We start from the raw sequence: 115343 nt of genomic DNA, 5'->3' as shown, positions 1-115343 counted from the left end.
AGTAGGCGTCGATGGTGCCGACGTCGCGCCAGTAGGCGGGCGCGCCGGGCTCGCTCTTGACGCAGCTCTCGGTGAAGCGGTGGGCGTAGATCGCGGCGTGCTTGTCGACCAGGTGGGGGATGAGGTCCTTGCCGAAGTCGTGCGAGCTCTGGGCGTCGTCGGCGTCGCGGCGCAGCTGGTCGAACAGGAAGTTGCCGTTGAAGATGTAGACGCCCATCGACGCGAGGCTGATGTCGGGGCGGCCGGGCATGGCCGGCGGGTCCTTGGGCTTCTCGACGAACTTGAGGATGCGGTCGTGCTCGTCGATGTGCATGACGCCGAAGCCGGTGGCCTCCTTGCGCGGGACCTCGATGCAGGCGACGGTGGCCTCGGCGCCGCGCAGCACGTGCGACCACAGCATCTTGCCGTAGTCCATCTTGTAGATGTGATCGCCGGCGAGGATGATGACGTGGGAGGGGCGCAGGCTGTGGAAGATGTCGAGGTTCTGGTAGACGGCGTCGGCGGTGCCGCGGTACCAGTTCTCCTCGTTGATGCGCTGCTGGGCGGGCAGCAGGTCGACGAACTCACCCATCTCGCCGCGCAGGAAGCTCCAGCCGCGCTGCAGGTGGCGCAGCAGGCTGTGCGACTTGTACTGGGTGAGCACGGCGACCTGGCGGAAGCCGGAGTTGATGGTGTTCGACAGGGCGAAGTCGATGATGCGCAGCTTGCCGCCGAAGTGGACGGCGGGCTTGGCCCGGCGGTCGGTGAGGGCGCCGAGCCGGCTGCCGCGGCCGCCTGCCAGCACCAGGGTCAACGCGGAACGACTCAGCTCGCGCAGGCTCGGTTCAAAGGCCATGAGATTCCCTCACAGCTTGCTTATCACCGGCGCGGGCGGCGGATCAACGTTACGGCGCGCGGGGCTGGTCGGTGGGGGCGGCATGCCGCGTGGGTGGGGTCAAGAAATCGGCGTCGGCGGACGCCGGGATCGGGGCGGCGCGGGCACTTGCGGTTTGCCGGACGTCACTCGCAAGGGTGCGAGGAGGTCGGTGGACGTTCAGTCCTCACGCTGGAATGGCACTTCGTGCCACTCCAGCGTTGCGGATTCACGTCCACCGACCTCCTCGCACCCTTGCACGCCACGGCCGTGAACGGCCCTGGCGGCGGTCCAGTCCCGGTGTGAGCGCTGGGGTTTGAAGGGAAGCACGAGTCGGGCAGCTTGCGGCCCGATGGGCCGCAAGATGCCCGACACCCTGGACCGGGTTTCCGCCGCAGATCCGATGGCGGGTGTTCGGGCGTCCGCGATCGTGAGTGCTGGTCTGGGCGCTGTCCAGACCGGGCACGAACTTATACACTGGGCACCGATGAAGCCGTGTCGTTGCTGCTGCGCCCGTCTGGGTATGGCCATCCTGGTCGCCTGCGGCCCCGCGAAGCCGCAGACCACCGACGGCAGTGAGGCTAGCAGCAGCATGGGCAGCCCCACTGGCGAGAGCGTGAGCGGCACCAGCGGTGGCTCGACCGGCGCGCCCACGAGTACCGACACCACGAGTACCGACACCACGAGCCCCTGCGACACAGCGTGCGGATCGAGCGATGCGGGCGGGGGCCTTGATCTGCACAGCAGCGGCGGGATCGAATGTGACATCTTCGCACAGGACTGCGCTCCCGGCGAGAAATGCGCGGCGTGGGCCGACGAAGGTGTCGCCTGGAACGCCACCAGGTGCATCCCTGTCACCGGCGACAAGGTCCCCGGTGACGTGTGCATGACCGAGGGCGGCCTCAGCGGCATCGATAACTGTGAAGCCGGCGCGATGTGCTGGGACGTCGACGCCAAGAATATGGGCACCTGCTTCGCCCTGTGCAAAGGCACCTCAATGGCCCCGACCTGCGACGAGGGCTTCTCGTGCTCCTACGCGAGCGAGAGCGTGCTCAACCTCTGCCTCCCTGAATGCGATCCGCTGGTTCAGGACTGCGCGGGCGACAAGCTGTGCGTCCCGAACCACGTCACCTTCGTCTGCGTGCCCGACGCCTCGGGGGACATGGGCAAGACCAACGACCCCTGCGAATTCGTCGACGCCTGCGACAAGGGCCTCGTCTGCCTCAATATTTCCGCCGGCTCGAGCGCGTGCATGAAAGACGCCGTGGGCTGCTGCCAGCCCGTCTGCGACTTCACGGCAATGGAGACCTGCCCGAACTTTGACCAAGAGTGCGTGCAATGGTTCGACCCGATGATGCCGATCCCGCCCGGCCTCGAGGACGTGGGGGTCTGCGCAATTCCTATCTGAATCGAGTCGCCGCGTGGGCCCACGCGGCGGACAGCGTCGCTACAACCACCGCCTGCGGCGGAACCACACCAGCAGCGCCACCGCCGTCACGAACATCAGGCTGACGGCGAAGGGGTAGCCGAGGACCCAGTGGAGCTCGGGCATGTGGTCGAAGTTCATGCCGTAGATGCCGGCGATGAAGGTGAGTGGGAGCATGATCGTGGAGATCTGGGTGAGCACCTTCATGATGTCGTTGGTCTTGTTGGCCGACATCGACAGGTAGGCTTCGACGGCCGACTGGGCGCCCTCGCGGTAGGCCTCGGCGAGGTCGGCGACGCGGACGAAGTGATCATAGATGTCGCGGAAGAAGGCCAGGCTCTCGCGCGGGATGAGCTCCAGGTGGCCGCGGGCGAGGGACTCGAGGATGAGCCGCTGGTGGGCGGTCATGCGGCGGATCCGCTGGATCGACTTCTTGGCCTCGAGCACCTGCTCCAGCAGGTCGGGGGCGGGGTTGTGGATGATGTTGTCCTCGAGGGCCTCGAGCTTGCAGCCGATCTGGTCCATCACCGGGAGGAAGTTGTCGACCAGGCGGTCGAGCATTCGGTGGAGGATGCGGACCGCGGTCCACGGGCGGTGGCCGGCCTCGCACACGTCCTTGTGCAGGTCCTGGATCGATCTCAGGGCCGGGTCGCCGTGGTGGGTGACGACGTAGCGGGGGCCGATGAAGAGGTCGAGCTCGAGGGTGTGGACGTCGAGGGTCTTGTCGAGGTTGAGGCGGGAGAAGTCGATGCCGTGGACGATGATGAAGACGTGGTCCTCGAAGGTGTCGATCTTCGGGTGCCCATAATCTTGGAGGGTGTCCTCGATGGCCAGCGGGTGGAAGTGGAAGGCGTCGCTGAGCACCCGCGCCTCGGCCTCGCTCGGCCCGTCGAGGTCGAGCCAGATCGTGATCTCCGGGTCTTCGCGCAGGGCCGCGATGCGGCTGAGGTCTTTCTCGAGCGAGTGGCCGTGCTGCGCGTGGAAGACATGGAGCGTGAACACGGCCGCGAGCGTATCACGCGGAGATCAGGGCAGGTGGAGGCTGAGCGGGCCGAGGTAGTCGCGCTTGCCGAGCGGGACGCCGCGGTGGCGCAGGAGCGCGTAGCTGTGGGTGAGGTGGAAGTAGAAGTTGGGCAGGGCGTGCTCGCGGAAGTAGTCGGCGCCGCTCATGACCTTGCCCTCCCAGCGCGGCTGGCTGATGACGCGGTGGGCGGCGTCGGCGAAGTCGTGCGGGGTGAACTGATCGAGGTAGGCGAGGACCGTGCGGACGCGGGCGTGGAGCTCGTCGAGGGAGGTTTCGGTGTCGGGGTGGCTGGGCGCCTCTTTGCCGGCGAGGCGGGAGGCGGCCAGCTTGAGGGTGTCGCAGCTGATCTGGACCTGGCGGACGAAGGGGAACTGGTCGGGGGCGAGGCGCAGCTGCAGGAGCTCGGCCGGGTCGATGTCGTTGGCCCTGGCGTGGGCGGCCGCGGCGTCGAGCCAGGTGCCGAGTTGAGCGAGCTGCTTGCGCATCTGGGCGAAGAATTCGTGGTACATGCGCGCGAGGGTACACCCGGTCGCGCGGGGGCTGACGGGGCCCTGCGCGATTACGCGGGGACGCGGCCCAGGACCAGCTGCACTGGCAGGCCGCCGTTGTGCAGGGTGCGGGCGATCTGCAGCGGCAGGCCGCAGTGGCGCCATAGATCGTCGCCGCACAGCAGGGCGACGCGGGCGCCCGGGAACCTGTCCCGGAGGACATGTCCGAGCTGGGCGTAGAGGTCGCGCAGGGGGCCGCGCTTGCCGACGCGGACGCCGTAGGGCGGGTTGCAGATCACCAGGCCGGGGCTGGGCCCGCGGAGGGGTTCGCAGGCGGACAGCGGGCGCACGGCGAGGGTGACCAGCGCGGCGACGCCGGCACGGGCCGCGTTGGCGCGGGCGGCCTCGATCGCGCCGGGGTCGCGGTCGGAGCCGACGATGATCGGGGGTGTCCATTGGGACAGGTCGGATGTCCCGGGGGACAGGTTGATCTGGGGTGTCCCTGGGGACATGTCGGGTGTCCCTGGGGACAGGTCGAGTGGAGATGTCCCTGGGGACATGTCGGGTGTCTCGGGGGACAGGTTTGAATTGGGGCCAGGTGCTGCGGCGCGGGCCTGGGCGAGGGCGGCGGGGCCGGCGAAGCCGGGCCAGGTGAGGAAGGCGAAGCTGCGGTCGCTGCCGGGGGCGCGGCCGCAGGCGCGGCGGGCGGCCTCGATCACGATCGTGCCGCTGCCGCACATCGGGTCGAGGAGGGGCTCGCCGGGGTGCCAGCCGGCGGCGCGCAGCATGGCGGCGGCGAGGGTCGGGCGCAGCGGGGCGCGGGCGAGGGCGAGGCGGTAGCCGCGGCGGTGGAGGGGTTCGCCGGAGCTGTCGACGCTGACGGTGCAGCGGTCGCGCTCGAGGCGGACGTGGACGCGGAGGGCGGCGACGGTGGTCTCGGCGTCGGCGTCGTCGTCGCTCGCGGGGACCAGCTCGGCGGCGACGCCGAGGCGCTCGCCGAGGCCGCGGACGACGCGCTCGGCGATGCCGACGGTGTGGTAGAGGCGGGACTTGCGGGCGCTGACGAGGCAGCAGACGCGCGGCGTGGCGGTGGGGGAGAGGAAGCGCTCCCACGGCAGGCGGGCGGCGTGGGCGTGCAGCTCGGGGAAGCCGGGGGCCCGGAACTCGCCGACGCGGACGAGCACGCGGGTGGCGACGCCCAGGCGCAGGTTGGCGGCGGCGAGGTCGGCGAGCTCGCCGGCGAAGCTTACGCCGCCGGGGACGATCTGCCCGACGAGGCCGAGCTCGGCGAGCTCGGCGGCGCAGATGTCCTCGAGGCCAGGTTGTGTGACGGCGAAGAGGTCGAGGGGCACCGCCGCGGAGGATACCCGGGGCGGGCCGCCGCGGGGCGGCGGGTCACTTGAAGTTCTGGACCGCCCACACGCCGTTCATGCCGTCGGCGAAGCCGCAGGCGACCTGTGTGTATTGGGTGCTGCTCATGTTGATGTAGTGGCCGTGGAGGTTGAAGTCCTCGCCGGGGCCCTCGGCCCACATGAGCTCGAGGCAGCCGGTGATCATGGACTCGGGCGGACCGGGCCAGCCGGGGCACTCGTTCTGGGCGGACTCGCCGCACATGCCGAAGGCGCCGTGCGGGTTGCCGGAGGCGCCGTCCATCGCGGCCTCGCCGTCGGAGCAGACCTCGGCGTCGGTCCAGCGGGCGTAGGGCGGGAGGCCGAGGGTGGCGCGGTACATGTTGATGGTGTCGACGCACAGCTGCGTGGCGGCCTCGTCGGGGTCGCCAGTCGGGTCGCCGGTCGGGTTTCCAGTGGGGTCGCCAGTCGGGTTGCCAGTCGGGTCGCCAGTCGGGTCGCCGGTCGTGGTGCCGGTCGGGTCGCCGGTCGGGTTGCCGGTCGGGTCGCCGGTCGGGTTGCCGGAGGTCGCATCGCCGGTCGCGTCGCTGGTCGTGGGGCTGGTGTCCGGGCCGGCGGTGGTCGGGACGTCGCCGGTTGTGGCACTGGCTGCGGTGGCCGCGGTGGCGCCGCTGCTGCTGCCCTCGCCGCTGCCGGTGCTGTCGCCCTTGTCGCAGGCGAGGGTGAGCGTGGCGAGGGTGAGGAGTGCGGAGAGCGTGCGCATGGTCGGACGATAACAGAGGGGCGCTGGCGCTGGCGTGTGAGCGATGGTGGGGTGCCGGAGCGGCGGAGGGAGCGAGGACGCCACTTGGGCGGCGCGTCAGTGCCCCGACGTGGCTTTGAGGCCGGCGAGGCCGGCGATCGCCATCGAGGCGAACAGCACGCGGGCCCAGCCGAAGGGCTCGTCGAACCAGATCATGCCGACGACGATCGTGCCGAGCGCGCCGATGCCGGTCCAGGTCGCGTAGGCGGTGCCGAGCGGCAGGGTGCGCAGGGCGAGGGCGAGGAAGTAGAAGCTGAGGATCATGCCGACGACGGTCGGCGCGGCGATGGCGGGCTTTTTAAAACCGTCGCTGAGCTTCATGCCGACGGCCCAGCCGACCTCGAGCAGACCGGCGATGCAGAGATAGATCCAGGGCATGCTGCTCCGGGGTGATCAGGCGAAGCCGCGGACGGCGTGCGGTTGGTAGGGGGATTCGAGGGTGGCGAGCTCGTCGGCGTGAAGCCGGAGATCGACGGCGCGCAGGGCCGCGTCGAGGTGGTGGAGTTTGGTGGCGCCGACGATCGGCGCGCTGACGCCGGGCTGGTGGAGCAGCCAGGCGAGGGCCGTCTCGGCCGGGGTGACGCCGCGGGTCTGCGCGAGCGCGAGGTTGGCGGCGATCACGGCGGCGTCGCCGGGGTGGTCGTAGAGCTGCGGGGTGAGCTGGTCGCTGGCGCTGCGGGCCGTGGCGGTGGCGCCGGCGAGGCGGCCGCGGGCCAGCGGCGACCACGGGACGACGCCGAGGCCCTCGTCGCGGCACAGCGGGAGCATGTCGCGCTCCTCTTCGCGGTAGAGCAGGTTGTAGTGGTTCTGGATGCTGACGAAGCGGTGCAGGCCGCGGGCGTCGGCGCGGGCGAGGGCCTGCATGAGGCGCCAGGCGGCGCAGGAGCCGGCGCCGAGGTAGCGGACCTTGCCCTGCTGGACGAGCTGGTCGAGGGCGCCGAGGGTCTCGTCGATCGGGACGCGCGGGTCGAGGCGGTGGACCTGGTAGAGGTCGATCGCGTCGACGCCGAGGCGGCGCAGGCTGGCCTCGCAGGCCTGCACGATGTGCTTGCGCGAGAGGCCGGCCATGTTGGGGCCGTCGCCCATCGGGTAGTGCACCTTGGTGGCGATGACGAGCTCGTCGCGGCGGCCGTAGGTCGCGAGGGCGCGGCCGGCGATCTCCTCGCTGACGCCCTGCGAGTACATGTCGGCGGTGTCGAAGAAGTTGATGCCGGCCTCGATCGCATGGCGAAAGAAGGGCTGCGCTGCGGCCTCGTCGAGCACCCATGGCCGCCACGCGGGACTGCCGTAACTCATGCAGCCGAGGCCGATGCGGGAGACGACGAGACCGCTGCGGCCGAGCTGGGTGTACTGCATGCGGGGAGGGACCTTAACATGAAGTGGCGCGCGAACGGCGGTCGCCCGGGGGTGTGGGGCTTGTGGCATCATGCGCGCCATGCCTCAGAACCAGCAGCGCCGGGCGAAGATCGTGTGCACCCTTGGACCGGCGAGCAGCGACCCGGAGGTGATCAGCGCGCTGATCGGTGCCGGGATGAACGTGGCGCGGCTCAACATGTCGCACGGGTCGCAGGAGGATCACACCAAGGTGTTCGAGGCGATCCGTCAGGGGGCGGCGGCGCAGGGGGTGGCGGTGGCGGTGCTGGCGGACCTGCAGGGGCCGAAGATCCGGGTCGGCAAGATCCCGGCGCCGGGCTTTGATCTGCGGGCTGGGGAGCGCTTCGTGCTGAGCGTCGACGTGAACGCGGTGGTCGAGCCGGGGCGGGTGACGGTCGACTATTCGGAGCTGGCGCGGGAGTGCAAGCCGAACGACCGCATCCTCATGGACGACGGCAACTTCGAGCTGCGGGTGATCAACGTCGAGGGGCCCGAGGTGATCACCGAGGTGATCACGGGCGGGCGCCTGACCTCGCGCAAGGGGGTCAACCTGCCGGGGGTGGAGCTGAGCCTGCCGTCCATGACGGACAAGGACAGGGCCGACCTGGCCTTCGCGCTCGAGCTCGGGGTCGACACGGTGGCGCTGTCGTTCGTGCGCCGGGCCAGCGACGTGGCGGAGGTGCGGGCGCTGATGGAGGCGCAGGGGCGGGTGGTGCCGATCATCGCCAAGATTGAGAAGCCGGAGGGCGTGGCCAACCTCAAGGAGATCCTCGCGGCGGCCAACGGGATCATGGTGGCGCGCGGCGACCTCGGGGTGGAGATGGGGCCCGAGGAGGTGCCGATCATCCAGAAGCACGCGATCGAGCTGGCGAACCGGGCGGGCAAGCTGGTGATCACGGCGACGCAGATGCTCGACTCGATGATCCGCAACCCGCGGCCGACCCGGGCCGAGGCCTCGGACGTGGCCAACGCGGTGCTCGACGGCAGCGACGCGGTGATGCTGTCGGGCGAGACGGCGTCGGGGCTGTACCCGCTCGAGGCGGTGCGGACGATGGACAAGATCATCCGCACGACGGAGCGTGAGGATCGCTACTGGCGCGAGCACTCGGACCTCGACCTCGGGAGCACGACCAACGCGATCGCCCGGGCGGCGGTGCTGTGCAGCAAGAGCATGCCGGACACCAAGGCCATCGTGACGTACACGATCTCCGGGGGCATCGCCCGGCTGGTCAGCGACTACCGGCCGCGGGTGCCGATCATCGCGTTGACGCCGAACCCGGGGACCTACCAGGCCCTGGCGATGTACTGGGGCGTGACGCCGGTGCAGTTCACGCTGTCGAGCGCGGAGGGTCGCAGCATCTTCCAGGATGTCGACCGACTGCTGCTTTCGACGGGGCTGCTGGCGCGGGGCGACCGCTTCGTGCTCACGCTCGGCTACCCGCTCAAGGATCACAAGTCCGTGAACTTGCTCAAGATCCACTCGGTCGGAGAGAGCTTGCCTCTGCCCCCGAACTCGTGATACCCACTCCATCCCTTCGCGGTCTTCCGCGGCGGGGAAGCCAAGAGCCTCTGCGAGGATGGCGGAATTGGTAGACGCACTAGACTAAGGATCTAGCGGGGCGACCTGTGGGGGTTCGAGTCCCCCTCCTCGCACAAGCCTTCGGGCAGACCAGACGCCGGCGCCACGCCGGCGTCTTTTTTTTTGCGTCACGAGTATGCTCGCGGCCGCATGACGACCTCGACCCTGAGCACAGTCGCGGTGATCGGCGCCGGCACGATGGGCCACGGCATCGCCCACGTGTGCGCCGTCGCCGGCCTCACGACCCGCCTCTACGACGTCCGCCGCGAGCTGGTCGACGCCGGTCTGGCCAAGATCGCCGCCAACCTCGACGTCGGGGTGCAGCGCGGCAAGCTGACGCCGGAGCAGCGCAGCGCGGCGCTGGAGCACCTGCGCGGCGAGTCGGAGCTGGCGGCGGCGGTGGCCGGGGCGGACCTGGTGATCGAGGCGGTGCCGGAGAAGCTCGAGCTCAAGCGCTCGCTGTTCCAGGACGTGGCGGACATCGCCGGGCCGGCGGCGATCCTGGCCAGCAACACCAGCTCGCTGTCGCTGTCGGTGCTCGCGGCCACGCTGCCGCACCCGGAGCGGGTGATCGGGACGCACTTCTTTAATCCGGTGCACGTGATGCGGCTGCTCGAGATCGTGGTGACGCCGTCGACCTCGGCGGAGACGCTGGCGGCGGTGCAGCGCTTCGGCGCGCTGGTCGGGAAGGACTGCATCGTCGTCAAGGACTCGCCGGGCTTCGCGACCTCGCGGCTCGGGCTGGTGATCGGGCTCGAGGCGATCCGCATGCTCGAGGAGGGGGTCGCGTCGGCGGAGGACATCGACAAGGCGATGTGCCTCGGCTACGGCTTCCCGATGGGGCCGCTGCGCCTGACCGACCTGGTCGGGCTCGACGTGCGGCTCAGCATCGCCGAGTACCTGTGCGAGCACCTGCGCGAGGGGGCCCATTTCCGGCCGCCGGAGCTGCTGCGCCGCATGGTCGCGGAGGGCAAGCTGGGCAAGAAGTCGGGCCAGGGCTTTTATACGTGGTGAGGGGCTGAACGAGTAGCTAGGGCTCGAGGCGGGCGCGCAGCTCTGCTTTGAGGAGCTTGCCCATGGCGTTGCGCGGGAGCTCGGCGACGAAGTGGACGGCGCGCGGGCGCTTGTGCGGGGCGAGAGCGGCGGCCACCAAGTCGCACAGGGCCGCGGCGCTGGGCGGGGCCGCGGGGTCGCGGGCGACGACGAAGGCGACGATGCGCTCGCCGAGGTCGGGGTCGGGGGCGCCGACGACGGCGACCTCGCAGACCTCGGGGTGCTCGGCGAGGCAGGCCTCGATCTCGCCGGCGCCGATCTTGAAGCCGCCGCTCTTGATCAGGTCGGTCGCGCGGCGGCCGACGATGCGCAGCGAGCCGGCGGCGTCGCGGGTGGCGAGGTCGCCGGTGTAGAACCAGCCGTCGGCGTCGCGCACGGCGGCGGTGGCGGTGGGGTTGTTGAGGTAGTTCGAGAAGAGGTTGGGGCCGCGGACGGCGATCTCGCCGATGGTCTGATCGTCGCCGGTGGCGAGGGGGCGGTGGTCGTCGTCGCAAAGGTTTAATTCGACGCCGGGGAGTGGGGGCCCGACGCGGCCCGGCTGCGGCGGGCCGGTGACGGGGACGGCGCAGTTGATCAGGGTCTCGGTGAGGCCGTAGCGCTCGTACACGCCGCGGCCGGCGAGGGCCGAGATCCGTTGGTGCTCGCGCAGGGGGAGGGCGGCGGAGCCGGAGATCAGGAGCCGCGCGAGGCGGAGCGCGGAGGCGATGGTGGGGTCGTGCTCGGCGGCGTCGGCGAGGCGATGGAACATGGTCGGGACGGCGAAGAGGATGGCGCCGGGGAGGGCTGCGGCGAGGGCTGCGGGGTCGAAGCGCGGCTGCCAGTGCAGGCGGCCGCCGACCCGCAGGCTGCCGAACCAGCCGAGCACGAGGCCGTGGACGTGGAACAGCGGCAGCGCGTGCAGGACGGTGTCGCCGGGGCGCCAGTCCCAGGCGTGGGCGAGGGCGTCGAGGTTGCTGGTGATCGCGGCGGCGGACAGGACGGCGCCCTTGGGGGCGCCGGTGGTGCCGGAGGTATAGAGGATCAGCAGCGGGCCGGGGCTGGTCCCGGGGACAGGTGCGATCGGACAGGTGCGATCGGACAGGTGAGCGAGGGCGGCGGCGCGACCGAGCGGACCGACGGGGAGCTCGTCGGGGGCGGCCGCGAGGCACAGGCGTGGGGCGGCGTCCGCGGCGACATGGGCCGCCTCGCGGGCGCCGAGCTTGGGGTTCAGCGGGACGCTGACGACGCCACAGAGGGCGTTGGCGGCGAGGGCGACGGGGGTGTGCAGGTGGGGCTGCGTCCACACGCCGATGTGATCGCCGGGATGGATGTCGGCGGCGGCGAGGAAGGCGGCGTGACGGGCAGCGGCAGCGAGGAGGTCGCGGGCCGTGAGGGTGGTGGCGTCGACGGTGAGCAGCGGGCGATCGTCGGGCGCGGCGAGGCAGGGGAACAGCGACACGCGGCCTGCTTAGCCGAGCGGGTGGGCGGGGAACAAGGAGGAGCACCCGCTGCCGAAGTGAGCGCGGCTGCCTTCAGGCGGTGGCGCGCTGGGGGCGGCGCCAGCCGTGTTGCTGCTGGGCGTAGGGCCACCAGGTGATGCCGTGTTTGGCGATGAGTCGACGCAGGGCGTGGCGGTTGGTGCCGAGCAGCTCGGCGGCCTCGACGAGCGAACCGGTGCGCGTGAGGGCCTCGAGGCAGAGGCGGCGCTCGGCTTCCGAGAGGTTCAGGTCGGGGAGGGTGATCGCCATCGACTTCTTGGCGGGCATGCGGGCACCGTATAGCTCGCCTGCGCCGGTGATGGCGCGCTTTCGAGCGCGGGTTTTCGCACGCACTGGATGCGGGTCCTGGCCTGTGCGGGGCGTCGGGGCTGGCGTACGTCGGGGCCGCATGCCGGACTTCTCGCGGCTCGAGCTTGATGAGGCGGATCTGCGGGCGCTGGTCGCCGCGGCGCTGGACCGGATATGCGGCGAGCTGCGCGGGCTGCCGGGGCGGGCCGCGTGTGTCACCGAGGGTGGGGCGGCGCTGGCTCGCAGCCTGCGCGAGCCGCTGCCGCGCAGCGGTGCGCCCTTGCCGGAACTGCTGGCGACGATCTTCGAGCGGGCGCTGCCGGTCAGCTACACGACGACGGGGCCGGGCTATCTCGCTTACATCCCCGGCGGCGGGCTGCTGCACGCGGCGGTGGCCGATCTGATCGCCGATGCGATCAATCGTTATGTCGGGCTGTGGCGGGCGGCGCCGGGGCTGGTCCAGCTCGAGAGCAACGTGATCACGTGGCTGTGTGAGATCGTCGGGCTGCCGGCGGGCAGCGGCGGCGTGCTGACCAGCGGCGGATCTCTGGCCAACTTCAGCGCCACCGTGGCGGCGCGGCACCGGCTCGGTGAGCGCTTCGTGGATGGCACGATCTACACCTCGACGCAGGCGCATCATTCGGTGCTGCGGGCGGCGATCCTGGCGGGATTTCCGGCGGCCCAGGTGCGGGCGGTCGAGGTCGACGCGCAGCAGCGGATCTGCCTCGAGCGACTGGCGGAGGCGATCGCGGGCGACCGCGCGGCGGGGCTGCGCCCGTGCATGCTCGTCGCCAGCGCGGGCACCACCAACACCGGGGCGGTCGACGACCTCGAGGGCATGGCCGGGCTGGCGGAGCGCGAGGGGTTGTGGCTGCACGTCGACGCGGCGTACGGCGGCTGCTTCGCGCTGACGGAGCGCGGGCGGGCGACGCTGCGCGGGCTCGGGCGCGCCGACTCGATCACGCTCGACCCGCACAAGGGCCTGTTCTTGCCGTACGGCACGGGGGCGCTGCTGGTCCGCGATCCAGCGGCGCTGCGGCGGGCCCACAGCGTGCACGCGGAGTACCTGCCGCCGATGCAGGAGGACCCGGACTTCGTCGACTTCTGCGAGCTCTCGCCGGAGCTGTCCCGCGACTTCCGCGGGCTGCGGCTGTGGTTGCCGCTCAAGCTGGTCGGGGCGGACGGCTTCGCGGCGGCGTTGGACGAGAAGCTGGACCTGGCTGCGTACGCCGCGGGGGTGCTGCGGGGGATGCCGGAGGTCTTGTTGGTGGCGCCGCCGCAGCTGTCGCTGCTGGTGTTTCGTCACGTGCCGGCGCGGCTGGGCGGCGACCCGGCGGCGCAGGACGATCACAACGAGCGGCTGCTGGCGGCGATCAACCGGCGTGGGCGGGTCTTCCTGACGTCGACGCGGCTGGCCGGGCGCTTCGTGCTGCGGATCTGCGTGCTGTCGTTTCGCACCCACCGCGACCGCGTTGACGAGGGGCTCGTGGACATTAGCGAGGCGATCGCGGAGCTCGGCTGATCCTGCGATCGCGTTCGGGCTGATACGGCGATCGCTGGCTCCGCTGATCGCCGCTTGCATCGCGCGTTTCGTCGGCTAGACCGGCGCGCGGCGATGCCGAAGCTGTCCCACGAGGCGCTGGTTCACCTGGTCCGTTCGGCGCCGGAGCTCGTGCCGGAGCTGCTGCGCGACGCGGCCGGGCTCGGTTTGCCGCTGCCGACGCCGTCGCGGGTGACGGCGGCGGAGTTCGTCGACCTCAACTTCGCCGAGCACCGCGCCGACGCGGTGCTGCTGCTCGGCGAGCCGGAGCGCCCGAGCTGCTGCCTGGTGGTCGAGGTCCAGAGCGAGGTCGACCTGCGCAAGCGCTGGACCTGGCCGATCTACGTGGCGGGTTCGCGGGCCCGCCATCGCTGTCCGGCGCTGCTCGTGGTCATCGCGCCGGCGGCCGCGGTGGCCCGCTGGTGCGGCGAGGCGATCGACCTCGGCCACCGCCGCTGCGAGCTCCGTCCGATCGTCCTCGGCCCCGACCAGATCCCCGTCGTCACCGACTTCGCGGCGGCGAGTCGGGCCCCCGAGCTCGCGGTGCTCTCGGTCGCCGCGCACGGGCACGATCCGGGCGCCGAGCACATCGCCCTGGCCGCCCTGGCCGCCGCCCGCGACCTCGACAGCGACCGCGATATTCTCTATCCTGACTTTGTCTTCGCACTCCTCGGCGAGGTCGCCCGCGCGGCGCTGGAGCACCTGATGCGCATTCCGAACTACGAATTCCAGAGTGACTTCGCACGTGGCTTCTACGCCAGGGGCAAGGCGGAGGGCAAGGCGGAGGGCAAGGCGGAGGGCGAGGCGGAGCTCTTGCTCAAGCTGCTGCGGCTGCGTGGCTTCGTGGTCCCCGAGGCGATCGAGCAGCGCATCGCGGTGTGTCAGGACACCGCTCGCCTCGAGCGCTGGGCCGGGCGCCTGCTGACGGCGGGGAGCCTCGCCGAGGTCCTCGGCGACGAGCTGTCCTGAGGGTCAGGTGCCGGTGAAGTGCGGGGCGCGGCGCTCGAGCATCGCGCGCACGGCCTCGGCGTGGTCGGCGGTGTTCTGGGCCACGCCCTGGTAGGTCGCGGCCAGCTCGAGCGCTTGCTCGAGGCCGAGGTCGTGGCTGCGGTAGGCGGCGCGCTTGGTCAGGCGCAGGGCCAGGGGTGGCAGGGCGGCGAGCTGCTCGGCGAGGAGCTGGGCGGCGGGCAGGAGCTCGGCGGCATCGACGACGCGGTGGACCAGGCCGATGCGTTCGGCCTCGTCGGTGTCGACGAGGCGGGCGCTGAGCATCAGCTCGAGGGCGCGGGGGAAGCCGATGGTGCGGGCGAGCAGGTAGGCTCCGCCGTCGCCGGGGACCAGGCCGACCTTGACGAAGGTCGAGCCGAGCTGGGCGCCGCGGGCGGCGATCCGCAGGTCGCACATGCACGCGAGGTCGAGGCCGGCGCCGATCGCCGCGCCGTTGATCGCGGCGATCACCGGCTTGTCGGTCAGCGCCAGGCGCCGGGGGATGCGCTGGATGCCGTCGATGTAGCGGCGGCGCAGCTCGGCCGGGGCGCCGGCGAACATGCCGTCGTGTTGCAGCATGCGCTTGAGGTCGCCGCCGGCGGAGAAGGCAGGACCTGCGCCCGTGACGATCAGGCAGCGGACCTGGTCGTCGCGCTCGGCCTCGTCGAGCGCGCGCACCAGGCTCTCGACCATCGCCTCGCTGTAGGCGTTGCGGGCGTCGGGGCGGTCGAGGGTGAGGGTGAGGACGGCGCCCGCCTGGGCGCGCCGGAGGTCCGGGAGGTCGCGGTCGGTCATGCGCGGGCGAGGCTAGCAGCCCGTGGTGAAAGTCGGCGCGACGCGGCGGGCGACTTGGGATCCATGGCCTCACTCGCGGGCCAGGGGGGCCAGGGCGGCCCAGTCATCGTCGGTGAACAGGGCGCGCAGGTCGTCGCGGTTGTGCAGGCGCTCGAGCAGGACCGCGGGCGCCTGGGCGTCGTGGAACATGGCGGTCGCGTGGGTGAGGGCCTCGCCGCGGTCGCCGAGGCCCGCGGCGACGGCGAGCTGGTACTGGCGCAGGTCGTGGAGCAGGCGCGGCTCGACGCTGACGCCCGGGCGCTCGGCGATCGCGGCGGCGGCGGCGAGGTCGCGACGGGCGAGGTCGAGGCGGCCGAAGCGGTGCCACGCCTCACCGCGGACGATGAGCGCGAGCACGTGGTCGGCGAGCTGCACCGGGGTCGCGGCGGGGTCGGGCTCGTGGGCCCAGCCGGCGAGCTCGCTGAGGGCCGTGGCGACGGCGCCGGGCCGCCACGGGTGTGAGAGCAGGCCGATGGGGTAGTGGTAGCGGACGCTCTGCGGGCCGAGGGCGCGGCGGACGGCGCTGTTCCACAGGGGGTCGCCGGCCTGCAGCAGGGCGGTGAGGTTGGTGTAGATCGAGCTGTCCTCGGGGACAGCCAGGCCGCGGCGCAGGGCGGCGGCGGCGGCGTCGGGGTCGTCGAGGCGGGCGAGCAGGGAGCCGCGCCAGAGCAGGCGGAGGTCGCCGGGCGGGAGCAGGTCGGTGGCGGGGAGGGCGGCGAGGGCGGTCGCCAGCTCGCCCTCGACGATCGTCCGCGCGAGCGGCTGGTCCGGGTCCGGCGCGAGGTTGTCGTCGATCTCGAGGCCCTCGAGCTCGATCGATCGGATGAAGGCGCGGGCGAAGAAGAATGGGAGCTGGCTGGTGGCGTGCAGGCGCAGCACGGGTCGCCTGGGCAGGCGCTTGTCGAAGGCCCGGGTCTGGCGGATCGGTGCCTCGCCGGCGATCTGGTACTCGACGGTCTCGAGGCCGAGCTCGGGGTAGATCTCGTGGCGCACGCGGATCGGGCCGGGTGGCGGGCGCGGCCACCTCATCTGGATGTTCGCGCTGATGTCGAAGGCGAAGTCCGGGGCGTCGGTGCTGCCCATGCCGCCGGCGGTGCTGCCGGCCAGGACCGCGTCGCCGTCGACCAGGCGCAGGCCGATCTGCGTGCCCCACTCGGCGAGCTCGGCCTCGAGGTCGTAGGCGACGACGATCGTGCCGCCGGCGTGGCGCAGGGGCAGGCTGGCGACCGTCGGCTCGCGCGCGCTCTGCAGGCGGAGGGCGTCGCGCGTGGGGTCGCGGGTCAGGCGGAGCGGATCGTGCACGCGCCAGCGCGGGTCGAGCGGGCGATCGAAGCGGAGGGCGAGGCGGTGGCGCGGGGCGGTGGCGCGGCGCAGGCCGGCGAGCTCGGCCTCCGCGGCGGCGCGGGTCTGCGGGTCCAGGTCCGGGAGGACGGCGCGGCGCTCGGCGAGGGCGGTCTCGGCGGCGATCTCCCCGAGCGCGCGGCGGCTGCGGATCGCCCCGGCGAGGGCCTCGGCGGCCAGCGCGGGCCGCTCGGCGGCGGCGACGAAGTGCTCCGCGGCGGCCGCGTGGTCACCGGCGCGGGCGTAGAGCTCACCTGCCCGAAGGAGCAGGTCCTCACGGACATGTCCCGAAGGACCGGCGAGCGCGGACAGCTCGGCGGCGCTGCGCAGCGGCAGGCCGATCGCCACCATCTCCTCGGTGCGGCGCCAGGCGGCGGCGAGGGCGGGGTCGTCGAGGCCGGCGGGGAGCGGGCGCTCGGCGTCGCGGGGGGTGGCGAGGGGGGGCAGCGGGTCGCCGCCTTGGCCAAGCGCGAAGAACTCGCGCGGGCGGTCATGGGCGTCGCCGACGAGCAGCTCGGAGCCCGGGTCGTCGTCGAGCTCGAGCGCCGCCAGGGGAACGAGGCCGTGGATCACCAGCGGTGGGAGCAGCTCGCCGGCGTGTTGGCGGTACACCACGAGGTTGGAGGCGCCGTGGCTGCTCTGCTTGCCGCGGAGCACGAGGTCGTCGTGACCATCGCCGTCGAGGTCGGCGACGAACAGCGGGTAATCGAGCTCGCCGACGCCGGGCACGGCGGTGGTCGGGTGGAAGCCGACCTCGACGAGCGCGTCGCCTCGCAGCGCGAACAGGTAGAGGCCGGCGGGCGGGCCGAACGGTGCCTGCGGCGAGAAGCGGGCGGCGCTGGGATAGGCGTCTTGCTTGACCGCGGCGATCCACAGCTCGTCGCCGACGCGCACGAGGCCGATGGTGTTGACCATGCCGGTGCTGCGGCGGGCGACCTGCGTGAGCGCGCCGTCCGGGCCGCGGCGCAGGACCCGGAGATCGAAGGCCCGCCACGGGCCAACAGCGACGACCAGCTCCTCGCGGCCGTCGCCGTCGAGGTCGCCCGCGGCGAGGCCGTTGATGTCGGAGCCGAGGCGGTCGATCGCCGGCAGCGGCGAGCGCAGCTGCCAGCGACCGTCGGCGTCGCGCTCGGGCTGGACGATGCGGCGAGTGTACGCGCCGGCGCCGATGTAGAGCTCGCGGCGGCCGTCGTGGTCGAGGTCGCTGGCGACAGCGACCAGGCGCGGCGAGTCCTCCCAGACGAGGTGCTCGCGCAGGCTGCCGTCGGTCAGCGGCTCGGCGAGGGCGAAGCGCAGGTTGTGGCCGCGGTCCGGCAGGCGGGAGGCGCTGAGGAGCAGCGGTCCCTCGCCGAAGTCCGGGAGCAGCTGGATGTAAAAGAGCTCGGGTTGACCGGCGTGCAGGGTGCCGAGGTCGGGGAGCTGGCTGGTCCCGCGCACGATGGTGAAGCTGTCGCGGCCGAGATCGGGGGTGGCGACGGCGAGGTCCGGGCGGGCGTCGCCGTCGAGGTCGCGGCTGCTGAAGGCGTGGTTCTCGTCGTCGCGGTGGCCGAAGCGGGCCGGGTCCAGAGCTGTCGCATGGGACATGTTCTCGAGGACCTGTCCGTAAGTACGCATGGGGTCGTCGGCGGGCAGGTCATTGAGGGCGGCGCGGGCGGCCGGGAGGTCGCGGCAGCGGAGCGCGGCGGTGCGGCGGGCGAGCGCGAGCTCGGGGTCGCGGGCGAGCTCGGGGGCGCGGCGGTCGAGGGTAGCGAGGGCCTCGCCGGCCTCGAGGTGGCGCCCGGCGGCGACGAGGCGGGGGATGAGGCCGCGGAGGGCGGCGATCTCGTCGGCCTGGGTGGTGGCGGTGAGGAAGGCGGAGCTGTAGGCGTCGATGGCGGCGGCTGGGTCCGCGAGCTCGGCGGCGTGGTCGCGGTGAGCGCGGGAGACGGCCGTGGTGCCGCGGTTGTCGGGGTAGGCGGCGAAGGCGACGAGCAGGCGCTCGGCCTCGCCGGGGCTGTTCTTCACGCGGGGGTCGGCGAGCTGCTCGTGCAGCTCGGCGAGCCGCTCGTCGGCGCGGCGCTCGGCGTTGTGGCGGGCGATCGCGCCGTAGAGGCGGACGCCGCCGACGATCGTCAGCAGCGTGAAGATGGCGGTGGCGACCAGCTGCAGGCTCAGGCGGCGTCGGCGGGCGCGCTCGGCCTCGGGGTCGCGGGCCAGCTCGCGCAGCAGATCGGCGAGCGACGGGTAGCGCTGCGCGGGGTCCTTGGCGAGCCCGCGGCGGACGACCGGGAGCAGCCAGGCGGGCGTGTTGCTGGTGGCGGGCGGCTGCGGGGGGTCCTCGTGCTGGATCGCCGAGGCGAGGGCCGCGAAGTCGTCGCCGCGGAACGGGCGGACGCCGTAGAGCGCCTCGTAGAGGGCGACGCAGAAGGCGAACTGATCGCTGTGGGCGGTCGCCTCGCCGCGGCGGACCTGCTCGGGGGCCATGTAGGCCGGGGTTCCGACCAGCGCGCCGTCGCCGGCGATCGTGCTGGTCAGGAGGCTCGGGAGGGCGTTCTGGAGGTCGCCGACGGGGATCTCTCCGCGGCGGGCGGCGAGGCCGAAGTCGGCGACGCGGGCGCGGCCGTCGTCGCCGACCAGCACGTTGCTGGGCTTGAAGTCGCGGTGGACCAGGCCGCTGCGGTGCGCGGCGAGCAGGCCCTCGCCGGCCTGGCACAGCACGGTCAGGGTCTCGCGCCAGGGTCGGCGCTCGGCGGCCAGCCAGGCCTGGAGGTCGACGCCCTGGACGTACTCCATCGCCACGTAGACGCTGCGCTGCCAGACGCCGGCCTCGTAGACGCCGACGACGTTCGGGTGGGTGAGGCGGGCGAGCGCCTGGGCCTCGCGCAGCAGCTGCGAGCGGCCGCTCGAGGCGTCGACGCCGGGGCCGAAGTGCAGCAGCTTGATGGCGACGCGGCGGGCGAGCTCCTCGTCGTAGGCGGCGTAGACGACGCCCATGGCGCCGCGGCCGAGCTCGCGGAGGATGATGAAGCGGCCGACGCGTTCGCCCTCCTCGGGGAGGCGGAGCTCGTGGTGGGCGCCGGCCGGTGGGGCGCGGCCGAGGGTGCGGAAGGCCAGGCTGGCGGCGGTGGTGAGGTCGGTGCGCAGCGAGGCGTGGTCGCTGGCGCGGGTGGCGAGGGGGTCGGGCGCGGCGGGACGGAAGCTGACATCGCTGGACGCACGGGTGGCGTCGAGGGCGATGGCGGGGCGCGGGGGCGCGGCGAGGGTGGCCTCGTCTTGCGCCGGGTCTCTCGCGGGGCCCGGGGAGGGCCGTGCAGGCGGCCCGCTGTGCTCTTCGCTCACCACCCGTCCTGCGGCGACGAGGCTATCACGAGGGGCGTGGGCGCGTGCGCGGGCGAGTGCGCGCTCGCGGCCGCCGCGAGCTATCTTCGCGGCCCGGGGACCCACGCATGCCATCATCACGCCGCCACATCGAACGCCACAGCACGGACCGCATCGGCTGGTTGCGGGCCGCGGTCCTGGGTGCCAACGATGGCATCGTCTCGACCGCCAGCCTCCTGGTCGGGGTGGCCGTCGCCGGCTCCGGCAACGTCGTCATGATCGGTGTCGCAGGTCTGGTCGCGGGGGCGATGTCCATGGCCGCCGGCGAATACGTGTCAGTGCATTCGCAGGCCGACGCCGAGAAGGCGGACCTCGCACGCGAGCGCAAGGAGCTCGCGGCCGACCCGAGCGGAGAGCTGGCCGAATTGACGGCCCTGTATGTCGCTCGCGGGCTCGACCCCGAGCTGGCCCAGCAAGTGGCCCGGCAGTTGACGACCCACGACGCCCTCGCCGCGCACGGGCGCGAGGAGCTCGGCATCTCCCAGGCGTACAGCGCGAGGCCGGTGCAGGCGGCGCTGGCCTCGGCCGCCAGCTTCGCGGTCGGTGCCGCCGTGCCGCTCGCGGTCTCGGCGCTGCTGCCGGGGAGCTATCTGGTCTACTGGGTCGTGGGGATATCGCTCGCGTCGCTGGTCGCGCTGGGTTCGCTCGCCGCGTGGGCCGGCGGCGCGGGCGTGTGGTTGGGCGCGTTGCGGGTCGGGTTCTGGGGTGCGCTCGCCATCGCGACCACGGCCGGCGTCGGGGCGCTGGTGGGCTGAGTCAGCGGGCGGTAGTGTGTCGCGGATGCCGGCGTCCTGGCGGGCCCTCCCGGAGATCGACGGCGCGTGCGTGATCCGCATCGACGAGGCCCTCGAGTGCGCGCGCCTGCTGGTCGAGGGTTATCTGCTAATCGTCCCGCTGCGACCCGACGCCCGCGGCCGCTATCGCGTGCACGGCAACGAGGTCGCGGCCGCGGCCGGCCGCACCCAGCTGCGTGAACCCGGCGACGTGCAGCGCACGCTCGACCGTCGCAGCACCAGCGTGCGCGTGCTGTGGCTGCCGGTCGCATACGTCGAGGCCGTGGCGCGCGCGCTCGGCTGGCCCGCGGCGCCGCACTGGCGCGGGCTCGCGGTCGACGACCCCACGCTGTTCGCCGCCCAGCACCAGCTCCACGCCGGCCTCGAGGGTGGAGGTAGCGAGGACCTCGCGGTGGCGCTGCGCCAGCTCGTGAGCCTCGCGCTCGAGCGCCACGGCGATCGCCGGCCGCACGCGGGGCGGGGGGTGCTGCGCGAGCTGGCGGCCGTGCGCGAGCACCTGCGGCTGCACCTCGCGGAGCGCGTGACGCTGGCCGAGCTGGCCGCGATCGACGGCATCAACGCCCAGCACCTCGCGCACATGTTCACCGCCGCCTTCGGGGTCGCGCCGGACGACTACCAGATCTTGCTGCGGGTGAACGCCGCGCGGGCGCTGCTCACCGCGGGGGCGTCGATCGCCGGGGCCGCCGCGCAGGTCGGCTTCACCGACGCGGCCCAGTTGACTCGCCACTTTCGCCGGGCCTTCGCGGTGACGCCCGCGGCGTACCTCCGCGACCTTGCGGTGGGCTGCTAGCTTTCTCAATCATCGATCGGGCGCTCGCTCGTGTGCTGACATTCGCGGCGCAGGGGGCGTCAGCTCGTGGACTCCGCTCGGAGCCCGGCGGCGAGTAGCAGCGCGGCGAGCTCGGGCCCGTCGCTCCGCTCGCGGGCGGCGAGCAGCAGGTCGCGGAGGCGGCGGCCGCGGGGGTTCACGGCGGTGGTCGGGGGCCCGAACAGGGCGTCCAGGCTGGCTTGCAGCAGCGCGGTCTCGTGTTCGCGGACGACCTCCGGGGCGCGTGACCACATCGCGCGCGCTGTCTCGTTGCGGGCGATGAGCTGGGCGTAGAGGGCGGTCAGCCCGGCGGGCGCGGGCCGCTCGGGATAGGGCTCATATTGGGTGCCGCCCATCAGCAACATCGGCAGGGCCATGTTGCGCGCATCGACCGCGATGAACTCGCGGCATTGCTGGTCGGGATCGTGGGCGATGTCGCCGCGCTCGCGCGGGAGCAGGCGCAGGCGCGGCGGGAGCACGAGCAGCTGCGCCACGCGAGCCTCGGGGAGCCAGGGGTGGCGGAGCGCGACGACCAGCGCGACGTGGCCGAAGCGTTCGCCACGGACGCTGGCAGGGGCGACGAGGACACCACACTTCTCGCAGCGGTGGCCCAGGTGCTCGTGGCCGCGGTACTTGGTGCACAGGCACGAGTGGTCGACGACGGCGCCGAAGATGCGCTGGCACAGCGGACCGCCGCGCTCGGCCCGGCCGGTGCGGGTGTTGAGGCCGGCGTGGGTCGTCAGCGGCCCATGAGAGGTTGCGAGGACGGTGGCGTCGCCCAGTGCGGTGAAGCCGGTCGCGCCGCACGCGTCGGCGAGGGCGGCGAGCAGGCTGCTGCGATCATCGGTGGCGCCGAGCATGGTGATTCACGGATGTCGTCGCCGACGTCGGGCGAGCGGCGCGGCGCAGGCGAGGAGGAGCAGCAGGCGCGCAGATCCGCCTGGGCCGGCCGCGCACTGACAGCCGACCTCGATGTCCTGCCCGGGCGGCTCGGGGCCGGTCGACGAACCGGCGGCGCCGCCCCCGGTGCTGAGGGCATCGGTGGTCGGCAACTCGCCGTCGCCGCCGCTGCTCGTGGTGGAGGGGGTGGGGCCCGTCGTGCCGACCTCACAATCGTCGCTGCCGAAGCCGTCGCAATCGGTGTCAATACAATCCGCAAGCTCGGGGGCGCCGGGATAGCGGGCGGCGTTGGCGTCGTCGCAATCGTTGGCGCAGAGGCGGGCACCGTCGAGGTCGGCGTCCTGCTCCCCGGGCGGCGTGAGAAGGTCACAATCGTTGTCGGCGCCGTCGCACAGCTCCGGTGCGCCGGGATAGACGGTGGCGTCGGAATCGTCGCAGTCATCGCCGCCGCAGCGGGCGGCGAAATGGCCGTCCTTGTCAGCGTCGACGCAGGTGCAATAGAGACCGGCCGCGGCCGGGCCGTCGATCATGCCCCAGCCGTGGTCGCTCTCGGGCGGCCCGTCCGCGACGGCGGTGTCGCGCAGGAGGGCGAGCATCTCGGCCGGCCCGAGCTGCGGGTAGGCCTGCTTGAGCAGCGCGCCGACGCCAGCGGCGAGCGGGGTGGCCAGACTGGTGCCATTCTGCGCGGCGTATTGATCGAGGGTGTCCGGCGCGACGCCCCACACACCCTCGCCCGGGGCGAGCAAGTCGGGCTTGATCCGCCCGTCGGCGGTCGGACCGCGCGAGGAGAAGCCGGCGAGCACGCCGTCGACGTTGGTGGCGCCGATGGCGATGATCCCGTCGACGTCGGACGGGGAGATCAGGGTCATGGCATTGGGCCCGTTGTTGCCGGTGGGCGCGAACATGATGAGCCCGTTGGCGATCGCGATCGCGGCGGCCTGGGCCACGACGGTGGTCTTGCCGTCGAGCTGCTCGGGCTTGTACCAGTCGATGTAGCCGAGCGAGGCGGTGAAGATGTCGGCGCCCATCCCCTCGATCCACTCGAGGCCCTCGACGTAATAATCCTCCTCGACCGGGGTCTCGGAGCTCACGTCCTCGGTCTTCGCCAGCAGCAGCGAGACGCCGGGCGCGACGCCCGAGAAGTTGTCGCCGTCGCGGCCGACGACCAGCGAGAGCACGGCCGTGCCGTGGTGGTCCTGCTTCTCGGCGTCGCCGTCCTCGTCGGCGACGATGTCGTCGTCGTGGACGAAGTCGCGGGCGGCGAGCACGGTGGCGCCGGCGAAGGCCTGATGCGTGAGGGCGAAGCCGGTGTCCTGGACACCGACGACCACGCCGGCGCCGGTCAGGCCACACTCGTGCAAGGTCGGCACGCCGAGGCGATCGAGCTGGGCCTGGCCGACCAGGTAAACCCCGTCGATCGGCGCCGGCGCGGGCGCCAGCGGCAGATCGCCCGCGCTCCGCTGCCCGCGTGCGACGCGGCGCAGGCGCTGGACCTGGGGGAGCCGGGCGATCGCCGCCCGCTGCGTCGCGCTCGCGTCGACGCTGATGGCGTTGAGCCAGCGCGAGCTGGCGCGCAGTCGGGCCCCGGTGGCGAGCACCGCGGCGACGTACGCGGGCGCGGGCGGGAGGTCGCGCAGGTCGACGCCGGCGTCGCCGCGGGTCCGCACGCGCCGCGCGAGGGCACGCGCGGCGAGGCCCCGACGGCGCTCGGCGAGCGCGGGGCCGGGGTCGGCGACGGCCTTGTCGGCGAAGAACACCCAGACCGGGCCGTCCGCGGGGATGACCGTGGGAGAGCCGGAGAGCAGGGCGAGCAGGAGGGCGGGGAGCGAGACCATGGCGAGGGTCCTTATGGCAATTGCTGGGCGGCGAAGGTCTCGCTGAAGGCGAGGCGATTGGCGGCGGTCTCGTGCATGAGGTTCCAGCTCCACGCATAGCTGATGAAGCCCGCGAAGCCGACGGAATGTGCGGCCTGGGAGCGGGCCTTGATCGCGTTGTGCCAGCCGGCGACCGAGACGCCGGCGCGACCCCAGGCCTTGTCCGGCGTGGTCTGGCCGAAGTGTTCGACCAGGAACAGGCGGTCCTTGGGCACGCCGAGCGCGGCGTAGGCGGCGACGGCGGCCTTGTATTGCGCGGTGCACCACGCCACCGAGTTGCCGCTGGCGTTGACCTCCTTGCCCGACAGGTAGACCTCGGCGGCCACATAGGCGTGATCGGCCAGCGTGGCCCAGTCGGCGGCGTGGTTGCCCGGCTTGTCGAAGGGCGCGGCGATCACCACGGTCTTTTGATAGCTGTTCTTCATGGTCGCCGCGAACTCGATCACGAATTGGCGATAGGCGGGATTGTTCGGCCACTGGCTCGCGGAGATCTCGTTGACGATGAACCACTCCGGCGCGCCGCAATCGAAGTTGCTCGCCGCGGAGGCGATCAAGGCGTCCGCCCGCGCCGCGCCGCCGGCCATCCAGTCGGTGTTGAGGTCGTCGACGTACATCGCCTGGAAGTTGCCGGCGGCCCACACCAGCTGCTTGTTGTTATCGGTGCCCGTGGCCATGAAGTGCGCCGGAGCCACGTCGAGCGCCGCGAAGTCGACCGGACACAGGCACTGGTCCTGGTCCGCGGGGCAGCTGTCGCCGGGACAGTTGAGCGTGGCGACGTCAAATCGGTGCAGCGCGGGGCCCGGGGGCGGGCCGTTTTGTGGGCAGGCCGGGGCGCCAGTGCTCGATTCGCCGCCGCTGTCCGTGCCGCTGTCCGTGCCGGTGGTGCCGGTGGTGCTGCCGGCATCGCCGGTGGTGCTGGTGCCCGCGGGCTCGCCGGTGTCGACGAGACCGGTGCTGCCCGGGTCGTCGCCGGTGGCTGCCACGGCGGTGGTCGAGGCGGAGCTGCTCGCGGCGGCCGTGCCGCTGCCTGTGGCTCCGCCGGTCGTGCCCGCGTGGCCGGTGGTCGGGGTGGGGGTCGTCGCGTCGCCGCTGCTCGTACCACCGGACGTTGCCACTGTGGTCGTCCCTGCCGTGGAGGCCGCGTCGCCACAGCCGGCGAGCATCAGCCAGAGGATTATCGTGCGTCCGTGCATGCCCGGCAGGCTAGGCCATGCGCGCCCGCGCGCGCAAGCGGCCGCGGGCCCCCAGGATCCGTACACATCACGGACCTCGCGTTCGCTCGCGACTGTCCCAATGGCTTCCGCGCCCATGCGGCTCAATGATGCGTCGAGTACCTCATGATCAACGGCCCGTTCCGGCCTTCAACCAGAACAACGGCGCCAGCACCCCGACCCCCAGCGCGACCACGTGGGCCAGCGCCACGGCCAACCGACCAGGTCGCAGCAGCAGCAGCATGATCGTCGACACCGCCGAATACACCACCGCCACGGGGACCCAGACGAAGGCCATCACCAGCGCGACGCCGGTCCGATCGCTGCCATTCGTCAGGGTCAGCGCGGTCAATAGCCCACCCAGCACCAGCACCAAAACGATCGCGTGAATTCCCCAGGCCCGGCGCATGAGCGAGACTATCACCTCTTGGCCTCGCCGGGCCTCGAATTGCGTGAACTCATCCTCGTCTGCATGCGGAGGAGCTGCAGAGGCCGGCCGGTCCGAAGAGCATCACGGATTGGGCTTGTGCGCCACCGTGAGTCCAGCGAAGATCAGGCCATGAAGCTCGATATTCGATGGATGGGAATGGCGACCGTACTCGCGACCATGTTCGCAGGTTGCGGCGATGACACCACTGGCACCGAGACCGCGACAACTGGCACGAGCACGAGCTCCGCCACGGGCGGGGAGACGACGACGGCCGCGCCGACGACGGACACGCCCACGACCGACGTGCCGACCACCGCCGCAACCGAGGGCACGGGCACCAGCGCCACCACCGACGCGACGACCTCCGGGCCGACGACCGACACGACGACCGACACGACGACCGACGTCACCACCGCCAGCACTGGCACGCCCGGCGTCTGTGGCGACGGCGTGATGGACGACGGCGAGGAGTGCGACGACGGCAACCAGGACGACACCGACACCTGCACGGCCCTGTGCAAGACCGCCATCTGCGGCGACAGCCTCGTCATCCTCGGCGTCGAGGAGTGCGACGACGGCAACCAGGACGACACCGACGCCTGCACCAACGCCTGCAAGAACGCCATCTGCGGCGATGCCATCGTCGGCCCCGGCGAGATGTGCGACGACGGCAACATGGTCGACACCGACGACTGCACCAACATGTGCGCCCCCGCTTCCTGCGGCGACAGCTTGGTCCAGGAGGGCGTCGAGGAGTGCGACGACGGGAACGCCGACGACACCGACGCCTGCCTCGCCACCTGCCTCAACGCCAAGTGCGGCGATATGGCCATCCAGGCCGGCGTCGAGGAATGCGACGACGGCAACATGGTCAACGACGACGCCTGCACCAACACGTGCAAAGCCCCCAAGTGCGGCGACATGATCAAGCAGATGGGCGAGGAGTGCGACGACGGCAACATGGCTGACACCGACGCCTGCCTCAACAGCTGCAAGAACGCGAAGTGCGGCGATACGATCGTCCAGATGGGCGTCGAGGAGTGCGACGACGGCAACATGGTCGAGACCGACATGTGCATCAACACCTGCAAGACCGCCAAGTGCGGCGACGGCAAGGTCTTGATGGGCGCCGAGGAGTGCGACGACGGCAACATGGTCGACAACGACGCCTGCACCAACATGTGCAAGAGCGGCATCAAGCGGGTGTTCGTGACCAGCACCCTGCACACCGGCAACCTCGGCGGGCTCGCCGGCGCCGACGCGATCTGCCAGGCCCGCGCGACCGCGGCCATGTTGCCCGGCACCTACAAGGCGTGGCTGTCCACCTCCGAGGTCAACGGCACGCCCGCGACGCGCTTCACCCAGTCCGCCGTGCCCTACGCCCGGGTCGACGGGGTCATCATCGCCAACAACTGGGCCGACCTGATCGACGGCACCCTGGCGAATCCGATCAACAAGACCGAGACCAACGGCGCCCCACCGGTCGGCACGGCGACCTGTGTTGCCAGTGTTTCGGTGTGGACCAACACCCTGCAAAACGGCACGATCTTCAACGCCAACAACTCGTGCACCAACTGGACCTCGACCAACGGCGGGTCGCACTGGGGCTACAACAACGCGACGAACGTCAACTGGAGCAGCGCGTGCCAGGGCGGCTCCTGCGCGTGGCAGGAGCCGATTTACTGCTTTCAGCAGTAAAAATGAGATCCGGTCGACCGCACCCACGTCGGCGCTTCGTTCTCCGGCAGCCCCGGAGAGCACGGGGCGTTGACCAGGGGATTGGCCCCGACGATGGCGGTGGACCCATGGGTTGGAAACGGACCTGCGAGCGCGGTCCAAGCGACATGTCCCGCCCCCAGCTCTTGCGACGGTCCGTCCTCTGCCTCCTCGTCGCCCTCGTCGGCCCGTCCGCGCCCGGCTGCAACGGCGGCGGCCCGAAGGGCGCGGTCGACGACGAGGCCTCGGCGCGCCTGGCCTACCTCGGCCTCGACCGCGCGATCGACCGTGCGATCGACCTCGGCTTCGCCGGCTTCAACGCCGCCAGCAGCGCCAACATCCCCGAGCAATCGGGCCCCGGCGATCTCTCGGGCCTGATGGTCATCGGCGGCAAGGTCGACCAGGGCAATTCGAAGAACAAGGGCATGCGCCTCGAGATGACCCTCGCGGAGGACTACGCCGACGTCGTCCTCGAGGGCGACGTCGAGGTGATCTACAACGGCGGGCCAGCCGCGCTCGATATGAGCTTCAAGGGCCTGCCGGACGCGGACTTCAGCGGCACGCTCCGCGGCACCTTCGTCATGGACCACGACCTGGTCGGCGACGTCGCCCTCGACCTCAGCATGAGCGGCCAGACCAAGGACGCCGGTGACGGCACGATCGTCCGCGTGCCGGGCTCGATCCACGTCACCGGCAGCGCCAGCTCCGACTACGGCGTCTACGTGGTCGACGTCTCGCTGTAAAAGGCGAGTCCGCCTTGGAATGGCCGCGCCGGCCCCTGTCTCACCCGTTACCGCGCGGTCTCGCCACGTCGCGCGGCCCTCCGCGTATGCATCGCCTCACGATCGTCCCCAGCCTCGCCCTCGCCCTCCTCACATTCGCGTGCAAGAGCCCGGACAACGGGGACAGCGCAGAGTCCAGCTCCACGGCTTCGAGCTCGAGCGGCAACGGCCCGACCACCGTCACGCCGAGCACTGGCAGCGAGCCCACGACCAGCGGCGCGACCGAGGCGCTCTCGACCGGCGTGCCCGAGACCACCGGCACCGCCAGCGCGGGGCAGACCACCGGCACCAGCGCGACCACCGGCGACGCGACCACCGGCGGCGGCGTCTGCGTGCCCTTGCAGTGCGACGGGGCGACCTACGCCTGCGGCGACTGCATCGATAACGACAATGATGGCAAGATCGACACCGCCGACCCCGAGTGCATCTCGCCCTGCGACGACCGCGAGGACACCTTCGCCACCGGCCTCCCGGGCGACAACATGGACCCGTGCAAGCAGGACTGCTTCTTCGACGGCAACTCCGGCGGCGGCAAGGGCGACTGCGCGTGGGACCTCAAGTGCGACCCCAAGGGCCCGGGCGGCGACAAATGTCCATATGACCCGAAGGCCATGTGCCCCGCGGAGCAGACCCAGGAGTGCGTGGATACCTGCCAGGTGCCCAACGGCTGCGACTGCTTCGGCTGCTGCACGGTCAGCGTCGACGGCATGGTGTACGACATCTTCCTCGGCGACCAGAACTGCTCGCTCGACGCGATCGACACCTGCCTGCAGTGCAGCAAGAACGACGACTGCGACGACGCGTGTCAGCCCGAGAACTGCGAGGTCTGCTTCGGCGAGACCGAGCCGCCGCCCGGCTGCGACATGCCCAGCTGCGACAACACCGACCCGTGCAAGGTCGACAACATGGGCAACTCCGACTGCCCCGAGGGCACCTTCTGCTCGACCGGCTGCTGCGTGCCGATCGTCCCGGGCTGACGCCGAATGGAGGAGGTCAGCGGCGGTGCGCGGCGAGCCACGCGGTGAGCTCCGCGCGGGCCTTGTCGTCGTCCGAATCGACGGACTCGGCGGCGGCGGTCCTCGGCGAGCGTGAGGGCCCGCGGGCGGTCGCTGCGGGCGTCCCACAGGGCGCGCGCGAGCAGGAAGCGCAGGTGGTTGGTGGCGCTGCGGTAGTCCTTGCGGGGCTCGGTGAGGGCGAGGGCCCGCGTGAGCGGGGCGATCGCGTCGGCGGGTCGCTGCGCGGCCAGGTGGGTCTCGCCCTGGCCCGTGAGCATCTCGGCGAGCTGGACGTTGTCCTTGCCGAGCTTCGTCTCGTAGATAGCGAGGGCCCGGGTGTCGAGGCGGAGCGCGGCGTCGAGGTGGTCGCGGGCTCGTTCGATCCGCGCCAGCGCGGCGAGGTTTGTCGCCACGTCCGGGTGCTCCGGGCCGAGCGCCTTCTCGCGGATCGCCAGGGCCCGCTCGACGAGGCGTGCGGCGCCGTCGTGATCGTTGGCCCGGGAGCGGAGCTCGCCGAGGGCGATGAGCGGGTAGCTGACCTTGAGGTGGTCCTTGCCGAGCGCCGCCTCGAAGATGGCGACGGCCTGCTCCAGGCGGGCGGCGGCCTCGATCGCGCGCCCCTCGGAGGCCTGGAGGCGCCCGCTGTTGAACAGCAGCGTCGCTCGCAGGGTCGGGTTGCTGTCCGGGGCGCGGGCGAGGATCGCCAGGGCTCGCTCGTACATGCGGAGGGCCTCGTCGTTGTGGTGGAGGCTCTTGTGGACGACCGCCAGGTTGTTGAGGCTCTCGATGAGGTCCGGGTTGTCCTCGTCGAGGACGCGCTCGCGGATCGCCAGGGCCCGCTCGTGCACGCGGAGGGCGTCGTCGACGCGGGCCATCCGGTTGTAGGTGAGGCCGAGGTTGCTGAGGCTGCCGGCGACGAGGGGGTGGTCCGTCCCGAGCGTCTGCTCGCGGATCGCCAGGGCCCGCTCGTGGTGTCCGATCGCCTCGGCGAGCGCGCCCTTGCCGGAGCACGCGTTGCCGAGGTTGTTGAGGGCGAGGGCGACCAGCGGGTGGCCCTCGCCGTACACCTCGGTCCACAGCTCGAGCGCACGCTCCTGCAGGGGGATGGCCTCCGCGTAGGTGCCCTGGGCCTGCAGCACCTGCCCGAGGTTGTTGGCCAGGGCGGCCTCGGCGGGGCGGGTGTCGCCGGGGATGTGGGAGATCTCGAGGCGGGCGGCCTCGGCCCACACCTTGGCCTCGGCGAAGCGGGTCAGGCGATCGCCGACGACCCAGATCAGCTGCAGGACGCTGGTCAGGGCGTGGCGCTGGTCGTGGGCGTCGCGGGCGGCCGCGAGGGCGCGCAGCAGGCTGTGCTCGGCCGCCGCGTGGTCGCCGAGGTTCGACTCCGAGCGTGGCGATCAGGTACTCGCCCTCGGACACGGTCGCCGAGACCCCCGCGGCGCGGGCCGTGGCGACGGCCGCGCGGGCGAGCGCGAGGCCGTCCTTGTACGTGCCCGTGGCCTTGAGCGCGCTGACGCGGGCGAGCTGCTCGTCGAGCTCGCGGGTCGCGGCTTGTTGCTCGGGCGATCGCAGCGGTCGGTCGCGTAGCACCGCGGGGTCCAGGCAAGCGTCCACGGGCGCGAGCCCGGCGGCGGCCGTGGTGGCGCGGTTGAGGGAGCGGGCGTCGGTGACCCGCAGCTCGTGCAGCAGCGAGGTGAAGCGGCCGCGCTCCTCGGCGAGACAGTCGCTGGCCCGGGCGTGGAGCTCGTCGTCCCAGGTGGCGTCGACGCGGTGGTGCAGGCAGGCCCGGGTCGTCGCTGTTTGCCACGCGCTCGCCCAGCCATCGAGCCAGGGGGTCGTCTTGGCGAACACCGTCGCCGCGTGGGTCTTGCCGGTCGCCATGAAGGCGCGTTCGATGTCGGCGCGGGTCGTCGCGGACCAGTCGTCGAACACGGCGGCGCCCATGGCCTCACAGGTTGAGATCGTGCTGCGGGTCGCGGCCTCGCGGGCGCCGAGGAGTCCAGCGGCGAGCACGACGACGCCGACGCCGGCGCCGAGCCAGCGTCGCCGCTGCACGCGGGCCTGACCGCGGTCCAGCTCGGCGAGCAGCGCCGCCATGCTGGCCCAGCGCTTGCCCGGGTCGACCGCGAGACCGCGGATCAGCACGGCCCGGAGCCAGCGCGGCGCGGCGGGGCCGTGGGGTGCGACGATGCGTCCGGCGAGGACGTTGTCGCGGAGCTCGGCGAGGGTCTTGCCGGCGAAGGGTCGCGCGCCGTGGAGGCCCTCCCACAGCATCACGCAGAAGGCGAAGATATCGGCAGCGGGCCCGACGCCCTCGCCCTGGAATTGCTCGGGTGCCATGTATGCAGGCGTGCCGATCAGCGAGCCCGCGGTGGTGACGTCGATCGCGAGCATCGCTCCGTCGCTGGCGAGCGCCGGACGTGATGGGTCGTCGCTGGCGCCGCGGCGGGCGAGGCCGAAGTCCATCACGCGCACGCGATCTTCGTCGTCGATCATCACGTTGTCGGGCTTGACGTCGCGGTGGATGAGGCCGGCCGCGTGGGCGGCTGCCAGCCCGCGGCCCGCCGCGATCATCACCGTCAGGACCTCGCGCCAGCTGCGGCGACGCTCGCTGAGCCAGGTCCGCAGGACGCGGCCGTGGACCAGCTCCATGGCGATCCAGACCTCGTCGCCGTGGACGCCGACGTCATGGATCGCGACGACGCCGGGGTGGCTCAGCCGGGCCAGAGCCTGGGCCTCGCGGACGAGTCGGGCCCGCGCGTCGCGGCTCATCGAGGCCTGGTTGCCGCCGGTGTCCGGCTGCAGCAGCTTGATCGCCACCTTGCGATCGAGCTCGGGGTCGAAGGCCGAATAGACGACCCCCATCGCCCCGGCGCCGAGGCGTTCGAGCACGAGGTAGCGCCCGATCACCGTGCCCATCGCCAGCTCGGGCCGGGCGACGGCTGCCGGCGCGGTGCTCCGCGTCATGGCGAGGTCCGGGGTGTCCGGCAGGGTCGGCGGGTGGCGGGGCGCGCCGGCGGTCGTCTCGGTGAGGCTCGAGGCGGTGGGACGCGGCGCTGGCGTTGTATCGAGAGTCGGCGCGCCGGCAGACGGAGCCGAGGTCGCGGCGAGTTGCGCGGCGTCAGGCTCGCCCTGCGTGCGCCGATTCACCACCGATTCATCCCTCCCGATCGGTCCGCGTGGGTGGCAGCGCCGGGTTGCCGGAATCCATGACTCCGGTGTACCTTGCCAGCGAGCCACCGACCAGCGGCGATCGCGGTGATCGATGGCAGCGCTGGCGACCTGGCCGGAGGGAGTGCCCCGATGCTCGCCCGTAATCGCGCCGCCCTGAGCCAGCTGCTCGCCCGCAGCTTTCCTGCTTCCGAAGACATCGACGCGAACACAGTCGATGCATTTCTCGACGCTTTGATGGCGGTCAAGACCCGCGGGAGCGCGCGCGAGCGGGCGAGCAGCGGCGAAGCCCAGGCGCGCGACGCCGCGGGGAACGCTGTGTACCGGCTGCGGGCCACGCACGCGCGCCGGCTGCCGGTGACCTCGATCTTCACCGGCCAGACCGAGGCCGTGCGGGTCACGCTCGGGCGGGAGCGGGGCATATCATGGGACACCCCGATCGGGGTCGTGGCGCCCGCAGATCACCTGCTGCCGACCGTCGCCGCGGTGCGGGAGCGCTTCGGGGGGCGGATCGCCCGGCCCTTCGCGCACGTCGAGGTCATCACGCCGCCGCGTCTGGCCTTCGCCCGCTTCGCGCCGATGGCGATCTATCTCGGCTATGCGCACGAGGGCGACGCGGCGCCCTTCTTCTACGTATTCGAGGCCGGCACCGCCACCGGTCAACCCAAAATGCTGTACCTGGCGCCGACCCTCGATAGCATCGTCGAGGAGCGCTCTGGATATGCGCCGACGCCGTTCTCCTCGGCCGACAATTGGTATACCGGCGGGCTGCGCTTCGCCGCCAATGGCAACGACCCCGAGGTGCTGTATATGCGGGCTTCGCGGGAGCGCGGCGGCGAGCCGCACCTGCGCCTGCACGTGGAGTATTCGCTGCTCGACGCCGATCCGCTGGTGTTGCCCGCCGAGGACCTGGTCGAGGCCGCCCTGCGGGTGCTGGCATTGCAGCGCGGGATGCGGCTCGAGCAGGGCCTGGTCGAGCGCCTGGTCGCGGAGGCTGGGCTGCTGATCTTGCCGTGGATCGATCGGCCCGACAACGCCGACGCGCGACCGCCTCCGGGGGCGGCGCCGGCCGATCCGGATGCGGCTGCCGTGATTGCGAGCCTCGGCGAATGGGCCGCTGGACTGCCGCAGGGCGAGCGCGATGTGCTGTATGCGTCGATCGCCGCGCTGCTCGGGATGGTCGTGCACGCCGACGGCAAGTTCGATAGGCTGGAGCGGATCGAGGTCGACTGGATCATGAACTTCGCGGTCCCGGCGCAGCTCGGCGACAGCTTCCGCTTCTCACCGGCCGCCGAGGCGGCGTACCAGGGGCTCGGCGATATGGCGTCCGGGCTCGACGAGGCGCGCCTCGGCGAGCTCGGCCGGATCGTGGCGGGCCTGCCCGCGGCGATCGGACGCCACTATCGCCGCTTCGTCGCGTCGGTGTGTCGCTCCGCCGCGGAGTCGCCGGGGGCGCTGCCACGATTCGGCACGACGGTCAGCCCCGCCGCGAGCGCGGCGCTGGACCGCATCGGCGCGGCGCTCGGGCTCGCGGACGCGGACTGGCAGGGCCCGGGCGGGGCGCGAAACAAGCAAGCGGACGAGGGCGCGAGCGACCGAGATGTCGCCGGGCTCGGTGGCGGGGCCACGCGGTAAGACCGGGCCTCCTGGCGCGTGACCTGGGCCACACGCGCGGTCCGGCTGCGCGGGGCTGTTGGCGGTAGTCTGCGGCCATGCAGCGCCTCGCCCGGTCATTCGTCATTGTCCTCACTTTCGCGGTCGCCGGGTGCGGGCCGAAGCCGGCGCCCGAGCCGCCAGTGACGTCGGGGCCGGGGCCCGGCGCGGGGCTTTGCCCGGTGGAGGCCTGCGGTCCGGCGATCGGGATGCCGAACAGTCCGTGCGCCGACGGCGTGACGGTCGCGGGCCCGAGCGGGCGCTGCCTCAAGCAGGCGGACGCGAGCTGCGGCTGGGAGGTGGTCAGCTGCCCGGCGGAGACCGGCGGCGCCAAGGCCTGCGCGCCGACCGGCTGCTCGGGCACCGTGTGCGCCGAGCTCGGGGAGGAGATTATGACCACCTGCGAATACCGGCCCGAGTACGAATGCTACAAGTCCGCGAAATGTGAGCGCCAGGGGGGTGGGAGCTGCGGCTGGACCCCCAGCGACGCGTTGCAGGCGTGCCTCGGCGCCAAGCAACAATAGGCGGCCTGCCGCGAACACTGTGCTCACCGCGAGGGCTTCGTCGTCCTCGCCGGCTGGCGGATCGATCTCGGCGACAACTTCGCGGTGACGGGTTATCCTCGCGGCGTGCAGCGCTCGCTCGACCGCATTCGTGCTCGCTTCCCTGGCCTCGCGGGGGACGAGCTGTTGCTCGACAACGCCGGTGGCTCGCAGATCCTCGGCTCGGTGATCGATGAGATCGCGGATTATCTGCGCAGCTGCAACGTGCAGCACGGGGCGAGCTACGCCCGCTCGCGCGTGGCCGTCGAGCGGGTCCTGGCCGGCGAGCGGGCGCTGGCGTCGCTGCTGGGCGACGGACCGGGGCCGGTGATCATCGGCTCGTCGACGACGCAGCTCGTGTTCAACCTGGCGGCCGCGCTGGCGCCGTCGCTGCGGCCGGGCGACGAGATCGTGGTGAGCGAGGCGGACCACGAGGCCAACGTCGGGGCGTGGGCGCGGCTCGCCGGGCAGGGGGTCGTGGTGCGCAGCTGGCCGATCGAGCGCGAGCGCCTGCGCCTCGAGCCGGCCGGGCTGGCGCCGCTGCTGTCGGCCCGCACGCGCTTGGTGTGCATGACCCACTGCTCCAACGTGGTGGGGACGATCCACGACGTCGCGGCGGTCGCCGATATGGTGCACTCGGTCGGGGCGCGGCTGTTCGTCGACGGCGTCGCCTACGCGCCGCACCGGGGAGTGGACGCGGCGGCGCTGGGGGCCGACGGCTACGTGTTCAGCGTATACAAGGTCTACGGTCCGCACCTGGCGGCGGCGTATCTGTCGCCCGGTTTCTTCGCGGAGCTGGCGAACATCAATCACCACTTCCTGGCTGACGCGGGGGCGTACCGGCTCGAGCCGGGCGGTGTATGTTACGAGCTGGTGGCTGGCTGCGCGGCGATCCCGAGGTATCTCGATGAATTGGGGGAGGCGTTGGATGGGCCCGCCGAGGTGGGGCCGCGGGCCCGGGCCTGGGCGGCGATCGCGGCCCACGAGGAGGCCCTGTCGGCGCGTCTGCTGGAGTTCCTGGCCGCGTGTCCGCGCGTGCGGGTGGTCGGAGAGACATGTCCCGACAGACAGGTGCGCGTGCCGACGATCAGCTTCGTGGTGGCGGGCATGCGCTCGTCGGAGCTGCCGCCGCGGCTGGCGGCGCAGGGGATTGGCGTCCGCTTCGGCGACTTCTATGCGCGGGCGCTGATCGATCGCCTGGGCCTGCGGGCGCAGGACGGGGTGGTGCGGGTGTCGCTGGTCCACTACAACCGCGCGGACGAGGTGGACCGGCTGATCGCCGCGCTGGCGCCGATCGTCGGGTGAGCCCCCGGTCAGGCGGCGGCCGCGGGCAGATCAGCGCGTGGCCAATCGGGCGACCGGGGGCGAGCGGGGCTGGCGGGGTCGTGACGCGGTGTGCGAGACTGCGACGATCACCATGAGCTCCGATGCCCCGCAGAGTCCGGCCAATCACCCGCGCAATCCCGCCGTCGAGGCGTTGATCGCCAGCTATGGCAGCGACCCGCGGGCGCACCGCATCGGCAAGCGCTTCCTCCCGTCCCGGGAGGAGATCGTGGAGATCGTCGAATCGATCCTCGAGCTGCTGTACCCGGGATATTGGGGGCGGACCAACATCGAGTCGAAGGAGCTCGCGCGCCACATCGAGCGCTCGGCGAACTCGCTGCGGACCCGGCTCGGGCAGCAGGTCGAGCTGTGCGTGCTGCACCGCGAGGAGGTGACGGGCCGCGGCTTCGACGAGACCTCGCAATGGGTGCAGGTGGCGGGGCGCATCGCCGACGCGTTCCTCGACGCGCTGCCCGGGATCCGGCGGACCCTCATCCAGGACGTCCAGGCGGCGTTCGACGGCGATCCGGCGGCCAAGAGCCTCGACGAGGTGATCCTCGCATACCCCGGGGTGCTCGCCGTGAGCGTGTATCGCATCGCCCACAAGCTGCACGCGCTGGGCGTCCCGCTGATGCCGCGGGTGATGGCCGAGTGGGCGCACTCGCGTACCGGCACGGATATCCACCCGGGGGCGACGATCGGCCAGAGCCTGTTCATCGATCACGCGACCGGCGTGGTCATCGGCGAGACGGCGGTCCTGGGCGATCGCGTGAAGCTCTACCAGGGTGTCACCCTCGGGGCATTGTCGGTGCCGCACGAGACCGGACGCCGCTCGCCGCGGCGCCACCCCACGGTCGAGGATGACGTGACGATCTACGCGAATACCACGATCCTCGGCGGCGAGACGGTCATCGGCGCGGGCAGCATCATCGCCGCGGGCTCGTTCATCACCGCGAGCGTGCCGCCTGGCAGCAAGGTCGGCCCCGAGGTGCCGTGAGCGCCAGGCTCCCTGGCTCAGGGGAGCTCGGCGGCCCACTCGGCGCGCTCCACGGTGAGCTCGACCTCGAGGCTGAGCGGCGCGCCGCTGAGGTCGATCGGCAGGACCATGAGGTCGCGGGTGTCGGCGTGGGCGTCGATCGCGAGGCTGTGACCGACGCGATCGAGGCGCAGCGCGAGGGGCTCGACGCTGCGCGTCGTCGTGTGGCACCGCGGGCCTCGATGCAACCGATGTGCCGCGTCAGTCGCCGCGGCCGAGGCGGCGCTGCAGGCCGCGCAGCGAGACGCCGAGGTGCCGGGCCATCGCCTCGAGGTCGCCGCCGGTGGCGGCCTTCGCCGCCGCGAGCGCGTCGTCGGAGAGGTCGCCGGCGCGGCGGATGCCGAGCTCGTTCATGCGCGCGTAGAGGGTGTTGGGCGCGACCTGCAGGGCTCGCGCGGCGCCGCGGACCGAGTGATTGTGCAGCGCGAGGGCGTCGCGCACGGCGCTCTCGCTGAGCCGGGTGGCGGCGTCGGCCGGCGACCCAGCCGTGCCCGCGGCCCGTCGCACGGCCGAGTCGCTGGGGATCGGCGGGGCCGTCGACTCGCCGGTGACGAGCTGCACGTGCGGGTCGGTGGCGTGGACCAGCGCGGCCTGACCGGCGGTGGCCCGCAGCTCGCGCGAGTTGCCGGGCCAGCGCGCGATGAGGGCCGCCTCGACCGCGGCGAGGTCGAGCCACGGGGCGTCGTGCCACGAGCGCAGGTGCAGGCGCTCGCCCTGGCCGAGGGTGTCGAGCGAGCGGGCGAGGAAGTGGACCAGCTGCACCGCGACATCGGCCGGGCGCTCGCGCAGCGGCTGCATGCGCAGGGTCAGCCCGCGCAGGCGGAACAGCAGCGCCTGACGGAAGCGGCCGCTCGCGACGGCGGCGTCGAGGTCCGTGTCGGTCGCCGCGAGCACGCGGACGTCGACGCCGCGCACGCGCCCGCCGATCGGCTGGATCTCCTGCTGCTCGAGCGCCCGCAGCAGCTGGACCTGCAGGGGGACCGCGGCCTCGCCGATCTCGTCGAGGAAGAGGGTGCCGCCGCTGGCCTGCACGAAGTAGCCGTCGTGGGCCTGGGCCGCGTCGGTGAAGGCCCCGCGGACGTGGCCGAACAGCTGGCTCGCCGCCGTGCTCTCGGGGATCGCCGAGAGGTTGACCGCCACCAGCGGGCCCTTGTGGCGCGCGCTCGCGGCGTGGATCGCCAGCGCCGCCAGCTCCTTGCCGGTGCCGGTCTCGCCGAGGAGCAGCACGGGCAGCTCGCTCGCGGCGGCCATCGCGATCTGCTCGCGCACTCGCTCGGTCGCCGTGCTGACGCCGATGAGGCCGTGACCCTCGCGCGGGGCCGGGGCGCGCAGGCCCGGCTCGATCAGCAGGCCGACCCGCCCGGCCAGCGCGACGTACCAGGCCCGGTTGCGCGGGCCGTGCAGCGAGCGCACCACCGAGGGTGCGGTGCCCGGATCGGCCCAGACCGGGAAGTCACCTGCCTCGAAGGACAGGTAGAGCGGCGAGCGGCTGAGGTGCGGGTCCTCCAGCGGCCGCGGCGGACCGCCCGGGCCCGAGAAGCTGGGCTCGCGGCGAGACAGCGCGACCCGGCGATCGGCCCCGAACTCGACCGCGGCCATCTCGCCGACGCGGCTCGGGTCGGGGTGGGCCACGATCGTCAGCGTCACCCCGGCATCGACGAGGCTGGCGCCGCGCGCTGGCTCGGCCGCCGGGCGGAGCGTGGCGATGCTGTCCAAGGAAGGCCAGCCTAGGGCATCCAACATGCGCGTTCAAGCCTCGCCGCGCGAACGTTCACTGAACGTGCGCGGCAAAACTCGTCGCTCGCGTGGCCGAGGTGTTGCGGCAGATCGCTGCTGGCACGTGCCTTGCTCGCCGCGCCAGCGGTCCGGTGGTCCGCGCAATCTATCGTCGCGGGTCCCCGGCTATCGTATTGCTCGCTCCCTATCCACCGCAGCACGCGGCCGGAGCGGGCCGATGCGAGCGCCCCGGTACGTGGGCGCTCGCGCGCTCTGGACGGCGGTGGCGCCGCAGCGGCCGGGCTCAGACCGGTGCAGCGCAGCAGCGCAGAAGGTGAGCGATCGCCTGCTCGCGTGCCAGGACGCGTTGGGCTCCCGCGCCCTCGCGGAGCGTCAACGCGTCGCTCGCGAGCTCGCGTGCGCCGAGCACGGCGAAGCAGGGGACCCCGCCCGCGTGTGCCTCGGCGACGCGGCGCGCGAGGGTCTCGTCGCGCTGGTCGAGCTCGGCGCGCAGGCCCGCGGCCACCAGTGCGGCGACCGTCAGCGCCGCCGCCTCCCGTTGGTCGGGTCCGACGGGCGCGACCACCACCTGCACCGGCGCGAGCCAGGCCGGCAGCGCGTCGCGCTCGAGCAGCAGCGCGACGAAGCGCTCGAGGCTGCCGTACAGCGCCCGGTGCAGCATCGCCGGTCGCCGACGCCGTCCGGTCGCGTCGATGTAGTGGAGGTCGAAGCGCTCGGGCAGCACGAGGTCGAGCTGGATCGTCCCGCACTGCCAGCGGCGACCGGCGCGGTCGGGGACGCTGAGCTCGAGCTTGGGTCCGTAGAAGGCGCCCTCGCCCGGCTGCAGCGTCGGCGACATGCCGGCGGACGCGACCGCCGCGGCCAGCTGCGCCTCGGCCCGATCCCAGGTCGCGTCGTCGCCGGCGCGCTGCGGCGGCCGCGTCGACAGGGCCACGCCGACCTCGGGGAAGCCGAGCGCGGCGTAGAAGGCGAGCGCGCCGCGGCAGAACACCTCGATCTCGGCCGCGATCTGCTCCTCGGCGCAGAAGATGTGACCGTCGTCCTGCGTGAACTGCCGCAGGCGAAACAGGCCATGCAGCGTCCCGCCCGGCTCGTCGCGGTGACACACGCCGAGCTCGCACAGGCGCAGCGGCAGGTCGCGGTACGAGGGCGCGACCCGCTCGTAGATCTGGATGTGACACGGGCAGCTCACCGGCTTGAGCGCCGCGCACACGCCTTCCTCTTCGACGGCGAACATATGCTGACGGAAGTGCTGCCAGTGGCCGCTGGCCTCCCACAGCGACTTGCGCAGCAGCTGCGGCGTGCGGACCTCGCGGTAGCCCTCGGCGAGCGTCCGCCGGCGGACCGCCTCCTCGAGCGCGCGCACGAGGACCAGGCCCCTGGGGTGCCAGAACACCATGCCTGGTGCCTCGTCTTGCAGGTGAAACAGGCCGAGGCGGGGGCCGACGGCGCGGTGATCGTGATGGTCGAGCATGGGATGACTCCTTCGCGGTTCAAAGGCCCGCCGACGAAGGACGCCGCACACACGCGCGACCCCGCCAGCGTGGGCGGGGTTCTCGGTGGGGACTCGCAGCTCTCAACGCGCGTGTCGACGACCGACCCCACCCCGGAGAGTGGTGACGGTGGTCGCGGTGCTGCGGCGCCGGAGCATGACCCGATCGAGATGACAAGAGCATGGCCCAGAGGTCAAGCCATCTCGACGTGTGTCACGTCTCCAATGAGCGCCCTCCAGCGACCACCAACTACGACCAGTGCTCGAGGAGTTCTCGGCGGGGCATCTTGCTCCCGGGGGGTCGGCTGGCGGCGCTGATCGGCGAGCGCGGCGACACCCGGCCGCGCGAGGGCTGGGTGCTGTTCCTGAGCCTGGCGATCTGCACGATCATGATCGACGTCGGGCTCCAGCAGGTCGGCGCCGTGTTTCCGTGGCGACAGGTGAACACGGTCGTGCCGGTGCTGCTGGGTATCGTCCTGGCGGTCCAGCACCGGCGCACCGGCGGCGGCACCTGGCTCACCCTCCCACGCGGGCTGCGGCGAGGGCTGGGCTGGCCCTTCATCATGGTCCTGGCCGACAACTTCGGCGGGCTGCTCGGCGCGATGGTCGACCCCTCGCAGCCCGGTGGCCCCGACGAGGGTTTCGGTGGCCGACTCTTCATGCTCGCCTTCAGCTTCGGGCTGGTGATGCCGATGCTGTACACGTTCACCGTGGTCGCGCCGCGCCTCTTGCTGTTCGCCGAGTCGCCAAGCTCCGGGGTGTGGCTGCCGCGCTATCTGTGGGCGATCGCCTCGGCGTGGTTCGGCGCGGTGATCGTCGGACCGCTGTTCGGGGATTGATCGCCCCGCGGTCGTGGTCGGGGGCTCGCTGGCGCGTGCTCGCGTGGACATGAAGATGTCCTTAGCGACAGATGGAGCCGCACCCGCTCAAGCGCCAGATGCGCGATACCGCGGCACCGATGCCGAAGCAAGAAAGTGTCGATCAGGAGCCCGCCCGCAGGCCGCAAGACTGGACCGCCGAGCAGAAGCTCGAGGCCGTCAGGGCCGAGGTCGTCGTTCTCGGCGCCGGTGGTCCTGTGGACCCGCGCGAGCGCGGCCGCCATTCGCTCGGATGTCGGCGCTTGCTCGAGCGCTTCGGCTACTGACACGTCACGGCACGAAGCTGAAGCAGCTCCCGTCCTTGCAGGTCACCGCGAAGTCGTTGTTGTTGCTCGCCATGCCGTCGTCCGCGACCGTCGGCTGCGCCGCGCAGCCACACAGCGGGTACTGGGACTCGCACAGCGCCTCGGCCTCGGCGAAGGTCTTGGCCACGTCGGCGCGCAGGCCCCACGCGACGAAGGTCCCACAGCAGTCGATCTGATGCAGGACCAACGCGCAGTCGACGTCCTCCACGCAGCTCCGATCGAACTCCGGGAAGCTCGGCGGATCGCCGCTGCAGTCGACGCCGCCGCCCGTCGTGGTGTCCGGTTCCATGCTGGTCGACCCCGTGGTCGTCGACGGACCCGTGCTCGGCATGCCCCCCGTCACCGACTCGCCCACGCTCTCATTGCAGTTCCCGCAGTCGCAGATCACCTCGCCGTTGTCGCATACGGGCTCCGGCGTGCACCCGTTTCCGCAGTCGTTGTTACACCCGATGTCCGGGCACTGCGGCACTCCGGTCGTCACCGGCCCGCCCGTGCTGCTACCGGTGCTCACACCACCCGTGCTGCTGCTCGCGCCGCCGGTGCTCGCATCGCCGCTGGAGCCCGCCTCGCTGCTGCTCTTCTCGGGCCCGCAGCCGCCGACCACCGCACCAAAAATCACAGGGACAAGCCAATGCTTCATCCGCACGTCATACCACGATTCACTGCTACGTCGCGTGGATGATCGTGATCTCTCCAGCGAGTTCGTGTCGTTGTTGCCGTCCCACGAGCCCTGCGTCACGTTGGCGGCGTTGATGTTGATGACCCCCCACGTCGGCGCTGGGCAGTTTGCCCAGGCTGGCCCCGCCGGCCGATCCGACCATGTTCGCGGCGCGGGTGCGCGCATCCTTGCTGGCCTCCTCGCCCGCCTCCGCGCGGCGAGGCGCCCTCCGAGTCGAAGCCACTCGTTGCCGATGCCGACAGCGATCCGCCGCAGACAACGGAGCTCGGCGACCAGCGGGCCTACGCGGGTTTCTGTGAGGGTTTAGCGGGGGCTATCGATGTTCTCTAGTAGGGCCGCTCGTGGAACCACAAATTGAAGGCCCACTTCTCGCCGCGGACGGGGGCCTTGCCCTGGTGATAGCTGCGAGGGTCGCGGGTGCTCGTGCCCGGGTGGCAGTTGTGGAACAGCAGCAACTTGCCGGGCTGCGGTGCGACGTCGAGGCCGAGCTGGGGGAAGCCGGTGGCGCCGCCCTCGGCGACGCTGTTCAGGTAGGTCAGCGTGGTGACCAGGCGCTGGCCGCCGCGGGCGGTGTAGCGCTGGCCCTTGGCGGTGCTGAGGTCGTAGGCGTCGAAGTGGGGCCGGTACTCCTGGCCGGGGTCATAGTGGATCACCTGCAGCGATTCGGCGTGCTGCAGCGGCAGGCCGACGCAGGCGGCGATGCGCTCGCTGACCGCCTGGACCGTCGCGTCGATGTCGTGGCGGACCCATGCCAGCGCGCTGGTGCGGCCCTTGCTGACGCTGCCACCGGCCACCCCGCTGACCTGGGCGCGGCGGATCGTCGGCCGCGCCAGGGCGATGATGTGCTCGCACTCCGCGGGTGTGAGCATCGCGTCGAAGCTGTGGATCAGCGGCGCGTCGCACAGGCGCTGGCCGCCCGAGAACTCGCGCACGAGCGTGGGGAGCGTCTCCTGCATGCGCGCGGCCACGGTAGCCTCGATCGGCGGCGAACGGCAAGGGCCACGCTCGCGCGACATCACCCCGGCGGCGACGCCCTCTCGGTTGCCGGGGGGCCGTCGTCGCGGTGTACCCTGGGGTCGTGGCACGCTCACGCGCGGTCGGTCGCTGGCAGCTCTGCGGGTGCCTCCTGGCCGCGTGTACGCCGGGCGGCGACGCGGGGAGCACCACCGTCGCCGAGAGCAGCGGCACCGCAGACCCGGCGACCGGTGTCACAGGCGTCACAGGCGGCAGCGGCGAGCCCATCCCGACCACCGGGCTCGCGTCGACGACCGCGAGCCCGGGCACCAGCTCGAGCGATCTCTCCGATACCGCCGCCAGCACGACTGCAACGGCGAGCAGCGGCGACCGCGGCGAGTCCGGGGCGAGCAGCAGCACCGGGGCCGCGGCGCCGGCCTTTGTGCTCCGCCCGATCACGGCCGAGAACCGCCACTACGAGACCATGCACGGCGGCTGGGGCCCGCACCTGCGCGGCCTGATGCGCGCGGCCGACGACGCGCTGTGGTTCACCGTCGATGCCGGCGAGGACGTGTATCACAACCGCAAGGTCCGCTACTTTCGCCGAGGCGCCGATGAGGCGCAGTGGAGCGAGCAGGCCGAGAACCTGCACGCCGCGGGGATCCAGCAGAATGCGGCGAGCCTGTTGCTCGGCGATTTGATCCTCACCTATGGCGTCGATATCGCGGCTCAGCGCCTCGAGGAGTGTTATCTCGACACCACCGATATCAGCAAGCGCGCCTGTAATACGGTGCTGATCAGCGGCGTGCCCTACCAGACCCCGCAGAGCTCCAATTACGTCGGCGCCGCCGTGCTCGGCGCGGGCTGGCGGATCGTGTGGTGGACGGTCGTCGGCGAGAACGGCGGCGAGGGGGCCTTCTATTACACATACAATTACGGCGGCGGCTGGAACGGCCCGGTCGCGTCGGGCCTCGCCGGCGCCAACGACCTCGGCTACGTCCACGCCATGGCCACCGCGGAGGGAGGCCTCGCGCTCGCCGGCCAGACCTTCACCGGCAAGTACCCCGACGGCAGCTACCACGCCGTCGTCGCCGAGGTCACGCCCGGTCAGCCGCTCGTCTACACGATCCTCGCCGACCTCGAGCCTGGCGTGGAGGTGCGCACCGCCGCTGACCTCTGGCAAGATCGTGACAGCGGGGCGGTGCACGTCGTCGCGACCACCCAGACCGGCGGCCTGCGCTACTACCATCGCCCGCCCGGCGCCGCGTGGGCCGGGCACGCGCTGCCGCTGCACAGCTTCGCCGACGGCTACCGCGCCCGCTTCGTGCGGCCCGCGGGCGAGCCCTTGCACCTCGTCGTCGGCAGCGCGAGCGGCTCCGGCGTGACCGTGCTGCGGGCGCCGGACGTGGGGGTCGACGCGGCGATCGACTGGGGCGCCGCGGTGAGCTTCGCGATGCCCGAGCCCGGGCCCGGCTTCGCGGCTCCGTCGGCGCTCTACGTCGAGTCGAGGAGCTACCAGGAGCGGCCGGTCGGCGGCCTGGGCTTCGCTATCTGCGGCGCGTATCAGGTGAGCGACGAGCAGATCTGGGAGGTCACGCTCGAGTGACGATTCACGCGCCGACGTAGGCCGCGAGGTGCTTGCCCGTCAGCGTCGTGTGCCGTCGCGCCGCGGATCTTCAGCGCGCCCTTGGGCCTTCGCACCGTCTTCTTGAGCGCGGCCCGGTCGTCGAGGTGCGCGACGAGCGGCTTCGGGAGGTCACGGTGGCGTGATCAGCGAGGCGCGGGTGACCGCGCCCTCGACCGTGCGGCCGGCGATCGTCGCGTAGAGCAGCCCGTCGTTGCGCATCAGCTCGAGCGCGCTGTTGCGGTCGACGAGCTCCGCGAGCCCGTCGAGGAAGGCTGGCTCGAGCTGCCACAGCGCGATCGCCTCGAGGCGGTGGATCGCCCGCGAGGCCGCCTCGCGGCGCAGCTGGAGCAGCGGCGTCGCGCTGTACAGGGCCACCTCGCGGGCCGCCTTGCTCGCGCGGTGCAGCCGCTCCGCCGACGGGTTGCCGACGTCGATCCACGCCAGCAGCAGCCCGGTCGGGTCGCGCACCGAGATCGGCGGGTCGTCGGTCGAGGCGATGCCGTCCTTGCTGAACGCGATGCCCTCCGTGTAGCTGAGGCAGTAGGCCAGCGTCCGCGTGAGCATGAAGCGCATGCTCTCCGACGGGTGCCGGGCGACCCGCAGGTCGAGCGACTCGTAGACCCCGCGCTCGACGTCCGCGAGCTCGACGCGCAAGCGATGGAGGGTGGCCGTGAGCGCCATGGCGTGCACCACTAGCACGGCTCGCCCCCGCGCGTCCGCGCGCCGTGTGCCCCGCGCCGTCCACCGCGCCGGTCGGGGACCGAGGCTGCTATCATGGGCCATGCGTCGCTTCGTTGGCCTGTCGATCGTCCTGTTGGGTGGCTGCCTCGAGAACAACCCGATCTTCGTCGATCCCACCGAGGGAGGCACGCAGGCGGGCGCCAGCACCGATGGGGGCGGTCCCACGAGCACGCCGGGCAGCGACAGCGTGAGCATGTCGGACCCCACGACCACGCCGCCGACCACCGCCGGGCCCGGCGAGACCAGCCTCGCCGAGACGACCGACGCGACCGGCCCGACCATCGACACCGAGGGGCCGAGCAGCAGCGGCATGCCGCCCCCGGTGTGCGGCGACGGCTTCCTGAACCCGGGCGAGGAGTGCGACGACGGCAACCAGGACCCGTACGACGCGTGTACGAGCGAATGCAAGAATGCCGTCTGCGGCGACGGCTACTGGTGGATGGGGGTGGGGGGCGAGCCGTGCGACGACGGCAACGACGTCGACGACGACATTTGCAGCAACGCGTGCACGGTCAATTACTGCGGCGACGGGGTCGTGCAGATGGGCGAGACGTGCGACGACGGCAACGACGTCAACAGCGACTCCTGCGTGAACTGCGAGGCGGCCAAGTGCGGAGATAAGGAGATCTATCAGGGCAAGGAGGAGTGCGACGACGGCAACGACGTGCCGGGCGACGGCTGCGAGCCGATGGACTGCAAGAAGACCGTCAAGATCGTGTTCGTGAGCAGCAAGGCCTACAAGGCCAGCGAGCTCGGCGGCCTCATGGGCGCGAACATGAAGTGCGACGCCCTGGCCATGGCGGCCATGCTCCCGCCCGGGCCCTACTTCGCGTGGCTCGGCGACAGCGTCGCCAAGGGGCCCAAGGATCATTTCATGACGAAGTCGCCGTACCCCTACGTGAAGCGCAACATGCAGGTGGTGGCGATGAACTGGGGCGGTCTGACCAGCGGCAACCTGCTCGCGCCGATCGACATCACCGAGCAGAACATGCCAGCGTTGGACCTCATGCACCCCTGCGGCGCCAATGTCGTGCACAGCAACGCCACGCCGGACGGCGACGTCGTGAACCCGCTCGACGATTGTGGCAATTGGAAGAGCGACGCCGGCAAGGGCCGCTGGGGCTCCTGGAAGGAGATCGGGGCCGCGTGGAGCGACACCACCTGCGTCGACTACTACTGCGGAAAGCCGGCGCGGCTGTATTGTATTCAGCAGTGACCACGAACATGCACACCTCACCCGTCGGGCGTCTCCGCGTCCTGTGGACCGCGCCGAGGCGCATCGACCTCGGTCGCACCGAGCAATTGCTGCGCTCCGCCGACAGCGATCTCAGCGCGACGCTGGCGGCGTGCTCGGGCCTGATCGCCATGCGCTGCGAGACCTTCACCAGCAGCGCCGCGGCGCGGGCGTTCCCCTGCGGCCGGCGGTGCTCGTGCTGCTGAACGTCCCGTTCGCGCTGGTCGGCGGCGCGGTCGGCCTGTGGGTCGCCGACATGCATGCCGGCGATGTACAAGCTGACGATCGAGCTCGGCGCCCGCTTCGCCAGGCGTTGAGCTGCCGATAATTCCCAACGATGGAGGCTCGCGAGCAGCCGGGTCCCCCGCACGGACTGCGGCCGCGAGCCTGGCGCCGATGGTGATACCATCCGCCGCGATGTGGACCGAAGCAGCGCAGGCCGGGCTCGCGGGGTTGCTCGCCGCCGCGGCGATGTTCTCGGTGGTCATCGGCAGCGTCCTCGGCCTGGTCCTGCGGCCGCGCGAGCGGATCGTCGCCAACATCCTCGCGTTCGGGGCCGGGGCCCTCATCAACGCGCTGGCGGTCGACCTCGCGTACGGCACCGCGCTGCACCTGAAGCACACGCTGCACATCTCCGGCTTCACCGCGTGGCTGTACGTCGCCAGCGGCTTCGTCGCCGGCGGGCTGTTCTACTTCTTCGCCTCGGCGTACATCGACGCCCGCGGCGGGGCGCCGCGCCACCCCTATCGTATGAAGATGATGCTGCTGGCCGAGCGGCACGATCTGGTCCGCTCGGTGGCCGCCGGGCTGTCGCGCGTCGGTCTGCTGCGGGTGCTCAAGCCCGATGAATTCGACGAGCTGTTGCCGCGGCTGAACCGGGTCGGCGTCACCGCGGGGACCGTCATCCTGCGCCAGGGTGACCCGGTCGAATCGGTGTACTTCCTGGTCGAGGGCCAGGCCCGGGTCCTCCACGACACGGCCCGCACATGGGACCTGCGCGACGACACGATCCTGGCCGTGCTCGGCCCTGGCGACGTGTTCGGCGAGCTCGAGGTGCTCGGCGGCTCGCACTGCTCGTCGTCGGTGCAAGCGATCGCCGACTGTGTCCTCATGCAGCTGGGGCGCGACGACTTCGAGGCGCTGTTGAAGCGGTCGTCGGCGCTGCGCGAGGCGCTGCTCGAGCTCGACGGGAAGCGTCTGGCCGCCAACATCCGCGCGACACCCGGCGACGAGCGCCGCTGGGCGCGGCTGGCCGACCAGGCGCTCGGACACATCACCCAGAGCGAGGCCGCCGACGCGACGCGTGAGCACGGGGAGGGCTCTCCGCTCGCGCTCTGGCTCGGCAACGTGCTGGACGCCATCCCGGGCTCCATCGTCATCGGCGCGACCTTCACCAGTCTGGCGAGCATCGAGGCCGCGTTCCTGGTCGCGACCTTCCTCGCCAACCTCCCGGAGTCGATGGCCAGCGCGGACACCATGCGCCGCGCGGGCTATGCCCCGGCCAAGATCGTGGGCCTGTGGGGCTCGCTCGTGCTGCTCGCGGCGGTGATGGGCGCGCTCGGCAACAAGCTGTTCGCCAGCGCCCCGCCGCAGGTGCTCGGCCTGGCCGAGGCCGTCGCCGGCGGGGCGATCCTCGCGCTCGTCGCCCAGGTCATGATGCCGCACGCCTTCGAGGGCGGCGGCCGCTACGTGGCGCTGTCGACGATCGCGGGCTTCCTGGTCGCCTTCCTGCTCTCGACCATCGGCCTCGAGTAGGGCGGCGGCCGAGCCCGGCGCGTCACTGCTTCGGCTTGCTCTTCTCGGCAGTCGCGCGCCGCTTGGCGGTCACGCGCAGCTCCTCGATGCGCGGCTTGTACTCGGTGATGACCCGCAGGCGACCGTCACGCATCTGCTCGGTGCGGGCCTTGATCTTCTTCAGGCTCGCCACGACCTCCTCGCCGCGGGCGCGCTTGGTCATCGCCTCGATCTCCTGCTCCGTGCGGGCGATCGCCTCCTCCGCCCGCTTGGCGTAGCAGGCCTGCAGCGGGTCGCTGCTGAGCGCGCACAGCCAGGCGTCGAAGGTCCGCCACAGCGACAGGTTGAGGGTGTTGAAGGCCTGGTCGAACTCGGCGACCGTGGCGGCCTCGTGGTAGATACCGCCGGTCGCGGCCGCGATGTTGCGCAGCAGCTCGGTGTCCTCCTTGGTCCCGACCCCGAAGCCGACGACGTCGACCACGGTGAGGTGGTTGGTGGCCCGCAGCTGGCGGGCGATCGCCACGGCGTCGCCGTCGCAGCCCTCGAGCCCGTCGGCGACCAGGATCACGTGGTTCATCACCCCGACCTCCTCGGGCATCGCCCCGGCCGAGGCCTCGAGCGCCCCCGCGATCGGCGACCATCCGCTCGGTTTCAGCGGCTTCATCGCCGCGTCCATCGCCTTCACGTCCACCGGCCCGAGCGGCCGCAGCACCTCGATCGCCTGGCAGCTCGCGGCCTTCGAGGCCGGCGTGTTGTCGCCCTTGTGGCCGTAGGCGAGGAGACCGACCTGCATGAGCTCCACCGGCGGGAGGGTCTCGACATAGCGATGCACCGCCAGCTTGGCCTGCTCCAGCTTGCTCTTGCCCTTACCGCCGGCCTTGCCCGCCATCGAGCCCGACACGTCGAGGATGATGAGGGTGTTGACCTTGCTGACCAGGCGGCCGCTGCGGGCCTCCTCGCCGCAGGCCTCGACGATGCACTGATCGATGTTGGGATCGCTGTGCTGCTCGAGCTCGACGAACTCCGGCACGCCGTCCGCGTCCTGGTCGTTGTACCAGCTATCCACGAGCTGCGGCGCGGGCTCCTCCGCGGCCGGCGTCTGCTGGGCAGCGGCGCCGTCGCCTCCGTTCGCCGGGGGCGTGGGTTCGGCCGACGGTTGTTTCGGGCCGCAGGCGGTGATGAAGGCCAGCGCGAGCGTTCGCAGGGCGTATCTCTTGTCGGACAGGATCTGCATATTGCGCGCGAGTGTGCCCGAGAACGGCATGGCTCGCGGGGCGCCGAATCTCGTGATTGCAGGCATTCTTTGCGCGAGCAACGACCTCAGGCCGGGCGCAGGGCCATGCGACTGGTGCGCAGGGTCACGTGGGCGGGGGCGCGCGGACATCTATGATGGGCGTCGGCGGAAGCACGTTCATGAAGGTCCTTTTCATCAGTCCGCACTTTCCCGGCGAGATGCAGCATTTCACCCGCGGCCTCGCCGAGGTCGGGGCGCAGGTCTACGGGGTGTCTGACGTCCCGCGAGGGCAGCTCCCGGAGCAGGTCGCGGGTCACCTCTGCGATTACCTGCAGGTGCCGAGCCTGCTCGACGAGGACGACGCGGCGCGGCGGATCGTGGCGGCGGCGCGGCAGCTCGAGCCCGATCGCGTCGAGTGCCTGTGGGAGCCGTGTGTGGTGCTGGCGGCCCGCGTGCGCCAGCAGCTCGGCGTGCCCGGCATGGGGCCGGAGACGGCGATCGGGTTCCGCGACAAGCCGATCATGAAGCAGCGGGTGCTGGCCGCGGGGCTGCGGGTGCCGCGGTTCTCGCGGATCCGGACCCGCGCGGAGGCCCACGCGGCCGCGGCGGAGATCGGCTACCCGGTGTGTGTGAAGCCGATCGCCGGCGCTGGTTCGACCGACACCCACCGCGTCGACGGCCCGGATCAGCTGCGCGCCGTGCTGGCGACGCTCGATCATTACACCGAGGTTAATCTCGAGGAATTCATCGAGGGCGAGGAATTCACCTACGACACGATCTGCATCGACGGCGAGCCGGTGTTCGAGAGCGTGGCCCAGTACCACCCGCGGCCGCTCGAGAGCCGGCAAAATGGCTGGATCACGCCCGCCCAGATCGTGCTCCGGGACCCCTACCAGCCGGCGCTGATGCCCGGGATTGCGCTCGGTCGCAGGGTCCTGCGCGCGCTCGGGATGCAGACCGGCTTCGCCCACATGGAGTGGTACAAGCAATCCGACGGCGAGGCCGTGTTCGGCGAGATCGCGGCCCGCTCGCCGGGCGGGAAGCTGGTCGACCAGATGTGCCTCGCCAACGACATCGACCTCTACCGCGAGTGGGCGCGCACGGTCTGTTGGCGCAGCTTCGAGGCCACGCCGCAGCGGCGTTACCACGTCGCCGCGCTGTTCAAGCGCGCCGAGGGCGAGGGCTGCGTCGTCCGCGTCGATGGCCTCGACGAGCTGCGCGCCCGCCTCGGTCCCTCGCTGGTGGCCGTGGAGGTGCTGCCGATCGGCGCGGCGCGGCACGACTGGCGGCGCACGCGGGTGTGCGACGGGCACGTCATCGTTCGCCACCCGGACTACGCCACCTGCAGGGCGATGGAGCGCTTCGCGATCGAGACCTTGCGGATCCACGCGAGCCCGCACGGCCACGGGTGATCGCCGTCGACCCGCTGTCATTCTCGGCGGCGCCGCGTTACGCTGGCGATCATGAGGGAGCTGCTCGCGTGTCTCGTGTTCGCGGCGATCGCCGGCTGCGGGAAGTCCCATGGGGGTCCGGACGAGGGCAGCACGGGGGGCGCCGGGGCGAGCGAGGCCGAGGCCGAGGTGAGCACGACGGTCACCGCCGGCAGCACGGGCGTCGACGGCGACACGACCGACGCCTGCCAGTTCACGGAGCTGACGCAGTGTGACGCGCCGAAGTTGTGCCCGATCGTCGAGGTGGAATTTCGCCCGGGCCCTGGTGCCTATGCCGAGAGCGAACTGTGTGCATTCGCGGCCTTGCGCGATCGAACGCCGGGCTTGCTGGAGTTCAACGATTGTGTGGGCAGTGGTTGCAGCAGCCTGACGCTGCTCCTGCTCGCCGACGGTCGCGTCTTTGGTGATTTCGCGTCCTTCGACGCCGAGGTCGGTACCTCCATGTTCGGTCCGCCGCGTGCCTGCGAGCTGAACGAGCCGGCCTACTTCGAGGCCTGCCTCGCCGCCTTCGATTCCTCGTGCATCTGGCAGTCGTTCACGGACTGCCACGCAGGCGCGTCGATCTGCGAGTGCCCGTGAGCGCAACGATGCCCGCGGTCGCTGCTTTGGCCGCGGCCCGGCCCAGCAGCGGCCCCAGCAGCGGCCCCAGCAGCGGCCCCAGCAGCGGCTGGTCCCAGCAGCGCAGGCCGCGAGCGCGGCCGGTGAGCCGGGGCTGTTCAGCGGTCGCGGCCTCGTGTTAGCCTGCGGCGTGGCTTGGACCTGTGGGGGGCATATGAAAGATCAACAGCGTTTTTTGGTGATGGCGGCGTGTGTTGCGAGCTTCCTCGGGGGTTGTGGGGGCGGTGGGACAGCCACGCTCGATACCGAGGCAGGGACGAGCACCGGGGCGAGCACCGCGATGCAGGGCAGCACCGGGTCGCCGACCACCGATCCGCCGACGACGATGACACCGACCTCGGACCCGGGGACGACCGGCGATCCGGAGAGCACGACGGGCCCGGACACCGATGCCAGCACCGGCGACACCACCGGCCCGGATCCGGTGTGCGGTGACGGCAACATCGACCCCGGCGAGGCCTGCGACGACGGCGCTGCCAACGGCCCGGGTCAGCCCTGCAACGCGCTGTGTCAGGCCAACAGCTGCGGCGACGGCGACCAGGGCCCCGGGGAGGAGTGCGACGACGGGGCCGACAACGCGGACACCAACAGCTGCAAGGCCGACTGCACCAACAACGTCTGCGGCGACGGAGCCGTGGGTCCGGGCGAGGGCTGCGACGACGGCAACCAGGTCGACGACGACGACTGCAGCAACGCCTGCGTCGATCCCGGCTGCGGCAACGGCAAGGTCAGCCCCACCGAGGAGTGCGACGACGGCAACCTGGACAACACCGACGCCTGCACCGACGCGTGCACCAACGCGACCTGCAGCGACGGCTACATCCAGCCGAGCAACCTGGAGGAGTGCGACGACGGGGTCGACAACGCCGACAACGCCGCCTGCACGACCAGCTGCACCGCCAACGTGTGCGGCGACGGGGCGCTCTACAACACGGGCAACGGCACCGAGGAGTGTGACAACGGCGCCGAGAACGGCCCCGGCAAGGCCTGCAACGCCCTCTGCGCGCTGAACGTCTGCGGCGACGGCGACCAGGGCCCCGGCGAGCAGTGCGACGACGGCAACAAGGCGGGCGGCGACGGCTGCTCCGCCAGCTGCAAGCTCGAGGAGTGCGGCAACGCCATCGTCGACCCGGGCGAGGCCTGCGACGACGGCAAGAACGGCGATCCGGACGACGGCTGCACCGACGCCTGTCAGCTCCCGGCCTGCGGCGACGGCCTGCTCCAGCCGAGCGAGGGCGAGCAGTGTGATCAGGGCGGCAACAACAGCGACGCGGGCGCCTGCACCCTCGCCTGCAAGGACGCCTTCTGCGGCGACAGCCTCATCCAGCAGAACGTCGAGCAGTGCGACGACGGCAACAACAACGGCCCCGGCAAGGCCTGCAAGGGCGACTGCAGCGCCAACGTCTGCGGCGACGGCGACAAGGGCCCGAGCGAGGCCTGCGACGACGGCAACAAGAGCAACGACGACGCCTGCACCAACGTGTGCAAGCTCGCCAGCTGCGGCGACGGCTTCAAGCAGCCCGGCGAGGAGTGCGACCTGGGCGTCAACAACGCCAACCTCGGCGCCTGCACCTTGCTGTGCAAGCTGCCGCTGTGCGGCGACACCTTCACCCAGCCGAGCAACAACGAGGAGTGCGACGACGGCAACCAGTCCGACACGGACAGCTGCGTGGCGATGTGCAAGCTCGCCACCTGCGGCGACACCTTCGTGCAGCAGGGCGTCGAGCAGTGCGACGACGGTAACAACATAGACACGGACGCCTGCGTCGCCGGCTGCCTCAGCGCCACCTGCGGCGACGGCTTCGTCCAGGCCGGGGTCGAGGAGTGCGAGGACGGCAACAACGTCGACACGGACGGCTGCGTGGCGGGCTGCCAGACCGCGGAGTGCGGCGACGGCTTCCTGCACGCCGGCGTGGAGGCCTGCGACGACGGCAACCTGAACAACAACGACCCCTGCAACTCGCTGTGCAACATGTCGACCTGCAGCGACCTGCTCAAGGACGGGGCGGAGACCGACGTCGACTGCGGCGGCGGGGCGTGCTCGAAGTGCGGGCAGGGCCAGGTTTGTGTGCAGAGCAGCGACTGCGTGACCGGCAACTGCGTGTCGGGCCTGTGCGACCCGCCGCAGACCTGCAAGCAGATCCTCGCCGGCAACCCCGCGGCGCCGAGCGGCAAGTACGTGCTTGACGCCGACGGTGCCGGTCCGGTGCCCGCGGGCGACGCTTACTGCGACATGACCACCAGCGGCGGCGGCTGGACCGTGTTCTACGCGACCAACGGCGGCGACAATCAGCAGCCGCTGGTCAGCAACACCGAGGTGCTCGGAGGTAACCCGCTGATGTTCCAGCCCTACAGCGTCAGCCGGCTCAAGAAGTACGGGCTCAGCACGCTCACCACCGAGACGCTGTTCGTCCGCCCCGGCAACATCTGGCTGAAGGCCAACCTGCCCGCCTTCGAGGCCGACCTGCTGGTCGCCAACACCGTCAACAAGCGGGCCATCACGCTCACGGCGAGCAACAACGTGACGATCGCCGCGTTCATGGGCTATGCGAACTACCAGTACACCGGCGGCGGCGACTTCGGCCTCGCCATGAACCCGGACGGCATGACGAGCCAGGGGATGACCGTGATGGGCTTCGACCAACACTCGATGGTCTACAAGCTGCTCAACGGCAGCTGCGGGCGGCTGTATCTGTACAGCTACTCCAACGTCGCCGCCGACAGCGACGCCGGCTACGACGTGAACACGGCGCTCGGCAGCTGGACGGCCACGGTCGCCTGTCAGGGGGCAGAGGGCGGGACGCTCAGCTTCTACGCGGCCATGCGCTGACGCTCGCGCGGCCTCCTCACAGCGGGAGGCCGGTGAGCTCGGAGCCGCCGCCGATGTACGCGAGCAGCAGCGGCGGGCCGCGGTGGGTGATCAGGGCGTGGGCGGTGCCGGCGGCGAAGCTGTGCTCGTCGCCGGGGCCGAGGACCACCCCGAGGCTGTCGCTGCACGAGCCCTGAAGCACGTGCATGCGCTCCTCGCCGACGTGGCGGTGGTGCGGGAAGTGGGTCCCGGGGGCGACGCGGAACACGCCGGCGTCGCGACCGGGGGCGACGCGGACGGCGTGGTGCTCGATGCCGGGGAGCATCGGGGTCCACGCGATCTGGTCGCGCTCGATGTCCCGCAGCAGCGCGCGCAGCTCGGGCTCGGGGCGCTCGAACATCGTCGCGAGCGCGGCGGCGTGGTCGGCGATCGGGCCGGCCACCGCGGCCAGCAGGCGGGCGCGCAGCTCGGGCGGGGGGCGCAGCGGCGCCAGCGAGGAGGCGAGCAGGTGCATGGCCTCGCGGACCTCGTCGGCGGCGTCACGGCAGCGGACGCAGGCGTCGAGGTGCGGGTGATGGCCTGTCCCGAGGGACAGGTCGATGAGGGCGAGGTCGTCGATATGGGGGGTCATGCGCGCCGGGCCGGTGTACGCAGGCGCGGCGGCGGCGGATCAGACGCGAGTGGCATGGGGGCCCGCGGTGCCGGAGCTCGCGCCACGACGGGCGAGGAGCCGTCGCGCGGGCGGAGCTTTGGGAGCCGTCGCGCGGGCGAGGCTTCAGGCGGGGAGGGCGTCGAGGGTGAAGGCGGCGGCGGGGTCGAGGGCGTCCGGCGGATAGAGGCCGATCTCGCCGAGCTGGCGGTGCAGGGTCTGCCAGCGGGCGAGCGTCATCGCCCCGGGCCGGCCGCCGCCGTCGACGGCGATCAGCGGGGCGACGGCGGCGGCGCTGCGGGCCAGGGTGTCGCGGTCCATCGCGGGGTTGCGGGCGAGGATGCGGGCGTTGGCGGGCGCGGGGTCCTGCAGGTAGCGCTCCCAGCCGCGGACGACGGCGCCGACCAGCTGGCGCGCGAGCGCGGGGCGATCGGCGAGCAGGGCCTCGCTGGTGATCACGACGCCGGCGTAGGGGTTGAAGCCGAGGTCGGCGACCATGAGGCAGCGGGCGGCCGCGCCGGCGCGGGCGACCAGCAGCGGCTCGCTGAACACGTAGGCCTGCTGCGCGAGCTTCGGGTCGGCGAGGAAGGGGGCGACGTTGCCGCTGTACGGGACCACGGCGACGCCGGGCAGGCCGACCTGGTGGCGGAGAAACTGCGAGAAGGGCTCGCCCACGCTCATCGCCAGCGTGAGGTCGCGGAGCTCGGCGAGCGAGGCGGGGCCGGGTTCGTGGACGAGGATGCAGCGGGGGTTTCGCTGGAGGGCGGCGCACAGGGCGACGACGGGGACCTGCTGGGCGCGGACGGCGAGGACGGTCGCGGCGTCGGTGATGCCGAAGGCGACGCGGCCAGCGGCGACCTGGGGGACGACGGGGGCGTCGGGTCGACCGTCGACGATCTCGAGGTCGAGGCCGGCCGCGGCGTAGTCGCCGGCGACCTCGGCGGCGAACAGGCCGCCGTGCTCTGGCTCGGGGAACCAGTCGAGGGCGAGCTGCACGCGGCCGCCATCGACCTGTCCTTTGGAGCAGGCGAGTCCGGAGAGCGAGAGGCCCACGAGCGCGTGGCCGGAGCCCGCGAGGAAGGTGCGGCGGCGCAGCATGTGGCGCGAGTCTAGCGCCCGGAACTCCGCGGTGGCGAGCGCGTGGCCGCGGGCCGTGCCGCGGCGCGGCGGGCGGGCCTGGCTGCGGCGCGCCGGGCGGGCGGGCCTTGCTGCGGCGCGCGGGGCCGTAGTAGAACCCAAAGAGATGCCCCGGACTGCGCTCGCGCTGTGGCTCGTGTTGCCGGCTTGCGCAGGAGGCGGCGACGCGCCGGTGAAGCCGGCGGTGGCGACGGCGGGATCGGGATCGGGATCGGGATCGGGATCGGGATCGGGACGGCGGCCCGCCGCGGCGACGCCGGTCGCGGCGCCCCGCAACGCGCCGCCGATCACCGACTGTCCCGCGGTGCTCGAGCAGCCGGAGTCGGGCGACCGCGTGATCGCGGGGAGCTGCGCGCCGGTGACGGTGCGCAAGGGCTACCGGGTCGAGGCGGGGACGCTGACGCTCGAGGCGGGGGCGCAGCTGGCCTTTGAGCCAGGTGCGGAGCTGACGGTCGGCTATCAGAAGCCGGGCAAGCTGGTGGTGCGCGGGACGGCGGAGCGGCCGGTGCTGATGACCTCGTCCGGGGTCAAGGCGAAGGGGGCGTGGCGCGGGGTGTACCTGTACGAGCACGCGGACGGCTCGGAGATCGTGGGCCTGCACATCGAGTACGGCGGCGAGGGCATCCGCGGGCCGATCTACGTGCTGGCCGACGACGTGCGGATCGACAACTCGACGATCCGCGACTGCCTCGACGTGCCGGTCCACGTGTCGCAGAAGGGGCGCCTGATCAGCTTCGCGGGCAACGTGGTCGAGCGGCCGACCTCGTCGGTGGTGATGTTCGTGCCGCCGAGCTCGGTGTCGGCGATCGCCGACGACAACAAGTTCCCCGAGGGCTCGGTGATCCACGTGCTCACCGGCATCGTCCGCGAGCGGGTGCGCTGGAACAACCCGGGGGTGCCGTACTCGATCGGCGGGCTGATCGAGATCGCGGGCGAAGAGGAGGACATGGAGGCGCTGGTCGAGCTGTCCCCGGGCACCGTGCTGCGCTTCGACGAGGACGCGTACATCAACGTCGGCTACTACCGGCCGGGGACGCTGCGGGCGGAGGGCAGCGCGGAGCAGCCGATCGTGTTCACGGCGCTGGGCGCCGCGAAGCCGGGGGCCTGGCGCGGCATCAACCTGTACAAGAACGCCAGCGCGAGCTTCTCGCACGTGACCTTCGAGTACGGCAGCCAGCGCGCCGAGTGGGGCGTGCTGTTCGCCAACAGCCGGGCGGCGCTGGCGGTCAGCGACTGCACCTTCCGCCACAACGGCGGCGGGGTGGTGCTGCAGGGCGATGCGCTGCGGATCTCGGAGTTCGCCCGCAACCGCTTCGAGGACTCGGCGCCGACGCTGCACATGTCGCCGCAGGCGTACGGGTCGCTCGGCGCGGGCAACGAGCTGGGCGAGGGATCGCAGGTGATCCTCGAGGGCGGCAAGGTGACCCGGGCGGCCCGCTGGCGCGAGCTCGGGGCGCCGATCGAGGTGACGGGGCCGATCGAGGTCGAGGGGACGACGCTGACGATCGACGCGGGGGTCGACCTGCGCGTGCGCGACGGCTTCACCCTGGCGGTCGGCGAGGTCGATGGCGGCAGCCTGCGGATCGAGGGCAGCGTCGCGGCGCCGGTGAAGATCGCGGGTGTGAACGACCGCCGCGGGACCTGGGACGCGATCCGCCTGCACCCGCGCTCGCGCGGGAGCGTGGTGACGCAGCTGCAGCTGCGCAACGCGGGCGGCGAGGCGGCGGTGGTGGCTCTCGGCCTCGCGGAGCTCACGGTCGACGGCCTGACGTGCGCGCGCTGCTTCGCCCCGGCGCTGACGTGGAGCTGCGTGGCGCCGGTCAAGCACAGCGCGGTGAGCTTCTCGGACGGCACGCCGGCGGGTGCGGTGGCGCCGGGCGGGTGCGGGTCGTGAGCCCGGCTCGCCAGCTGTGCCCGCAGGCAGGCGGGTGCGGGTCGTGAGCCCGGCTCGCACGCTGCGCGGGCGCTTGCTGTGCCCGCACGCGGACGAGGCGCGGGTCGTGCTGGTGGCCGACGGGCTGCTGGAGATCGACGCGCAGGGGACGATCGCGGCGGTGGGTCCGGCCCCGACGGACTGCGAGCTGCCCGAGAGCTTTCCGGGGGCGGTGCTGCTGCCGGGCTTCGTCGACGCGCACGTGCACTTCCCGCAGACGCGGGTGCTCGGCAGCGCGAGCGGGCCGTTGCTGCCGTGGTTGACGCGCTCGGTGTTCCCCGAGGAGGCCCGCTTCGCCGAGGCTCGCTACGCGGCGGCGGTGGCGTGGGAGTTCTGCGAGCAGCTGGTCCGCCACGGGACCACGAGCGCCGCGATCTACTCGTCGTCACACCCGATCGCGGCCGAGCTGTTGTTCACCGAGCTCGAGCGCCGCGGGCTGCGGGCGCTGGTCGGCTTGACGCTGATGGACCGCGGCGCGCCGCCGGAGCTGCTGCTCGCGGCCGGTCCGGCGCTCGACGCCTGCACGGCGCTGGTCGAGCGCTGGCACGGGCGCGACGGCGGGCGCCTGCAATTTTGTGTCACGCCGCGCTTCGCCCTCAGCTGCACGCCGGAGCTGCTGCGCGGGGCGGCGGCGCTGGCCGAGCGCCACGCGCTGCCGGTGCAGACCCACCTGGCCGAGAACCACGACGAGATCTCGGCGACCGCGAGCGCCTTCCCGGGCAGCGGCGATTACCTCGCGGTCTACGACGACCACGGCCTGTGCGGGCCGCGCTCGCTGTTCGCCCACTGCATCCACCTGTCCGAAGGGGCATGGGACCGGATGGCCGCGCGCGGGGCCGCGGTTGCGCATTGCCCCGACAGCAACTTCTTCCTCGGCAGCGGCTGCATGGACCTGCACGCGCCGACGCGTCGCGGCGTGCGGGTGGGGCTCGGCACCGACGTCGGCGCGGGGCGCAGCTTCTCGCTGCGACAGGTGATGGCGGCGGCCCACGACGCGGCGCTGATCGTGGCCGCGAGCGCGGGCGGGGGATCGCGGTCGCGGGTGAGCTCGGAGGCGCTGCTGTGGCACGCGACGCGCGGCGGCGCTCGCGCGCTCGGGCTCGATCGGCCGGGCATGCGGGTCGGTTGTCTGGCTCCGGGCTACGAGGCGGATGTCGTGGCGCTCGACCTGCCCGAGGCGATCACGGACGCGGCGGCGCTGTGCGACGCGATCGCGTTTCGCCGCGACGCCGGGCCGGCGCGGGCTGTGCTGGTCCGCGGCCGGACGCTGCGCTGACGCTGCGACCTCTGGTTCCACGCCGCCCCCGCGGGCCGCGCTGGTACGTGGTATGGCAGGGCATGTTGCGGGAGCGATACCCCTACTATCTCGGCGGCGCGGCGCAGCAGCCGAACGCTGACCTCGTGGTCGTCGACAAGTACAGCGGGGCCGTGGCGACCCGGGTGGCGCTGGCCGACGCGCACGCGCTCGACCAGGCGATCGGCATGGCCGCGGCGGCGAGCGGGGCGATGGCCGCGTTGCCGTCGTACGCCCGGGCGGCGGCGCTGCAGCACTGCGCGCGCCGCTTCGACGAGCGCAAGGAGGAGCTGGCGCTGGCGCTGTGCATCGAGGCGGGCAAGCCCATCAAGGACAGCCGCGGCGAGGTCGTGCGATTGATCGACACCTTCCGCGTGGCGGCCGAGGAGGCGACGCGGATCGTCGGCGAGGTGCTGCCGCTCGACATCAGCGCGCGGGCGGCGGGCTACCGCGGGCAGTGGAAGCGGGTGCCGATCGGGCCGGTGTCGCTGATCTCGCCGTTCAACTTCCCGCTCAACCTGGCGGCGCACAAGGTGGCCCCGGCGATCGCGGCGGGCTGCCCCTTCGTGCTCAAGCCGGCCAGCCTCACGCCGGTCGGGGCGCTGCTGATCGGCGAGGTGCTGGCCGAGACGGAGCTGCCGCGGGGGTCGTGGTCGATCTTGCCGTGTCCGCGCGAGGGCGCCGAGCAGCTGACCACCGACGAGCGCTTCAAGCTGCTGTCGTTCACGGGCTCGGGCGAGGTCGGCTGGGCGCTCAAGGCCAAGGCGGGCAAGAAGAAGGTCGTGCTCGAGCTCGGCGGCAACGCGGCGTGCATCGTCGACGCGGGGGCCGACCTCGACGTGGTGGTCCCGCGCCTGGCCTTTGGGGCATATTATCAATCCGGCCAGAGCTGCATCAGCGTCCAGCGGATCTTCGCCCACCGATCGCTGTACCCGGCGCTGCGCGAGCGGCTGGTGGCGGCGGCGCGGCTGCAGCGGCTCGGCGACCCGCGCGACGAGGCGACCGCGCTCGGGCCGATGATCAGCGAGAAGGAGGCGCTGCGGGTCGAACGCTGGGTGAACGAGGCGGTGGCCGCCGGAGCGACGCTGCTGTGCGGGGGCGGCCGCGAGGGCGTGATGATCCCCGCGACCTTGCTCGAGGGCGTGCCGCGCGAGCTGCCGCTGTGCGCCGACGAGGTGTTCGGGCCGGTGGCGATGCTCGAGCCCTTCGACGAATTTGAGAGGCGCTCGCGGGGGTCAATGCCAGCAAGTTCGGGCTGCAGGCGGGGGTGTTCACCAACGACCTGCGCCGCGCCTATCAGGCCTGGGACGAGCTCGAGGTCGGCGGGGTGGTGATCAATGATGTGCCGTCGTGGCGGGTCGATCACATGCCATATGGCGGCGTGAAGGAGAGCGGGCTCGGGCGCGAGGGGGTCCGCTTCGCCATCGAGGACATGACGGAGATCCGTCTGATGGTGCTCAAGCTGTGATCATCGCGATGCGCCGCGTGTGGCCTACGATCGTGCTCCTGGCCTGCACGCCGCCGGTGCGCGAGGCGGAGCCGCCGGGTCCGGCGATCGCGGCGGCGGGCACGGCGGCGCCGGTGGAGGGGGTTGCGCCCGCGGTCGTGCCCGCCCCGGCCGCCGCTTCGGCGGGGCCCGTGCGGGTGCCGGCGCTGCTCGCGGCGGCGCACGCCGACGGGCTGGTGGTGTCGAACAAGGACGGGCTTTTGCTGCTCGACGCCGGGCTGAAGGTGCTGAAGGTGCTGAGCCGCGAGCGCGGGCGATATCTGCGGATCTCCGGCGATCAGCTCTATTTCTTCGAGCTCAAGCAGCCGCGCCTGCGCGCGCTGGATCTCGAGACTGGCGCGACGCGGGCGGTGGCCGAGCTGCCGCGGCTGCGCAATGAGTGCTTCGAGGGCGGGCGCCCGGTCGATCCGATCGACTATGTGCAATCGCAGGCCGACCTGAGCGTGATCGACGGGACGCTGTGCCTCGACCTCTCCGACCGTCCCGGCGTCGCGGCGACAGAGACCTTCAACCTGCGGGTCGACCTGCGCAGCGGGGCGGTGGAGCAGCGCATGGTCGCGTACCTCGGCGGCGACGTGTGCGGGGTGGAGCGCGAGCGGGAGCAGCCGCGGCTGTGCGCGCCGCCGGGGCCGGCTCGCGCGGGCGTGCGGCCGTCGCCGACGGGGCGCTGGGCGCTGCGCATGGACAGTACGCGCGGCGACGTGACCGACGAGGCCTACGCGCTGGTGCTGCTGCAGGAGCGGGCGAGCGGGCAGGACCACGTGATCGTCGGGCGCAAGCTGCGGGCGTTGCGGGCCGGGGCCGACGCGCCGGTCGACGCCTGTATGATCTCGGCGCGGGCGAGCGCGACCTGGCTCGCGGGCAGCGACGTGCTGCTCGTGGAGGGCTGCCGCGACCGGCTCAGCGTCGTGCTGCCGGACGGGCAGATCGAGTACCGGCTGGTCGACGGATATGTCGTGGTGCCGGCAGGCGCCGGCACGTCGGCGCCTCGTTAGTCTGCGGGGCCGCGGCGGGGGGGGTCGGCGGCGAGGGCTTGCAGCTGTTCAACGCTGCATAGCTCGGAGCGGGTCAGGAAGCGCATGCCCTCGGGGGCCTCGAGCGAGAAGCCGGCGCCGCGTCCGGGCACGGCGTCGATCGTGAGGGTCGTGTGCTTCCACAGCTCGTACTGGTCGCCGCCGATGTAGACCTCGCAGCCCTCGATCACGCCGAGCAGGACGTCGCGGCTGCCGACGCGGAACTCGCCGCTGGGGTAGCACATCGGCGCGGAGCCGTCGCAGCAGCCGCCCGACTGATGGAACATCAGCGGGCCGTGCTGCTGCTGCAGGCGACGGATGAGCTCGATCGCCGCGGGCGTGGCCGTGACCTGCGAGGCGGACATCAGAAGAAGCCCATCGGTTTCTCGGCGTGGCTGATGAGGATGTTCTTGGTGTGCTGATAGTGGTCGAGCATCATGTGGTGATTCTCGCGACCGATGCCGGATTGCTTGTAGCCGCCGAAGGAGGCGTGGGCGGGGTAGAGGTGGTAGCAATTGGTCCACACCCGGCCGGCGGGGAGGGCCCGGGCGGCCCGCAGGGCGGTGTGGATGCTGCGCGACCACACGCCGGCGCCGAGGCCGTAGAGGGTGTCGCTGGCGACCGCGATCGCCTCATCGAAGCTGTCGAATGGGGTGACCGAGACCACCGGGCCGAAGATCTCCTCCTGGAAGATGCGCATCCGGTTGTTGCCCTCGAAGACGGTGGGAGCGACGTAGTAGCCGCTGGCGAGGTCGCCGGGGAGGACGACCCGCTCACCGCCGCAGAGCAGCTTTGCGCCCTCCTTCTTGCCGATATCGATATACGAGAGGATCTTCTCCAGCTGGTCGTTGGAGGCCTGGGCGCCGAGGCGGGTGTCGGTGTCGAGCGGGTCGCCGGGGCTGACGGTCTGGGTGCGGGCGACGGCGGCGGCGAGGAAATCCTTGTAGATGGCGCGGTCGATGAGGGCGCGCGAGGGGCAGGTGCAGACCTCGCCCTGGTTGAGCAGGAACATGGTGAAGCCCTCGAGCGCCTTCTGGCGGAAGTCGTCGTCGCGGGCCCAGACGTCGGCGAAGAAGATGTTGGGCGACTTGCCGCCGAGCTCGAGCGTGACCGGGATCAGGTTCTCGCTGGCGTACTGCATGATCAGGCGGCCGGTGGTGGTCTCGCCGGTGAACGCGATCTTGGCGATGCGGGGGCTGCTGGCCAGCGGCTTGCCGGCCTCGACGCCGAAGCCGTTGACGATGTTGAGCACGCCCGGCGGGAGCAGGTGGCCGATGAGCTCGGCCCACAGGAGGATCGTGGCCGGGGTCTGCTCGGCGGGCTTGAGCACGACGCAGTTGCCGGCGGCGAGCGCCGGGGCGAGCTTCCAGGTGGCCATCAGCAGGGGGAAGTTCCACGGGATGATCTGGCCGACCACGCCGAGGGGCTCCTTGATCAGCAGCGAGAGGGTGTCGGCGTCGAGCTCGGAGGCGGAGCCCTCCTCGGCCCGGATGCAGCCGGCGAAGTAGCGGAAGTGGTCGATCGCCAGCGGCAGGTCGGCGGCCAGGCTCTCGCGGATCGGCTTGCCGTTGTCCCAGCTCTCCGAGAGCGCGAGCAGCTCGAGGTTGGCCTCCATGACGTCGGCGATCTTGTTGAGGATGTTGGCCCGCTCGTTCGGCGAGGTGCGGCCCCAGGCGGCCTTCGCTGCGTGGGCGGCGTCGAGGGCGGCGTCGATGTCCTCGGCGGTCGAGCGGGGGATCTCGCAGAAGGGGCGGCCGGTGACCGGCGAGATGTTCTCGAAGTACTGGCCGCGCTTCGGCGCGACAAACTCGCCGCCGATGTAGTTGCCGTAGCGGGGCTTGTAGTGGAGCTTGGAGCCTTCGGTGTTGGGGCGGGCGTACTTCATGCGGGGTGTCCTGCGGGCGAGGTGGGTCCTGGGTCTCCTTATAGCCAAATTGTTCCGGTAGCGGCCTTCCACCGAAACACGCCTGAGCGCGAAAGTTCGCGACTTCGTAACATTGGCTTGACAGTGAATCCACATAGACTGCCGCCCACGAACGAGCTCGGGCCTTGACATCGAGGCCCACGGCCCCCGACTCCTCCTCTCACTCCTCGACCCCTCACGCACACGCTGCGCTCGTGCGGCTCGCCATGTTGGCGGTCGGCGACGTGGGGTCGTCGTGGTGGTGCATCGCGCCGCGCTGTCGTGGCGCCCCGGACGGCCTCGGGCTGGACCGCGGAATGTTGCGTCGTCGCGGCGCCGCTGGACCTCTGCATGCTGCAAACGCTCCTCACCGTATTCGCCGTCACCCAGACACCCACCCCGATCGCGGGTTCGCCGGAGCCGTCGTCGGTGGTCTCGGCGGGGCCGCTCGCGGCGCCCGAGGCCGCCTCACCGCCGGTGGAGTCCGTGCCCGGGCCGGAGACCTCGGTGGCGGTGGCGGTGGCACCCGCGCCCGCGGTGGCACCCGCGCCCGCGGTGGCACCCGCGCCCGCGGTGGCACCCGCGCCCGCGGTGGCACCCGCGTCGGCGCCGGCACCAGCGGCGGCGCATCACGGGCCCGCGCCCGCGGTGGGTGCGACTGACGCCACGGTCCGAAACAGCAAGCACGGCGACACCACGCCGGTGAGCGAGTCGAGCTACAAGATCGGCAAGGGCTTCACGGTGGCCACCAAGGACGGCCGCTTCTCGCTGCAGATCCGCGGGCGCATGCAGCTGCGCTACGAGTTCCGCCACTTCAACAACGGCGATCCGGTGCAGCACGCGATCCAGGTCCGGCGCATGCGCTTGCTGCTGCAGGGGGCGGTGTTTAGCCCGTACGTGAAGTACCACTTCCAGTTCGGCTTCTCGCCGCTCGACATGAAGAACGACCTGCCCGACGAGAATGGCAGCATCCGCCGCAACCCGCTGCGCGACGCCCGGCTGGAGTTCGACCGGCTGCGCGACTTCACGGTGTGGATGGGCCAGTTCAAGGTGCCCTTCAGCCGCCAGCGCATGCTGTCGTCGGCGTACATGAACATGGTCGACCGGTCGGTGGTGAACGCGGAGTTCAACCTCGACCGCGACATCGGCCTGCAGTTCATGTCGAAGGACCTGGGCGGGCTCGGCGGGCGCCTGGCCTATTACGTCGGCGTGTTCATGGGCGAGGGCCGCAACGCCGTCGACCTCAGCGACCCGGGCCTGCTCTACGCGGGGCGCTTCGAGGTCCGGCCGTTCGGCAAGTTCGACGATTATCACGAGGGTGACGTCGACCGCAGCGCCAAGCCGGCGCTCAGCATCGCCGGGGCCTACGCGTTCCAGGACCGGGCCCACATCGCCAGGGGTGTGGTCGGCGACTATCCGGCTGACCGCGGGACGACCAACTTTCACCACGTGACGGCAGACCTGGTGTTCAAGTACCGCGGCTTCTCGTTCGCCTCGGCGTTTCACCTGCGCAAGGGCTTTGCCCGCAAGAGCGGCGGGGCGCAGGACGACATGGGCGTGGCGATCCCGCTCGAGGCGGCGCGCTCGGGGGTGGGCTGGTACGCCCAGTCAGGCTTCGTCGTGCCGAAGATCCCGCTCGAGATCGTCGGCCGCTACGGGCTCATCCGCAACACCTACGGGACGGCCAGCAGCCTCGGCAGCGAGGACGAGGTCGGCGGCGGGCTCAACTGGTACTTCGTCGGCCACGACCTCAAGCTGCAGCTCGACTACCACCGCCTGGGTAACTCGAAGACGGGCCCGACCACGGCGGAGGCGCTGCGCAATGGCATCGACCGCGTGCGCGTGCAAGTGCAGCTCTACTTCTAGCCCGGCGATCGTCGAGACGAGCAGGACACCCTGCTTCGGCATGGTGCGGTCCCGCCGGTGCGCGGCCCGGGCGCGGTGTCTGCGGCCGAGGTATGAGACGTTTCGGGCTTTCCAGGCGGAGGGGCCTCGGATACCTTGAAGCCGCAGCATGCCCACCCCGCCCGAACATCGTTGGCTGGAGCGGATCTCGCTCGAAGGTTTTCTGTCCTTCGGGCCAGGTGTGGTGGAGGTTGAGCTGGGCCCGCTGAACGTCCTGATCGGGCCGAACGGTGCCGGCAAGTCGAACCTCGTCGAGGCGCTGGCGGTGCTGCGGGCGGTGCCGCGGGACCTGCCGCGGCCGATCCGCCACGGCGGCGGCGTACGCGACTTCCTGTGGAAGGGAGAAGCGCCTGCGGCCGAGGCGAAGATCGAGTTTGTCCGCGCGCCGGGCCTGGTCAGCGCGCCAGGGCACCAAACGCCCGCGGTCCGCTATTGGCTGCGCTTTGGCGCCCAGGGGAGCGCCTTCGTGGTGTCGGGCGAGCGCCTCGAAGCCGCAGTTGCGACGGCGGGCAAGGACAAGCCCTACTTCTATTTTGGCTACGAGGAGGGACGTGCGACGCTCAACGTCAAGGAGGGTCGGCGGGAGCTCCGACGCGAGGATATCGATCCGACGCAGTCGATCCTGTCACAGCGCCGCGACCCCGAGTCGTACCCGGAGATCTCGGCCCTGGCGGACGAATTGGCGAAGATCCGGATCTATCGTAACTGGTCCTTTGGGCCCGATGCGCCGATTCGGGCAAGTTGTCGCGCGGACGTCCGGACGGATTCACTGTCGGAGGACTTCGATAATCTGCCGGCGCGGCTCGCGGTGCTCTGCAACGATTTCGCGTTCAAGCGCCGTCTTCGTGAGCTCCTGGCGATCATCGCCCCCAGCTTCGATGATGTGAACATTGTACCAGAAGGTGGTCAGCTCCAGCTCTATGTCGTTGACGGCGGCCGCAGCATGCCCGCGCGGCGCCTGTCGGATGGCACGCTGCGCTTCCTGGCGTTGCTGGCGATCTTGCTCGATCCATCGCCGCCGCCGTTGGTGGTGATTGAGGAGCCGGAGCTCGGGCTCCATCCTGACACGCTGCCGGTGATTCGCGATCTGTTGCTCGATGCCAGGGCGCGCACGCAGCTGGTAGTGACGACGCACTCGACCATGCTGGTCGATGGCTTCACGGAGCATCCAGAGGCGATCGTGATATGTGATCGGGTGGATGGCGGCACGCAGCTGCGCCGGCTTGATGCGGAGCGGGTGGCGGTATGGCGGCAGCACGGCAGCCTGGGCCAGCTCTGGCTGGATGGTCTTTTCGGAGGTATGCGGTGGTGAGGCGGCAGGAGAGCCTGCGGATCTTCGTCGAGGGGGGCGGGGACAATCACCTGACTCGGAGCCGCTGCAAGCAGGCGTTCTGCATCCTGATCGAGCGCGCGGGCTTCGCGGATCGGATGCCCAAATTCACGGTTTGCGGCAGCCGCTCTCGCGCGTACGAGATGTTCTCGACGGCCTGCGGCCTTGGCGAGGAGAGCCTGCTGTTGGTGGACAGCGAGGGGCCGGTCTCGCAAGCCTCTCCGTGGGAGCATGTGCGGATACGGCAAGGTGATGGCTGGGTCAGGCCTCCTGGGGCGCGGGAGGAAGATCTGCATTTCATGGTCGAGTGCATGGAGGCCTGGATCCTCGCGGATATGGCGGTTCTGCGGAGAAAGTACGGTCAGCGACTGCAGGAGAGCGCGTTGCCGAAGCGCCGTGATGTTGAGATGGTGCCCAAGCAGGAACTGCTCGCCGGGATCACACGGGCCACATCGGCCGCTGACTACAGCAAGGGCAAGCAAGCCTTTGAGCTGTTGGAGGCGGTCGACCCGGTTGTGTTGCGCGAGCGCTGTCCGTGGGCGGAGCGCTTCTTCGCCGAGCTCGAGCTGCGTACGCGGGCCTAGACGCCGTCAGCGCGGGGCCTGAAGGCCGTCAGCGCGGCCCGGGTAGGGCGCGGCCGCGGGGGCCGCGTTCGTCGTGCACGGGGCGCTGCAGGGTGAGGCGCTGGCCGGCGGCGCGGCCGGCCTCGTGGGCGTGGCTGCGGCGCACGCCGGACTTGGCCATGGCGCGCACGTTGGGGTGGCGGCCGCGGAAGAAGCGCTGGAGATCGGGGTCGCCGAGCCAGACGAGGCCGGCCTCGGCGTTGCGCTTGCGTTCCTGGCGGAGCTTGTCGCGAAAGCCGAGCAGGACGCCGGCGGTGTACTCGCGCTTGCGGGCGGCGGGGAGCGAGAGGCTTTGGTGCTCGTGCTGCCACAGGCGCTCGAGACTGGCGTGCAGGAAGGCGTGGACGTGGGCGGCCATCTCGAGGTTGGCGTCGCTGCCGGCGACCTCGAGGACGCGCTCGTGACGGTCGCGGCGGGGGTTGTAGGTGGTGGTCCAGATGCACTCGACGAAGAAGAACTCGGCGAGGATCGCCCCGACCAATTTCCAGTCGAGCGGGAGGGCGGCGGCGCTGCTGCCGAGGCGGCGCGCGGCGTAGCCGAGCGGCGGGCCGCCGGTCGGGAGCTCGAGGTTGTAGCGCAGCAGCAGGGTGTTGGCGGCGGCCATCGCCGCCTCGGCTTCGTGACGGTTGGCGCTGGTCGCCAGCGCGAGCAGCTTGTGGACGCGGCGCAGGGTCTTGCTCTGCTCGTCGGCCTCGCGCGCGCGGGGGGTGCCGCTGGCGTGGGCCTCGATGCCGAGCAGGGCGCAGGCGCGGACGAACTGCGGGCCGTGCGGGCGCTCGTCGCCGCCGAGGACCTCGTCGACGTACTGGTGGGCCATCTCGTGCTTGAGCGTGGCGAGCACCTCGTCCCAGGCGTGGTTCCAGACGTGGTGGTGGGCGATGCCGAGGAGGCGGGCGTCGCTCTCCCAGCGCCCGAGGCGGCGCTCGCCGCCGTCGATCTGCAGCACCGGGGGCCGCAGGCGGCCGCCGAGGTGGTGATCGTTGAACTTGTGCCAGGCGCTGCGCAGCTCGGCCAGCCAGGCCGGATGCAGCTTGTCGTCGAGGGTCGCGTGCATGCGGGAGCGGGAGCTTGGCACAGGGCCGGCGGTCGAGACAACCGGCGCGCCAGGCCGATATACTGCGCCGGGCGTGCGCCGAACAGGCCAGGACGAGCGACTCGGCGGACGCGCGGGTGGTCGGCGTCCGGCCCGGGCATCCGCGGCGCTGCGGGGGATCGCCGGGGTCGTGGCCGTGTCGGTGGTCGGCTGTCTGCCCGAGGGGGCGCCGCCGTGGCTGGTCGACCATGCGATCGTGGCGTCGGTCCGCTTCGATGTGGCCGTGCGCGGGCCCTACGCGCCCGAGTCGCCGCGCGACGATCGGCTGGTCGCGTCGTTGATGCCGGGTGACCGTCTGCGGGCGACGCCCTTCCTGGTCGGACCCGCGGGGCCGATCGACGCGGGAGCGGTGCGGCCGGCGTGGTTCTACTGCCGGGCGACGCGCTGCTTCGGCGACGTCACGCAGGGCGCTCGGCCGCGGGCCTGCGAGATCGAGGGCGTGGGCTCGACCACGACCTGCGCGCTCGGCCAGGCGGCGGCGCCGGAGCTCGAGCTGGGGGCGCTGCAGAGCCTGGTCGACCTGTACGCCGACCCGCCCGCGCTGATGATGGTCGCGGGCGCGGGGGCGACCGACACGGCGAGCTGCGTCGATCGCCTGCGCCGGCTGCAGGACGACGGCGAGACGGTTCAGGCGTGCATCGTGATCATCGAGCCGCTGCCGCTCGGGCCGCTGTGGCGGCTGATGCTGGTGGCGGCCGCGACCGGGCTGCCGGACGCGCTGCCGTTGAACGGGATCTCGCCCGAGGTGCAGGCGGCCCAGCCGGCCCTGTACCCGGCGGTGCTGCCCTTCGAGCTGACGATCACGGGCGTCGATGGACAGCCGCGCGAGCTGATCGCGGCCGACGGTGCGAGCGTGGCGGTGGCCCGCGGCGAGCAGGTCGAGATCGTCGCGCCGGTCGACGTGTTCGACATCCAGCTGTTCTATCAGGCGCTGCTCGGCAACGGCAGCGAGGTGCTGTTCCAGGCGACCTTCGAGAGCTTCAGCTCGAGCTGGCTGTTCACCGCCGACGTGGCGCCCGATGACACGATGGCCCTGCAGCAGGTCGACTTCGTGGTCCCCGAGGACGCGCCCGCGACGATCTATGGCTATTACCTGCTCGGCGACGGCCGCTCGCAGGTGTGGGCCTGGCTGCGCTTCGAGGTGGCGGAGTGAGGCCGATCGCGTGGGTCGTCGCGGGGCTGGTGGTGGCCGCGGGGTCCAGGACGGCCGGGGCGGCGGGGCCGTCGCCGCCTGTCCCGAAGAACCTGTGCGAAAAGCCAGGTGTGTGCGGGAGGATCGACGGCGTGGTGCGGGCGGCGGGGTCGCGCACGGCGATGGCGGACGTGGCCGTGATCGCGGTGCCGGCGTCGTCGCGGCGGCTGCCGGCGCGGGCCGACCCGGCCTCGGATCGACCGGCGTGGATCCGCGAGGTCCGCACGGCCAACGACGGGTCGCTGACGCTGGTGACCCCGCCGGGGCTGGTGCGCCTGGTGATCGTGGCGCCGGGCTTCGATCGCTTCGAGGCGGTGATCGAGGTGCCGCGGGGCGGCAGCGCGGCGACGCAGCTGTTCCCGCGGCCGCTCGAGTCGAATCCCTACCGCACGGTGGTGAAGACGGCGAGCGAGCCGACGCGGGCGCCGTCGGTGGCCGGGCGCACGCTGAGCCGCGAGGAGATCGCGACGCTGCCGGGCACGCAGGGCGACCCGCTGCGGGCGCTGCAGAACCTGCCGGGGGTGGCGCGCACGCCGGGCGGGCTGGGGCTCCTGGTGCTGCGGGGGGCGAACCCCAATCAGTCGCTGGTGTTCGTCGGGGAGCACCCGGTGCCGCGGGCGTTCCACGTGCTGTCGCTGGCGAGCGTGGTGCCGGCGGATGTCATCGACCGCATCGACTTCACGCCGGGCAACTTCGACAGCCGCTACGGCAACGCGACCGGCGGGGTGGTGGTGATCGAGACGCGTCGCGGCCGGCGCGACGGGGTCCACGGCTTCGCCAAGGTCGACCTGACGGCGACGGGGGCGATGCTCGAGGGGCCGCTCGGCAAGCGCGGCGGGAGCTTCATCGTCGGCGGGCAGCGGGGCTACATCGACGGCGTATTGCTGGCCGCCCAGAAGCTGCTCGGCGAGCAGGACTTCCTGTTGCCGCGCTACTACGATTACCAGGCGATGATCGAGCACCCGCTGCGGGGCGGCGGGACGATCACGGCGCGGGTGATCGGCTCGGGCGATCGCCTGCGCCTGCGCCGTGACGGCGAGCTGGCGTTCGACTTTCGCAGCGACTTTCACCGCGCCGATGTCGTGCTGCGCAAGCGGGCGGGGCTGTGGCGCCTGATGGTCAGCCCGGCGTTCCGCTACGAGATCGGCCGCCGCGAGGTGCCGGCGCAGATGGCCGTGCAGCACCGCCGCGACTATGTCAGCTCGCTGCGCGCCGAGGCGGCGCGCGAGCTGTCGCAGCGCTTCATGCTGGTGTTCGGCGCCGATCTCCAGGTCGACGCCTTCTCGGCGCGGACGCTGCTGCAGGCCGACTCCGGGGTGCCCGGCGAGACGATGGCGCAGGACGCGACGGGCACCGAGACCTGGCTCGGCGCCTACACCACGGCGCACCTGCGGCTCGGGCCGCTGCTGCTGACGCCGGGGGTGCGCGCGGCGGGCTTCGTCGTGGGGAAGGCGACGGCCTTCGCGATCGACCCGCGGCTCAATGGTCGGCTCGAGGTCGGCGAGCGCTGGAGCTTTCGCTTCGGGGTCGGGCTCTACTCGCAGCCGCGGGTGAGCCGCTACGCGGCGGACGGTCGCCTGGTGCCGGGCGGGGCGCGGCTCGGCAGCGACAATTTGATCGTGCCCACATTCTTCTCCAACTTCGAGCCGCTGATCGTGTTCCAGCCGCTGGAGGACACGCTGCGGGTGGCGCGGGCGCTGCAGGCCAGCGCGACGGCGCAGCACGACTTCCTGGCCGGCTACACGGCGGAGCTGACGGGCTTCTGGCGCGAGCAGAACAACGGCACGCCGGCGCAGGTGCTGGGCCAGGTGCTGCCGGGCTCGCGCACCCGCAACTACGGGCTGGAGCTGCTGCTGCGCAAACCGCTGACGCGGCGGCTGTATGGCTGGGTCGCGTATACGCTGATGCGCAGCCAGCTGTTCACCGAGGCCCGCGGACCGCTGCCGGCGACCCGCTTCACGGCGGACTTCGACCAGCGCCACAACCTGGCGCTGATCGCCAGCTACAAGCTGCCGCGCGGCTGGCAGGTCGGCGGCCGCTTCCGCCTGGTCTCGGGCACGCCCTACACGCCGATCCTCGGGGCGGTGCAATATGAGGGCAGTTTTCAGGCGATCAGCGGCAGCTACAACAGCGCCCGCTTCCCGCCGTTTCACCAGCTCGACCTCCGCGTCGACAAGCGCTGGACCCTGCGCCGCGCGAGCGTCAACGCGTACCTCGACGTCCAGAATGTCTACAATCGGACCAACGTGGAGGCGTATATCTATAACTACGACTTCTCGAGCGCGGCCGGCGGGATCGGGCTGCCGATCTTCCCGTCGATCGGGCTGCGCGTGGACTTCTGAGGCTCAGGAACCCGCTGCTCACCGCCACCGCCCGCGTGCTCGGCCTGGTCGGGCAGGTCGGCCGCGGCATCCCGCTGATCCGCAAGGCCCTCGGCGACGCGACCAGCCTGCCGGTCCAGTTTCACACCGCGCAGACCGAGGTCCGCGTGGTGCTGCCGTCCTACATCAACGCCTCGATGGGCAACGTCACCTGCAACTAACCGCCAATCGTGCACTCGCCGTTCTTGCAGCCGTACATGAAGTCGAGGCAGGTCTCGCCGCATTGCCCGCAGTTGTGGTCGTCCTCCAGGAGGTCCGTGCATGTGCCGTCGCAGGCGCCCGGGGTGTCACAGGTCAGTTTGATCGCGATCGTGCGCTCACCATGGTTGCCGTCGATGTCCTGAAAGTCGGCCTTGAGCACGCGCATTTGCTCGTACCCGTTGAAGTCGATCTTCTCCGCCATGCCGAGCTGTTCCCAACTGAGCGGGAGCTGGTAGGTGCCGCCGCCCATGTGCGCGAAAGCCCCATAATACACGCTGCCGTCCTCGCTGGTGAGCTTGCCGGCGACGATGGTGTCGAGCCCGTCCGGGTCGACCACGATCGCCGTCAAAATTATCGCCTCGTTTTCCGTCAGGCTCGGCGCGCTGGCCAGGAGTTCCATGACCATCGGCGCGCCGCTCGGAGCCCCGGTCGTCGTCGGCGTGTCGCCGCCGGTGTCGGTCGATCCGGTGTCCCCGCTGCTGGTGCCGTCCGTCGACCCGTCAGCTGGGCCCGCGCAGGCGAACGAGAGAAGCAGTGGCAAGCAGACGGAAATCGAGAGCCCAGGTCGGTGCATGACAGGCCGGACTTTGCCAGAGTGCGCGGCTCAGGTCGAGGGCTCGGCGACCAGCTTGCCCGGCGTGGTCACCGGCCGCGCATCGATGCCCGGGACCACTTGGCCGGTGACGGCGACTTCTCGAGCGCGGCCGGCGGGATCGGGCTGCCGATCTTCCCGTCGATCGGGCTGCGCGTGGACTTCTGAGGCTCAGAAACAGGCCCCGGGGCTGCCCCCGGGGCGATCGAAGGGTCGTGCTCAGGGCTTGGGGATCACGACCCGAATGTGGATACCACCGTTGTCCGAGACCTCGGTGAACACGGCGTTGGCAACCGTCTTCCCGCCGATGAAGTTGAGGTTCGAGGTGTCCGGCACGGCGTCCGGGTAGACCTGCAGGAAGCCCTGCGAGGTCGGCTGGGCCGCGGTCACGTTGCCGAAGATCGCCTCGACCCCATCGGGGATCGTCGGCGCGCCGACGACATCGACGGCGATCGACTCTTCGTTGCCGATCGGTCCGGCGTCGTCGATGCGGGTGTCCCGAAGGCGCAGCGGCGAGATCGGCTCGAAGCCGACCCCGTCGCCGAACCACCCGAGCACATCGACGAGGTAGTGGGAGTTTTGCGAAGTGTAAAGGGTGGCGAACCCCTCGGCCGAGACCGGGATGATGACGAGGTTCGACCGGACTCCGCCGACCGTGAAGTTGAGGTTGGAGGTCACCGGCTGCGCCGCGCCGGACTCGAAGATCGTCGCGTAACCGTTGCCGGCCGGGGTCACGGCGGCGAGGTTCGCGATGACTGCGCTGACGCCCGCGAGCGGGATCACGACACCATCCGCGAGCTTTACCTCCCGGGTCCCGGCGGGGACCACCGCGGCCCCGAATTCCGGCTGGCGTGAGTCGAACACCCGGGTCGGGGTGACCATGTGGATGTCAGCGGTCGGCTGGAAGTAGCCGAACGCGTCGACGAGCACGTGCGAGGTGCCCTTGTCGGTGAAGTGAAAGAGCTCGACCTTGCCGTCGGCGCCGGGCTCGACGATGACGAGGGTCGGGATCGTCTCGCCGGCCGCGAAGTTGACGCTCGAGTTTCCCGGGTTGGGCGGGTCGGGATAGGCCGCGAGATAGCCCCTGCCTTCGGGGTTGGCGATCGTGATGTTGAGGACGACCGCGCCCATCTGCGCCGCGGCCGGGAGCCCGGCCTTGTTGGCCAGCGTGACCGAGATGGTCTGGTCGGTCGCCAGCGGGCCGACGAACTCCTGGCCAGGCACGCGAGTGTCGAGCACCCGCGCCGGCCCGACCGGGACATAGCCCGATCCGACTGGGAGGTAACCGCTGACGTCGAAGATCACGTGGGCGGTGGTCGCTGGCGGCGGGGGCGGAACGTCGGGGCAGACCTTGGCGTAGCGGACCGGCGCATACCCTGCGGCATAGCCCGCGCTGCCCCACGAGATGTCGTGGACGACCACGCGCATCCAGTCCTTGCCGGTCGTCGACTCGACGACCTTCACGCCAGCGGCCCCGAGGTGCTGGGCGACGAGCCGGACGTGCGAGCCCGGCTTGTTGAGGGCGTCGCCGGGCAGCAGCGCGTCGGTGCCAGGGAGCCCAAAGCTGACGTTCTGCAGGGTGCTGGTCGTCTGGTGCCCGGATAGCCAGGCCTTGGTCACGAAGCCCGAGCAGTCGACGCCGTAGGAGCAACCGTCGACGACCTTGTCGTTCGCCGTGTTGAGGTCACCGACCGTGTAATTGTTGGCGACTGCGTTGGCGTAGGTGCTCACCTCCATGTACCCCGCGTATTTGTAGGCGACACCCTTGATCGACTGGCCGAGATGGCTCTGGAAGTAGGCGACCGGCGTCCGTCCGGAGCAGGTCGTCATGTGCTTCGTATTGTAGACGGCCGTGAAGTTCGCGTACTCGTAGGCCCGCTGCATGATCTCGTCGCGGCTCATGCACTGACCCTCGCCGGCCTCGAGGCCGCCCTCGATGCCCGGCGCGAGGGCCTCGGGTTCGCCGCCGCGGCCCGCGTGGGGGTCGGATCCCGGCCGGAAAGCCATCACACCTGGGGGCAGCTTCAGCGGCGTAGCCACGGCGATGTCGACCGGCCGGCGCAGCGACGCCTCGTCGGCGCTCGCGCTCATGACCCGGAGCTCGCCCTCGGGGTCCATCGTGATCCGGTGCTCGACCCAGACCTGCTCGTGGCGCATCGGCATCTCGAGGACCCGCAGCAGCGTCCCGTCGAGGGCGAAGCGGTAGGCGAGCATGCGCGTCACGATGGCACCTTCGAGCATCCCGACGTCGGCGACGCGCAGCCAGATGTCCCCCTCAGGCGTCGCGCCGATCAGCGCGAGGTCTCCGAGCATGCCCGCGGTCTCGATCGTTGCGACCTTGATGTCATCGACGAGCAACGAAGCGGTCGACAGGTTGGCCGCGGGCACGCCGGTCGCGGCCACCAGCTCGATGCTGTGGCCATCGACCTGGTGCTTCGAGATCGGGGCCCCAGGCGCGGCGATCCGTGTCCCGTCGCCGGCGAACAGCGGCAGGTGCTCGCGACCGAAGGCCAACTCGACCGCCACGACACCCTCGGCGTCCCTGCGCAGGCCGGTGATGTCGGTGATGTCGAGCTGGCTGGTGGGGATGTCGAAGGTCTCCCAGGCCGTGGCCGCCGCATCGTTTCGGCCGACCCGACCGATCATCGGCGTCTGGCCGCCAAGCATGAGGACATAGACGTGAGTCTCGGTCACCTCGATGTCCTCGATGCCGCGGGCCAGGCCCTCGAGATCGTAGCGATCGACGATCTTGCCATCGTCGTTGATGACCAGGATCTTGTGGCCGGGTCCGTCCGCGAGCCAGTTGAGGCCGAGGTGATCGACGACATAGGCCGCGGGGCCCCAGGCCTCCATTTCCAGCGATCCAACCCCCGAGTAGGTCAGATTGTCGGGTCCCCCACCGACGCCGATCCCGGTGATCCGCTCCGAGTCTTGTTCGGGATCGGGCACCTCGCCGCCTTCCTCCCCGGTCCCGCTATCGCTCCCGCTCGTGCCGGGCTCGTCCGCGGTCACGTCGTCTCTGCAGGCCGTGAGCAGCAGCGCCAGGGCGACCCATGAAAGCTCCCTCGGCTTGCGACGGGCGAGACAGGACATTGGTATGGTTTCATCGGCGAGCCAGGGTGTCATGAACCCCAACGCTATCCCCGCAGCGCGTGGATCGCAACCCTGCCGGGGTCGGGTACAACGCCCCAGGGAGCGATCACTACGATTTCTCGATCGCGGCCGGCGGGATCGGGCTGCCGATCTTCCCGTCGATCGGGCTGCGGGTGGATTCTTGGGGCTCAGGCGTCGGTGTAGAGGAAGAGGACCAGGAACATGCCCCAGGGGCTGCCCGCGGGGCGGTGCTGGCTGAGGTCGAGGTCGATCTGGACGTGCTCGGCGTCCAGCAGATCCTTCGGGAATTGTAGCGAGTCGAGGTCAGTGGTCCGCAGGGCCAGGCCGCGCATGGCGAGGCCGGTCTTGCCGACGATGTCCGAGAGCATGACCTGCAGTGCGTCATTCATATCGGCGCCGGCGTGGATCTTCGATCGGGCGGCGGCGAGCGGGGGCGCCGAGTTGCCGTCGACGCGGATTACGGGGCGGCGGCCGAGCGCGGCCCGCTCGCGGTCGAGGACGTCGAGGATCGCCTGCTCGCTGGCGGCGAGGTCGAGGGTCTCGAAGAACTGGTAGGTGGCGACGATCGCCTGGCTGCCGTCGCCGCTGTCGCGGGCGGCGAGGGCGATCGCGGCGGAGCGCGGGTCGAGCAGGGCGGCCCGGCGCGCGGGGCTCATGAGCGCGGCCTCGAGGGCGAGGTCGACGCTCTCGGCGCCGTCGAGCTCGAGGCCGAGGAAGGCGCCGTCGCGCAGGGTGCCGCCGTCGACCTGCCAGCCGGCGATCATGCCGAGCGCGACGAGGTCGGCGGTGCGGCCGTCGTGGTTGTGACTGGCGGCGAGGTAGTGCGGGAGCAGGCGTCCGGCGACGACGCTCTGGGCCTCGGCGTGTCGCAGCGGGCGCATGCCGAGGGCGTCGCGCAGGCCGGCGATCGCGGCGAGCAGGGCCGGGGCGCCGCGGCCCTGCATCGGCGTGGCCGGGCGCGCGAGGTCGCGGGCGGCGTGGGTGTCGGGGGCGGGCTGGCCGGGGCTGATCATGGCGATCATGGCCCGCTCGCTGAGCAGGCGGCCGGGTGCGCTGGTGCTGAGCTCGAGGAAGACGGTGGGGTCGGCGGGGTCGACGGCGCAGCGGAAGCGGAAGCGCGGGGCGGCGGTGCCGGGCACGGCGAGGCACTCGCGAAAGCCGTAGGCGCCGCGGGTGACGTGGGCCGAGCTGCCGCTGACGGGGATGATGAAGCGGCCGCGCAGCTCGACGATGCCGTCGCGGCCGGCGTCGATCGGGAGCGGCTCGAGCTCGAGGGTGCGTTCGCCGTGCACAACGACGACGACGGAGCGGCCGTCCTGCTCGCCCGACCACGCGCCGACGGCGACGCCGGAGCGCGGGAGCTTGGCGAGCGTCGCCTCGGTCCCGGCGCGCCAGGGGCCGGTGAGATCGGCGGCGCCGGGGGTGTCGCCGTGGCCGATCGCGACTTGAAGGTCGGCCACGGGCTCGCCGCAGCGGGCGAGGATGAAGGTGGCGAGCTCGGGCGCGGGCATGGCGGCGTGGGCGAGCCAGAAGCGGCCGTACTCGCGGGCGACGCAGTGCATGCCAGCGGAGAGGAGGACGCCGGGGCCGAGGCTCTCGGCGAGAAGCGCACCGGTGGCCGACTCGCGCTCGTGCGGGGCGCTGCCGATATGGGTCGGCAGCGGCGCGGCGAGGGTCCAGCTGGGGACCCGGCGGGTGGGCTCGGGCGGAGGGATCGTGGCCGGGGCGGCGGCCAGGCGCTCGAGCTCGGCGGACGAGGGGAATTGCGGCAGTCCGGCCGCGCTGGCGGCGGCAGTATGTCGGCATCCGGGTGAGGTGGCGAGCAGCAGGGCGCTGGCGAGGAGAGATTCGATGCGCATGGGGTCTGGCTCCGGGGGCGCTGATTGCCCCTTATCACGGGGACGAGGGTCGCCTGCGGGTGGCGCAGAGAAAAAGATCGGCGGGCGTTCGCGCCCGTCGATCGTCCACGAGCGCCGGTATCTCGCAGCATCGATCGGCTCAGGCGATCGCCGAGCATGCGGCCGGCGTTCAATCGAGGTCGGGCAGGCCCTCGATCTCGATCGGGGCCGGCTGCACCTTGGCTTTGGCCTGCTGTTGTATCTGCGAGTGCGCGACCTTCATCTGCAGCTTCGTGAGCTCGGGCAGCAGCTTCTGGTTGGTCTCGTTCAGGGTCCGCAGCAGGGCGCCGCCGATGCTGGTGCCGGCCGCGACGCCGGCGTACAGGTCGTCGAAGACCTGGGCCAGCGCGGGCGGCACGCTGTCGGAGCTGGGCCGGGTCTGGGTGCGGTTCCCGGGCTTGACGGCGGCGACGGCGGCCTCGAGGTCGCCGCGGCCGATCCACCGCAGCACGCCGCCGATCGTGGCCTCGGGGTCGCCGAGGACCTGGTCGTAGGTCAGGAGGCGGGCCGGGTAGCGCCGCAGCGAGATGTCGCGCACCAGCGCGAAGTTCTCCATCCACCATTCGTAGGCGGGCGGAAAATTGAAGGGATCGTCGACCTCGACGCCCGTGGCGCGCACGGCCTCGCGGCTCTGGGCTTCCATGGCGTAGAGGCGGTTGATGGAGGCCTCGTACTCGCGCCACTCGCGGACGTTGGCGAGCAGGTGGCTGATGTATCCGGCTTCGGAGCGGATGACACCGGGCACGAAGACCTTCACCACATAGCCGTCGACCTGCGCCGGCGTGAAGTACTTGCCGGTGCGCGGGTGCGGGTTGGTGGCGAAGTAGACGCCGTTGCGCAGCAGGGTCTCGTAGAAGCCGTCGGGGTTGGCGTCGCGCAGCGGACTGGTGCCCCAGTCGCGCGGGAACGCCTTGCCGAGGATCGGCAGGCCCGCGGCCTGCAGCACCTGCATCCACATCGAGGTGCCGCTGCGCTTGGTGCCGGAGACGAAGATCATTTGGGCTCTGGGCGTGCGGCCACGCCTAGTTGCACGCGGTTTGCCGGGCCATATCCTCGGTCTCGCACACCGGGAGGTCGCCCATGGTGTGGCCCAGGAACTCCTCACAGTTGAGCGCCGAGAGGCAGGCGAACCACGCCTCCTGGGCCTGCCCACAGTCGGCCCCGTAGTATTTGGCGTAGTACATGAGTCCGTATCCACACATCTGCTCATAGGCCATCGCCGCCGTCGGCTCCATCAGGCACTCGGCGAACTTCGCACCATAGGACACGCATACCGGAGGTACCTCGGGGACGCACCCGGTTTCCAGGGCCTGCATCTCGGCCTCGCACTTCGGGGGGTCGCTCGCTAACTCGGCACAGCTGAGCGCCGAGACGCAGGCCAGATACGCCTCGTAGCTCTGCGTACATTTGACCCCGATGGTCCCGAACTCCATGAGGAGGAGGGCACAGTGCTGATCCGCATCCACCCCTTCGATCGGGCCGATGTTGCACTCGTCAAACTTCGCGCCGTAGGCCACGCACGCTGGAGGTACGTCGCCGTCGCCGGTGGTGCCGGTGGCGCTGGCCGAGCCGGTGGGCGTGTCACCTGTGGAGGCCGGCTCCGTGCTCGTTGTGTTTCCTGTCGTCGCGTCCGTGTCCGTGTCTTGGTCTTTACACCCCGGCACCGTGGCGAGCAGACCCACCGCGACCAAGCTCCCCTGGAACCCCCCCTGGAACCCGAACCAGTCGTCCATGATCTGACAATAGGTGGGTTTGGCGGCGCGTGTCAACGGTCCGGCGGGCGCTCGCGCCCGCCGGACGTTCACGAGCGTCTGCGTCGCGGCGGGCTGGCTCAGGCGATCGCGCTGATCTCGACGCTCAGCTGGTATTGCTCGTGCCCGGGGTGCGGCAGGTCCTTCGTCGGCGCCGGGGCGACGCTGTGGAGCTCGACGTGGTAGCCGAACACCTCGGCCGCCGCGAGCTCGGGGTGGCCGGCGCGCGCGGTCAGGGTGAATTTCTCGGTCTCGCCGCTGTCCTTGGTCAGCGACAGCCCGACGATGCATTGCCCCTCCCACACGCAGGTGACCCCGATCGGGCAGCGCGAGTCCTGGTCGACGCTGAGGAACGCGAGCTTCAGCTTGGCGTCGTCGAGGTGCGCGCTCTGGCCGTACTTGAGGGTGAAGGGCTCGCCGAGGTGAGGCCCGAGCGCGTCGGGGCGCGGGATCATCGGCGAGACGATCTCGTGGATGCTGGCGACCTTGATCGTCTGGCGGTCCGCGAGGGTGCCCTCGACCTCGACCATGCGCCGGCCGTAGAACTCGAGCTGGTAGTCCGGCTGCCAGGGCTGGCGGTCCTGATAGCGCAGGAGGTAGTCCATGCGGTAAGTCTGTAGATAGTAATCGGGGCCCTCGCTGCGCGAGCCGACCCGACCGTGTTTCACGTATACCAGTCCACGATACTTCGCCATGATGTCCATCCTCCGCCGCGTTGTCGGCGGCCCGAGTATCCGCCCCCACGGCCGCGGGTGTGCCCGCAATCGCTGCGTCCTACGCGCGGATCTGGCGAGCGCGGCTCGAGCGGCGGCGTCCGCGTGGCGCGGAGCTGCAGCTCGCCAGGACGGGCTTCGGATATACTCGCGGCCGCGATGCTCGTCCGCGTGGCTGCTCTGCTGGTCCCTGCGCTGCTGCTCGCGCGCGAGGCGAGGGCCTGCGAGCCAGATCTCTGCCCCGGGGTGGTCGCGGTGTTGGAGCTGGCGCCGGCCAGCGACGCGGCGATCCCGACCGATGGCGTGCTGGTGCTGAAGGCCGCGACGATCGGGGAGCTCACGCCGGCGGCGCTGGCCGGGCGCACCAGCTTGGCGGTGACGCAGGACGGCTCGCCGGTGGCCGGGGCGCTCGCGCCGGGGCCCTTCGCGGGGCTGCTGATCTGGCGACCGGACGCGCCGCTGATCGCGGGGGCCAGCTATCAGGTCAGCGGCAGCCTGACGAACCCGGACCCGAGCGATGGTTGCAGCGAGGCGACGATACCGTTCGCGTTCGCGGTGCAGGCCGCGACGGGTCCGACGGCCGCGCTGGCGCCGGTGGAGCTCGCGGTGGTCGAGACTTACTTCGACGACCCGGTGCTGACGCTGACGACGATCGTGTGCTGCAACGACGCGTATCCGGGCGACCAGCAGATGTGCGGGGTGTCGTACGGGGCGACGTGGTCGAAGGGCGCCTGCGCGGCGACGCAGACGCGCGGGTACTTGCGCGTGCAGCTGACGGGCAAGCCAGGCGTCGACCCGGCGAGCGCGGGGCAGTGGGCCCGGGTGCTGCGCCAGGACGGCACGGTGGTGGCGGGCGGGCTGGCGACGGTGTTCACGCGCGAGGCCCTGGCGCCGACCTGCTTGGCGATCGATCAGGTGAGCCTGGCGACCGGCGAGGTGGCGGCGGGCGAGGAGCGCTGCTTCGGCGAGGGCGTGGCGCTCGGGCTGCGGCCGCTCGACCCGGCGGCGGCGCTCGGCGAGCAGTGCTTCAGCGATCTGTACACCTGCGAGATCGACGACGATCGCTGGGACCCGCTGCGCTGCAAGAGCTGGGGCCCCGACGCGGTGCCGCCGGGCGACGACGGCGAGGCGCCGCCGGAGGAGGCGGGCTGCGGCTGTCGCAGCGTGGGCCAGGGCGGTGGCCAGGGCGTGGGCCAGGGCGTGGGCCTGTTGATGCTGCTCGGGCTGGCACGCCGGCGCCGACGCGGGTGAGCGGTGGACCCCGAGATTTCGTGCGCATCCGCGCGTCGCCGTGGTATGGCGTCGGGCATGGGATTCTTCGACAAGGCCAAACAATTCATGGGCGGCAAGAACATGGCGAGCGTGGAGATCACGGTCATCGAGCGCCAGCCCGCCGCGTCTGCACGCTTTCCGGTCGGTGATTCGGTGCTCAAGGGCACGATGGTGATCACGGGTCAACAGGACTGCACGCTGCTGGCGACCAAGTACGAGCTGTGGCTGTACATCAAGAAGGACGACGGTGAATCGGTGAACCTGGTCCGCTCCGAGAAGGACCCGGACCCGAACACGAGCTACAGCGACAGCTGCCTCAAGATGCCGTGCGAGGTGAAGCCGGGGCAGGTGATCACGCAGCCGTGGATGGTCAGCGATGTCGACCTGCCGAAGATCCTCGCCGCCAACGGCTTCCCCGACCCCAACCGGGCGGTCGGCGACGCGCGCGTCCGGTTGGTGGTCAAGTGCATCGCCGACGTGAAGGGCTCGCCCTTCGACCCCTGCGCCGAGGTGACCGTCGCGCTCGCGCCGGCCTGACGCGGCGATGGTGCCCGCGACGGAATGCGGGTAGTGTGGTCGACGATGCGGCCCTGGCGGACGTTGGCTGCGTTGGTCGTCGGAGGTGCGGTCGTCGCGTGTGAACCGACGATCGCCGATTGTGGGGATGGGGCGCCCGCGGTCGGGGTGTTCTGCTTCCCCGACCAGGCGGTCATCCGGATCGGCCGCGGCTTCGCACCGGACGCGATGGCGGCGCTCGACCTCGACGCCGACGGCTGGCTCGACGTCGCGGCGGTCAACCCGTCGCGCGAGACGCTGTCGATCCACTGGGGCGCGGCGGAGGGCGGCGAGCGCATGAGCTCGTGGCCGCTGGCACAGGCGGTCGCCGGCCTCGCGCACGGCGACCTCGACGGCGACGGGCGGCCCGACCTGGCGACCGCGCTGCCGGACAGCGACGCGGTCGGGGTGCTGTACAACCGCGGCGCTCGCAGGTTCGAGCTGCGCACGCACGCGGCCGGCGAGGCGCCGCGTGGGGTGCTGGCGGCGCGGCTCGACGCCGATGGGCCCGACGCGCTGATCACCGCGAACGTCGGCGACGGCAGCGTGAGCGTGCTGCGGCGCGGGGTCGTGGAGCCGCGGACGATCGTCGGCGGCGGACCGCAGGCGCTGGCGGCGGGCGACCTCGACGGCGACGGGGCGATCGACGTCGCGGTGGCGCTGCGCGACGACGACGCGGTGCAGGTGCTGCGCAACAGCGGCGGGGCGCTGATCACCGACGCGCGACACGTGGTCGGCGCGACCCCGGCGGCGCTGGTGGCCGGTGACCTCGACGGCGACGGACGGATCGACCTCGCCAGCGCCGATGAGCTCGGCGACACGGTCAGCGTGATCTTCGGCGACGGCGCGGGCGGGGCGCGAGAGACGACGCGCTGGCCGGCGCCGGCGCAGCCGAGCGGGCTGGTGATCGTCCGCGGCGGCGGGCTGCTACCTGTCCTTGGGGTCCTGTCCCGGGGGACATCCACGGCGGCGCAGCTCGACCCGCGCAGCGGGGCGCTGGCGCTGGCGTCGACGCTGGACGAGGGCGGGGCGATCGCGGCGGCGGACCGCGATCGCGACGGGCGCGAGGAGCTGCTGCACGGGGGGCGCAGCGGCGGGGCGATCGGCGAGCTGCGGCCCGGTTCGGGGCTGCGGGTGACGCCGTACTCGAGCGGGCCGACGCTGCAGCTGCGCTGCGCGCTCGATCAGGACGGCGACGGCGTGGACGAGCTGGTCGCGGTGGGCGAGGGCGGCGAGTTCACGGTGGTCGACGCGGCGGCGGTCGAGGTGGCGACGGCCGCGACGGTGAGCGGGCTGCTGGCGATGTGGAGCTGCCTTGGGGTCGACCTCGATGGGGACGGACAGGACGAGCTGCTGGCGTGGGGGCTGGTCGGCGAGGGGGTTGGCGGCCTGAGCCTGCTGCGGCGGGTGGGGGAGGCCTGGGACGCGGAATATGTGGTGCCTTTCCCGGACGAATACGTCGGCGCGCCGGCGCTGGGCGACGTGCTGGGCGATGGTTCACTCGACCTGGTGGTGCCGACTTATGGGCTCAGCGCGATCGATATTGGCTCGCTGTGGCTGCTCGCGGAGGTCGATGGAGATGTGGAGCCCGCGCCGCAGCTGCTCGGGCCGGTCCGACTGGCCAATATGGTGGCGATCGATCTCGACGGCGACGCGGCGCTCGATGTCGCGGCCACGCAGGGCCACGATGTGGTGGTGTATCCGCGGATCTCCGGCGATCTGGAGCGGCGCGTGTTCACCGGTGAGACCGTCGCCGGCTCGCTGGTGGCCGGTGACCTCGATGGCGACGGCGCGGACGATCTGCTGGTCGGCGGGGGGCAGGTGCTGCTCGATATCCTCGATCCCTCGGCCGCGCTCGTGCCGGTGACGGACGAGCCGGTGCAGCCGCTGGCGCTGGTGGACCTCGACGATGACGGCGACCTCGACGCGCTCGCGCTGGCGAGCGACGGGCCCGGGGTCCACCAACTCGCGGCGCTGACGCTGCTGCGCAACGACGGCGCCGGCGGGTTGACGCAGCTCGGTCGCCACCGCCTCGGCGACTACGCGCAGGTGGTCGCGCCGGTGCAGCTGCGAGCTGGCGGGATTGGGGTGGCGAGCTTCGATCTCCAGCAGGCCGGGGTGCAGCAGCTTGCGATCGGCGACGCGTTGATCGAGCGCGCGGGGGCGCGGCTCGGGGTCCAGGCGCCGGGTGCCTTCGCGGACCTCGACGGGGATGGTCGCAGCGACTGGTTCGCGGCCGGCGACGCGCTCGCGCTGTGGCTCGGCCGCGCGGGCGGGCTCGGGCCCACGCAGCACGTGCCGGTGGCGGGCCTGTTCGCCGACGCGGCCGCGCTCGCGCTCGACGCGGCGGCGGGCGACCTCGACGGCGACGGGTCGGAGGAGATCGTGCTGCTCGGGCCGGTGGTCGCCGATCCAGCCGCGGATCTGGGCTTCTCGCTGCGGGCGCTCTGCGTCGCGCGTGTCGACACGGACGGCGGGGTCACGGCCACGTCGCTGGGCAGCATCGTCAGCGCGGCGACCCGCGTGTTCGTGCGCGACCTCGACGCCGATGCCCACGCCGATCTCCTGCTCGTCGGCGCCGCGGACGGGCTCTCGTTGACGTACCTGCGCGGGCGCGGCGACGGCGGCTTCGACCTGGCGCTCGGGCAGACCGTCGCGGAGTTCGCGGGTTATCCCCTCGCGCTGGTCGCGATCGACGGCGACGATCGCCTCGACCTGCTGCTGTGGGGTCATGGCGGCCTGCGGGTCGCGCGAGGGCAGGGCAGCGGCAATTTCGACGCGCCGCGCGCGTGGGCGGGCGTCGGCGCGGGCGGGCCCTTTCTCGCCGCCGAGCTCACGGGTGACGGGCGGGTCGACCTGGTGACGCCGACCGCGGCCGGGCTGGCGCTGTTCCCCGGTGTCGCCCGCGGGCTGGCCGCGCCGCGCACGATCTTCGACCACAGCGACGTGCTGGCGCTCGCGGCCGCCGACCTCGACGCCGACGGTGCGCGCGAGCTGCTGGTCGTCACGGCGGCCATCGATCGCAGCGTGCTGCTGTGGCAGGGCCGCGGCGCGGGCGGCTCCTTCGTGTTTGCTGGGAGGTTTCTGCCGCAGCGCCTGCCCGAGGATACGCCGTCGTTGGGGCTGGCGAGCGCGGCGTATCATCACAGCCTGTCGGCGCGCGACCTCGACGGCGACGGCGCGCTCGACGTGGTGTTGCAGGACCCGCAGGGCCTGACGATCGTGAGGCAGCGGCCGTGAGGCGGGTGCTGCTATGCGCCGCGCTGGCGGGCTGCAACCTGCCGGATGTGCAGCAGGAGGGCGCCCACGTGCGTCTGGCGGCCGATCCGGGGCTCGCGCTGTGCGGCGACGTGGTCGGGCACATGGATCGATTCATCGCCCTGTTGGCTGACGAGCTCGGGCGTCCGCCGCCGACCGGCCGCGATCGCATCACCTACTATTTGCTGCGGCCGGGGGACTTCGGCGAACGGACGATCTGCGTCGCGGATCGCGGTGGTTGCTCCGTGGGCGGCGACGTGTTTGCGACGGCGGGCCCGGCGGACCACGAATTGGTGCACGCGCTGACCTGGGACGACGGGATCTCGGCGGCGTTCTTCCTCGAGGGTCTGGCGGTCGCGTACGAGCCGCCGCTGGTCGAGAGCGACTACGTGGATATCCAGCCGGTGAGCCCGCGGGCGATCGCCGACGCGATCGGGGCGCGCGAGCGCGGCTGGCTGCCGGACGATCTGTACTTCTTGGCGGGGGCCTTCACCGCCTTCCTGATCGAGAAGCGCGGGGTGGCGGCGTACCTGCGGGTGTATCAGCGGCTGCAGCTCGAGGACGGTCCGGGCCTGGTCTCGCGGGTGCTGGCGGAGGAGCTGGGGGCGACGCTGCCGGCGCTGGCGGCCGAGTTCGACGCGACGCGCCGGGACTGCCCGGCGATCGCGTTCAAGCGCAAGCTGGTCGAGTGCAGCGCGCCCGAGCTCGCGTGGGACGGCGAGCGCCTCGCGGAGTTTCGCACCCTCGACTGCGCCGACGCCGACGCGCTCGGGCCCTTCAATGCGGGCACGCTGGTCGCCCACCGGACCCTCGTGGTCCCCGCCGACGCGAGCTACACGATCGCGGCGGTCGGCGACGCGACCGGCGAGGACGGCGGGGTGGCCAATGTGGTCGACCTGATCCGCTGCGGCGGCTGCGACGACTTCGCGTGGGCCCAGGCGCGCGCGGGCGCGGCCCCGACGACGGTCGCGCTGACGGCCGGGACCTACGCGCTGCGCTTTCGCGGGCCGGCGAGCGCGGCCACGGGCGTGGGCGTGCGGGTCCTGCGGGTCGGACCGGCGCCGGGCTGGCGGTAGCGCGCCTGGTGAGCACCTGTCTCCGGAGACAGGTGCTCGCAGGGCCCGCGCTGACGCACGTCAGCGGCGGCGCAGCGGCGCGCGAATGCGAGGGTCACTCCGCTAGATTCGCGGGATGAACGAGCGCAGCCGTCAACATCGTCGTCGAAATCTCCGTCGCCTCGCCGCGGCCGGACTCGGCCTGTTGGTGGTCGCGCTGGTCGGCAGCGTGGCGGCCAAGCCGACCGCGAATGGCAAGGCGGTGCCGGCGAAGGCGAGCAAGCTCGACCCGGTGTGGGCGCGGGCGCTGACGCCGAAGCCGATGGGCGAGGCGATGGGGCCGGCGGCGATGGCCGTGGCGCGCGACCAGGCGATGAAGGTGCCGGCCTTCGCGGTGAAGCGGCTGACGCCGGTCGAGAAGGGTGACGCGATGGGGGTCGCGCCGGCGGCGATCCAGGGGCCGCTGGTGTACGACTCCCGGACCCTTTACCACGACGATGAAAACTACATGGAGTTGATCTCGACGCCGGTGAGCTCGATGACCGTCCGCACCAAGCGCAACTATCTGTACATCTACGGGAGCGAGGCCGGGGTGCTGGCGCCGTACAACGCGGCCGGGGCCGAGCTGCACTTCACGGCCGCCCCGAGGACCCGCTACCTCCTGGAATGTGCGGTCGAAGCCGGACCGACGATGATGATCAGCGCCACCGACGAGCGCGCGCAGTACTCGGTGTCGACCGACGACAAGGCGACCCTGCTGTACCGCCGCGACAACCCGGGGGCGAGCCCCGAGCCGGTGGTGGTGCGCATCGCGGCCGATCGTAATCAGTGGTACATCGACCGCTGCGAGCTCTCGTGGGCGCCGCTGTGATCTCGAGGGTCTGGCTGCTCGGCGCTTGCATGCTCGCGGCGTGCTTCGCCGATCACGGTCCGCCGGGTCAGCTCAGCGGGAGCTCGGGCGGATCGAGCGAGGGCTCGTCGGCAAGCACCACCCAGGAGGAGGTCACGGGGAGCCAGTCGACCGGCGACGCGAGCGGGGACGCGACCAGCGAGGTCATCACGACCGGGCCGCCGCCGAATTGTGGCGACGGGGTGGTCGACGCCGATGAGGCGTGCGACGACGGCAACCGCGACGACGCGGACGCGTGCCGCAACAGCTGTCAGCCGGCCAGCTGCGGCGACGGGGTCGTGTGGGTGGGCAGCGAGGAGTGTGACGCCGGCGCGGGCAACAGCCCGACGCTCCCGGGCGCCTGCCGCCCGACCTGCAAGCTCCCGGCCTGCGGCGACGGTAGCCTCTATATCGGCCCGCTCGGCGATCCGGTCGATCTGCTCTCGCCGATCGGTCAGGTCGTCCAGGGCAACGACGCGCCGCGCCCGATCGGCGTCGCCGACAGCGAGGTCTTCGCGGTCGTGTGGCGCATCGAGGGCGCGCCCGACAAGCTGCTCGTGCAGCAGGTCGATGGTGGCAACGCCGTCGACCTCAACGCGCCGGCGGCCGATGTCACCGATTCGGTGATCGGCGTGGCGCCGGGCGGGGACGTGGCCGTCGTCTGGGAGGCGGGGCCCGATATCCGAATGCGCGGTATCAAGGGTGGCGTCAGCACCACCAGCTTTCTCGTGCACGCGGTGGTCCCGGGCACCAAGGAGTCGCCGTCGGTCGCGCTCGGCGGCGGCGGGCAGGCGATCGTCGCGTTCCTCGCGCCCTCTGCGAACCTCGGGAATGACGTGTATGTCCGCATGTTCGCCGACTTCGCGGTCAATCAGGGCGCGCCGGAGCAGCGGATCAGTATGCACCCGACCGGCGTTGCGACCCCGCCGACGGTGGCCCTTCACCCTTCGGGCCGCTTTGTGGTGGCCTGGGGCGACCCGAGCCGGGCGATCATCTATCGTCGCTTCGCCGCGGACGGCACGCCGGCGGCGCTGGTGACGACGGAGATGCGCGTCGACAGCCTCAGCATCAGCGGGCCGCGGGCGTGGGCGGGCGTGGCCCTGAGCGCGAGCGACGAGGCCGTCGTGATCGTCGGTCACGACGCCGGGGACCACCTGGCGATCGAGCGCCGCGACGTCAGCGACGCGCTCGCGGGCACGGTCCAGGTCACCGCGGACGACGCCCGCTTCGCGCCCTTCGTCGACGTGGCGAGCGACGCGTCGGGCAACCTCGCGGTCGCGTGGACCGCCTGCGGTTCGCCGCAGGACGTCGGCGCGCTCAACTGCGACGGGCTGCCCGCCCGCGCCGCGATCCGCTGGTTCTACGCGGACCTCGTCCCGGTCGGGCCCGAGGCGCCGCTGCTCGGCGGGACCGGCATGCCCCCGCCGGTCGGCGTCGCGGTCGCCCCCAGCGGGGTCACCGGGGTGTCGTATATCGCCGGGAACAAGGTGCTCGTGCGCGTGACGCCGCTGGTCTGCCCGTGACGGCCGCGGGCCGAGGAGCAGCGAATCACGGGGGCGGGGGATCACCAGAGCCAGAGCGCCTGCGGGAGGCGGCGATTGAAGATCGCGCCGCTCCGCCGCGATCTGGTAGCGTGGGCTCCGCCATGCGTGCGCTCGTGCTGATGTGCCTGGTCGCTTGCCGGTCTGCTTCGCAGGTGCCGGAGACGCCGCAGGGTGGCGGGGAGCGGGCGGCTCCGGCGGCCGCGCCTGCGGGCTGCCAGATATCGTTGCCGCCGCCGCCCGCCGGGGCCCCGGCGACCGTCGGGCCGGCGTATGTGTTGGTCGACGGCGTCGGTGTGCTGCGGATCGCCGACGGGTCGGTCACGACGGCGGTGGCGATGCCTGGCACGCTGGCGCAGAGCACGGTGATGGCCACTGGTCCGAAGGGCGAGCTGTGGCTGAGCGACTGGGGGAATGTCCGCGTGCTCGAGCCGGACGGGGCGATTCGTGCGCTGCGGAGCGAGCGCGGCGGTCCGCGCTACGAGGGCCTGGTCGTGCGCTCGGCGAGCGACGTGTGGGCCGTGACCGGCGACATCGACTGGGCGGTGGTGCACCACGACGGGGCGCGCTGGACCGCGGTGCGGGGCCGCGAGCAGTTTAAGGGGAAGTACGAAGATATCAAGCTCAACCGCATGGTGGTCGCCGACGGCGCGGTGTGGGTGTCGACCTGGAACGGCCTGTGGCGCGGCGTAGGCGACGACTGGCGGCCGATCGCGCTGCCCGACGGGCTCGCCAGCACCGGCGATCTGTGGGTATATCGCGATCAGCTGATCGCCGGCGATCACGGGGGGCACTACCTCCGGGTCGGCGAGCAGTGGCGCGAGCTCGCGTGGCCGCTGGAGGGCAGCGTGTTGCGGGCGCTCAGCGATATCGGCGTGGTCGCGATGCCGGACCTGGACAGCCCGACGATCCGCCTCTCGGCGGTCGAGGGTGGCGGCTGCGTGGTGACCAGCGAGGCGGTGCGCGGCAGCCGGATCGACGAATTCACGGTCGACGCGGCGGGCCGCAGCTGGGTGGCCAGCGATCTCGGGCTGGCGGTGCTGGGCAGCGACGGGCGTCTGCTGGCCCAGTGGAGCTCCGGGAGCTTGCCCGGGCTCACGGGGCGGATCGTCGCCATCGCGGTCGCGGGCCGCGGTCCGGAGCGGTTACCCGCGGCGCAGGTGGGCCGCAGCTGGGAGGTCGTCGGGCGGCTGGAGACCTACAAGAGCGGGGCGCCGCTGGCCGGGTTGGCGATCGAGCTGTGCTCCGCACGCGGCCGCGACGGCCGCTGCGCGGGCGGCACCTCGGTCGCGCTGCGGGCGACGACGCGAGCGGATGGTTCGTTTCGCTTCGCGGGCGTCCCGGAGGGCGAGATGCATATCCTCGTCCGTCCGCCCGAGGGGCTCGCAGATTGCGACACGCCGTTCACTGTGGTCGGCCACGTGTTCGCGCCGGCCCGCGACTGCGTGGCCCGGCCGGATCGACCGGGTGTGTGCGACCTCGGGGTGCTGACGCAATGTCTGCCCTTCGAGATGCCGCCGCCGCCGTACTGAGCGCGGGGCGGGCGTTTAGCGAGCCGACGGGCCGCGCTGCTTGAGGCTGGTCATCGCCTCGCCGGCGAGGACCTGGGCGTGGAGCTCGGGCCAGTCGCTCCACTCGCTGTGCAGCGCGCGGTCCATGAAGGACGAGCCGAAGCTGTAATGACCGGTGTAGCGGGCGTGGTGCAGCGAATGATAGGTGATAGGGTGCGCGGCCCAGGACATGAAGCGGCGGCCGATGAGGCGCGGGAAGGGCTCGACGTTGACGTGGCCGATCACGTTGCCGCCGAAGTTGTAGATCAGGTACAGGAGAAACCCGAGCGGGTGCACGGGGACCGCCAGGGCGGTCAGCAGCAGCGGGGCCAGGGCGTAGCCGACGATCCAGCCGAAGCACTCGGGGATCGAGGTGGAGAAGGCGGTCAGCGGGGTGTTGACGTGCGAGAGGTGGTGCTCGCGGTGGAAGCGGATCAGGGTGCGCGTGTGCATCGCGCGGTGCAGGAGGTAGTAGTAGACCTCGAAGCCGAGCCAGGCGGCGAAGAAGGTGACGAGGCCCGCGCGCCAGCCGTGGCCTGACCAGTCGACCACGCCGGCGCCGAGGTACGCGGTCGCGGCGATCGTGAGCAGCGAGAGGAACACCAGCGCGTTCCTCAGCTCGCGCAGGCGCTGACCCGGAGGCAGCGGGATCGCGAAGATCTGGCGGCGCGCGAGCAGGCGTTCGATGAGGAAGCCGAGGCCGGTGTAGATCGCCGCGAGGCCGAAGAACAGGGCCGCCAGCGCGGCGAGGCGGAGGGGCCAGGTGAGGGCGAGCAGGGTGTCCATCGCGGCGGCTCCGTGGCGATGATAGCGGGATATCGCGGCGGCGGGCTGGTTGCGAGGCACGGCGGCCTCGCGCGGTGGTGGTGCTGGGGCAGGGGCGGTTGTGTGCCGCGGCGCGGCGGTTGTAGGCTCCGCGCTTATGAAGGTCGTCAACAGCGAGGTATCCTGACGCAGAGGCCCTGGGTCGACTCATTGACGACCTGTACCGGGTCCACGTCGAGATCTTCGACGGGGTCGAGCGGGCCGCGTTCGCGGCCTACGTGGTCGAGTCGAAGGCGGATGTCACGAAGATCCTCGTGCACCGCAACGCGGCCGGTGAGATCGTCGGCTACTTCGCCGCGCACGAGTTCCATCGCAGCTTGCACGGGCGCGAGTGCGTGGTCCTCCGCGGCGAGGCGGGGCGGCGGCTGGCTCCGCCGGCGGAGGTAGCGAGGCGGCTGCGATCGGTGGCCCTGTTCGAGGGGCTCAGCGGGGCGCAGATCGCCGCGCTGGCGGCCCGCGCCGAGGTCGTGCAGGCCCCGGCGGGCACGGTGCTCGTCACGGTCGGCGAGCTCGGCAGCGACCTCTTCGTGATCGATCGCGGCGGGGTCCACATCACGGCGCGCGGCCCCGATGGCGAGGAGGTCGTGCTCGATCAGCTCGATCCGGGCGACGTGTTCGGCGAGATCGCGGCGCTCGTGGGGGAGCCGCGCTCGGCGACGGTCCGCAGCGCCACGCGGGTGACGCTCGCCCGGAGCGGGCGCTGCTGGCCGCGGGCGGCGGACCCGGGCTGCACGCCGCGATCGGGCCCGCTCAGCGAGCGGCGCTCGGGACGCGACGGCCGGCGCCGGCCGCGGCCCGGCGGGGCGGGCACAGGGCCGCGCGCGGGCGGCGCGCTGCGGGGGGCGAACGGGGCTCGCGCCTGTGGCGCGGGCGGCGGGTGCCCGCGAGCGCGCCGGACGAGGTCCGCCGCCCGGCCCGCCCGGCCAGGTGTTGTTTCGCCAGGACGTCGCAGACCCCCCCCGCCGGGGGGGTCGCGGTGCGGCACCACGGTCACCGCGGGCGAGGCGCGGCGGGCTCGACCGGCGCAGGGCGGCGCACGGCCGGCGCCCCGGGCGCGCCGCGCGCCGCGGGTGGCGGGCCGGCGGCGCCCGCCGGCGAGCGGCGGCAGCCCGCTGGAACGCGCACCCAAGTGCGGACCTGTGGCGACCCGCCACGCGGAGCAGCAGCACGACGACCGTCCACGGCGGTACGTACGACGGCCACCCGAGCGTGACCGCGGTGACGCGCCTCGCGGACGGCCGGTTGTTCACGGCGACGAAGCTGCTCGATCAGTCGCTGCTGCTGCCGCGCCGACGACCCCCCCCCCCCCGCCCCCCCGGCCCCAACCCCCGCCGCCGCAGGCACGCGGCGGCGCCGACCACCGCGACGATCGCCGACCCGGGACCCCGGCCCTCGACGCTGCGGCGGCCCTCGCCGAGCGCCTGCGCGGCGACCGGCCCTTGACCCGCGGCGAGCTCGAGCGCTTCCGCTGGAGCGGCGAGCGCCAGCTCGGGGCGAGCGGCGATTGCTGTGCGGCTGCGTCGGTCTGACCCGCGGCCAGCTCGACGCGCTCCAGACCGGCGGCTGCCGCAGCGTCGAGGCGGTGTGTGCCCGCACCGGCGCCGGCAGCGTGTGCGGCGGATGTGTGCCGCTGATCCGGCGCATGCTCGCCGAGCCCGATGCTGGCCCCGATGCTGGCCCCGGGGCAGCGACGCCTAGCGGCGCGGCCGAGGACGAGGTCGACCTCGACGTCCTCGAGGCGCGGCTCGACGAGCTGCGCCACGTCGACGGCGCGCGCAGCCTGGTCGGACCGGGCGCGGGTGGTCGGTCGCTACGCATCGTCGGTCGGACCCATGCGGGCCGGCGACCGCTATTCGGCCAACCAGATCGCGCCGATGCTGTGGGTCGCGGCGACGGTGACCGACACGACGGTGCACACCTACGAGGCGCTGATCGGGCCGCTCTCGCTCGCGGAGAAGGACCAGCTGGTCGCCGAGGCGCCCCCTAGGGCTGTTCGGCTCCCGCGCTCCCCTCGGCCGCGCCCGCGGGCGGCGCCATGCTTGCAGGTCGGCGAGGACTCGCGGGCGCTGGCGCGGGCGGTGCTTGCCACTCCGGCGGCGGGCAGCGAGCCGGCCTACGCGGTCCTGCGGCGATTGACGGCGAGGTGGCTGCCGGCCTCGCTGCGTACCGCCTATGGCATGGATTCAGGCCCGATCGCGCGGGCGACGGGCGCCACGCTCGAGGCCGCGATCCGGGCTGCGGTGCCACGATTGCCGCACAGTCTGCGGATCTGCCCGGCCCGCCTGCACGCCGAGCGTCGCCTCCGCGGCGAGGACGGCCCCGATCCCGGCGCGGTCCGGATCGAGCGGCTGCTCGCGTCGATGCTGGGTATGGGCTGAGCTGGCACGCGTATCGACGCTGCAGCCGGGCCCGTGCTATGCACGGGGCTTGCCTGCCTCCGCGGATCAGCTCAGGGCGCCGCTGCTGAAGGTCGCGGCGGTGCTGGTCGTGCTCGTGATCCTGCTGCTGGCTCACCAGCTCGGGCTGTTCGAGCAATTCGCGGACCCCGCGGGTGTGAAGGCGGCGCTGGTCCAGCTGGGGCCCTGGGGCTATGTCGCCTTCATCGTCGTGTACGCGACGCTGCAGCCCTTTGGCTTCCCGGGCACGGTGTTCATCTGGGCCGCGCCGCTGATCTGGCCGTGGCCAGTCGCCTTCGCCCTGTCGATGACAGGCACCATGGCGGCCAGTGTCGTCGGCTTTTTGTTCGCGCGCTTCGTGGCGCGGGACTGGGTCTCGCCGCGGATCCCGGAGCGGTTTCGCCGCCACAACGACGCCCTCGGGCAGCGTGCGTTCTCCACGGTGTTCCTGCTTCGCCTGGTGTTCTGGATGCCGCCGCCATTGCACGCATTCTTCGGCGTGTCGCAGGTCCGCTTCTGGACCCACTTCTGGGGCTCACTCGCTGGTTATGCGCTGCCGCTCCTGCTCGTGAGCATGTTCGGGGAGCGACTCATCGATATGTTGGCCGCGGCCCCGCGCGAGCTGTGGATCGCGGCGATCGGGCTCGGCGTCGCGGCGGTCGGGTTCGGCCTGTGGACGCTGCAGCGACGCCGCGCCTCCTACTCAAGATTGTAGCGCCGGACCCACCCGACGTGGGGCAATATCCTGCCGACCGCGACCGCGAAGTGAGGGCCAGCGGCGGCGGCATTGATCAGCAGCTCACTCTCGGCCCGGAACTCCGTGGTCCACAGGAGCCCGCCGGTGGCGTTGTGACGAGAGAAACTTCCGTACAATCCCCAGGGATCGTCGACTTCCCGGATTGTGATGGCGACGAGCGCTCGGCCTTCCGCGTCGACGAGCACGCTGGCCTTCGCAGAGTTATCGCTGCTGGTGGTACCGATGATGTCTGCCCACAAGGGAGTGCCGTCGCTGTTGAACGCCGCCACGCGGTGGTCTGCGTGATCACCGGCGGCGGCGAAGCCGGTAAGTACGACATTGCCCTGCGGCGACGCCCCGGCCGCGAGCCAAGAGCCCGCGATCTCTGGGTCGAAGAGGGACCAGCGCTGGGCCCCATCGAGGTCCACTGCGACGACGAGCGGGCTCGTGGGGCTCCAGTCTGCCCCACCGGCGACGATGATCTGGGAACCATCGTGCGCGAGCCCGTTGCAGAACACGATGTTCATCGTGCTGGGCTCCATCGCCCAAACCATCCCACCGGTCGCTGCGTCCAATCGCCGCAGGACGCAAACGTTATGCTCGTCCTGATTGAGCCCGGTCCCATCGTCGGTAAGGACGAAGACTCCACCATCGGCGACAACGATGTCACGGGCGACGAGACGATCGTCGCCTCCGCGGGGTACGAGCGTTTCCCACTTCAACTCCCCATCCCTCGAGTACTTGCGGGCGAAGACCGCGGACGGGGTGTGACCGGCCAGATAGATGTCACCGCCTGCATCCGTCGCGATCGCCGCGGGTCTCTCCGCATCCTTCGGCTCGAAGTTCCACTGGCGATTCCACAATCGTTCGCCGTCTGGGCCGTAGGCCACCAGTACGGTCGCCATGGGGTCTTCGAAGGTGCTTTCCGTGAGTATCGATAGGGCGACAATCGTTCGTCCCGTTGCGTCCACGGCCACATCCACCATATCTACCCATGCATCATCGATGGTCACCGTCCATGCCACCTCTCCAGGGACATAAGTACACCCGGGAGTGCATCCGTCGCCCGGTACATCATTACCGTCGTCACACACCTCGGAATATTCGATAATTCCGTTTCCACACACTCCATGCGGAACCTCGCCCGTGCTGCCCGTGCTCGTGGCGCTCCCGCTGCCTGTCTCGGAGTCCGTCGAACCATGTTCCCCACGAGCACCCCCGCATCCAGCCAGTACCAAACTGTGCATGACGGCCACCCAAATTGAGCTTGTTAATCGCCCCATAATTCGATAGTATCGGTCTGGAGTAGTCCCGTCAACCTGGGTAGCTTGTGTTTCTCGACGAGCCAGGCGCCCCGTTGGGGTGAGAAGAAGGAGACCGCCCGCTTCCGTGGACCGTGGCCCCTCCGGTACTCAACCCGCCGGTCAAAATTCCCGATGCTAATCGCAGGGATCGATCCTCCAACTCGGCCGGGCCGAGGACGTGTTCGTCGCCCGCTACCTCCCCTGAGCGCGGGTCGTCGCGTGCCTGCGGGCCAGCGCCTGCTCGGGCAGGAAGGAGCGTCGGCGTGAAATGCCGGGGTAGCGAGGGCACTTTCGCCGTGGTACTCGGCCCCGGTGGCGCTTGATCCACCCATGTCCGCGTCGCCGCCGCAGATCCATTGGGTCGAGGACGGCGTGGCCTGCTCGGCCCGCTGGCGATCCGAGCGCGGCAATCCTCCGCCGCGCCGCGTCGTCGTCGCCGACGCACGGATCGCCGCGGATGCGGCCTATCGACTCGCCTGCGAGGGTACGGCGATGTTGTGGCGCGGCGACTTCCAGAGCGCGCGGCAGCTGCTGCAGGCGCTGACCCGGCGCGTCGAGGCAGGTCCGCGCAACGCGTCGGCCGCGTCGAAGCCGGCCGACACGAGTCCGGGCGCGGCGTTTCATCGCCATCGCCAGGCGCAGTCCCAGCGGGCGCGCACGCTGGCGATGCTGCTGCTGCCGCTGGGCGACGATCATGGCATCTCGTTGCGGCGCGCGCCGGATGTGCGCCAGGCCTGTGCCGAGGTCTATGGCCCGGCAGAGGGCCCGTCGGTGGTGTCGCTGCGCGAGCTGCTCGGACTTGTCGGTGCGCACGAGTGGCGCACGAAGGGCGTCGAGGTGCCCGCGCTCGCGGGCCACATCCACCCGCATTACGGCGTCTTTTCACCGACCCGCGGCGAATACGTGGAGCTGGTCGCCACGGCGCGAACAGCCACAATGTCACTGGCCACAATGTCCATGGCCACGATTTCGTTGGCCTTTGATATCGGCACCGGGACTGGGGTCCTCGCCGCCCTGCTCGCTCGCCGCGGCGTGCAGCGGGTGGTGGCGACCGACCAGGACGCCCGCGCCCTGGCCTGTGCGCGTGAGAACATCGCCCGCCTCGGGCTCGCCGCGCAGGTGGAGGTCCTCGCGGCCGACCTGTTTCCCGCGGGTCGAGCTCCGCTGGTGGTATGTAATCCACCGTGGATCCCGGCGCGTCCCGGCGCGCCGATCGAGCGCGCGATCTATGATCCCGAGTGCGGCATGCTGCGAGGTTTTCTCGCCGGGCTCGCCGACCACCTGACCCCCGATGGGGAGGGCTGGTTGATCCTGTCGGATATCGCCGAGCACCTGGGCCTGCGCTCGCGGGCCGAGCTGCTGGCGATGTTCGCGGCCGCGGGTCTGGAGGTCATCGGACGCGACGATGTTCGCCCGCAGCATCCCCGCGCCGCCGACCCCAGCGACCCGCTCCACGCGGCACGCTCGGCGGAGCTGACCTCGCTGTGGCGCCTGCGGGCCGCGACATCGGTGGGGACATTGGCCGCGCCGTCGGCAGCGACGTCGCCGGAGCGCTGCGCATGCTGACCGCGCGCGCACGGTTCCTCGCCGGGCTGCTGGTGGTCGCGGCGTGCACGGTCAGTGCGCCGCCGGCCAGCGATCTGGCGGTCGGGCCTGCGGTCGGGTCGACGCCGGTCGTGACGCCGAGCGTGTCCGTGCCCGAGCCGGTGGCCGCACCGGCGCCCGTGCTGGTGCCGAAGCCTGTGCGGTCCGAGCTGCTGGGGCTCACGGAGGCCCGTCGGCGGTTCAAGGCCCGCGATTATGCGGGCGCGTGGCAGCTGATCGAGCCGATCGCCAGGGTGGTCCAGAGCGACGGCGGGCTGCAGTGCGAGGCCGGCTATTTGGCGCACCACGCGGGGCACGCGGGGCCGGCGGAGGCCTTGCTGGTCCGCGGGATCGCGGCGCTCGCCGGCGATAGCACGCGGCCGGGACGCAAGCGGCGGGCGATGTGTCTGTATAATCTGGCGCTGGTGCAGGAGGCCGGCGGGGCGCTCGGGGAGGCGATCTGTTCATTGCGGCGATCGCAGGCGCTGCGGCCCAACGCGACGGTGAAGCGCAAGCGCGAGGAGCTGGCGGCGCAAGTGGGGGTGACGGACTTTCGCTGCAAGAGCGCTCGGGTCGCCCGGCAACGCGACGTGCGGGCGCTGGCCGGCGAGTATGCGGCCGCGGAGAAGCTCAAGATCACCAGCGTCGAGCGCGTGGACGCCGGCGAGTTCGTGGTCCACACCGTGCGCCTCGATCCGGGCGAGCGCGACCCGGAGGACATCGAGGTGTTCGCGGATTTGCAATACGTGGTGCTCGACCGCGAGGGCCAGCTGTTTCCGCTGGGCGTGCTGGGTTACACGGACGAGACGCCGACCTACTTTCGCGGCGGCGCCAGCTTCTCCTTCGCGGGCTTTCATCCGTCACCGCTCGGGACGCTGGTGCTGTTCACGCTCCAGTCGTGGGGTCGCGGGGATTGCGAGCACGTGGTGAGCAGCAACGGGATCGCCAGCGATGAGCGCCGGAGCCTGCTGATGTGTCGCTACGCGGCCGGTCCAGAGGGCGGCGAGCTGGCGTGCGCCCAGGTGCCGCTCGGCGCGAGCGAGGAGGCGGACGCCGAGGAATTCGAGGACGCGGCGTCCAGCGGCGCTGCCGGTACGGACGGAGGTGGCGACAGCGGCGGCGCAGCGGCGCGGGTGACGGAGTGGGGCGCCCGCGTGAAATACACGCTCGACGAGGCGGCCGGCGTCGTTGTGTTCGAGCAACAGCGCGGCGACGCGGAGACGGCGGCGGCGCTGGGCCTGCCGCTCGGGCGGGTGACCGTCGCGGAGTTGTTCGCCGAGCACGCGGCCGAGGACTTCGGGCTCGACCTCTGAGGCGGTCGGTCGGCGGGCTGACAGCGCGGCGCATTCGCGGCAAGCTCGGCGCATGCATCGCAGCCTCCTCGCCCCGGTCGTCCTCACCCTCCTCGCCTGCGGCGACAGCTCGACCACGACGGACCATGGCGCCACCGAGCCCGGCACCACCGATGCCAGCAGCACGGGCGCGGGCACGAGCGGTGGCGCCGACTCGACGAGCGGCGACACGCCGACGACCAGCGGCAGCGGCGACGAGGGCAGCACCGGGGCGCCGCTCGGGGGCTACGACGATCCAGGGCTGTGGCTGTGCCACCCGGACAAGCCCGTGGATCAAGATCAGTGTCTCTCGGCGGATCTGGACATGACCGAATTGCTGGCGGACGGCACCATGATGCTGGTCGAGCACACGGTCGCGCAGGACCCCGCGTTCGACTGCTTCTACGTCTATCCGACCGTCGATATCCGCCTCACGCCCGGCCAGACCGAGAACTTCGACGACATCGCTCAGGAGATCGACCCGCTGCTCAACCAGGCGGCGCGCTTCACCGGGATGTGCCGGATGTTCGCGCCGCTCTATCATCAGGTCACGATCGGGACCTTCGGCAGCGATCAGGCCGAGGCCCTGCTCGACGCGGCGTACCAGGACGTGCTCGCGGCGTTCACCAGCTACCTCGAGCATCACGCGGACGACCGGCCGCTGGTGATCATCGGCCACTCGCAGGGCACCTATCTGACCACGCGCCTGGTCCAGGAGGTCGTGGAGCCCGACCCGGGGCTGCGCGGGCGCCTGCTGGCCGCGCTGCTGATCGGTGGGTCGGTGAGCGTGCCGCCGGGTGAGCTGGTCGGCGGCAGCTTCGCGAGCATCCCGCTGTGCCAGGACCCGGGCGAGCTCGGCTGCGTGATCGCATACCGCACCTTCGCCGCCGACTTCCCGCCCGACCCTGGCACGCAGGCGCCCGACATCATGGGCAACGACGTCGCCTGCACCAACCCGACCGCGCTCGGCGGACCGGCGGCGCACGCCCGCGGGGCGGTGTTCGCCACCTTCAGCCACCAGGAGCTGGTGTTCCCGAGCTTCGACTTCGGGCCCGCGGTCGACACGCCCTTCGTGCTGATGCGCGACTTCTTCGCGCTCGGCTGCCAGTCGGACAGCGACGGCCTCGGCTTCCTCGCCGCCAGCGCGGCGCCGGAGATGGGGGATATGCGCGCCAACCCGGTCGACTTCGCGAATCCGCTGTTCGCCCCCGGCTTCCTCGGCCTGCACGTCCTCGACTTCAACCTGGCGATGCTGGACTTGCTCGAGATCGTCGCCGCCAAGGCCGACGCCGCCGGGCTGTGAGCTGCGCCTAGAGGTCGGTCACGCTCGTGCCCTTACAGTCGATGACCACTGGATCTGGCAATAGCTTCACGTCGGTCAGGCGGACCGCGGCGAAGCTCGATCCCTCGATCGAGCCGACCGGCGGCTGGGTCACCTCGCCGGTGACGGTGCCGCAGTAGAGGTCGTCGCTCTGGATTGTGCCCGCGAGGACGAGGCTGCTGAGGGCGATGTCACTGCCGGTGATCGGGTTGGTCATCGCGGCGATGGCGACGCTGCCCATGTCGAGCGTGAACTTGCCGTCGACGAGCGCCACGTCCGCGAAGCACAGCGGCTCACCGAGGGGCTGACGCGGGGTCAATATCTTGCCGATGTCCAGGGTCAGCGGTTGCAGGCAAGTGGACAGCAGCAGCTTGCCATTCATCTCGGTCACGCTATTGGTGGCGATGTATTGAAAGGGATGGCTGCGGTCGACCGTGGTCGACACTGCGAGCAGGAAGTCACCGTTGAGGTCGAACAGCGTTGGCGCACCGGTGGTGGAGTCTGGCCCGCTGGTGGTGGAGTCTGGCCCGTCCGTGGTGGAGTCTGGCCCGCCCGTGGTCGGCGGGATCATGGGCGGTACCATGGGCGGGATCTCGGTGTCGCTGGCGTCGCTGGTCGAGGTATCGGCGGTCGTGAACATGGGGGTCACGGTGGGGTCCGCGGTCGGGCTGGTGCTGCTGCTGTCGTCGTTGCTGTCAGCCTGCTTCGGGCCGCAGGTGGCGGCGCCGAGCGTTGCGAGGAGGAGGCCGCGGCGCACGAGCGCCGGACTGCTCGGTGGGGGCGTGGGGCTCGGCGGGTCGCTGTGGGCGGTCATTTCAGGGATGGGACGCCGCGCGCGTGCGCGTGTCAAGCCTGCGCCGTTCATTCGGAGGGCAATGTCCCTTCGAACAGGTCGAGGCCGCCGACCACGCGGGCCCCGTCCTCGCCGGGGCCGACGAAGGCCTCGACCCGCTCGTAGCGCACGCGCCACTCCACGGGCAGGGCGGCGTCGGCGGGATCGAGGGTGAAGGTGAGGACGCGCGGGTCCTCGCCGACGCCGAGTCGATCGTCGTGGTCCAGCGTGCGCACGCCGGGGCCCTTGCCGGGGCGCGCGTGCTTCCAGTGGCGGGCCAAATAGCGCCGCTGCGGCGCGGTACGGCGGGCCACGCCCGTGACCGCGACCGAGACCACCAGGCGCCGCAGCAGGTCGCCGGTGGGGAAGGCGTGGCCGACCCGGTCCTCGTGGAGATCGAGGGAGAGCTCGACGCGGTCGGGCGCGGGCCGCTGCGCGGTGACGGTGAAGGCCTCGCGCATCCACGCGAGGTCGCGCGAGGCGGAGAAGGCGTGTGAGCGGACCGCTGCGCCGTCGTTGGTGGCGACTCGTGGCATATGACAATCGGCGCAGCTGCGGTCCGGCTGCGTCGAGGCTCGATGCTCGCGAACGGTCGTCTGCATATATTCGGGGACCGGCCGGCGGTCGGGGAATGTGAACTCGTGGCAATTGGCGCAGGCGTCGGCGGCCGCGAAGGCCGGGTCGCGCAATACCGGGTGCGGGGCGGCACGGGGCGCGTCGGCGGGTCGCGCGGACAATACGGCGTCGCCCTGCGGCAGGTGACAGCTGACGCAGGCGACCCCGAGCGCGGCCAGCTCGGGCTCGGGCCGGCGCGGGTCGGCCTCGGGCGCGTGGCAGCCGCGGCAGAAGGGCAGGGGCTCGCTGCGCAGGGCGCTCTGGAAGTCTGGTGAGGTGTAGGCGGCGCGGTGGAGCGAGTCCTGCCATTGCGCGGCGATCTCGTCGTGACAGGCGACGCATTCGCCGTTGCGCGAGGCCGCATCACCGACGCGCTGCAACGGCGCCGGGCCGGGCATGGTCGCTGGCGTGGGCGTCGGCGCTGGCGTGGCGACTCCGCCGCAAGCGACGAGCAGCAGCGCGGTGCAGCGGAGCGCCGCCCGTGTCACGGACCGACGCCTCGCACCGTGCCGGCCGCAGCGCATCCCTCATGGTCCAACAAACTCGCGCGATCCAGAAGCGGCCAGGACGGGCAATTTCGGCAATTCTCGGTTGTTCTCGCCCACACAGGGATTTTTCGAGGCCGGCCGCCGATCGATCGCGGGGAGGTCGGTGACGACCGTGACGCGGCCTACGGGTCGGAGCGGTTCCAGGCCAGGATCTGATCCTGCATCGCCTCCACCGAGGGGAATCTCGACAGATCATAGCAACCGAGCGGGCTGGTCGCGGTGCGGCCCGCACAGCGGTTGCAGTGGGTGCAGGGGTTGTCGGGCTGCTCGCGGCCGGCCTTGAACTGCTGGACCAGGTCGGGGTTGGCGATCAGGGCCCGGGCCATGGAGACCATGTCGCAGCGGCCGTCGCCGAGGGCGGCCTCGATGCTGCTCTGGCGCTGAAACCCGCCGTTGGCGATGACGGGGAGGCCGACCTCTTGCTTGAAGCGGTGGGCGTGGCCGAGGTTGATGCCCTCGCGGTAGCGCCAGCCGAGGTTGAAGAGCCAGCGGCCGAGGAATCGCGGCACCAGGTGAAACACGCTGGCCCGCAGTGCCGCCTTCCAGCTCAGGTGGCGCACCTGGTCGAAGAAGATGCGCGCCTCGTCATAAGGAAAGGGGCCCGGGGTCACCCGCGGGTGGATGAAGCCGAAGCCCGAGTCGATGTGGAGGAAGTCGACGCCGAGGGCCTTCAGGCGGCGGCCCTGGTCGAGGGTCTCGCGGAGCCCGTTGCCGCGGAAGAAGGTCGGCGGCCAGCGCAGGTTGAGGGGCAGGTGATTACAGTCCTCGGCGGCCAGGCGGACGCCGAACAGGAAGTCCGCGCCGACGCGGGCGCGGATCTCCTTGACCACCTCGCCGAGCAGGCGGAAGCGACGATCGGCGTCTCCGCCCCAGGCGTCCCTGCGCCGGTTGATGGCGGGGTTCAGGAACTGGTGGATGATGTAGCCCTTGGAGGCGGTCAGCTCGAGCCCGTCGGCCCCGGCCTCGCGCACACGCACGGCCGCGTCGCCGAAGTCCTTGATCACGTGGAGGATCTGCGGCTCGCTGAGCGGGGTGTGCAGTCCGCCGTATCCATAGATCAGGTCGAGCCCGCGCGACGCCGAGTGGGTGTCCTCCTGCTCGGGGAAGAGGCCGGCCTGGGTCGCGTAGCCCGGGTCGCCGATCTGGACCAGATAACGGCAGCCGGTGGCGCGGATCTCCGCGATGAAGCGCTTCAGGGGGGCGACGTAGCGGTCCTCGCTGATCGGGGGATACTCGAGGGGCGCCTTGCGATACTTGTTGACGTTGAGGGTGGTGGAGATGATCCCGCCGACGCCGCCCTCGGCGAAGCGCTTCTCGAAGTTCTTCCAGATGGTGGTGACCGTGCCGTCGTATTGCGCCGAGCGACCGCCCACCGACGATCGCAGGATGCGGTTGGCGAAGGTGACACCGTTGAGGGTGAAGGGCTCGAAGATCATGGTGGGCCTTTAGCCCGGCGGCTCGGGCTTGCACAGCGAGCCGCCCTCGATCTGCGCGTTGGTGCGGTAGGTGTTGAGGCTCTGCCAGCTGGGCGGCTCGAACTGCGGGATCGTGCCGTCCTCGCGGACGTTGGTGACGTGATAAGTGTGTTGATTCCAGATCCGCCGGGCCTGGATCCAGCGATCTTGTTTGTCGCGGATCACCTGTACGGTTGGGGAGGTCTGGTTGCCGTTGAAGTCGAGGTCGGAGACGACGACGATCTCGGCGGAGCCGTCGTTGTCGACGTCGGCGACCACGGGGTACTCGATCAGGGTCTTGGAGCTGCGCGGCACGGAGAGCAGGGGGGCGCCCTTGCCGTCGAAGACGAACAGGGTGGCCTCGTCGGCGTACATCGCCTCGGCGACGCCGTCGCCGTCGAAGTCGAAGGCGGTGCCGGCGGCCCAGCCCGAGCCGTCCTGGACGTTGGCGGTCCAGGAGACCTTGCCGCCGGGTTCGAACACCGAGTAATGCGCGGCGGAGCTGACGGCGAATTCGCTGACGGCGTCGCCGTCGAAGTCGTGCACGGTGGCCGGGCGAAACCACGCGCCGGGCGGGTCACCCGTGGGGCGGATATCGTTGAACTTGACCTTGCCGTCGTGCTCGATGACGGTGATGCCATTGATGTTGGTCAGCAGGATCTCCGGCTCGGGGTCTGGGTCGAGGTTGGCGATCTGGGGGAAGCCGGGCTTGAGCTGGGGGTTGTTATAGTAGACCTTGCCGTCGTGGTGATAGGCGGCCTGGCCGAGGACGATCTCGAGGTCGCCGTCGCCGTCGAGGTCGGCGAGGGCGGTGGCGGTGCAGTGATAGGCGATGTCCCACAGGGCCTGCTCGGGGGCGATGAAGATCGTCTTGCCGTTGTGGTCGAGGACCAGGTCGTCGGCGACGATCTCCACGTCGCCGTCGTTGTCGAGGTCGCCGAGGGCGATAGAGCCGCCCTGGTCGTGGTTGAACTTGTCGGTCGAGCTCCACTTGAGGGTGCCGTCGTGCTCGAAGGCGACGACGCCGCTGGGGTTGATGAAGCCGCCAGGGGTGGCGGCGACGATCTCCGGCAGGCCGTCGTTGTCGATGTCGCCGATCGCCGGCGTGACCCAGGACTCGATCGGGGTGGCGGCGGCGAAGTGGAGGGTGCCGGTGGCGCCGTCGAGGACGTAGAGCTTGCCGCCGAGGCCGCCGCCGCCGCCGGCGACGACGACCACGTCGGGGATGTCGCACAGGTCGATCGCGCCGTCGTTGTTGTCGTCGGTGAGGTTGGCGACCAGGGGGGTCGCCGTGCTGCCGCCCTCGACGTTGGCCTGGCCCCACGACCACTGGACCTCGGGCTCGAAGCTGTCGGGCGGCGCCTTGGTCTTGCAGCTGCCGATCGCGTTCATATCGTCGACGACCTTGCAGCTGGGCGGCGGGCCCTCGCTGTCGAAGTTGATGTCATTGGCGATCTGGAGGTCGAACTTGATGCCGCCGCTGGTCTCGCCGCCGGTGGCGCTGACGCCCTCGGTGACGCCGCCGGTGGTCGCGCCGGTGGTCGGTGTGGGGCCGCTGGTCGGGGCGCTCGTCGGCGAATTGGTGGGGTCGACGGTGGTCGGGCCCGTGGACGCGGCGGAGTCGCTGGCCGAGCTGGCGTCGCCGCAGGCCGCGAGCATGAGGGCGAGGAGACCGGTGCGAGGGCCAGGGCGCGACATCGGGTCCACGCTCGTACAGGCGCGATCGCGGGTCAAGCGGGATTCGCGGGCTTCATGTTGGCTTCATCCGGCGGTGTTATGCCGGGCAGGTCATGCAAGACCAGACCTTTTCTTCCCGCGCCTTCGCCGGGGTCATCGTCGTGGGCCTCGCGGCGGGGGCCTGTGACTCGTCCGATGCCTGTACGGTGGACGCGAGTTACAAGCCGGCGATCGACCCCGCCAACTTCGTCGCCCAGATCGACAACCCCCTGTTTCCGCTGGTCCCTGGGACGGAATACACGTACCAGGGCGACGGCGAGACGGTCAAATACGTGGTCACGCACGAGACGAAGACGATCCTCGGGGTGACCTGCGTCGTGGTGCACGATTCGGCCTATGTCGACGGTGTGCTGATCGAGGACACGCTCGACTGGTTCGCGCAGGACAAGGACGGCAACGTCTGGTACTTCGGCGAGGATACGAAGGAGTACGAGGGCGGCAAGGTCTCCAGCACCGAGGGCTCGTGGCAGGCCGGGGTCGACGGGGCCCAGCCGGGGATCGTCATGCACGCCGAGCAGCCGGCGGCGAAGCAGGCGTATCGTCAGGAGTATCTCGCCTGTGAGGCCGAGGATATGGCCGAGGTCACCCGCCTGGGCGCGGCCGTCTCGGTGCCCTTCGGCGACTTCAGCGACTGCGTCGAGACGCGGGAGTTCACCCCGCTCGAGGCGGATCTCGACGAGGCCAAGTTCTTCTGCAAGGACGTGGGCCTCGCGCTCGTCATCAACAACAACACGGGCGCTCGCGTCGAGCTCATCGACGTGATCAAGCCCTGAGCTCGCGTGGAGAAGGACGGAATCATGTCACCCAGATCATTCGTCATCGGGACCCTCGTCGGACTATCGCTGTCCCTCACGGCCGTGGCGGCGCGGCCGGTGGTGCCTCCGGCGGTGCAGGCCGCGATCGCGCGGCTGCTCGGCGACCGGACGACCGCGGTCGAGTTCGAGGACGGCAAGTACGAGGTCTCGACCGCGACGCGGCTCGAGGTCGTGCTCGACGTCAAGGGCGTCGTCGAGGAGGTCGAGCTCAAGCTGCCGATCGCTCTGGTGCCGGCGTCGGTGGCGGCCGCGGCCCGGGCCGCGCTGCCGGCGGGCGCGCGGCTGGAGGAGGCCGAATTGCTGATCCGCGGGTCGGCGCTGCGCTACGAGATCGAGGCCCGGACGGCGGCCGGCGAGGTTGAGCTGGTGCTCGACGGCGCCGGCAAGTTGGTCTCGCAGGTTGTGGAGAAGGACGGCGAGGACGGCGACGAGGACGACTGACGGCCGCGTGGGGTTTCAGGGCTCACAGATGGGCGTGCCGCCCAGTTGCTGTGATAGCCGCTCGACCTCGGCCTTGAGCGCCGCGATCTCTCCCTGCTGAACTTGCAGGGCCGCGACCGCCAGGCTGGTGTAGCCGTAGAGGTCGACGCGGTCGTGGCGCGCGTCGACCCACACGCCGTCCTCGTTGTCCTCGAGGATGATGCCGAGCCGCCGGGGCGCGTCGATCGGAGCCTCGCGGTAACGATACGTGGCCAGGCGCAGCCCCTGCAACTCGGCGGCGCGGCGCTCGAGCTCGGTCGGTCCGAGGTACTCGATCTCGGTCTTGAAGCGGGCCCGGGAGATCGGGCAGCCGCCCTCCTGCTGCTTCGGATCGCTGGTGGCGCAGATGAGCAGCGCGTTGCAGTCGCTCATCGGATCGCAGGTGGTGCCCTCGGCCGCGCAGGCGTTCCCTTCGAGCTGCGCCGCGGTGCAGGGCGCGACGCCGTCGGGCTTGGTGTAGCCGCCACACGCGGGGTCGCCGCAGGTGCTGTACCACTTGAGCTCGGCCGGTCCGCCCGAGGTCACGCCGGTCTCGGCCCCGGTCTCTGGCCCGGTCTCTGGCCCGGTCTCTGCGCCGGTCTCGGCCTTGCCGGTGGTGTCGTCTTTGTTGTCCTTGTCGCAGGCCGCGAGTGCGATCGCGCCGAGCAACAGGGCCGTGGTCCAGGTGGTTGTTGTCATTGGATAGAGCGCCGTTCTGGAATGGGGTGGCTGCGCAACGGAGCAGCCTCTCACGCCGCGCCGGTGGCGTCAAACATGGTTCGTGTTGAAGACAGCCGCAGGGGCGTCGCCTGGGGCGTCGCCTTCATCGGAGTTTCATGTTGGGTCGGTAGCGTCGTCGTCCATGTCGTTCAAGTCACTTGGGACCCGGATCTCGCTCCCCGGATGTGTCTTCGTGCTGCTCGCCTGCGGCGGCGGGTCGGGTGGGTCGGGCGAGACCGGTGCGACGAGCGGGAGCAGCGGGGGCGGGACGGACACGGGTACCCCGACGACCAGCGTGATGGCGACCTCGTCGAGCAGCGGTGCGGGTGAGGCCAGCGATTCTGCGAGCGGATCGAGCACGGGGGCGAGCGGCGAGAGCAGCTCTGGCAGCTCTGGCAGCTCGAGCGGCGGGACCACGGGCGACACCGGCGTCGATCCGCAGTGTCCGCCCGGGCAGATCCTCTGCGCGGGTGTGTGCACGGACGTGGCGGGCGATGCGGCGAATTGTGGTGGTTGCGGTGCGGGCTGCGAGCCCGGCGTGGAATGCGGGTCGGGCGTGTGCGGCGGGCGGGTGAGTTGCCCGCCGGGGTCGCTCGACTGCGGCGGCGAGTGCCGCGACGTGAGCAATGACCCCGAGCACTGTGGGAGCTGTGAGAAGCAGGCCTGCGACGACAGCGAGTTCTGCCAGGACGGGACCTGCCTGTGCCGGCCGGAGCTGACGAGCTGCGGCGGCGCTTGCGTCGATGTGCAGAGCGACCCCGATCATTGCGGCGGCTGCGATGTCCCCTGTGACCAGGTCTGCGTGGCCGGGAGCTGTGAGAGCGCGGCCGCGTGTGGGTTGACGGTGTGCGACGGGGCGTGTGTCGATACCGCCGATCATCCGCTGCACTGTGGCGAATGCGGCAACGCGTGCGCGGTCGACCAGGTGTGCTTCGGCGGGGAGTGCTGGGACTACGAGCCGACGCCGGGCTGCCTGAGCTGCGGCGGCTGCGAGTGTCCGGACCCCGAGAGCTGCTGCGATCTGCCTGGCTTATGGGGTGCAGTGCGTCGACACCGAGGTCGCGTGCCCGGGCTGATCGGGTGGATCGGGTGGATAGGGTGGATCGGGTTGATCGGCTTGATTGGGGCGGGGCTTTGATGCGACGCTCCGGGTGACCGATGCGCGTGCTCGTCGTCGAGGATAATCGTCAGCTCGCGCGCTTGCTCGAGCAGGGCCTGCGCGAGGCCGGCTGCAGCGTGGTGCTGGCGCACGACGGGCGCGCCGGGCTTCGGGTCGCGCAGGAGGGTGGTCACGACGTGCTGGTGGTCGACTGGTTGCTGCCGGAGCTCGACGGTCTGGCGCTGCTGCGGGCGCTGCGACGGGCCCGCGACGCGACGCCGGTGTTGATGTTGACGGCCCGCGACGCGGTCGCCGACCGGGTCGCGGCGCTGGACGCGGGTGCCGACGATTATCTGGTCAAGCCGTTTGCCTTCGTGGAGCTGCTGGCGCGGCTGCGGGCGCTGGAGCGGCGGCGCAAGGGCGCCGCGGCCAGCGTGATCGCGGTGGCGGACCTCGAGATCGACACGGTGGGGCGCACGGCGCGGCGCGGCGGTCGCGAGCTCGGGCTCTCGGCCCGCGAGTTCGCGGTGCTCGAGCGGCTCGCGCTCGGGCGCGGGCGCATCGTCACGCGCGAGCAGCTGCATGACCATGTCTACGACGCGGCCGCAGATCTGGCGAGCAACGTGGTCGACGTGCACGTGGCGAACGTGCGCAAGAAGGTCGACGTGGGCTTTGAATGCAAGCTCATCCATACCCGCCGCGGGCTCGGCTACGTCCTGGAAGTGCCGACGTGAGCGGCTCTTTGCGCGGGCGCCTGCTCGCGGTGTTGTTGGCGGTGGTCGCCCCGGTGGTCGCGGGGCTGTGCGTGCTGCTGTATCTGGCGGTCGCGCGCGCGGTGTGGGCGGCCTTCGATGACGATCTGCACGACCTCGCGGGGACGCTGGCGGCCAGCGTCGAGCTCGACCATGAGGGCTATGACCTCGAGCTGCTGGCCCGCGACAGCGGTGCGGCGATGGGCCCGGGGCGGCGCAGTTATCTGCAGCTGTGGGGCCCGGACGGGGCGCTGCTGCACCGATCTGCGGGGCTCGGGGAGGCATCTCTGCCGCGATCGGAGCTCGGTGGATTTCGCGTGTTCGTCGGCGAGGCGGAGCTGCGAGGGGTCGTGCTGCGCTTCGCGCCGGCCTTCGATCCAGAGGATGGGGTGGTCGGCACGGAGCAGCTGACGATCGCGGTGGCGCGCGAGGTCGCCGGAACGCGTGCGTTGCTGGGCACGATCGCCGGGTGGTTTGTCGGCCTCGGGGTCGTCATCCTCGCGGCCGCGGCGCTGGCGGTGCGGTTGGGCGTGGGCCGCGGGCTGCGACCGCTCGAGCGGATCGCGGCCAGCATCGCGGCGATCGACGAGCGGGCGCTGGCGCGGCGGGTGGCCGAGGACGATCTGCCGAGCGAGCTGCGGCCGATCGTGCTCCGGCTCAACGCGCTGCTGGGCCGGCTCGAGGCGGCCTTCGCCCGCGAGCGTCAGTTCACGGCCGACGCTGCGCACGAGCTGCGCACGCCGCTGACGATCCTCCACGCGGCGCTGGAACTGGCGCTGCAACGCGAGCGGTCACCGGACGAATATCGCGGGACGATCCGCCTGGCGCTCGAGACGGTCGAGCAAACCTCTGGGCTGGTCGAGCGGCTGCTGGCGCTGGCTCGCGTCGACGCTGAAGCGGGGGGGCGGCGCGAGGCGGTCGGATTACACGGACTGGTCGAGGGCGTGTGGACCGCGCAGGCGGGGGCCGCGAGCGCCCGCGGGCTCACGCTGGACAACCGCATCGAGCCGGCGCGCATGGTCGAGGCGGACCCGGACTCGCTGCGTTTGGTGGTCGGCAACTTGCTGGCCAACGCGGTCGCGTACACCGAGCAGGGCGGCTGGATCGCGATCGAGAGCGACGCGGCGGCGGGCGTGGTGGTGGCGGTGATCGACAGCGGGCCGCAGCTGGCGGACGAGCAGCTGGCGGCGGTGTTCGACCGCTTCTGGCGCGGCGATCTGGCCCGCGGCGATGATGGTCACTTCGGGATCGGGCTGGCGCTGGTGCGCTCGCTGTGCGCCGCGCTCGGGTGGACGGTCACCGCGGAGAACCGTGGCGACGGCTCGCTGGCCTTCGTGGTGCGGGGCACGGGCGGCGCTGCGCGTGTGCTGTCCTGAGGGACAGGTCACAGCGTGGCCTCAGGCGGCGGCGCAGAGGGCGTCGGCGCAGGGGTCGATGAGCTCGGCGAGGCCGCGGCGCCAGATGGCGGCGCGCAGCGACGGGTCGATGAGGCCGTGGCGGCGCAGCTCGAGGTCGGCGGGGCTGCGGGCGTCGTGGTCGGCGCCGCGCTGGGCCTCGGCGACGGCGGCGGTGAAGGTGTCGCGGGCGAGCGAGCGGAGGGAGGGGTCGACGCGGAGGAGCCACTGCAGGGTGCGCCAGCCGAGCTCGGCGTGGCGTTGCTCGTCGGCGGCGATGCGGGCCCACACTTGCTGCACGACCGGGTCGCTGGCGATCGCGGCGGCCTCGCGGGCCTCGAGGGCCGAGAGCGTCTCGCACACGCAGGCCTCGCGGATGAGGGCGACGAGCATCGTGGCGCGGTCGGTGGGGATGGTGGTGGCGATCGGTAGTGGGCCGGGGCCGACGGGGCTGCCGGCGTAGGCGCAGGCGAGGCCGAAGGCGAGGTGCGCGTGCAGGATCTCGTCGCTGAGGGCGGCGTGGGTGTCGCGCACGAGCTCGGGCGGTGCACCGGCGGCGAGGAGCTGGAGGGTGAAGCTGGCGAACGCGGCGATCGAGGCGTGCTCCATGCGCGCGAGCTCGGTCCAGGCGGCGGCGAGGGCGGTGCGTGCGGGCGGCAGGGTGGGGCTCAGGGGCTCGCGCCAGTCGTCGCGGGCGACGGCGGGGGCGAGCACGGCGGTGGCGTCGACGAGGTAGGGGCGACCGCAGACGCTGTCATTGCAGGCCCACGCTTTCGGATCCTTGTAGTCGATCCACACGCAGGGTTCGCCGCCGCAGTCGGCGTCGGACTTGCAGCTATCATTGGGGGTGGTGCAGTGGGCGTCGAAGGCCCCGTCGCTGCAAGTGCCGATATAGACGCCGCACAGGCCGTCGCCGCAGTCGGCGTCGACGGTGCATTCGGCGGGGATGCACGCGGAGGTCGGTCCGAGGCCCTCGCCGGCGCAGCGGCAGATCTCGCCGTCGGCGCAGTCGCTGTCCTGGGCGCAGCCGTAGCTGCACGAGCAGGTGCCGCCGACCAGCACGCCGCCGAACGAGACGTCCTGGCGGCATGAGCCGTGCGGCATATCGGTGCAGTCGGTGTTGGCCGTGCAGGCGCCGCCGCCGGTGTTGTCGACGCAGTCGGTGGGCGCGGCCGGGACGGCGCAGGCGACCGCCTCGACGCGGTGGGCGATGCCGCCGTCGCAGCGTTCGAAGCCGGAGGCGACCGGTGGCTCGCTGTAGGCCTGGTCGATCGCCGTGACGACGCCGGCGCAGGCGGTCGGGGGGCCGTCGGTGACGCTGCCCGTGTTGCCGGTGTCACCGCTGGCGCTGCCGTCGGCGCTGCCGTCGTCGTCGTCGCTGGTGGCCTTGTTCGGGCCGCAGGCGAGGGCGGCGAGGCCGAGGGCGGCGAGCAGGGCGTGGCGGACGGGGCGGATGGAGCTGTGCAGCATGACACCGTAGTTGACCCGCGGGCGCGCGGGCCGTCAAGCGCAGCGTCGACGCGACGGGTCAGTATGGTGGTCGGAATCGTGGTCGGTATTTGGGTCCGGGCGCAGCGTCGGCGACGTCATTTGCAGCGCGCGACGATGGCGACGAAGGTCGTCTGCAGCGACTGATCGCGGATGTCGGGCCCCAGGCCGGCGAAGCGCTCGGGTGGGAAGTTCTCGAGGAACACGGCGCGGGCGCGCTGGCAGTCGCCGGCGCGGGCGAAGCACTGCGGGGCGCTGGCGTAGAGGGTGTCGCGCAGGTTTGCGACCTGGTGGTCGTCGACGTTGCGCGGCTTGACGCGGGCTTGCAGGCTGCGAACGGTCTGGTAGCTCGCCTCGCACTGGGCCAGGGTGTGCGTCTCGGTGGCGCCCATGTTGAGGTCGAGGAGGGCGGCGAGCAGGCGGTCGCGGTCGTTGGAGTCGCCGCCGCGGCAGTACATCGCGGCCATGGTCTCGGTGGAGCTGGCGGCGCGTTCGGGGTGCATGTTCTGCTCGTCGCGCCAGTAGCGGTCGAGGCGGGCCTTGCCCTGCTGACAGCGGCCGGAGAGCATCTCGCAGAAGGCGCGGGTGGTCGCGGTGCTGCTGGCGTAGACGGGCCGGATCGCGGTGAGGCGGTCGAGGTCGGCGAGGCAGCCGACGCCGTCCTTGTGGGCGAACTTTCGGTTGGCGGAGGTGAGCAGCGCGGCGGCCTGGTCGTCGCTGCCGGCGGGTGCAGGTGTGGCGACGGGGCTGGTGGGGTTGTTCGCGGTGGCGGGCGCGGTGCAGTTGCACTGACAGGGCGGGCAGGGTGGGGGGCTGCTGCGGGGGCCCTTGCCTGCGTCGCAGGCGGCGAGGAGGACCGCCCACAGCGCGGGTCGGAGCGTGCTGCGGATCATCGGCCGATCCAAGCACGTGCGGCGCGGCCTGACCAGCAGGCGGCGCCGCGATCGGCTCACGGCGATGCGGCCTGCTGGTCAGGCCGCGCGGCGATCGGCTCACGGGCGCTGCTGCACGTGGACGACGATCGCGGTGATGTTGTCGCGCGAGCCGGCGGCGAAGGCGGCCTCGACGAGCGCGTCGGCGACGGCCTCGATCGCGGTGTCGGCGAGGAGGGCGGTGATCTCGGCGGGGCCGAGCACGCCGCTGAGGCCGTCGCTGCACACGAGGTAGCGGTCGCCGTCGACGAGGTCGAGGGTCTGGAGCTCGGGGCGGTCGTGTTCGGCGGCGCCGAGCGCCCGGGTGACGACGTTGGCGTAGGCGTACTGATCGAGCGGCGGCAAGTCGGCGCCGGTCTCCCGCAGCTGCTCGTAGAGCGAGTGGTCGCGGGTGAGCTGGGTGAGCACCCCGCCGCGCAGGCGGTAGATCCGGCTGTCGCCGAGGTGGGCCACGATCGCGGTCTTCGGGCGGACGATCAGGGCCGCGAGGGTCGAGCCCATGTTGCGCAGCTCGCCCTCGCGACGGGCGCAGATGCGGCGGTTGGCCAGGCGCACGGCGGCGTCGATGCGGTTCTCGTGGAGGCCGAGGCTGCGGTCGAAGGCGTAGGGCCAGGTGTTATCGGTGTCGACGCTCGCGGCCCAGAACTCGGCGAGCGAGGTGACGGCGATGTGGCTGGCCACCTCGCCGCCGGAGTAGCCGCCCATGCCGTCGGCGACGGCGAAGAGGCCGAGCTCGGCGTCAAGGACGTAGGCATCCTCGTTGCGCTTGCGACGGCCGACGGTGGTGCTGGCGGAGGCGATGAGTGTGCAGGTCATGCGCCTGCAAGAGCGTGTTCGGTGCCACGCCCAAGCCCGCGAGATCGCTGGCGCGGGTGGGGTGGCGAGTCACCGGTTTGAGGGCAACGGATGGAGGGTCCAGACCCGGGCCAGACCCCGGGCCAGACCCAGTGGGCGGCCTCAGGGGGCCGCGCCGCGGGCCACGAGGAAGATGCCCAGGACGATGACCAGGATCCCCAGGACGCGGAGCGGTGGGAGGGCCTCGCCCCAGATAAAATGCGACGCGACCGGCACCAGGATGAACCCCGCCCCGGTGATTGGGTGGGCGATGGTGAGGGGCAGCTTCTTGAGGACGCCGATCCAGAAGGCCGCGCTCAACGCGATGCACGCGGCGCCACAGATGAACCACGGCGAGAAGAATGGCCGCATGGCGGTCACCACGGCGTGGCCGTCAGGGCCGCTGACCATCGAGGCGCGCTTGAACAGGAGCTGGCCTCCGACGTTGAAGAGAATGGCCACGACGAGCTGGAGATAGATCAAGCGGGCCGATCTATAGCGCAGACGTCGCCGGGCTGCGAGGCCTTGTGGCGCCGGCTCATCGGCCTGCGCGGTCGGAGACCTTCAGCATCCGCCGGCGGAAAATACCACGTAGGAAGCGACTGTTATGGCGCCCACTCGGCCAGGCCGATCACACGCCGGAGTGTTGCAGGGTCTTGATGCACTCGGCGGTCATCAGGCTGGTCCAGTACTTACGATCGAAGCTCGCCTGTCCTCGCAGCCAGATGTTGATCGGGGTCGGGAGCCCGTGCTTCACCTTGCGCTGGAGGAGCAAGGTCCCCTTCGGCAAGATGCGCTCGGCGGCGGCCTTGACCACGTGTTTGCCGCGGACGCCGTTGAAGCGCAGGGAGTCCGAGAGGGTGAACGCGAATTCGACGAGGCGATAGTCGAGGAAGGGATTTCGCCCCTCGAGCGAGTGGGCCATGGTCATGCGGTCAGCCATCTGCAGCAGGGGTTGGAGGAAGATCCGCGTCTCGACGTAGCACATGTTGTCGAGCATCGATCGGTGGTCGCTCCACAGGTGCGAGAGATGCCCCTTCATGAGCGCGGCGCCGGAGAGGCCCGAGCGCGAGGCCATGCGGCAGAAGCGGTCGAGGTCCGAGCCCTCGAAGCGGCGCAGCATCGGCAGGTAGCTCGCGACCCGCGGGTCTGCGGCGTCGAAGGCGGGCAGCATCAGGAACTCGTTGCGCGCGTAGCCGCCGAACAGCTCGTCCGAGCCCTCGCCCGAGAGCACGACCTTGTAGTTGGCGTCGTGGCAGGCCTTGGCGAGGCGGTACAGGGGGAACACGCTGAAGGACCCGGTCGGGACCTCGAGGT

General features: G+C 71.6%; 95 protein-coding genes, 1 tRNA gene and 5 pseudogenes (2 of these 101 cut by a window edge). 53 read left to right on the top strand and 48 right to left on the bottom strand.

The genetic code is table 11. The features are described from left to right. Nucleotides 1-835, bottom strand: partial view of a glucose-1-phosphate adenylyltransferase gene (gene glgC, locus IPJ59_RS20775; protein WP_293273015.1) — the 5' portion only. Its footprint begins 428 nt before the window's first position; 835 of the gene's 1263 nt are visible here — the first part of the coding sequence; its start codon is at nt 833-835; its stop codon lies off the left edge, out of view. A gap of 505 nt (nt 836-1340) precedes the next feature. Here glgC and IPJ59_RS20770 point away from each other — a divergent pair. Then, nucleotides 1341-2261 carry a hypothetical protein gene (locus IPJ59_RS20770; protein WP_293273014.1) on the top strand — a complete coding sequence of 307 codons (921 nt, stop codon included), beginning with the start codon at nt 1341-1343 and terminating at the stop codon, nt 2259-2261. Between the two features lie 39 nt (nt 2262-2300). Here IPJ59_RS20770 and corA read toward each other — a convergent pair whose 3' ends face one another. From corA to IPJ59_RS20740, 6 genes are all read right to left on the bottom strand, one after another. Beyond that, the gene (gene corA, locus IPJ59_RS20765; protein ID WP_293273013.1) at nt 2301-3281 is read right to left on the bottom strand and encodes a magnesium/cobalt transporter CorA; all 981 of its coding nucleotides are present in this window, start codon (nt 3279-3281) and stop codon (nt 2301-2303) included. 24 nt (nt 3282-3305) lie between these two features. Beyond that, nucleotides 3306-3812 (bottom strand): DUF1993 domain-containing protein, encoded by a 507-nt coding sequence (locus tag IPJ59_RS20760; protein WP_293258379.1) that lies wholly within the window; start codon nt 3810-3812, stop codon nt 3306-3308. Between the two features lie 50 nt (nt 3813-3862). After that, on the bottom strand, nt 3863-5143 hold the full coding sequence (locus IPJ59_RS20755) for a THUMP domain-containing class I SAM-dependent RNA methyltransferase (protein WP_293258377.1): 1281 nt from the start codon (nt 5141-5143) through the stop codon (nt 3863-3865). Nucleotides 5144-5186: 43 nt separating this feature from the next. Continuing rightward, nucleotides 5187-5903 (bottom strand): CAP domain-containing protein, encoded by a 717-nt coding sequence (locus IPJ59_RS20750; protein WP_293258375.1) that lies wholly within the window; start codon nt 5901-5903, stop codon nt 5187-5189. A 96-nt stretch (nt 5904-5999) separates the two neighbouring features. Then, nucleotides 6000-6320: a DMT family transporter gene (locus tag IPJ59_RS20745; RefSeq protein WP_293258373.1), complete on the bottom strand. Its 321-nt coding sequence runs from the start codon at nt 6318-6320 to the stop codon at nt 6000-6002. A gap of 15 nt (nt 6321-6335) precedes the next feature. After that, complete coding sequence (locus IPJ59_RS20740; RefSeq protein ID WP_293273012.1) at nt 6336-7298, bottom strand: aldo/keto reductase; 963 nt, start codon at nt 7296-7298, stop codon at nt 6336-6338. Nucleotides 7299-7377: 79 nt separating this feature from the next. On the opposite strand from IPJ59_RS20740, the gene pyk reads away from it, so the two are divergent. From pyk to IPJ59_RS20725, 3 genes are all read left to right on the top strand, one after another. After that, nucleotides 7378-8835 carry a pyruvate kinase gene (pyk, locus tag IPJ59_RS20735; protein ID WP_293273011.1) on the top strand — a complete coding sequence of 486 codons (1458 nt, stop codon included), beginning with the start codon at nt 7378-7380 and terminating at the stop codon, nt 8833-8835. A gap of 52 nt (nt 8836-8887) precedes the next feature. After that, nucleotides 8888-8969 (top strand) — tRNA-Leu (locus IPJ59_RS20730). A gap of 76 nt (nt 8970-9045) precedes the next feature. Further along, on the top strand, nt 9046-9909 hold the full coding sequence (locus IPJ59_RS20725; protein WP_293258367.1) for a 3-hydroxyacyl-CoA dehydrogenase family protein: 864 nt from the start codon (nt 9046-9048) through the stop codon (nt 9907-9909). Between the two features lie 16 nt (nt 9910-9925). Here IPJ59_RS20725 and IPJ59_RS20720 read toward each other — a convergent pair whose 3' ends face one another. After that, nucleotides 9926-11386, bottom strand: a complete 1461-nt coding sequence (locus IPJ59_RS20720; RefSeq protein ID WP_293273010.1) for an AMP-binding protein — start codon at nt 11384-11386, stop codon at nt 9926-9928. A 73-nt stretch (nt 11387-11459) separates the two neighbouring features. Next, on the bottom strand, nt 11460-11693 hold the full coding sequence (locus IPJ59_RS20715) for a helix-turn-helix domain-containing protein (protein WP_293258363.1): 234 nt from the start codon (nt 11691-11693) through the stop codon (nt 11460-11462). Between the two features lie 121 nt (nt 11694-11814). Here IPJ59_RS20715 and IPJ59_RS20710 point away from each other — a divergent pair, with 121 nt between their 5' ends. Continuing rightward, complete coding sequence (locus IPJ59_RS20710) at nt 11815-13236, top strand: pyridoxal phosphate-dependent decarboxylase family protein (protein WP_293273009.1); 1422 nt, start codon at nt 11815-11817, stop codon at nt 13234-13236. Nucleotides 13237-13329: 93 nt separating this feature from the next. Beyond that, on the top strand, nt 13330-14223 hold the full coding sequence (locus IPJ59_RS20705; protein ID WP_293273008.1) for a hypothetical protein: 894 nt from the start codon (nt 13330-13332) through the stop codon (nt 14221-14223). 3 nt (nt 14224-14226) lie between these two features. Here the strand turns inward: IPJ59_RS20705 and IPJ59_RS20700 are convergent, their stop codons facing one another. Both IPJ59_RS20700 and IPJ59_RS20695 read right to left on the bottom strand, forming a co-directional pair. After that, the gene (locus IPJ59_RS20700) at nt 14227-15036 is read right to left on the bottom strand and encodes an enoyl-CoA hydratase-related protein (protein WP_293273007.1); all 810 of its coding nucleotides are present in this window, start codon (nt 15034-15036) and stop codon (nt 14227-14229) included. A 69-nt stretch (nt 15037-15105) separates the two neighbouring features. Beyond that, nucleotides 15106-19734 carry a protein kinase domain-containing protein gene (locus tag IPJ59_RS20695; protein WP_293258355.1) on the bottom strand — a complete coding sequence of 1543 codons (4629 nt, stop codon included), beginning with the start codon at nt 19732-19734 and terminating at the stop codon, nt 15106-15108. A gap of 107 nt (nt 19735-19841) precedes the next feature. On the opposite strand from IPJ59_RS20695, the gene IPJ59_RS20690 reads away from it, so the two are divergent. Continuing rightward, nucleotides 19842-20528, top strand: a complete 687-nt coding sequence (locus IPJ59_RS20690; RefSeq protein WP_293273006.1) for a VIT1/CCC1 transporter family protein — start codon at nt 19842-19844, stop codon at nt 20526-20528. A gap of 25 nt (nt 20529-20553) precedes the next feature. Further along, the gene (locus IPJ59_RS20685) at nt 20554-21357 is read left to right on the top strand and encodes a helix-turn-helix domain-containing protein (RefSeq protein WP_293273005.1); all 804 of its coding nucleotides are present in this window, start codon (nt 20554-20556) and stop codon (nt 21355-21357) included. A gap of 59 nt (nt 21358-21416) precedes the next feature. Here the strand turns inward: IPJ59_RS20685 and IPJ59_RS20680 are convergent, their stop codons facing one another. The 4 genes from IPJ59_RS20680 to IPJ59_RS20665 all read right to left on the bottom strand — a co-directional run bounded on the left by IPJ59_RS20680 (nt 21417) and on the right by IPJ59_RS20665 (nt 25769). After that, nucleotides 21417-22235 carry a hypothetical protein gene (locus IPJ59_RS20680; RefSeq protein WP_293273004.1) on the bottom strand — a complete coding sequence of 273 codons (819 nt, stop codon included), beginning with the start codon at nt 22233-22235 and terminating at the stop codon, nt 21417-21419. Nucleotides 22236-22241: 6 nt separating this feature from the next. Next, nucleotides 22242-24110, bottom strand: a complete 1869-nt coding sequence (locus IPJ59_RS20675; protein ID WP_293273003.1) for a S8 family serine peptidase — start codon at nt 24108-24110, stop codon at nt 22242-22244. Between the two features lie 11 nt (nt 24111-24121). Continuing rightward, on the bottom strand, nt 24122-25342 hold the full coding sequence (locus IPJ59_RS20670) for a hypothetical protein (RefSeq protein WP_293273002.1): 1221 nt from the start codon (nt 25340-25342) through the stop codon (nt 24122-24124). Between the two features lie 148 nt (nt 25343-25490). Beyond that, nucleotides 25491-25769: a hypothetical protein gene (locus IPJ59_RS20665; RefSeq protein ID WP_293258343.1), complete on the bottom strand. Its 279-nt coding sequence runs from the start codon at nt 25767-25769 to the stop codon at nt 25491-25493. Nucleotides 25770-25946: 177 nt separating this feature from the next. On the opposite strand from IPJ59_RS20665, the gene IPJ59_RS20660 reads away from it, so the two are divergent. Together IPJ59_RS20660 and IPJ59_RS20655 are read left to right on the top strand one after the other, a co-directional pair. Next, complete coding sequence (locus IPJ59_RS20660; protein ID WP_293273001.1) at nt 25947-27488, top strand: DUF4215 domain-containing protein; 1542 nt, start codon at nt 25947-25949, stop codon at nt 27486-27488. Nucleotides 27489-27634: 146 nt separating this feature from the next. Further along, entirely contained in the window at nt 27635-28249 is a 615-nt protein-coding gene (locus IPJ59_RS20655; protein ID WP_293273000.1) for a hypothetical protein, read from the top strand. A gap of 844 nt (nt 28250-29093) precedes the next feature. On the opposite strand, the gene IPJ59_RS20650 is transcribed toward IPJ59_RS20655, so the two are convergent. Then, on the bottom strand, nt 29094-30512 hold the full coding sequence (locus tag IPJ59_RS20650; RefSeq protein ID WP_293272999.1) for a tetratricopeptide repeat protein: 1419 nt from the start codon (nt 30510-30512) through the stop codon (nt 29094-29096). A 611-nt stretch (nt 30513-31123) separates the two neighbouring features. Between IPJ59_RS20650 and IPJ59_RS20645 the strand changes: the two genes are divergently transcribed. Next, a complete protein-coding gene (locus IPJ59_RS20645; RefSeq protein WP_293272998.1) occupies nt 31124-31348 on the top strand; it encodes a hypothetical protein in 225 nt (74 codons plus the stop codon). A 38-nt stretch (nt 31349-31386) separates the two neighbouring features. On the opposite strand, the pseudogene IPJ59_RS37980 reads toward IPJ59_RS20645, so the two are convergent. Next, nucleotides 31387-32202, bottom strand: a pseudogene (locus tag IPJ59_RS37980) (serine/threonine-protein kinase); the annotation flags it as partial. Between the two features lie 384 nt (nt 32203-32586). Between IPJ59_RS37980 and IPJ59_RS20640 the strand changes: the two are divergent. The 4 genes from IPJ59_RS20640 (at nt 32587) to IPJ59_RS20625 (ending at nt 36969) form a co-directional block, all read left to right on the top strand. Next, nucleotides 32587-34089: a hypothetical protein gene (locus IPJ59_RS20640; RefSeq protein WP_293258333.1), complete on the top strand. Its 1503-nt coding sequence runs from the start codon at nt 32587-32589 to the stop codon at nt 34087-34089. A 77-nt stretch (nt 34090-34166) separates the two neighbouring features. Beyond that, on the top strand, nt 34167-34631 hold the full coding sequence (locus IPJ59_RS20635) for a hypothetical protein (RefSeq protein WP_293258331.1): 465 nt from the start codon (nt 34167-34169) through the stop codon (nt 34629-34631). A gap of 105 nt (nt 34632-34736) precedes the next feature. After that, a complete protein-coding gene (locus IPJ59_RS20630) occupies nt 34737-35954 on the top strand; it encodes a cysteine desulfurase-like protein (protein ID WP_293272997.1) in 1218 nt (405 codons plus the stop codon). 112 nt (nt 35955-36066) lie between these two features. After that, a complete protein-coding gene (locus IPJ59_RS20625; RefSeq protein ID WP_293258327.1) occupies nt 36067-36969 on the top strand; it encodes a serine O-acetyltransferase in 903 nt (300 codons plus the stop codon). Nucleotides 36970-36986: 17 nt separating this feature from the next. Here IPJ59_RS20625 and IPJ59_RS20620 read toward each other — a convergent pair whose 3' ends face one another. From IPJ59_RS20620 to thrS, 3 genes are all read right to left on the bottom strand, one after another. After that, nucleotides 36987-37196 carry a hypothetical protein gene (locus IPJ59_RS20620; protein WP_293272996.1) on the bottom strand — a complete coding sequence of 70 codons (210 nt, stop codon included), beginning with the start codon at nt 37194-37196 and terminating at the stop codon, nt 36987-36989. Nucleotides 37197-37209: 13 nt separating this feature from the next. Beyond that, entirely contained in the window at nt 37210-38724 is a 1515-nt protein-coding gene (locus IPJ59_RS20615; protein WP_293258323.1) for a sigma 54-interacting transcriptional regulator, read from the bottom strand. A gap of 304 nt (nt 38725-39028) precedes the next feature. Further along, complete coding sequence (thrS, locus tag IPJ59_RS20610) at nt 39029-40219, bottom strand: threonine--tRNA ligase (RefSeq protein WP_293272995.1); 1191 nt, start codon at nt 40217-40219, stop codon at nt 39029-39031. 200 nt (nt 40220-40419) lie between these two features. On the opposite strand from thrS, the gene IPJ59_RS20605 reads away from it, so the two are divergent. Beyond that, nucleotides 40420-41076, top strand: a complete 657-nt coding sequence (locus tag IPJ59_RS20605) for a hypothetical protein (RefSeq protein ID WP_293272994.1) — start codon at nt 40420-40422, stop codon at nt 41074-41076. A 71-nt stretch (nt 41077-41147) separates the two neighbouring features. Continuing rightward, on the top strand, nt 41148-41381 hold the full coding sequence (locus tag IPJ59_RS20600) for a hypothetical protein (RefSeq protein ID WP_293258318.1): 234 nt from the start codon (nt 41148-41150) through the stop codon (nt 41379-41381). Between the two features lie 4 nt (nt 41382-41385). Here IPJ59_RS20600 and IPJ59_RS20595 read toward each other — a convergent pair whose 3' ends face one another. Further along, nucleotides 41386-42060, bottom strand: coding sequence for a hypothetical protein (locus tag IPJ59_RS20595; RefSeq protein ID WP_293272993.1), 675 nt, complete (start codon nt 42058-42060; stop codon nt 41386-41388). Nucleotides 42061-42425: 365 nt separating this feature from the next. Next, nucleotides 42426-43055 carry a 2OG-Fe(II) oxygenase gene (locus tag IPJ59_RS20590; RefSeq protein ID WP_293258312.1) on the bottom strand — a complete coding sequence of 210 codons (630 nt, stop codon included), beginning with the start codon at nt 43053-43055 and terminating at the stop codon, nt 42426-42428. A gap of 122 nt (nt 43056-43177) precedes the next feature. On the opposite strand from IPJ59_RS20590, the gene IPJ59_RS20585 reads away from it, so the two are divergent. Continuing rightward, entirely contained in the window at nt 43178-44659 is a 1482-nt protein-coding gene (locus IPJ59_RS20585; protein WP_293272992.1) for a hypothetical protein, read from the top strand. Between the two features lie 150 nt (nt 44660-44809). Here the strand turns inward: IPJ59_RS20585 and IPJ59_RS20580 are convergent, their stop codons facing one another. Further along, on the bottom strand, nt 44810-45361 hold the full coding sequence (locus IPJ59_RS20580; protein WP_293258308.1) for a YaeQ family protein: 552 nt from the start codon (nt 45359-45361) through the stop codon (nt 44810-44812). Between the two features lie 100 nt (nt 45362-45461). On the opposite strand from IPJ59_RS20580, the gene IPJ59_RS20575 reads away from it, so the two are divergent. From IPJ59_RS20575 to IPJ59_RS20565, 3 genes are all read left to right on the top strand, one after another. Further along, nucleotides 45462-46637, top strand: a complete 1176-nt coding sequence (locus IPJ59_RS20575; RefSeq protein ID WP_293272991.1) for a DUF4215 domain-containing cysteine-rich repeat protein — start codon at nt 45462-45464, stop codon at nt 46635-46637. A gap of 8 nt (nt 46638-46645) precedes the next feature. Next, nucleotides 46646-46861 (top strand): hypothetical protein, encoded by a 216-nt coding sequence (locus tag IPJ59_RS20570; RefSeq protein ID WP_293258304.1) that lies wholly within the window; start codon nt 46646-46648, stop codon nt 46859-46861. 211 nt (nt 46862-47072) lie between these two features. Further along, nucleotides 47073-48410, top strand: coding sequence for a cyclic nucleotide-binding domain-containing protein (locus tag IPJ59_RS20565; RefSeq protein WP_293272990.1), 1338 nt, complete (start codon nt 47073-47075; stop codon nt 48408-48410). A gap of 22 nt (nt 48411-48432) precedes the next feature. Here IPJ59_RS20565 and IPJ59_RS20560 read toward each other — a convergent pair whose 3' ends face one another. Further along, entirely contained in the window at nt 48433-49623 is a 1191-nt protein-coding gene (locus IPJ59_RS20560) for a vWA domain-containing protein (protein ID WP_293272989.1), read from the bottom strand. A gap of 179 nt (nt 49624-49802) precedes the next feature. On the opposite strand from IPJ59_RS20560, the gene IPJ59_RS20555 reads away from it, so the two are divergent. The 3 genes from IPJ59_RS20555 (at nt 49803) to IPJ59_RS20545 (ending at nt 54522) form a co-directional block, all read left to right on the top strand. Further along, nucleotides 49803-51035 carry an ATP-grasp domain-containing protein gene (locus IPJ59_RS20555; protein WP_293258298.1) on the top strand — a complete coding sequence of 411 codons (1233 nt, stop codon included), beginning with the start codon at nt 49803-49805 and terminating at the stop codon, nt 51033-51035. A 51-nt stretch (nt 51036-51086) separates the two neighbouring features. Continuing rightward, complete coding sequence (locus tag IPJ59_RS20550) at nt 51087-51653, top strand: hypothetical protein (protein WP_293272988.1); 567 nt, start codon at nt 51087-51089, stop codon at nt 51651-51653. A 193-nt stretch (nt 51654-51846) separates the two neighbouring features. Then, nucleotides 51847-54522: a DUF4215 domain-containing protein gene (locus tag IPJ59_RS20545; RefSeq protein WP_293272987.1), complete on the top strand. Its 2676-nt coding sequence runs from the start codon at nt 51847-51849 to the stop codon at nt 54520-54522. Nucleotides 54523-54538: 16 nt separating this feature from the next. Here the strand turns inward: IPJ59_RS20545 and IPJ59_RS20540 are convergent, their stop codons facing one another. After that, a complete protein-coding gene (locus IPJ59_RS20540; RefSeq protein WP_293258292.1) occupies nt 54539-55132 on the bottom strand; it encodes a cupin domain-containing protein in 594 nt (197 codons plus the stop codon). Between the two features lie 144 nt (nt 55133-55276). Next, nucleotides 55277-56248, bottom strand: coding sequence for an ABC transporter substrate-binding protein (locus tag IPJ59_RS20535; protein WP_293258290.1), 972 nt, complete (start codon nt 56246-56248; stop codon nt 55277-55279). A gap of 145 nt (nt 56249-56393) precedes the next feature. Between IPJ59_RS20535 and IPJ59_RS20530 the strand changes: the two genes are divergently transcribed. The 4 genes and pseudogenes from IPJ59_RS20530 to IPJ59_RS20515 all read left to right on the top strand — a co-directional run bounded on the left by IPJ59_RS20530 (nt 56394) and on the right by IPJ59_RS20515 (nt 62016). Further along, nucleotides 56394-58181, top strand: coding sequence for a hypothetical protein (locus IPJ59_RS20530; protein WP_293272986.1), 1788 nt, complete (start codon nt 56394-56396; stop codon nt 58179-58181). Nucleotides 58182-58224: 43 nt separating this feature from the next. Beyond that, entirely contained in the window at nt 58225-59496 is a 1272-nt protein-coding gene (guaD, locus tag IPJ59_RS20525; protein ID WP_293272985.1) for a guanine deaminase, read from the top strand. Nucleotides 59497-59558: 62 nt separating this feature from the next. Continuing rightward, nucleotides 59559-60982, top strand: a pseudogene (locus IPJ59_RS20520) (aldehyde dehydrogenase family protein). Between the two features lie 8 nt (nt 60983-60990). Beyond that, nucleotides 60991-62016, top strand: a complete 1026-nt coding sequence (locus IPJ59_RS20515; RefSeq protein WP_293272984.1) for a hypothetical protein — start codon at nt 60991-60993, stop codon at nt 62014-62016. On the opposite strand, the gene IPJ59_RS20510 is transcribed toward IPJ59_RS20515, so the two are convergent. Both IPJ59_RS20510 and IPJ59_RS20505 read right to left on the bottom strand, forming a co-directional pair. Beyond that, nucleotides 62013-62399 (bottom strand): DUF779 domain-containing protein, encoded by a 387-nt coding sequence (locus IPJ59_RS20510; protein ID WP_293272983.1) that lies wholly within the window; start codon nt 62397-62399, stop codon nt 62013-62015. The genes IPJ59_RS20515 and IPJ59_RS20510 overlap by 4 nt on opposite strands. After that, entirely contained in the window at nt 62399-63919 is a 1521-nt protein-coding gene (locus IPJ59_RS20505; RefSeq protein ID WP_293272982.1) for an aldehyde dehydrogenase family protein, read from the bottom strand. Before IPJ59_RS20505 ends, IPJ59_RS20510 begins: the two co-directional genes overlap by 1 nt. A gap of 369 nt (nt 63920-64288) precedes the next feature. Between IPJ59_RS20505 and IPJ59_RS20500 the strand changes: the two genes are divergently transcribed. From IPJ59_RS20500 to IPJ59_RS20490, 3 genes are all read left to right on the top strand, one after another. Next, the gene (locus IPJ59_RS20500; protein ID WP_293272981.1) at nt 64289-65803 is read left to right on the top strand and encodes a porin; all 1515 of its coding nucleotides are present in this window, start codon (nt 64289-64291) and stop codon (nt 65801-65803) included. 148 nt (nt 65804-65951) lie between these two features. Continuing rightward, on the top strand, nt 65952-67154 hold the full coding sequence (locus IPJ59_RS20495) for an AAA family ATPase (protein ID WP_293272980.1): 1203 nt from the start codon (nt 65952-65954) through the stop codon (nt 67152-67154). Next, the gene (locus tag IPJ59_RS20490) at nt 67151-67756 is read left to right on the top strand and encodes a DUF4276 family protein (protein WP_293272979.1); all 606 of its coding nucleotides are present in this window, start codon (nt 67151-67153) and stop codon (nt 67754-67756) included. The genes IPJ59_RS20495 and IPJ59_RS20490 overlap by 4 nt, the downstream gene beginning before the upstream one ends. Before the next feature lie 28 nt (nt 67757-67784). Here the strand turns inward: IPJ59_RS20490 and IPJ59_RS20485 are convergent, their stop codons facing one another. Continuing rightward, nucleotides 67785-68849 (bottom strand): SprT-like domain-containing protein, encoded by a 1065-nt coding sequence (locus IPJ59_RS20485; RefSeq protein WP_293272978.1) that lies wholly within the window; start codon nt 68847-68849, stop codon nt 67785-67787. A 73-nt stretch (nt 68850-68922) separates the two neighbouring features. Between IPJ59_RS20485 and IPJ59_RS20480 the strand changes: the two genes are divergently transcribed. Genes IPJ59_RS20480 through IPJ59_RS20470 form a run of 3 tightly spaced genes read left to right on the top strand, consistent with a single transcriptional unit; the run spans nt 68923 to nt 72622 of the window. Further along, nucleotides 68923-70041, top strand: a complete 1119-nt coding sequence (locus tag IPJ59_RS20480) for a hypothetical protein (protein ID WP_293272977.1) — start codon at nt 68923-68925, stop codon at nt 70039-70041. After that, on the top strand, nt 70038-72422 hold the full coding sequence (locus tag IPJ59_RS20475) for a TonB-dependent receptor (RefSeq protein ID WP_293272976.1): 2385 nt from the start codon (nt 70038-70040) through the stop codon (nt 72420-72422). Before IPJ59_RS20480 ends, IPJ59_RS20475 begins: the two co-directional genes overlap by 4 nt. Before the next feature lie 35 nt (nt 72423-72457). Further along, entirely contained in the window at nt 72458-72622 is a 165-nt protein-coding gene (locus IPJ59_RS20470; protein WP_293272975.1) for a hypothetical protein, read from the top strand. Here IPJ59_RS20470 and IPJ59_RS20465 read toward each other — a convergent pair. From IPJ59_RS20465 to IPJ59_RS20440, 6 genes are all read right to left on the bottom strand, one after another. Then, complete coding sequence (locus IPJ59_RS20465) at nt 72619-73203, bottom strand: hypothetical protein (RefSeq protein WP_293258266.1); 585 nt, start codon at nt 73201-73203, stop codon at nt 72619-72621. The genes IPJ59_RS20470 and IPJ59_RS20465 overlap by 4 nt on opposite strands. A 270-nt stretch (nt 73204-73473) precedes the next feature. Continuing rightward, a complete protein-coding gene (locus IPJ59_RS20460) occupies nt 73474-76347 on the bottom strand; it encodes an NHL repeat-containing protein (protein ID WP_293272974.1) in 2874 nt (957 codons plus the stop codon). A gap of 188 nt (nt 76348-76535) precedes the next feature. Next, nucleotides 76536-78227, bottom strand: a complete 1692-nt coding sequence (locus tag IPJ59_RS20455) for a hypothetical protein (protein ID WP_293272973.1) — start codon at nt 78225-78227, stop codon at nt 76536-76538. A 169-nt stretch (nt 78228-78396) separates the two neighbouring features. Next, nucleotides 78397-79263, bottom strand: coding sequence for a hypothetical protein (locus IPJ59_RS20450; protein WP_293272972.1), 867 nt, complete (start codon nt 79261-79263; stop codon nt 78397-78399). A gap of 25 nt (nt 79264-79288) precedes the next feature. Continuing rightward, nucleotides 79289-79948, bottom strand: a complete 660-nt coding sequence (locus IPJ59_RS20445; protein ID WP_293272971.1) for a hypothetical protein — start codon at nt 79946-79948, stop codon at nt 79289-79291. 149 nt (nt 79949-80097) lie between these two features. Then, complete coding sequence (locus IPJ59_RS20440) at nt 80098-80712, bottom strand: hypothetical protein (RefSeq protein WP_293272970.1); 615 nt, start codon at nt 80710-80712, stop codon at nt 80098-80100. 177 nt (nt 80713-80889) lie between these two features. Between IPJ59_RS20440 and IPJ59_RS20435 the strand changes: the two genes are divergently transcribed. The 7 genes from IPJ59_RS20435 (at nt 80890) to IPJ59_RS20405 (ending at nt 90832) form a co-directional block, all read left to right on the top strand. Beyond that, nucleotides 80890-81981: an MYXO-CTERM sorting domain-containing protein gene (locus IPJ59_RS20435; protein WP_293258254.1), complete on the top strand. Its 1092-nt coding sequence runs from the start codon at nt 80890-80892 to the stop codon at nt 81979-81981. A gap of 57 nt (nt 81982-82038) precedes the next feature. Then, entirely contained in the window at nt 82039-82539 is a 501-nt protein-coding gene (locus IPJ59_RS20430; RefSeq protein WP_293258252.1) for a hypothetical protein, read from the top strand. Nucleotides 82540-82611: 72 nt separating this feature from the next. Further along, complete coding sequence (locus tag IPJ59_RS20425) at nt 82612-85797, top strand: FG-GAP repeat domain-containing protein (RefSeq protein ID WP_293272969.1); 3186 nt, start codon at nt 82612-82614, stop codon at nt 85795-85797. Further along, a complete protein-coding gene (locus IPJ59_RS20420; protein ID WP_293272968.1) occupies nt 85794-86891 on the top strand; it encodes a hypothetical protein in 1098 nt (365 codons plus the stop codon). Before IPJ59_RS20425 ends, IPJ59_RS20420 begins: the two co-directional genes overlap by 4 nt. A gap of 115 nt (nt 86892-87006) precedes the next feature. Beyond that, on the top strand, nt 87007-87741 hold the full coding sequence (locus IPJ59_RS20415; protein WP_293272967.1) for a hypothetical protein: 735 nt from the start codon (nt 87007-87009) through the stop codon (nt 87739-87741). After that, the gene (locus IPJ59_RS20410; protein WP_293272966.1) at nt 87726-89282 is read left to right on the top strand and encodes a DUF4215 domain-containing protein; all 1557 of its coding nucleotides are present in this window, start codon (nt 87726-87728) and stop codon (nt 89280-89282) included. Before IPJ59_RS20415 ends, IPJ59_RS20410 begins: the two co-directional genes overlap by 16 nt. Before the next feature lie 122 nt (nt 89283-89404). Beyond that, nucleotides 89405-90832 (top strand): NHL repeat-containing protein, encoded by a 1428-nt coding sequence (locus IPJ59_RS20405; RefSeq protein WP_293272965.1) that lies wholly within the window; start codon nt 89405-89407, stop codon nt 90830-90832. 15 nt (nt 90833-90847) lie between these two features. Here IPJ59_RS20405 and IPJ59_RS20400 read toward each other — a convergent pair whose 3' ends face one another. Next, nucleotides 90848-91636, bottom strand: a complete 789-nt coding sequence (locus IPJ59_RS20400; protein ID WP_293258242.1) for a sterol desaturase family protein — start codon at nt 91634-91636, stop codon at nt 90848-90850. 257 nt (nt 91637-91893) lie between these two features. On the opposite strand from IPJ59_RS20400, the gene IPJ59_RS20395 reads away from it, so the two are divergent. The 4 genes and pseudogenes from IPJ59_RS20395 (at nt 91894) to IPJ59_RS20385 (ending at nt 94786) form a co-directional block, all read left to right on the top strand. After that, nucleotides 91894-93204: a cyclic nucleotide-binding domain-containing protein gene (locus IPJ59_RS20395; RefSeq protein WP_293272964.1), complete on the top strand. Its 1311-nt coding sequence runs from the start codon at nt 91894-91896 to the stop codon at nt 93202-93204. Next, nucleotides 93180-93269: pseudogene (locus tag IPJ59_RS37975) on the top strand (hypothetical protein); the annotation flags it as partial. The gene IPJ59_RS20395 and the pseudogene IPJ59_RS37975, both read left to right, overlap by 25 nt. A 64-nt stretch (nt 93270-93333) precedes the next feature. Beyond that, nucleotides 93334-94053 (top strand): oxygenase MpaB family protein, encoded by a 720-nt coding sequence (locus IPJ59_RS20390; RefSeq protein ID WP_366524648.1) that lies wholly within the window; start codon nt 93334-93336, stop codon nt 94051-94053. A gap of 49 nt (nt 94054-94102) precedes the next feature. Next, complete coding sequence (locus IPJ59_RS20385) at nt 94103-94786, top strand: TVP38/TMEM64 family protein (RefSeq protein ID WP_293272962.1); 684 nt, start codon at nt 94103-94105, stop codon at nt 94784-94786. Here the strand turns inward: IPJ59_RS20385 and IPJ59_RS20380 are convergent. Next, on the bottom strand, nt 94771-95820 hold the full coding sequence (locus IPJ59_RS20380; protein WP_293258234.1) for a PQQ-binding-like beta-propeller repeat protein: 1050 nt from the start codon (nt 95818-95820) through the stop codon (nt 94771-94773). The two genes, IPJ59_RS20385 and IPJ59_RS20380, sit on opposite strands and share 16 nt — an antisense overlap. 36 nt (nt 95821-95856) lie before the next feature. Next, nucleotides 95857-96054, bottom strand: a pseudogene (locus IPJ59_RS37970) (DUF4215 domain-containing protein); the annotation flags it as partial. Between the two features lie 387 nt (nt 96055-96441). Here IPJ59_RS37970 and IPJ59_RS20375 point away from each other — a divergent pair. From IPJ59_RS20375 to IPJ59_RS20365, 3 genes and pseudogenes are all read left to right on the top strand, one after another. After that, nucleotides 96442-97608: pseudogene (locus IPJ59_RS20375) on the top strand (methyltransferase); the annotation flags it as partial. 62 nt (nt 97609-97670) lie between these two features. After that, nucleotides 97671-99008: a hypothetical protein gene (locus IPJ59_RS20370; protein WP_293272960.1), complete on the top strand. Its 1338-nt coding sequence runs from the start codon at nt 97671-97673 to the stop codon at nt 99006-99008. Nucleotides 99009-99060: 52 nt separating this feature from the next. Further along, on the top strand, nt 99061-100329 hold the full coding sequence (locus tag IPJ59_RS20365; RefSeq protein WP_293272959.1) for a DUF3089 domain-containing protein: 1269 nt from the start codon (nt 99061-99063) through the stop codon (nt 100327-100329). 7 nt (nt 100330-100336) lie between these two features. On the opposite strand, the gene IPJ59_RS20360 is transcribed toward IPJ59_RS20365, so the two are convergent. The 4 genes from IPJ59_RS20360 to IPJ59_RS20345 all read right to left on the bottom strand — a co-directional run bounded on the left by IPJ59_RS20360 (nt 100337) and on the right by IPJ59_RS20345 (nt 105494). After that, a complete protein-coding gene (locus IPJ59_RS20360) occupies nt 100337-101161 on the bottom strand; it encodes a hypothetical protein (RefSeq protein ID WP_293272958.1) in 825 nt (274 codons plus the stop codon). Nucleotides 101162-101208: 47 nt separating this feature from the next. Next, a complete protein-coding gene (locus IPJ59_RS20355; RefSeq protein WP_293272957.1) occupies nt 101209-102282 on the bottom strand; it encodes a multiheme c-type cytochrome in 1074 nt (357 codons plus the stop codon). 182 nt (nt 102283-102464) lie between these two features. After that, nucleotides 102465-103778: an NADH:flavin oxidoreductase gene (locus IPJ59_RS20350; protein ID WP_293272956.1), complete on the bottom strand. Its 1314-nt coding sequence runs from the start codon at nt 103776-103778 to the stop codon at nt 102465-102467. 9 nt (nt 103779-103787) lie between these two features. After that, nucleotides 103788-105494 (bottom strand): FG-GAP repeat domain-containing protein, encoded by a 1707-nt coding sequence (locus IPJ59_RS20345; protein ID WP_293258222.1) that lies wholly within the window; start codon nt 105492-105494, stop codon nt 103788-103790. Between the two features lie 92 nt (nt 105495-105586). On the opposite strand from IPJ59_RS20345, the gene IPJ59_RS20340 reads away from it, so the two are divergent. Continuing rightward, on the top strand, nt 105587-106306 hold the full coding sequence (locus tag IPJ59_RS20340) for a hypothetical protein (RefSeq protein WP_293272955.1): 720 nt from the start codon (nt 105587-105589) through the stop codon (nt 106304-106306). 24 nt (nt 106307-106330) lie between these two features. Continuing rightward, the gene (locus IPJ59_RS20335; protein WP_293258218.1) at nt 106331-106789 is read left to right on the top strand and encodes a hypothetical protein; all 459 of its coding nucleotides are present in this window, start codon (nt 106331-106333) and stop codon (nt 106787-106789) included. 15 nt (nt 106790-106804) lie between these two features. Here IPJ59_RS20335 and IPJ59_RS20330 read toward each other — a convergent pair whose 3' ends face one another. Continuing rightward, nucleotides 106805-107506, bottom strand: a complete 702-nt coding sequence (locus IPJ59_RS20330; RefSeq protein ID WP_293258216.1) for a hypothetical protein — start codon at nt 107504-107506, stop codon at nt 106805-106807. A gap of 163 nt (nt 107507-107669) precedes the next feature. Between IPJ59_RS20330 and IPJ59_RS20325 the strand changes: the two genes are divergently transcribed. From IPJ59_RS20325 to IPJ59_RS20315, 3 genes are read left to right on the top strand one after another with little or no spacing between them, the layout of a single operon-like run. After that, nucleotides 107670-108665, top strand: coding sequence for an MXAN_6577-like cysteine-rich protein (locus IPJ59_RS20325; RefSeq protein ID WP_293272954.1), 996 nt, complete (start codon nt 107670-107672; stop codon nt 108663-108665). Between the two features lie 20 nt (nt 108666-108685). After that, a complete protein-coding gene (locus IPJ59_RS20320) occupies nt 108686-109360 on the top strand; it encodes a response regulator (protein ID WP_293272953.1) in 675 nt (224 codons plus the stop codon). Next, nucleotides 109357-110754: a sensor histidine kinase gene (locus IPJ59_RS20315; RefSeq protein ID WP_293272952.1), complete on the top strand. Its 1398-nt coding sequence runs from the start codon at nt 109357-109359 to the stop codon at nt 110752-110754. Before IPJ59_RS20320 ends, IPJ59_RS20315 begins: the two co-directional genes overlap by 4 nt. 21 nt (nt 110755-110775) lie before the next feature. Here IPJ59_RS20315 and IPJ59_RS20310 read toward each other — a convergent pair whose 3' ends face one another. The 5 genes from IPJ59_RS20310 to asnB form a co-directional block, all read right to left on the bottom strand. After that, on the bottom strand, nt 110776-112242 hold the full coding sequence (locus tag IPJ59_RS20310; RefSeq protein WP_293272951.1) for a ferritin-like domain-containing protein: 1467 nt from the start codon (nt 112240-112242) through the stop codon (nt 110776-110778). Nucleotides 112243-112358: 116 nt separating this feature from the next. Then, the gene (locus IPJ59_RS20305) at nt 112359-113153 is read right to left on the bottom strand and encodes a hypothetical protein (protein ID WP_293272950.1); all 795 of its coding nucleotides are present in this window, start codon (nt 113151-113153) and stop codon (nt 112359-112361) included. Between the two features lie 99 nt (nt 113154-113252). Beyond that, the gene (locus IPJ59_RS20300; RefSeq protein ID WP_293272949.1) at nt 113253-114008 is read right to left on the bottom strand and encodes a PP2C family protein-serine/threonine phosphatase; all 756 of its coding nucleotides are present in this window, start codon (nt 114006-114008) and stop codon (nt 113253-113255) included. A gap of 141 nt (nt 114009-114149) precedes the next feature. Beyond that, the gene (locus IPJ59_RS20295) at nt 114150-114509 is read right to left on the bottom strand and encodes an EamA family transporter (protein WP_293258203.1); all 360 of its coding nucleotides are present in this window, start codon (nt 114507-114509) and stop codon (nt 114150-114152) included. Between the two features lie 148 nt (nt 114510-114657). Then, nucleotides 114658-115343: the 3' portion of an asparagine synthase (glutamine-hydrolyzing) gene (gene asnB, locus IPJ59_RS20290; RefSeq protein ID WP_293258201.1), read on the bottom strand. 952 nt of this gene lie beyond the right edge of the window; 686 of the gene's 1638 nt are visible here — the last part of the coding sequence; its start codon lies off the right edge, out of view; it ends in the stop codon at nt 114658-114660.

This window comes from Nannocystis sp., assembly GCF_016714285.1.
Classification (GTDB): domain Bacteria; phylum Myxococcota_A; class Polyangia; order Nannocystales; family Nannocystaceae; genus Nannocystis.
This window is presented reverse-complemented; position numbering and strand designations above follow the sequence as displayed.

Bases quoted from the DNA above. Each gene is read 5' to 3' on its own strand.
- IPJ59_RS20370 (WP_293272960.1), top strand. From the start codon at position 97,671: ATGCTGACCGCGCGCGCACGGTTCCTCGCCGGGCTGCTGGTGGTCGCG.
- IPJ59_RS20660 (WP_293273001.1), top strand. From the start codon at position 25,947: ATGGCGACCGTACTCGCGACCATGTTCGCAGGTTGCGGCGATGACACC.
- IPJ59_RS20710 (WP_293273009.1), top strand. From the start codon at position 11,815: ATGCCGGACTTCTCGCGGCTCGAGCTTGATGAGGCGGATCTGCGGGCG.
- IPJ59_RS20305 (WP_293272950.1), bottom strand. From the start codon at position 113,153: ATGATCCGCAGCACGCTCCGACCCGCGCTGTGGGCGGTCCTCCTCGCC.
- IPJ59_RS20760 (WP_293258379.1), bottom strand. From the start codon at position 3,812: ATGTACCACGAATTCTTCGCCCAGATGCGCAAGCAGCTCGCTCAACTC.
- IPJ59_RS20325 (WP_293272954.1), top strand. From the start codon at position 107,670: ATGTCGTTCAAGTCACTTGGGACCCGGATCTCGCTCCCCGGATGTGTC.
- IPJ59_RS20705 (WP_293273008.1), top strand. From the start codon at position 13,330: ATGCCGAAGCTGTCCCACGAGGCGCTGGTTCACCTGGTCCGTTCGGCG.
- pyk (WP_293273011.1), top strand. From the start codon at position 7,378: ATGCCTCAGAACCAGCAGCGCCGGGCGAAGATCGTGTGCACCCTTGGA.
- IPJ59_RS20570 (WP_293258304.1), top strand. From the start codon at position 46,646: ATGCACACCTCACCCGTCGGGCGTCTCCGCGTCCTGTGGACCGCGCCG.
- IPJ59_RS20655 (WP_293273000.1), top strand. From the start codon at position 27,635: ATGTCCCGCCCCCAGCTCTTGCGACGGTCCGTCCTCTGCCTCCTCGTC.
- IPJ59_RS20405 (WP_293272965.1), top strand. From the start codon at position 89,405: ATGCGTGCGCTCGTGCTGATGTGCCTGGTCGCTTGCCGGTCTGCTTCG.
- IPJ59_RS20495 (WP_293272980.1), top strand. From the start codon at position 65,952: ATGCCCACCCCGCCCGAACATCGTTGGCTGGAGCGGATCTCGCTCGAA.
- IPJ59_RS20300 (WP_293272949.1), bottom strand. From the start codon at position 114,008: ATGACCTGCACACTCATCGCCTCCGCCAGCACCACCGTCGGCCGTCGC.
- IPJ59_RS20690 (WP_293273006.1), top strand. From the start codon at position 19,842: ATGCCATCATCACGCCGCCACATCGAACGCCACAGCACGGACCGCATC.
- IPJ59_RS20580 (WP_293258308.1), bottom strand. From the start codon at position 45,361: ATGGCGCTCACGGCCACCCTCCATCGCTTGCGCGTCGAGCTCGCGGAC.
- IPJ59_RS20550 (WP_293272988.1), top strand. From the start codon at position 51,087: ATGAGGGAGCTGCTCGCGTGTCTCGTGTTCGCGGCGATCGCCGGCTGC.
- IPJ59_RS20310 (WP_293272951.1), bottom strand. From the start codon at position 112,242: ATGCTGCACAGCTCCATCCGCCCCGTCCGCCACGCCCTGCTCGCCGCC.
- IPJ59_RS20440 (WP_293272970.1), bottom strand. From the start codon at position 80,712: ATGGCGAAGTATCGTGGACTGGTATACGTGAAACACGGTCGGGTCGGC.
- IPJ59_RS20360 (WP_293272958.1), bottom strand. From the start codon at position 101,161: ATGACCGCCCACAGCGACCCGCCGAGCCCCACGCCCCCACCGAGCAGT.
- IPJ59_RS20485 (WP_293272978.1), bottom strand. From the start codon at position 68,849: ATGCACGCGACCCTCGACGACAAGCTGCATCCGGCCTGGCTGGCCGAG.
- IPJ59_RS20390 (WP_366524648.1), top strand. From the start codon at position 93,334: ATGCTGGCCCCGATGCTGGCCCCGGGGCAGCGACGCCTAGCGGCGCGG.
- IPJ59_RS20450 (WP_293272972.1), bottom strand. From the start codon at position 79,263: ATGATCTTCGTCTCCGGCACCAAGCGCAGCGGCACCTCGATGTGGATG.
- IPJ59_RS20575 (WP_293272991.1), top strand. From the start codon at position 45,462: ATGCGTCGCTTCGTTGGCCTGTCGATCGTCCTGTTGGGTGGCTGCCTC.
- IPJ59_RS20505 (WP_293272982.1), bottom strand. From the start codon at position 63,919: ATGAAGTACGCCCGCCCCAACACCGAAGGCTCCAAGCTCCACTACAAG.
- IPJ59_RS20750 (WP_293258375.1), bottom strand. From the start codon at position 5,903: ATGCGCACGCTCTCCGCACTCCTCACCCTCGCCACGCTCACCCTCGCC.
- IPJ59_RS20590 (WP_293258312.1), bottom strand. From the start codon at position 43,055: ATGCAGGAGACGCTCCCCACGCTCGTGCGCGAGTTCTCGGGCGGCCAG.
- IPJ59_RS20340 (WP_293272955.1), top strand. From the start codon at position 105,587: ATGCAAGACCAGACCTTTTCTTCCCGCGCCTTCGCCGGGGTCATCGTC.
- IPJ59_RS20365 (WP_293272959.1), top strand. From the start codon at position 99,061: ATGCATCGCAGCCTCCTCGCCCCGGTCGTCCTCACCCTCCTCGCCTGC.
- IPJ59_RS20680 (WP_293273004.1), bottom strand. From the start codon at position 22,235: ATGCTCGGCGCCACCGATGATCGCAGCAGCCTGCTCGCCGCCCTCGCC.
- IPJ59_RS20460 (WP_293272974.1), bottom strand. From the start codon at position 76,347: ATGTCCTGTCTCGCCCGTCGCAAGCCGAGGGAGCTTTCATGGGTCGCC.
- IPJ59_RS20560 (WP_293272989.1), bottom strand. From the start codon at position 49,623: ATGCAGATCCTGTCCGACAAGAGATACGCCCTGCGAACGCTCGCGCTG.
- IPJ59_RS20455 (WP_293272973.1), bottom strand. From the start codon at position 78,227: ATGCGCATCGAATCTCTCCTCGCCAGCGCCCTGCTGCTCGCCACCTCA.
- IPJ59_RS20415 (WP_293272967.1), top strand. From the start codon at position 87,007: ATGAACGAGCGCAGCCGTCAACATCGTCGTCGAAATCTCCGTCGCCTC.
- IPJ59_RS20670 (WP_293273002.1), bottom strand. From the start codon at position 25,342: ATGCACGGACGCACGATAATCCTCTGGCTGATGCTCGCCGGCTGTGGC.
- IPJ59_RS20545 (WP_293272987.1), top strand. From the start codon at position 51,847: ATGAAAGATCAACAGCGTTTTTTGGTGATGGCGGCGTGTGTTGCGAGC.
- IPJ59_RS20625 (WP_293258327.1), top strand. From the start codon at position 36,067: ATGAGCTCCGATGCCCCGCAGAGTCCGGCCAATCACCCGCGCAATCCC.
- IPJ59_RS20430 (WP_293258252.1), top strand. From the start codon at position 82,039: ATGGGATTCTTCGACAAGGCCAAACAATTCATGGGCGGCAAGAACATG.
- IPJ59_RS20745 (WP_293258373.1), bottom strand. From the start codon at position 6,320: ATGCCCTGGATCTATCTCTGCATCGCCGGTCTGCTCGAGGTCGGCTGG.
- IPJ59_RS20330 (WP_293258216.1), bottom strand. From the start codon at position 107,506: ATGACAACAACCACCTGGACCACGGCCCTGTTGCTCGGCGCGATCGCA.
- IPJ59_RS20665 (WP_293258343.1), bottom strand. From the start codon at position 25,769: ATGCGCCGGGCCTGGGGAATTCACGCGATCGTTTTGGTGCTGGTGCTG.
- IPJ59_RS20700 (WP_293273007.1), bottom strand. From the start codon at position 15,036: ATGACCGACCGCGACCTCCCGGACCTCCGGCGCGCCCAGGCGGGCGCC.
- IPJ59_RS20345 (WP_293258222.1), bottom strand. From the start codon at position 105,494: ATGTCGCGCCCTGGCCCTCGCACCGGTCTCCTCGCCCTCATGCTCGCG.
- IPJ59_RS20635 (WP_293258331.1), top strand. From the start codon at position 34,167: ATGCAGCGCCTCGCCCGGTCATTCGTCATTGTCCTCACTTTCGCGGTC.
- IPJ59_RS20600 (WP_293258318.1), top strand. From the start codon at position 41,148: ATGGAGCCGCACCCGCTCAAGCGCCAGATGCGCGATACCGCGGCACCG.
- IPJ59_RS20515 (WP_293272984.1), top strand. From the start codon at position 60,991: ATGCGCCGCGTGTGGCCTACGATCGTGCTCCTGGCCTGCACGCCGCCG.
- IPJ59_RS20565 (WP_293272990.1), top strand. From the start codon at position 47,073: ATGTGGACCGAAGCAGCGCAGGCCGGGCTCGCGGGGTTGCTCGCCGCC.
- IPJ59_RS20555 (WP_293258298.1), top strand. From the start codon at position 49,803: ATGAAGGTCCTTTTCATCAGTCCGCACTTTCCCGGCGAGATGCAGCAT.
- thrS (WP_293272995.1), bottom strand. From the start codon at position 40,219: ATGCTCGACCATCACGATCACCGCGCCGTCGGCCCCCGCCTCGGCCTG.
- IPJ59_RS20595 (WP_293272993.1), bottom strand. From the start codon at position 42,060: ATGAAGCATTGGCTTGTCCCTGTGATTTTTGGTGCGGTGGTCGGCGGC.
- IPJ59_RS20435 (WP_293258254.1), top strand. From the start codon at position 80,890: ATGCTCGTCCGCGTGGCTGCTCTGCTGGTCCCTGCGCTGCTGCTCGCG.
- IPJ59_RS20540 (WP_293258292.1), bottom strand. From the start codon at position 55,132: ATGACCCCCCATATCGACGACCTCGCCCTCATCGACCTGTCCCTCGGG.
- IPJ59_RS20675 (WP_293273003.1), bottom strand. From the start codon at position 24,110: ATGGTCTCGCTCCCCGCCCTCCTGCTCGCCCTGCTCTCCGGCTCTCCC.
- IPJ59_RS20715 (WP_293258363.1), bottom strand. From the start codon at position 11,693: ATGCCCGCCAAGAAGTCGATGGCGATCACCCTCCCCGACCTGAACCTC.
- IPJ59_RS20510 (WP_293272983.1), bottom strand. From the start codon at position 62,399: ATGTCCGCCTCGCAGGTCACGGCCACGCCCGCGGCGATCGAGCTCATC.
- IPJ59_RS20740 (WP_293273012.1), bottom strand. From the start codon at position 7,298: ATGCAGTACACCCAGCTCGGCCGCAGCGGTCTCGTCGTCTCCCGCATC.
- IPJ59_RS20770 (WP_293273014.1), top strand. From the start codon at position 1,341: ATGAAGCCGTGTCGTTGCTGCTGCGCCCGTCTGGGTATGGCCATCCTG.
- IPJ59_RS20685 (WP_293273005.1), top strand. From the start codon at position 20,554: ATGCCGGCGTCCTGGCGGGCCCTCCCGGAGATCGACGGCGCGTGCGTG.
- IPJ59_RS20725 (WP_293258367.1), top strand. From the start codon at position 9,046: ATGACGACCTCGACCCTGAGCACAGTCGCGGTGATCGGCGCCGGCACG.
- IPJ59_RS20350 (WP_293272956.1), bottom strand. From the start codon at position 103,778: ATGATCTTCGAGCCCTTCACCCTCAACGGTGTCACCTTCGCCAACCGC.
- IPJ59_RS20535 (WP_293258290.1), bottom strand. From the start codon at position 56,248: ATGCTGCGCCGCCGCACCTTCCTCGCGGGCTCCGGCCACGCGCTCGTG.
- IPJ59_RS20335 (WP_293258218.1), top strand. From the start codon at position 106,331: ATGTCACCCAGATCATTCGTCATCGGGACCCTCGTCGGACTATCGCTG.
- IPJ59_RS20605 (WP_293272994.1), top strand. From the start codon at position 40,420: ATGGCCCAGAGGTCAAGCCATCTCGACGTGTGTCACGTCTCCAATGAG.
- IPJ59_RS20400 (WP_293258242.1), bottom strand. From the start codon at position 91,636: ATGGACACCCTGCTCGCCCTCACCTGGCCCCTCCGCCTCGCCGCGCTG.
- IPJ59_RS20320 (WP_293272953.1), top strand. From the start codon at position 108,686: ATGCGCGTGCTCGTCGTCGAGGATAATCGTCAGCTCGCGCGCTTGCTC.
- IPJ59_RS20640 (WP_293258333.1), top strand. From the start codon at position 32,587: ATGCTCGCCCGTAATCGCGCCGCCCTGAGCCAGCTGCTCGCCCGCAGC.
- IPJ59_RS20500 (WP_293272981.1), top strand. From the start codon at position 64,289: ATGCTGCAAACGCTCCTCACCGTATTCGCCGTCACCCAGACACCCACC.
- IPJ59_RS20530 (WP_293272986.1), top strand. From the start codon at position 56,394: ATGCCCCGGACTGCGCTCGCGCTGTGGCTCGTGTTGCCGGCTTGCGCA.